Below are 115343 nucleotides of genomic sequence, written 5' to 3'. Positions count from 1 at the left end.
GGCTGCGTCAGAATCGCCGCAATGGTGGCGGCAAAAATAGCAAACATATGCCATGCCTGCGGCGTTAACCCTTGCGGCACTGGCCAGAACCAGATAATGGCGCCGAGCGCCAGTGGCACGCCGAAGGCAATGAGTGTTTTTCCCCTGGATGAAACAGATGACATGATCATCTCCTCATGCTAATGGTCGTTGACCTGGATTATTTGCGTCCGGCTGATTTCGCCAGCACCTGATCCACCATCTGCGGCGCCATGCCCAGATAATTCGCCGGGTCTGTCAGGCGTTCAATCAGCTGCGGATCCAGACGGCTCGACACGCCAGGCATGGCGTTAAGCACATCCGCCAGGCGACCGCCTTTTTCGTTAACCTCGCGACAGGCGTCGTACACCACGTCATGCGCATCCTGACGACCAATGTAAGGGGCCAGCCCCATCATGACGGCTTCGGCCACGATCAGTCCTTTGGTCATATCAAGATTTCTGGCCATCGCGTTCTCATCAACAATTAAGCCATCAAGCATGAATTTCGCCTGATGCAGCGCCCCGGCGGCCAGCACAAAGCTTTCCGGAATAGCGATCCATTCGGCATGCCACGGCCCGGTCGCGCGTTCGAGATCCTGCACCATCGCGTCGAGCATCAGCCCGGCGTGCTGGCGAACCCCTTTGGCACAGGCCAGCATCAGTTCGCTGGAAATCGGGTTACGTTTCTGCGGCATGGTGCTGCTGGCGCCGCGTCCTTTCACAAACGGCTCGTACAGTTCGCCAAATTCGTTCGCCGCGAGCAGCATCACGTCATAGGCAATTTTGCCGAGCGACCCGGTGATCACCCCGAGCAGGTTCACCGCTTCGGCAAAGCCGTCGCGGGCCACGTGCCAGGTGGAGGCAGGAACGCCAAGGCCAAGCTCTTCCATCATCGCTTTCTGCACCGCGAGGCCTTTATCGCCCAGCGACGCCAGCGTACCCGCCGCACCGGCGAATTCACCGACCAGCACGCGAGGGCGTGCCTGCTCCAGACGTTCGGCGTGACGGTCAAACATATCCAGCCAGATAGCGGCTTTATAGCCAAAGGTGATCGGCAGCGCCTGTTGCAGGTGAGTACGGCCTGCCATCGGCGTGTCACGGTAGCGTTTTGCAAGACCGGCAAGAATGGTGCGCAGTTCGCGGATGTCGGCCTCGATGAGATCAAACGCGTCGCGGATTTGCAGGACCACGGCGGTGTCCATGATGTCCTGTGTGGTGGCACCCCAGTGGACGTAACCGCCTGATTCGCCCGCCTGTTTTGAGATCTGATGCACCAGCGGAAGAATGGGGTAGCCGACGATTTCGGTCTCGTGACGCAGCAGGTCAAAATCCAGCGTATCGGCATTACATTTTGCGGCGATCTCGCGGGCGGCGTCCTGCGGGATCACCCCGCAGCGCGCTTCGGCCTTCGCCAGTGCGACTTCGACCTCAACGTATTTGCGGATGAGTTCATGATCATCAAAGATGGCGCGCATTGCCGGCGTACCAAAAGAATCCCTGAACAGGACGGAATCTAAAACAGTGGAAGCCATAAAACCCCCTTTTATGTGGGATAGTGATAGACTGCCGGTCAGCCGATATCCAGATGACGTTCCGGCATGCTCCTTGCGGCACGCTAAATGTCTGGACATTGCTATAATGTACGTACATTTAGAATGTACGTACATTTTATAATGACCGTACATTTCGAAGGGAAGTTCTGATTCCTGCTTTTGTGATAACGATCGGTAATTTAGAAGAACAATGGCGATGAAAGAGTCTCTGTACCACCGTATTGCCCGTGAGCTGGCGGCCGACATTGCGTCCGGCAAATACCCTGCGGGCGCGCAGATTCCGACGGAAAAAGCGTTGTGCGAAGCATACCAGGTCAGCCGTCATACCATCCGTGAAGCGCTGCGAAGCCTGACGGAACAGGGGCTGATTTCACGACGCAAAGGGGCGGGGACGCACGTCACCGACAGCCCCAATGAAAATTCACAGGATCACCCGCTGGCCTATCTGGAGGATTTGCTGGTGCTGGCGCGCAACAACCTGCGGGTGGTGAAAAAGGTCGATGAAATTGTGGCGGACATCGAACTGGCGCAGGTTATCGGCTGCCCGCCGGGATCGCGCTGGTTGCATATCGCCAGCATTCGTGAAGACAGCCAGAAGCGCGACGCGCCCATTTGCTGGACCGACAGCTACGCCAGCACCGCCTATAGCAAGCTGCGTCAGCTGGTGCGCAGCGATCCTCATGCGCTGATAAGCGATCTGATAGAAGAACACTATGGCATCCGCAGCCAGGAAGTGCATCAGACCATCACCGCGGTGGGCGTTCCGGCCAAAATGGCCAAAGTGCTGGGCGTGGAAACGGGGTCTCCGGCGCTGCGCATCGTGCGGCGCTACATTGACCGCCAGGGCGAAACGTTTGAAACCACCGTGTCGGTGCATCCCGCCGGACGCTATACCTGTTCACTGGTGTTGAAGCATCTGACAGCAGAAGAGTAAATAGTAAAAGAGAGAGCCTTAAGCGACGCGGGAAATATTTCACCGTTCCGCTTAAGGCTCTTTTTTTATATTTCAACGGCACGGGTTCTCTCGAGGCCCGATTATTGTTCTATCCTTTCAGTTCCTGCTTTTTTATTTTTACGAGTTCAGGCTTATGGCTAGCATAATTATCGGAAAGCGTTCTGCAAATCAGATTAATAGTATTTTTATCACTGCTTCCGTGCCTGGTCTCGCTTACGCCATTAACGGGAGAATAGCCTATGAAAGCACTGACTTATCATGGTCCGCATAATGTCAGCGTTGATACTGCCCCCGACCCGGGATTAGAAGCCGCTGATGATATTATCCTTCGCGTTACCGCTACTGCGATTTGCGGCTCTGATCTGCACCTTTACCGTGGGAAAATACCGGGTACTCATCACGGTGATATTTTTGGCCACGAGTTTATGGGCGAGGTCGTCGAGACCGGTCCGGATGTGAAAGCGGTCAGCAAAGGCGATCGCGTGGTGATCCCATTTGTTATCGCCTGTGGCGACTGTTTTTTCTGCCGTTTACAGCAATATTCAGCCTGTGAAAATACCAACAGCGGTAAGGGCGCGGCGCTGAACCGCAAAAGCATTACGCCGCCTGCGGCGCTGTTTGGCTACAGCAATCTCTACGGCGGCATACCGGGCGGGCAGGCGGAATATGTTCGCGTGCCGAAAGCCAACACCGGGCCGTTTAAAGTGCCGGACAGCCTGCCCGATGAAAAAGTGCTGTTCCTTTCCGATATTCTTCCCACCGCCTGGCAGGCGGTGAAAAACGCTGAAATCAAACCGGGCTCCAGTGTGGCGATTTACGGTGCCGGGCCGGTAGGGCTGCTGTCGGCGGCCTGCGCGCGGCTCAACGGCGCGGAACAGATTTTCATCATTGACCACAATGATTACCGGCTGGCATTCGCGCAACAGCGTTATGGCGCCATCCCGATTAACTTCGATAAGAATGACGATCCGGCGGCGTGGATCATCGAAAACACGCCAGGCAATCGGGGTGTGGATGCGGTAATCGATGCCGTGGGGTTTGAAGCGAAAGGCAGTCTCACCGAAACGGTGCTGAGTACGCTCNNGTGTATTGCCGCCGTACGGCGGGGCGGGATCGTCAGCGTGCCGGGGGTGTACGCCGGATTTATCCATGGCTTTATGTTCGGCGACGCCTTCGATAAAGGGCTGTCCTTTAAGATGGGGCAGACGCATGTCCATGCCTATCTGCCCGATTTGCTGAAACTGATTGAGCAGGGCCATCTCACACCGGAAGAGATTGTGACGCACCACATGCCGCTGGAAGAGGCCGCGCGCGGCTATGAAATCTTCGAAAAACGGCAGGAGGAGTGCCGCAAGGTGATTCTGGTGCCGGGAATGGCCGGCGAAAAAGCGACGATTTGAGCCGCGTGACGGCGGCAATGCCAACGGCACCGCCGTCCTTTCATTTCATTCACTGAGGTTATTTATGACAACACCTTCGTTATCGGTCGCCAGTGANNGACAGCGGAATCCGGTCCCGGCGGGCTGATTGCGTCGGCACTGTGTGCCGCCGATGATACGCCGTCCTTCTACGGCAGTGGGTTTATCACTTATACGGATGATGCGAAAATCACCATGCTGGGCGTCAGTCGCGACACGATCGACACCTTTACCGCCGTGAGCGAACAGACGGTAAGAGAGATGGCGGCGGGGGCAAAGCAGCGCTCCGGGGCGGCAGCCTCGCGGTAAGCGGTTACGCCGGGCCGGACGGAGGGGAGGACGGTACACCCGCGGGGACGGTGTGGTTTGCCTGGCAACTGGCTGATGATGAAATCCATACCAGCGTAAAGCGCTTTGATGGCGACAGTGAATCGGTGCTGGCGCAGGCGANAGCTACGCCATGGCGGCGCTGATCCTGTTACTGGCGGAATATGTTTAAGTGGCGCGTACAAAAACACCCCTGAAAAGGGGTGTTTAAGGATGGGCAAGAATAGTGGGGAGATTATTTATCCTGTTCCTGCGGATCGCCGCTACCGAGCTCTGCGCCAGTGAGCGGGTCAACGTTCGGATCGGACTGGGTACGTTGCGCCATGGCTTTCACCAGCGCTTGCTGTTTGTGGCTAAACCATCCCCGCCATCAACGGCAGGTTGCGGGTCAGCAACATAGTCGAAATTCTCATCGCTGTTCCAGCTCCCGCGCGGATCGTCGCCTTCGGACATGTTGTAATACACGTTGGTGTATTGCTCTATCGGGGGAAGTTTACCCGGCGGGAAATTATTACGGATGCTGTAAAGCGCTTTCTCAAAGGACAGCATATGGGCGGCTTCGCGGGTCATTAAAAAACTCAGTGCATCTTTGACGCCCGGATCGTCAGTGACATTGATCAGGCGTTCATAGATAATTTTGGCGCGTGCTTCCGCCGCAATATTTGAACGCAGATCGGCGGTCACTTCACCGATGGTATCAATATACGCCGCGGTCCNCCGCCGCCCCCCCGCCATAAAGCAGAGAGGTAATATGGCTGTCGTTACCGTTCTCGGTTAAAGAACGATAAAGCTCAGCCTCATTTTCTGTGCCTTCTGCCAGTTCGCCTTTTGCCCCTTTATTCAGCATGCCAACCAGAGAACCAATAATTTCGAGATGACTTAGCTCTTCCGTGGCAATATCCATCAGCATTTCTTTGCGTCCGGCATCCTCATCACCCAGACCCTGGGTAAAATAACGGCAGGCGGCAGCCAGCTCGCCCTGTGGGCCGCCGAACTGTTCAAGTAATAAATTAGCCAGGCCGGGATTGGGTTCGCTAACCCGCACGGTATATTGCAACTGCTTTACATGTCTAAACATAATGCCTCCTGCGAATGAGAGTTATTTTTTGGCTTCTACGCCTTCTGCGGCATCACGAAGTAAAAATTGCTCAGTGACGTCCGGTAAGTGATCGCGAGCCCAGTCGGCCATATTCTGCTCTTCCGCCAGTATATCTTTTAATGTCTGCACGCTGGCAACATCGCCGGCTTTTTCGGCGGCACAAATTAATGATGTGTAACAGGCGATCTCGAATTGTTCAAAGACGTAGCTACTAATTGCGCCTTTGACAATTTCATCAGACATAAACATTCCGCCAACGGCCTGACCCATGGCAGCCATTTTGCTTGTGGCATCTTTTAATAAAGAACGGCTAATACCATTGCGGTCAATAATATCTTCAAGACGTTTTATCTGACTCTCGGTTTCGGTTAAATGTTGTTCAATTTTTGCGCGTAAATCGGGGTAATTGTCAATACGCCCGCTCATGGCTTTCAGCATCGATTCTGCCTGTTTTTCCATTGCATGCGCGTCGCGTAGCCAGTCGTGATAATTCTCTTGTGGAGTCATCATTAAATCCTCGTCTGTTATCATGCTTGCGAGTAAGGAATAAAAGCGTTTAGCGATAGGCTAAAGAGAAGTTATTTATTCGCCTTCCGTTTGCTGTTAATTACCGGGGAAAGCAACTGGCGAGTCAGTTCGGCCCGCCAGTGGGTTTTCATTTTACAATGAAAGCGTTACGGGTAATCCCGGGAGAAGACTACTCACCCGATTTACGACCGCCGCCGTGGCTATTCTGGCCACCTTTTTTACCAGCCTCAGAGGCACGTTGCGGATCGTTTTTAAAATTACCGCCGCTCTGTTGACCACCTTTACGTCCTGCTTCAGACGCTTTTTCACGATCTTCTGCGAAATTTCCGGAACCGCCGCGATGTTCAGTCATGTTATTTCTCCAGTCTCGTTGATGAAAAAAACGACATATTTGTTGTAGGTCATGCCGTCCGTGTCAGTGTTTAAAACTAGTCGGAAAGAGAAATTAGTCAAAGCGAAGCGTGTTCCTTCAAAATTTATTCCGCAGGAATTGAATTTGACAGCACAATATTATGTGACCTAAGTGATATGGCTTTTTATTTGAGACACTTAAAGGCGTGATGGGAAATTCTACCATGCAGGAGAACGGCCGATATGGTGAATAATTGACGGTAATTTACCCAAAATTGACGAAAGAGGCAGGGGGAAGGCTGTTATTCTATTTAGTATTTTAAGACAAATCCTGGAAGAATAAAAACCACGCCGTAGCGTGGTTTTTTTATCGGTTACTGATCATGCCGGGCCATCAGCAGCGTCAGGTCGACCAGACGGTTCGAGAAACCCCATTCGTTGTCATACCAGGCGAGGATTTTGACCATATTGCCGCCAATCACCAGCGTCGACAGGCCGTCGATGATGGAGGAGCGCGGGTCGCCCTGGTAATCGCTGGAGACCAGCGGTTCATCGCTGTAGCCGAGAATGCCTTTCAGCGGCCCGGAAGCGGCAGCGTTGCGAAAAGCGTCGTTCACTTCTTCAGCTGTCACATCGCGCTCCAGCGTCACGGTAAGATCAACAATCGATACCACTGGCACTGGCACGCGCAATGAGTAACCCGTCATTTTGCCCTCAAGTTCGGGGATCACTTTGCCCAGCGCTTTCGCTGCGCCGCTGGAGTAGGGCACAATCGACAGCGCCGCCGCACGCGCCCCGCGTAAATCTTTTTCCGGCTGATCGTGTAGCGCCTGACTGTTGGTGTAGGCGTGGGTGGTGTTCATCAGGCCGTGCTTAATGCCAAAGTTCTGATGGAGCACCTGCGCGGCAGGTGCCAGGCCGTTGGTGGTGCAACTGCCGTTGCTGACGACAACATGTTTCTGCGGATCGTACAGTCCGTCGTTAACGCCCATCACAATGGTTAAATCATCGTTTTTGCCCGGCGCGGAGATAATGACGCGTTTCGCGCCGCCACGCTCAATGTGTACGGCGGCTTTTTCACGCTCGGTAAAAAAACCGGTCGCTTCGATAACGATATCTACGCCCGCATCCCGCCATGGAATGTTTCCCGGGTCGCGTTCGCTGAACACGGTGATGGCCTGGCCGCCCACGCGCAACTGCCCCTCGGCGGCTTCAACGTCTTCCTTCAGCGTGCCGAGCAGCGAGTCGTATTTCAACAGGTGAGCCAGCGTTTTGCTGTCTGTCAGATCGTTAATCGCCACGATCTGCAGTTCAGGATTACCCAGCGCGGCGCGCAGTACGTTACGTCCAATCCTGCCGAAACCATTAATACCGACCTTAACCATGATCCACTCCTTAATTGTTGTCTCTGGCATTACTGTAGGTCGGGGCTGTTTTGGCGTAAATGACAAAAAAGGATCACATTACGCCATCTTGCGGATATGAAAGCGCTGACGGTATTCGCCGGGTGTCAGGTTGAGCTGTTTTTCGAAGAGGCGGCGCAGGTTAATGCTGCTGCCAAAACCGGTCTGTTCGGCGATTCTGTCCAGCGTATCGGTGGTCTGCTCCAGCTGCTGCCGGGCAGCGGCAAGGCGGGCTTCGGCGACATAGCGTGCCGGCGACGCGCCGGTTTCCCGGGTAAACACGCGGGTGAAATTGCGCGGGCTCATGGCGACTTTTTCCGCCAGTTTTTCGACACACAGGTCGGCGGTGAGGTTTTCGAGGATCCACGACAGCAAGTCGTTAATCGGTCCTGAACCACTGGTTTGCCGGAGGTTAAAACGGCTGAACTGCAACTGCCCGCCGGGGCGGCGGAGGTACATGACAAAATCCTGGGCGATGTCACGGGCGAGGCTGAAACCGTAATCCTCTTCCACCAGCGCCAGCGTCAGGTCAAAACCGGAGCTGACCCCGCCGGAGGTCCAGATATTTCCGTCCTGAATGTACAGTGGCCCGCCTTCGACCTTTACCTGCGGGAATTCGGTCTGCAGTGTGTCCAGCAGTTGCGCCAACAGCAGCGCGCCGCCGCAAATGGACGCAATGCGGCGGGCATGCGGTGCGGCGAGGCGCAACCAGTCAACCACCGCTGTGCCTTCCAGCGCATTCTGGCCTCTGCCGGTGATGATGATGGTGTCGAGCGGCTCCCGCGGATCCAGCTCGTGAAGGCGGTGATCAGCCAGCAGGTTTAACCCGGACTGACCGTGGATCACCTGATGTGGCTGCGTGGTGGCGACATGCACCTGATAGCACGGGCCAGCTAACCCTTCTGTTTGCAGTTGGTTCGCCTGTGTCAGGATGTCGGCGATCCCGGCAGATTCGAACAGCATTCCGCCATCGGGGACAATGATAAGGATTTTCTTCATGTCCTGAAAAGTAAACCTTTAACAAAATAAGTCAACCTGAAAGGACGTAAAAAAGGATTGTTGACATGAATAATCGCTTCGCAGTAGCATCGTCCTCGGTCTACACCTCCTGCTCTGACGCCCACGTCAGGAAATACTGGTGACAATGTGTAAACGTGATTTGCTGGCATAAACCACAAATCAACAACTCCATGAAACCTGTTGGTTGCTATGGCTAATTTTAGTGGGCGGAAATTGCTATAGCATTGATTCTTAAGGTTTATAACATGAGTGAGTATCACGTTTATCTCTTTGGTCAACCGGTGTCCGTCCGCCGTACGCTTCCCAAAAAAGTTGAAACGTCTGTGCCTTTCGCTGCCGGGCGGCTTCATTACGTTATGGAAACTCCGCGCACGGTGCTGTACGGCATGAACAGCTCAACGCATGACATCCATTCTGATGAGGCAAAAAAGCTTTTTGATACCCCCCGAATCCAGTTGCCGAACGGTCTGCGCGTGGGTGAGTTTTGTGAAAAAGCCCGCGCCGAATTTCCCGATCTTCCGAAACAAAAAGCCTACCACGCGTATGCACAAGCGCTGTTTGGCATCGGCTACTCGCAGCTTATCGAAACGCAGAAAGCGTCCTTGATCGCCCGGTTTGATGCGGCTTTCCAGCAGATTGACGACAACGTCATAGAAATCAGCGATCCTTTCCCGTTTCTTCGCGGACATCTCTCCTGTCCTGTTGAGGTGATTGATGAATTCAAACGCCTGGCGAATCAGGGTCACCATAACTCGCAATTTATGGCGGGGCTGCTGTTGACCACCATGGCGGGCGATTTTAGCGAGTCGGGCATCGCCTTTTTGCGGATGGCTTACGAGAACCGTTTCCCGCGCGCCATGGATGCGCTGGCAGAATATTTGCTCTACAAAGAAGATTTCCTCGGCGCCGTGCAGTGCCATCTGCTTTCCATCGACAGCCTGGACGATTGCTCGCATACGATGGACACCATCAAGAAGATGACGATGTCTCGCTATATCGAACAGCCGGAGTTTATGCCGCTGCTGCCGTTCATCGTTAAGCGCTGCCTGGATGAGGACTTTACCGCGCTGGCGAAGAAGCATTATCCGAAGCTGTATCCGTCTAAAGAAGAGATCCAGCAGGCGATGATAAACCGCTTACTCGGTCGTGGAGGACGTTAAGATGTGTGATTTTCATAATGAAGATGAAACGTATCTCTGCTCGTCCTGTGGCGCGCCGTGCCAGGCGTCAGATTTTGACGACGTTGATGATGAATTCGATGAGTCAGATCCACAGTGCGTAGACTGCCAGCGCCATTCACGTATCGATGGCGAAATCTGCGAGTTCTGCGATTTGCCTGCCGAGTATGAAACCGAAAGTTTCTTTTTGTGCGGCGATCACTATGACGATTACGTAGACGGTTACCGCCGCGACTGACACCCAGAATCGTCCGTTTTGTTACCAAAACCCACGCCACGGCGTGGGTTTTTTTCGTCGAATCGCCCTGCCTGTACTAAGGTCAGTGTTACCACTGTGACAGGGAAAGCGAATGAAACCTTTATCTCTTTTACTCTTAACCGGCCTGACGCTGACGGGCTGTGGCGCGAATAATACGCCCCCCAACACCGCCGTGCCTGGCGAAAAAACCTCCACTCAAATGCGCACTCTGGAGACCGGGGCTCAGATGCTCCAGTCCCGGCCGCCGGTGGAGGCGATCAGCACCTATCTGGACGGTTTCCATTTTTATAGCGGTGACCAAAATGGCCAGATGGAGGCCCATCACTACGTGACGGTATTGAATGATGAGGTCATGCAGGCGGTGATTTATGACGGCAACACCAAAGATGCCCGCCTGATGGGCGTCGAGTACATCATCAGCGAGCGCCTGTTCAACACGCTGCCGCCGGAGGAGAAAAAACTCTGGCACAGCCATCGCTATGAAGTGAAGTCTGGCAGTCTGGTGGCGCCGGGGTTACCTGCAGCAGCTGATAAGGCGCTGATGAGCAAAATTGTGAATACCTACGGCAAAACCTGGCATACCTGGCACACCGATCGCGATAAGTCGCTGCCGCTCGGCATTCCGACATTGATGATGGGCTTTACCGCCGATGGTCAGCTTAACCCTGCACTGCTGCAGGACCGGGATCGTCGGCTGAAGGTGAATACGCAGGAAATCAAACGCGAGCGTGAAGATCTGGTGGCACATCCGGTTGCCGAAGGCGCGGACGCCTGGCAGCACGGGGAGGTGATCCAGCTTCGGCAGACCCGGCTCCGGCAGACAGAGTAATCACTGGGGGGAGGCAAACATGATAAGCCAGGAATTTACGCTGTTGCTGGCGCGCAGCCAGTTCGCGTTTACCATTGGTTTCCATATCGTGCTTGCCGCCTTCACCATTGGCCTGGCGCAGTTTTTGTTGTTCCTGGAAGCCATGTGGTTATGGCGAAAAGCGCCGGTCTGGCTCTCGCTCTGGCGCTACTGGAGTAAAATTTTCGCCCTCAATGTTGCCGTCGGGGTGGTGACCGGCGTCATGATGGAGTTCGCCTTTGGCACCAACTGGAGCGGCCTTTCCAGCCGCGCTGGGGCGATCCTCGGCCCGATGATGTATCTGGAAGTGCTGGTGGCTTTTTTCCTTGAAGCGGGCTTTATGGGTGTGGTGCTGTTTGGTATGGGGAAAGTGCGCCCGTGGATACATTTCCTGGCGACGGCGATCGTTGCAGTCGGCTCCATTATCAGCGCCTTCTGGATCCTTGCCGCGAACTCATGGATGCAGACCCCGGCTGGTTTTACCCTCGNGGCGGCAGCCGCTTTACTCGGTACGGCGTGCCTGGTGGCGGCCTGCGGTGGCTGGCATTTGTTACGCGACCCGCAGCAGCTGGCAGCGCGCAAAATGTTCTCCCTCGGCTTGTGGATGCTGCTTGTGCTGGCGCCATTACAGGTGGTGCTGGGGGATTTACACGGCGAGAACACCCGCGATCATCAGCCTGTTAAACTGGCCGCGATGGAAGGGGCGTGGGATCCGCCAGCGCCGGGTGACGGCGAACCGATGCGGCTGTTTGCCCTTCCGGATATGCAACAGCGGCGCAATCACTATGAAGTGGCGATCCCCCATATTGGCTCCCTCTATTTGCGTCATAACCTCGAAGGACGCATCCATACGCTTAATCAATATCCTCGCGATGATCTGCCCTGGGTGCCGGGCGTGTTCTGGTCGTTCCGGGTGATGGTGGGGCTGGGGATCGNGGCGGGCGCGCTGGCTGCAGCGCCTGACGGTGTTGATGGCTCCCGCTGGTTTTGTCGCCATGCTGGCAGGCTGGCTGGTGACCGAAACGGGACGTCAGCCGTGGACGGTATACGGCCTGTTACGTACCGCGCACAGTGCGTCACCGGTTTCCGCGCAGATGGTGCTCGGTTCGTTGAGCGCGGTCGTGCTGGTGTATCTGGCGGTGTTTTCCCTTGGATTATGGTTTTTGTTACGCCTGATGTCGCGCCCTCCCTCGCCTGATGAAAGCGAAGTGATGCCGGACGTGGCGGAACGAACCGGGCAGGGCGTGGCCCACCCGAAAGGGGGTTCGCAATGACGGAATTCTTCGGACTCCCTCTGCTGAACGCGCTGTCGGCCGCCGCGCTGGCGCTCAGTTTGTGGATCTATGTGCTGCTGGACGGCACGGATTTGGGCGTGGGTATCCTCTGCGGTTTGCAGCGCAGCGACGAGGATCGGCACCGGATCAACATCTCATTGCTGCCGGTCTGGGATGGTAACGAAACCTGGTTGGTGCTTGCCGCAGGCGGCATGCTGGGGCTGTTTCCGCTGGCGTATGCCATTGTGCTGAGTGCGCTGTATGTTCCTGTTTTCGCGATGCTGCTTGCCCTGATTGGCCGCGGAATCGCCATTGAATACCGGCACCACGCGCCGCGCCTTTTTGACGCCATACTCATCGCGGGTTCGATTATCGCGAGCCTGGCGCAAGGGATGATGGCGGGGAGTCTGATTCAGGGCATCCCTAACAATCGTCAGCAATTTACCGGTACTGGCTGGGAGTGGCTGAGTCCTTTTCCGCTCTTCTGCGGCATAACGCTGGTGGCGGGCTACTGCCTGATGGGCGCCGGCTGGCTCAACTGGCGCTGTACCGGGGCACTGGCAACCCGCGCGCGGCGGGCGATCCCCTGGCTTGCGGCGCTGACCGTGCTGCTGCTGGCGGGGTTATTATTCTGGACTGTCAATGTGCATGTACCGTGGCTGGCTGTGCAGGGTTGTGGTTCGCGCTTTCACGGGGCTACGCCTTCCTGCCGATGGCCGCCATTCAGGTCATCGTGAGCGGTGCCTTTGGCGCACTGGTGTTTACGCTGTTTCCGCTGATTGTACCGGTGAATGTACTCATCCATCAGGCGGCTGCGCCCCCCGAAACACAAAAATTCCTGCTGATCAGTTTTGCATTACTGGTGCCTGTCACGCTTGTTTATAACACCTGGGTATTTCGCGTTTTCAGCGGAAAAATCCATTAATTATCAGCATGCTAAATAAATACAGCCATGCTGTATCACCGAAAGAGGAGAAAGTATGAAAGCTCTCGTCTGGCACGCAACCGGCGATATCCGTCTTGATGACGTCGCCGAACCACAGATTGAACAATCCACTGATGCCGTTATTCGTCTTACCGCTTCGGCGATTTGTGGCACCGATCTTCATTTTATTCGCGGCACCGTTAGCGGCATGAAACCGGGGACCATTCTCGGCCATGAAGGGGTCGGGATCATCGAACAACTGGGCGACCAGGTGCGCAATTTCGACATCGGCGATCGGGTGGTGGTCTGCTCCACGCTCTCCTGCGGTTACTGCGCTCCCTGTCGCAGCGGCAACACCGCGCAGTGTGATAATGCCAATCCGAACGGCCCTGAAGCGGGCACCAGCTTTTTCGGCGGCCCGCAAACCACCGGCCCGGTCAATGGGTTGCAGGCGGAAAAAGCGCGTATTCCTTTTGCCGCCAATACGCTGGTGAAAGTCCCTGAAGGCGTCAGCGATGAACAGGCGATTCTGGTCAGCGATATTTTCCCCACTGGCTGGTTCGGTGCGGAAATCGCGCAGATCCAACGCGGCGACACCGTGGCGGTATTTGGCTGCGGCCCGGTGGGTCAGTTTGCGATTGCCAGCGCGTTGTTGATGGGCGCCGGGCGGGTCATTGCGGTTGACCCGCATGATGACCGGCTGGCAATGGCCCGTCGGCAGGGCGCGTTTACCGTTAATTTTGAGAAAGAAGATCCGGTGGCAGCCATCAAATCCCTGACCGGTGGTACCGGTGTCGACGTCGCCATTGACGCAGTGGGCGTTGACAGCCAGCACGCTCACCATGGCCCGGCGGCGCAGCAGGCAGAACAGAAAGCGGAGAAACACCGTCAGGAAGTCAAAGAGGTGGCACCGGATAACTACGATCATCAGCATGTACAGCATGGAAACTGGATCCCCGGCGATGCGCCAACGCAGGCGCTGGAATGGGCCATTCAGGCGCTGAGAAAAGCGGGCACGTTGAGCATTATCGGCGTTTACCCGCCTGATGCGCAGACGTTCCCCATTGGTATGGCGATGAACAAAAACCTGACCATGAAAATGGGCAACTGCAACCACCACGCGATCATCCCGCATTTGCTGGAACGGGTACGCATGGGCGCTATCGATCCAACGCAGGTGCTGACGCAGGTGGAGCCGCTCTCGGATGTGATCTCCGCCTATGAGAGTTTTGATAAGCGCCAGCCTGGCTGGATTAAAACGGAGCTGTTGCCTTCGCAATAACCACGCGTGAGGCGGGGCGGGGTGCACTGGCCCCGACCCCGTCTGCGGTCACGATTTTTTGCCAGGGAGGATCTCGTTCATGATCTGGTTGGCCGTGTCGGCAAAGATTTGCCCGGCGGAACGATCGCCTTTCGCCATTGAGGCCATGAAGGCTTTTGCCTGCTTCAGGGTGATATGCGGTGGCAGCGGTGCCACTTCCGGATCGGTTTTGACTTCCAGCACGACAGGCCGGTCTGCCGACAGCGCGTGCTGCCAGGCACTCTGCAACTGGTCGGGGTCATCCACGTAAATCCCTTTCAGCCCCAGCGATTGCGCGAACCGGGCATAGCTGACATCCGGGATTTCCTGGCTGGCCTCGAAGCGCGGATTTCCTTCCATTACGCGCTGCTCCCAGGTTACCTGATTAAGATCCTGATTATTAAAGACACAGACAATCAGGCGAGGGTCTCGCCAGCCCTGCCAGTATTTCTGAATGGTGATCAGTTCCGCCATGTTGTTCATCTGCATCGCGCCGTCGCCGACCAGCGCCACGACCACCTTTTGTGGGTAAGCGAATTTGGCGGCGATAGCGTACGGTACCGCCGCGCCCATGCAGGCCAGACCGCCGGACAACGACGCGCGCTGTCCCTGCTTGACTTTGTAATCGCGGGCGAACCAGTTGGCGCAGGAGCCTGAGTCGGATGTGACGATAGCGTCCTCCGGCAACAACGGTGACATTTCCCATACCACCCGCTGAGGATTAACCGGATTCGCGGCCGCCATCGCCCGATCTTCCAGCGTCTGCCACCATTCTTTCACGCCTCGGGCAATCTCCTCCTGCCAGCTACGCTCGGTTTTGTGCTGTAACAGTGGCAACAGCTCGCGCAGGGTTTCTGCCGCGTCGCCGTGCAGATTCACTTCTACCGGATAGCGCAGCCCCAGCATCGCCGGGTCGATATCCACCTGAACGGCACGCGCCTGTCCCTCTTTCGGCAGAAATTCCGTCCACGGAAAACCGGTACCGATCATCAGCAACGTATCGCAATTCATCATTAATTCATACGATGGCTTCGTGCCTAACAGGCCAATTGAACCGGTGATAAACGGCGCATCATCTGGCAGAACATCTTTGCCCAGCAGCGCTTTTGCCACCCCGGCACCGAGCACGTTAGCCAGTTGCACCACTTCCAGCGCCGCGCCCCGCGCGCCGGCACCCACCAGGATCGCCACTTTTTCCCCGGCGTTAAGCACGTCCGCTGCCCGCCGGAGATCCGCCGGGTAGGGCACGATCTTAGGGCGTTGATAGCCTGGACCTGAATGGGTAAAACCATGGGTATGCTGCGGCGGTTGCCAGGGTTCGTCCTGAATATCTTTCGGGATCACCAGTACTGTCACGCCATTCTGCGCGAGTGCGATACGTACGCCACGATCCACAAGATGCCGCAACTGGCTCGGCGAGGCCGCCTCCTGAACGAAATTCGCCACATCGGCGAAAATGCGGTCGAGGTTCAATTCCTGCTGATAACTCGCGCCACGGGCGGTCACTTCCGCCTGGCCGGTGATAGCCAGTACCGGCGCATGATCCATCTTCGCATCATACAACCCGGTCAGGAGATGGGTGGCGCCCGGACCGCCGGTCGACAGGCAGACCCCCAGTTCACCGGTGAATTTCGCATGACCCGCCGCCATAAACGCAGCCATTTCTTCGTGACGCACCTGAATAAATTCAATGCCGTCGCCTGCATGGTTTGCACGTTGTAGCGCACCGAGCACGCCATTAATCCCGTCGCCTGGATAACCATAGATGCGGGTTACGCCCCACGCTTTCAGACACTCAATAAAAAAATCACTGGTCATTTTTGACATTATTTCGCCTCCTGTCTGAAAAAATAAACCACAGGCTAAGGGTAGTTGACATCGGGCGGTATGTGGAGAAAGATGCATGGCCGTTGATTGTACTTAGATAAATCGATGAGATTATCTTTTAGGTATGATCTTATTTCTGCTGAAATTAATTCTTATATCACGGCAAAATATCTTAAATATCCTCAGCTTTCTCGGTTCTCTACTCTTAAGAGCGTCTTAATTTTACTCCTATCGGAATTAAATTCTAAATATAAGAAGTTATATGAAATATAACTCTGGTTAGTTGCTGTTTTTAAGGTGGTGTATCTGGTTAAGAGGTTAAGGTCATTTCATTTGTCATCGCCTGATAAAAAAGGAGAATAAGCCATCAGTACAGCGATGATGTAATCAAGGTGGATGCCTACAAATAACCTGACTTCTATTATCGTTGCCTATTTAGTAAATGCACAAATGATCCTGTTTGTTTAATTAAATACATTGCATGCGATCGCCTGCTGTAACGGATATGAATATGGAAAGGTTTAAATTAAGTACCATTGCGTTGTTAATGAGTAGTTTATTGATCGCAAGCAATGCTGTTGCGAAAAACGATGAGATCGACAATGCCAATGGCGTTATTTCCGGAAACGGTGTGCTTGATAATGGCGGTGTTTACCGGGTTATTGGCACCGTCGGTGAAGATAGTGTCATTTCTGTTGCCAATAATGGCAGCATCACCGTTAATCACAACGGCGGCACCCCGCCAGTCATGGCCTGGGGGGAATTTGAAAGTGGTGATATGCTGATGACCAGCGGCACCGTTTATGTCGCCAATAGCGGTACCATTAATTTAGGTTCTGGCTCAATCATTAATACGAATTACGGCGATCTGATTGAGGGCACGCTACCTAACCGACCGGATATCCTTTTAGAGACGGATTACCAGTTTGCGTTTGGCGTGGGCATCGTCGAAGCTGGCGGAACCAGTGCGGCTTATCGCGCGAAAGAGGGGAAACTCATCGCCGATAATTTGACGGTGAATATGACCCACCAGCGTGATGATAAATTTGTCGTGGGTATTCATGGTGCTAAAGATGCGGCAACCATGAATTTTACCGGTTTAACCACCATTAACACCACGGCACTCGGTGACAAAAGCCTGGCGCTGGGTATTTATGCCAAAAACGGCACGCTGGTTACTGCTGATGATCTGCTCGTGACCAGCAAAGGTCAGCAATATGCTGTGGGGTTGTCTTCGCAGTCCGAAGAAGATAATGCCCGCTCTCTTATCAGCTATAACAATGCGGTGATTACGTCTGTTGCCGATGATTTTGCCGATGGTATCAGTACCGCTGGCGGTCATGTTGTCGCTCAGGGGGATACGCAGATCGATATCACCATCAATAACACGGGTGGTGTGACCTCGGGTATCTGGGTATCGGACGGGATCGATGCAGTCGATTTAGATTCCTACTTTACCGCAAATGGCAAAACATCAATTGCATTAAAAGCCGGCGCTGACGCTACTGAACTTCGTGGTGCAGAGTCTGTTGGTTCGTCGGACTTAACCACCAAAGACCTGACCATTGCGATGGATACCCAGGGGCACCAACAAACGCAAGGGACGGGTTTGTTTGCCTCAACGGATCTTGCGCCGACGGCCGGTAACATAACCGTCAACGGCAAACTGAATATTGATGTTGCAGATACCACCCGCAGCGGCACCTGGCACTATATCCATGCCAATAAAGGCGGCAACATCGCGCTGAATGGCGATGTGAACCTCGGCGTTAACTACAACGATCCGGATGCGACGGCGATCCTCGTCGAGAACGCAGATTCTCACGTGGCAGTGGCGGGGCAGAAAATGCAGGTTGTCGGTACCGTTGAAGCGAAAGATGCAGGGCAGGTCGATCTGAGCGCCGTCAATGCGTCCCGTTTCGACGGTGGCTTCCTGACTGGCACGGGGGGTATTAACAACCTGTCGCTGGCGGAAGACTCGGTCTGGAATATGACCAAAGATTCTCAACTGACCAACCTGACGCTGAATGCATCAACCCTGAATTTCATGCACACCGCTGCACAGACTCAGCGACAGACGCGTGACGCCGCCACCTTCAAAACGCTGACAGTGGACGGTGATTATGCGGGCAACAATGGCAATCTGGTGATGAACACCCAGCTTGGTGATGACAACTCCGCCACTGACCGCATGATCGTCAACGGCGACACCAGCGGCACCACCAACGTGAAAGTACTGAACGCGGGCGGCGCGGGCGGTCTGACCACCAACGGTATTGAGCTGATTACCGTTAACGGCAACTCGGCAGGTGAATTCAAACAGAACGGGCGTATTGTTGCCGGTGCGTATGATTACACCCTGCAGCGTGGTGCGGGCCAGAACGCAACAAACTGGTATCTGAGCAGCGCGCTGTCTCCGGTAACGCCAGTTGACCCAGAGCAGCCGGTGCCGGTCGATCCGCAGGACCCGACGAAACCCGTTCCGCAGAATCCGGTAACGCCAACGCCTCAGCCTGCAGCAGAACACGCGGTGCGTCCGGAAGCGGGCCTGTATGGCGTTAACCTGGCAGCGGCTAACACCCTGTTCAACACTCGTTTGCATGACCGCCTGGGCGAAACCCATTACGTCGATGCACTGACCGGGAAAGAATCCGTCACCAGCCTGTGGCTGCGCAATGTGGGCGGTCATACTCGTCAGCACGACAGCAGCGATCAACTGAGCATGCAGAGTAACCGTTATGTGATGCAGCTTGGCGGTGACGTGGCACAGTGGAGCAGCAACAAGGCTGACCGCTACCATGTGGGCGTGATGGGCGGCTATGCCAACCAGAAGAGCCGTGCGGAAAACCAGCGTAACGGCAACCGTGCCACGGGCAGCATCGATGGCTACAGCGTGGGTGTTTACGGCACCTGGTTGCAGGACAACGAAAGCAAAGAAGGCGCGTACGTTGACACCTGGGTTCAGTACAACTGGTTCGACAACACGATTTCTGGTGATGACGTCGCCACTGAAAATTACAAATCAACAGGTTTCACCGCGTCAGTGGAATCCGGTTATACCTGGAAACTGGCAGACATCAGCGAGCGTAGCGCACTGTATATCCAGCCGAAAGCGCAGGTCACCTGGATGGGCGTGAAGGCGGATTCGCACAAAGAAGCCAACGGTACCCGCGTTGAAGGTGATGGTGACGGCAATATCCAGACCCGTGTTGGTGTGCGCCTGTATGGGCATGCTCACAACAAACTGGATGACGGTAAAGACCGCGCTTTCCAGCCGTTCGTTGAAGCTAACTGGATCCACAACACCAAAGATTTTGGCGCGTCGCTCAACGGTGAGAACATGAATCTGGCGGGCAGCAACAACATCGGTGAACTGAAAGCGGGTGTTGAAGGTCAGTTGACGAAGAATGTCACCCTGTGGGGCAATGTGGCCCAGCAACTGGGCACCAAAGGTTACAGTGATACGCAGGGAATGCTGGGTGTGAAATACAGCTGGTAAGCGATGCGCTTTTCTGTAACGGAGTAAAAAAGTCCACGCCATGGCGTGGACTTTTTTTTTAGCATCGTAGACTGGACGGTTTGTCAGATCAGGACTGGAGGCATTGTATATAAAAACATAAAATGGAAAATGGAATGTATAATAAATACAGAAGATTACTTTTGCTCATTCCTGTCCCCTGTTTTACTCTTTAGCAAATCGTGCTTTCCCTTAAATGCGTAGCTGACCTCCCGCAAATCAGCTGAAATTCCTGGTCCTTCGGGCGGTTTTCCTAATTATTCATCAGCATTTCCCGCAGGGATGTCGGTTAAACGGGACAGATGATTAAGTATTGTTAAGAATTTACGTAGACAGATAGTTCAGAAACGTGATTGGTTTTTTGACGGCAAATTTCCCCTATATTGACTTGCTAAGGGGGCAGTGTAAAACTGGTAACGGGAAATAAAATAAAGCGTGTTGGTCGGAAGAATACACCATCGTTTTAATTCATGCAGACCTGTTATTTAAACGCTAAACACTTAGCTATTAGTTTATAAAACACCATAGATGAAGTCGTAAGAAGCAGCGATATCTGGTGTATGACGGGTGAAACGCAATGGATAATGACAGATCTTATAGCGGTATACCACTCTGATGCCATTCTGAGTCAGGTGAAAAAGATGGACGAGCGTTACGAATTAGCAGACGAAAACGAGATGTCTCATGAATTTGTCGACTGGTTTTTCGATGAGAAAAAAAACGAGTGTGGCACCGTATGGTTCATGATGATGGCGGCAATGTGGGAAGGCTGGAAAGGGCGGGAAGAACATGTAAACGTAACGGCTGAGTCGATTGATTCACACCATAGCCATTAAAATCACGCTAGACGTGCAGGAAGGGAGTATGTCGAAAACAAAGCAGGAATGGCTTTTCCAGCTAAGACGATGTACAAGCCAGGCGACGCTGGATAAAGTTATCGAAAGAAATATTTATACGCTGTCGGAAGACGAACTGGAGAGTTTTTTTTCTGCGGCAGATCATCGACTGGCAGAGATAATAACCAATACCCTGTATGACAAAGTGCCTGAATCCGTGTGGCACCTGGTTCGTTAAATATCACAACGGAATTTAACCTGACGGAGAAGAATGAATGATAGGGAAAGACACAGCGATCATCTTGTTGATGGTTTTACTTGCTGGTTTTTCTTTCTGGGTCGGCGGATGGATAAAATCTCTCGTGTAATAAGATGGCTATCCTCCCTGGCAAGGTGCCCGACATTTTAAAATCACGTACATTGCTCGTCATGCTATTTTTATACTTCCCGCACACTGTGCGGTTTTTTCTTTAATATGAGATTTCAGGAAGGCAAAAAATAACATTTTTAACATGTTCAGCGAGCGGTGGAATATTATTTGATTTGTTATTGACGTTTTTTTATAAAAAGGCCTGGTCTTTATCATGATATCTCAATAACAGGAGGTTTACGCCCCATCCGGGGCGTAAACATGTTATTTGCTGTCTTCAGCAGACAGAAGAGGGGCGTCAGACGTTGAACAGGAAGTTCATGACATCGCCGTCTTTAACGATGTACTCTTTGCCTTCCGCACGCATCTTACCGGCTTCTTTCGCGCCTTGTTCACCCTTATAGGCGATGAAATCGTCATAAGAGATGGTCTGTGCGCGGATAAAGCCTTTTTCGAAATCGGTGTGGATTTTACCCGCCGCCTGCGGCGCCGTTGCGCCAACCGGGATGGTCCATGCGCGAACTTCTTTCACGCCTGCGGTGAAATAGGTTTGCAGGTTCAGCAGGGCATAACCGGCGCGGATCACGCGGTTCAGGCCCGGCTCTTCCAGACCCAGTTCCGCCATAAACTCGTCACGCTCTTCGTCGTCGAGTTCAGCGATATCGGATTCTACCGCCGCACACACCGGCACCACGACAGAGCCTTCTTGCTCGGCGATTTCGCGCACTTTGTCGAGGTACGGGTTGTTCTCGAAACCGTCTTCATTAACGTTGGCGATGTACATGGTCGGTTTCAGCGTCAGGAAGCTCAGGTAGCGAATGACTTCTTTCTCTTCTTNGTTTTCCAGTTGTGGCAGGCATTTTTCCAGCACCGCCAGTTCAGCTTTCGCGTCTTTATCGCCGCCTTTGGCCTTTTTGGAGATACGGTGAATCGCACGTTCGCAGGCTTCGAGATCGGACAGCGCCAGCTCGGTGTTGATAACGTCGATATCTTCCGCCGGATCCACTTTGCCGGAAACGTGAATAATGTTGTCGTTTTCAAAGCAGCGCACCACGTGGCCGATCGCTTCGGTTTCACGAATGTTGGTCAGGAACTGGTTGCCCAGGCCTTCGCCTTTGGAGGCGCCTTTCACCAGACCGGCGATATCCACGAATTCCATCGTGGTTGGCAGAATGCGCTGGGGCTTGACGATTTCAGCCAGCTTGTCCAGACGTGGATCGGGCATCGGTACGACACCGGTGTTCGGCTCAATAGTACAGAACGGGAAGTTCGCCGCTTCAATACCCGCTTTTGTGAGCGCATTGAACAGGGTGGATTTGCCAACGTTAGGCAAACCGACGATACCGCATTTGAATCCCATGTTTAAATCACCTTAATCTTTTGATAATCAACCTGTTACGATGAACAGATTGCAGAAAAATAAATAACTTCGCCTATTATACACGGCGGAAGGGCAATTTGCCGCCTCTGAGACGCTTATTGCGCTTTAAAGGCATGCAATCGGTTCGTGGCTTTGGTCAGACCCTCTTTCAGCCAGATCTCGGTACAGCGCGCCGCTTCGTCAACCGCATCGTCAATCAGCTTCTGCTCTGCCGCCTGCGGTTTACCCAGCACAAAGCCGACAACTTTATTTTTATCGCCTGGATGGCCGATTCCCACGCGTAAGCGGTAAAAGTTCGGGTTATTGCCAAGCTTGCTGATGATGTCTTTCAGGCCATTATGACCGCCGTGACCGCCACCGAGCTTAAATTTTGCCACGCCGGGGGGCAGATCCAGCTCATCGTGCGCCACCAGAATTTCATCCGGATTGATGCGGTAAAAGGTCGCCAGCGCGGCAACGGCTTTGCCGCTCAGGTTCATAAACGTCGTCGGTACCAGCAGGCGCACATCTTCCCCGGCAAGGTTGATACGTGAGGTGTAGCCAAAGAATTTAGGCTCTTCACGCAGCGGGGCGCGACATCGTTCTGCCAGCAGATCGACATACCAGGCACCTGCATTATGGCGCGTTGCCGCGTATTCGGCACCGGGATTCGCCAGGCCGACAATCAGCTTAATCGTCACGTCTTTATTCCTGAATGGGTCAAAATCTGGCGCGTAGTTTACTGGTTGTGGCGCCGGTTGACAAAATTCTGCTATCGACGCGCAAAATTCGGAGATAATTGCGCATCTGAACCATTAGAATTTCAATTAGTTCAGCGAGTTAATTGTAAAGATTTGTTGACTATATATCCGTTATTGTGATCCTTAACGCAATCCCTGTTTCGTATGTTGCCTATACTTTAGACACAAGGATAAGAGGGACTTTCCCTCTCAGCCCAAAGTTCCGGAGGTGACATATGAAACGCAAAAACGCTTCGTTACTCGGTAACGCGCTCATGGGTCTGGGGTTAGTGGTGATGGTGGTGGGAGTAGGGTACTCCATTTTGAACCAGCTTCCGCAACTTAATTTGCCTCAGTTTTTTGCCCACGGGGCCGTACTGAGCATTTTCCTCGGCGCCATTCTCTGGCTGGCGGGGGCGCGTGTCGGCGGGCACGAAAGGATCACCGACAGGTACTGGTGGGTACGGCATTACGACAAACGCTGCTGCCGCCGCGATGAGCACCCACACAGCTAACGAATTGAAGAACGGCTCCCGAGGGAGCCGTTCTGCTTAGAGGATATCCGCGAGCGCCGCATCCCGGTTTGGGTAAAAACTCAGGCGGCCGGGGATGGGGTGAATACCCGCGCGTGCCATGGTGCGCAGCGGCTGGAATTCCACGTTTGACACCCGCAACTCACACCCTTCAGGCAGTTTGTCGACAAACCGCTGGAACGCGTTTAGCCCCCCGGCGTCCAGCACCGGAACCGCATCCCACTTCAGCACCACAATGCGTTTACCGGCAATCCGCGATTCCAGGTCGTTAAATAATCCTTCCGCTGCGGCAAAGAACAACGGGCCGATCACGCGCAGCACCAGCACATCGTCCGGGACGGTGACGTTTACCGGTGCCAGGCGGGTCATACGGGCAATACGGCGCATAAACAGCAGTGAAGCGAGCACGATACCCACGCTAATGGCGATGACCATATCAAACAGCACCGTCAGCGACATACAAATCAGCATGACGATGATGTCGTCTTTCGGCGCGCGACGCAGCAGGTTGACGACCTTGTGCGCCTCACTCATGTTCCAGGCGACCATCAACAGCAGCGCGGCCATGGCGGACAGCGGCAGCCAGGAGAGGAGCGGGGCTAGCGCCAGCAGAGCGAGGATCACCAGCACCGCGTGGATCACCGCGGCGATGGGCGACGTTGCGCCTGCGCGCACGTTCGCTGCAGAACGGGCAATGGCTGCCGTGGCGGTGATACCGCCAAAGAACGGTGCGACGATGTTGCCCAGGCCCTGGCCGATCAGCTCGCTGTTGGCCTTATGCTTGGTGCCCGTCATGCCGTCAAGCACCACCGCGCATAGCAGCGATTCAATCGCCCCGAGCATCGCCATTGAGAATGCGGCAGGCAGCAGCGCCTGTAGCGAATTCCAGCTCAGCGTGAATTCAGATTCCGGCAGATCCCACGGCAGCACCAGTTGCGGCAGTAGTTGCGGAATGCCGTTGCCCTGCGAGCCGTCGGCAAGAACGTAGTGGAACTGAGAGCCAATGGTGGCGACCTGACCGCCNGAATACCCAGCCGCGGCCAGAAAATCAGTATCCCTAGCGTGACGACGCCAATGGCGGCATCACCGAAATTAATGGTTGGCAGCGCCATCACCAGCGCGCCGAGCTTCTGTAAATAGTGTTCCGGCACATGCGGGATCTGTAAACCGAGGAAATCTTTGATTTGCATCGTCCCGATAGTGATACCAATCCCTGACGTAAAGCCCAGCGTCACCGACAGCGGAATGTATTCGATCAGGCGACCAAAACGGGCAAGGCCAAAGAGAATGAGAAATATGCCGGATATCAGCGTTGCCACCAGCAGACCGGCGAGGCCAAACTGCTGGGAAACCGGGTAGAGGATCACCACAAACGCCGCTGTCGGGCCGGAGACGCTGAAGCGAGAACCGCCCGCGAGGGCGATCACAATCCCGGCCACTGCAGAGGTATACAGACCGTATTGCGGTGCCACACCGCTACCAATCGCCAGCGCCATTGCCAGGGGGATCGCGATAATACCGACGGTCACCCCGGCAATCAGGTCGCGCGTGAAGCGCGGCAAGGTGTATTTCTCTTTCCAGCACGCATCAATCAGCGCCTGGAAAGGCATAACATGTGAGGAAGACACTTTGTTCACTATTTGTTTCATCCGTGAGCGCATCATCTGTCATGTCAATGGCAGGTGAAGGAGGCGATAACAGTTAATTAATAAATCATACAAATGTTCAACACGGACAAAAAAACCCGCCGCAGCGGGTTTTTTCAGGCCGGTTCGATTAATGCTCGAACATGGCAGAAATCGATTCTTCGTTGCTGATACGACGAATCGCTTCGGCCAGCATGCCGGACAGCGTCAGGGTACGCACGTTCGGCAGGGCTTTGATTTCATCCGTTAGCGGGATGGTATCACAAACCACCACTTCGTCGATGACCGAGTTACGCAGGTTATTTGCCGCATTTCCAGAGAAGATCGGGTGTGTCGCGTAGGCGAACACGCGTTTAGCACCACGCTCTTTCAGCGCTTCCGCCGCTTTACACAGCGTACCGCCGGTGTCGATCATATCGTCAACCAGCACGCAGTCGCGACCGGCAACGTCACCGATGATATGCATCACCTGAGAAACGTTAGCACGCGGACGGCGTTTATCGATGATCGCCATGTCAGTATCGTTCAGCAGCTTAGCGATAGCACGGGCACGAACCACACCGCCGATATCCGGGGAAACCACAATCGGGTTATCCAGATTCAGTTGCAGCATGTCTTCGAGCAGGATCGGGCTACCAAAGACGTTATCAACCGGGACATCAAAGAAGCCCTGGATCTGTTCAGCATGCAGGTCAACGGTCAGTACACGGTCAACGCCGACGCTGGACAGGAAGTCAGCGACAACTTTCGCGGTGATCGGCACACGCGCAGAACGCACGCGGCGATCCTGACGAGCATAACCAAAGTAAGGAATTACGGCTGTGATACGGCCTGCGGAAGCACGACGCAGGGCATCGACCATAACAACCAGTTCCATCAGGTTGTCGTTGGTAGGGGCACAAGTGGACTGGATGATGAAAATATCACCACCGCGTACGTTTTCATTAATTTGTACGCTGACTTCGCCGTCGCTAAAACGACCTACAGCGGCGTCGCCAAGAGAAGTGTACAGGCGGTTGGCAATACGTTGTGCTAGTTCCGGGGTGGCGTTACCAGCAAAAAGCTTCATATCAGGCACGAGAAGAACCTCAGGCATGCGTCCAGTGGTGGATGAAACGGGCCAAAAAGGGTGCGGGCCGGGCACCATTCCATCCAGGCGGTGTATTTAAAGAGCGCGATGCAACGTCTGGAACAAGAGTGACGTTGTCACCGTGACTCAGTCTGCTCCAAAATGGCGTACTGTAACGGAGAGGTGTTCATCCCTCGCGCGACAAAGCCGTGCAGCCATTCCGGGGCTTGCTCAAGCACCTGACGAGCGGCGGATTCGGTGTCAAATTCAGCAAAGACACAGGCCCCTGTGCCAGTCAGGCGCGACGGCGCGTATTCTAACAGCCAGGAAAGCGCCGCATCAACCTCGCGAAAACGTTTTCTTGCGATAACCTCGCAATCGTTGGCAAATTCACAGTTTAATAACGTTTCTATTGACCGCACTGGAGTATTTCGCGGTAGCGCCGGATCTTTAAAAATCACCGGGGTCGGAATGCTCACGCCAGGGTGCGCCACCAGGTACCATTTTTCCGGCACGTCGACCGGGGTCAGCACTTCGCCGACGCCTTCCGCAAAAGCTGCGTGGCCGCGTACAAACACCGGTACGTCGGCACCAAGCGTCAGGCCGAGCGCCGCCAGTTCATCCACTGACAGCCCGCAGCCCCAGAGGTGGTTTAGCGCCACCNCCGCCGCCGAGACCGCCGCCCATCGGCAGTCGTTTTTCGATGCTGATATCTGCGCCGCTACCGGCAGGCAGTCGTTCTCCGGCGGCCTCCATTAACAAACGCGCCGCGCGAAAAATCAGATTCTCCGCTTCCGGCACGCCCTCGACAGGGGTCAGCAGACGAAGCTGACCGTCCTGGCGCGTTTCGAGGGTGATCGTGTCGCCATAATCAAGAAACTGAAACAGCGTCTGCAGCGTATGGTACCCATCCGGGCGTTGCCCGGTGATGTACAAAAACAGGTTCAGCTTTGCAGGGGAAGGCCAGTGGCTCATCATTTGACGATCCAGTTATCCATTTTCAGTTTGATGCGCTGGCTGCCGTCGGTCAGCTCCATATTAGAAGGCAGGGCGGGCTGGGTTTTACTGTCGTAGCTGCTGTAGGTCACTTTCCAGCTTTTACCGTTCTGGCGGTAGTTCAGGCTGCTCATGCGATACTGTTCGTCAAGCGTATAATCGGTGGCGTCGCCCGGCAGGCCGAGGATCCACTGGCGCAGGCTGTTGAGTGGAATCGGCATCCCGGTCAGCTTTGCAATCATCTCTTCAGCGTTGGTGTCGGTGTAGTGTTGGCCTTTGTTATCCACTAACTCCACGCTGCCGGGCTGGGCGTTCAGCTCAAGTTCGGTGCTGCCGAGCGGGTTGGTCAGCAGCAGGCGATAGCGGTCCTGACCGGTCTGCTGCCAGAAAAAGCGGGCATAAACTTTTTGTTCATCGGACAGATACGCGAACGCGCCGCGCGTCTGGTACTGGTTAAGCTGACGAACTTGCTGTTCATGCTGACGCCACTGCGGCGAGTCGGGGCTTTTCCCCGGCCCTTTCGGCGCATTAACGGAACAGGCGGTGAGAACCAGGGCTGCCAGCGGCAGCAGGCGAATCAGTCGGGGCATGCGCATCATTGTGACGAATCCTTGAGGTGCGTTGCATAACGTTGTTAACCCTTTATGCTAGCGTTGTGTATGAATAGCGTCTACGTTCATGTTGTCTTAATTCATAAAATTAGCGGACCACGCCGGTACGCCAAAAGGGGCAGTCTCTTTTATTGGAACCGTGCATCCTGTATGATGCATACAGACTAACCTTATCAACGCTGGTACTACTCCCGCTCATATGACCCTGTTAGCTCTCGGCATCAACCACAAAACAGCCCCGGTTGCGTTGCGAGAACGAGTTTCGTTTTCGCCGGATACGCTCGACCAGGCGCTGGAGAGCCTGCTGGCACAACCGATGGTGCAAGGCGGCGTGGTGCTCTCGACCTGCAACCGCACTGAGCTGTATCTCAGCGTCGAAGAGCAGGGGAATTTGCAGGAAGCGCTCATCCGCTGGCTGTGTGATTACCACAATCTCAATGAAACCGATCTGCGTACCAGCCTTTACTGGCATCAGGACAACGATGCCGTTCGTCATTTAATGCGGTGCGGGGGGAGCCGCAAATCCTCGGTCAGGTAAAGAAGGCGTTTGCGGACTCCAGTCGCGGGCATCTGCATGCCAGCGACCTGGAACGCATGTTCCAGAAATCCTTCTCCGTCGCTAAACGCGTTCGTACTGAAACCGATATCGGTGCCAGTGCGGTGTCGGTAGCGTTTGCCGCCTGTACGCTGGCGCGGCAAATTTTCGAATCGCTCTCCACCGTCACCGTGATGCTGGTGGGTGCCGGGGAAACTATCGAGCTGGTGGCGCGTCATCTGCGCGAACACCGGGTGCAGAAGATGATCATCGCCAACCGCACGCGGGAACGCGCGCAGGTGCTGGCAGATGAAGTCGGTGCGGAAGTGATCGCGCTGAGCGATGTCGATGAACGCCTGAAAGAAGCCGATATTATTATCAGTTCCACCGCCAGCCCGCTGCCGATCATCGGCAAAGGGATGGTTGAGCGCGCCCTGAAAGCCCGCCGCAACCAGCCGATGCTGCTGGTGGATATCGCGGTGCCGCGCGACGTAGAGCCCGAAGTCGGCAAGCTTGCCAACGCCTATCTCTACAGCGTGGATGATTTACAGAACATTATTCAGCACAACCTGGCACAACGACAGGCCGCTGCCGTACAGGCGGAGAGCATCGTGGCGCAGGAAACCAGCGAGTTTATGGCCTGGCTGCGCGCGCAAAGCGCCAGTGAAACCATTCGCGATTTCCGCAGCCAGGCCGATCAGGTCCGTGATGAGCTGACCGCGAAAGCGTTGAGTGCGCTGGAGCAGGGCGGCGATCCGCAGGCCATCATTCAGGATCTGTCGAGAAAACTGACCAACCGTTTGATTCACACCCCAACCAAATCTCTTCAGCAGGCCGCCCGCGACGGCGATGACGAACGCCTGCATATTCTGCGCAACAGCCTCGGGCTGGAATAGCGCACCTCACTTATATTGATGACAAGGTGCATTTACGCCTATGAAGCCTTCTATCGTTGCTAAACTGGAAGCTCTGCATGAGCGCCATGAAGAAGTTCAGGCGCTGCTGGGCGATGCGGACACCATCGCCGACCAGGAGCGGTTCCGGGCGCTGTCGCGTGAGTACGCGCAGCTTAGCGATGTTTCACGTTGTTTTACTGACTGGCGCCAGGTTCAGGATGACATTGACGCCGCGCAGATGATGCTCGACGACCCGGAAATGCGCGAAATGGCGCAGGACGAGTTGCGCGACGCGAAAGAGAAAAGCGAAGCGCTGGAGCAGCAGTTACAGGTGCTGTTGCTGCCAAAAGATCCCGATGACGAACGCAATGCGTACCTCGAGGTGCGCGCCGGTACCGGCGGTGACGAAGCCGCACTGTTTGCCGGTGACCTATTCCGCATGTATTCCCGTTATGCCGAAGCGCGCCGCTGGCGTGTGGAGATCATGAGTGCCAGCGAGGGCGAACACGGTGGCTACAAAGAAGTGATCGCCAAAATCAGCGGCGACGGCGTGTATGGCCGACTGAAATTTGAGTCCGGCGGTCATCGCGTTCAGCGCGTTCCGGCGACCGAATCGCAGGGGCGCATCCACACCTCCGCCTGTACGGTGGCCGTAATGCCGGAGCTGCCGGAAGCGGAAATGCCGGACATCAACCCGGCGGATCTGCGCATCGACACCTTCCGCTCCTCGGGCGCGGGCGGTCAGCACGTTAACACCACCGACTCCGCCATCCGTATTACCCACTTGCCCACCGGCATTGTGGTGGAGTGTCAGGACGAACGTTCCCAGCACAAAAACAAAGCCAAAGCGATGTCTGTGCTCGGTTCACGNAGAAGCCGCCAGACGTCAGCAGGCGGAAGCCTCTGAGCGTCGTAACCTGTTAGGCAGCGGCGATCGCAGCGACCGCAACCGCACCTACAATTTTCCGCAGGGCCGTGTTACCGACCACCGCATCAACCTGACGTTATACCGTCTGGATGAAGCGATGGAAGGTAAACTGGACATGTTGATTGAGCCGATCGTGCAGGAATATCAGGCCGATCAGCTGGCAGCGCTTTCAGAGCAGGAATGATGACGTTTCAACAGTGGCTGGCTCAGGCGATAGCGCGTCTGAGTGCCAGCGAAAGCCCGCGCCGGGACGCAGAGATCCTCCTCGGTCATGTGACCGGCAAGGCGCGGACGTTTATTCTGGCTTTTGATGAAACNCCCCGCCCCCGGCTGCCGCATTCTTGATTTAGGCACCGGCACCGGCGCGATTGCGCTGGCGCTGGCCAGCGAGCGTCCAGATTGTCAGGTGACTGCGGTGGATGTGATCCCGGATGCCGTCGCGCTGGCGCAACGTAATGCCGAACATCTCGGTATTACCAACGTCACGCTGTTACAGAGCAACTGGTTTGATGCGCTGACCGATCAGCCATTTGCCATGATCGTCAGCAATCCGCCCTACATTGATGAACAGGATCCGCATCTGGCGCAGGGCGACGTGCGTTTCGAACCGAAAACCGCGCTGGTGGCGACCGATCAGGGGCTGGCGGATCTGGCGCATATCATTCGCGAAGGGCGTCATTACGCTGGAGCATGGCTGGACGCAAGGCGCGGCGGTGCGGGCGCTGTTCACCGACGCCGGTTATGTGGCGGTGGAAACCTGTCGCGACTACGGCGGCAACGAACGCCTGACGCTGGGGAGAAAAGCGTGAATATATTCACGGTCGTTCTGGTTGTTCATGTGGTGACGGCGGGGCTCTCCGTAAGCCTGTTCGTGCTCCGTTACTGGTGGACGTATCAGCGCAGCCCACGGCTGTCGGCGCGCTGGGTGCGGGTGATTCCGCATGCCGTCGACACGCTGCTGTTTCTCAGCGGGGCCGGGCTTATCGCAATAACGCACTATCTGCCCTTCACCGAAGACGGGGCATGGCTGACTGAGAAGCTGTTTGGCGTTATCATTTACATCGTTTTGGGTTTTATCGCGCTGGGACGTCGGTTTCAGCGCAGCCAGCAGGCGGGGTTTATCGCTTTCCTGCTGGGGCTGGTGGTGCTGTTCATCATCATTAAACTCGCCATCACTAAAGTACCGTTACTGGGGTAGGTCATGAGGTCATTAGCCGATTTTGAATTTAACAACGCGCCCTTATGCGATGGGATGATCCTCATTTCTGAATTGATTCGCGATGATTTTCACGCGCAACACGTCTGCCGTGAACTGGAACACCTGGTCAGCCTGGCGCAGGAAGAAATCAGCCAGGCCTGGACGCCAGACCGGCAGATGGAAAAGCTGCTGGAACTGTTTTACGGCGAGTGGGGGTTCAGCGATTCCCGCGGCGTCTACCGACTTTCCGATGCCTTATGGCTGGATCAGGTGCTGAAAAATCGCCAGGGGAGCGCGGTATCGCTGGGCGCGATTTTCCTGTGGGTCGCGCAGAGTCTGTCGCTGCCGGTGGTGCCGGTGATTTTCCCGACCCAGCTGATTTTGCGTGCCGACACCGATCCCGACGAGATGTGGTTGATTAACCCGTTCAATGGCGACACCCTGGACGAGCACACGCTGGAAGTGTGGCTGAAGGGCAATATCGGGCCGGTGGCGGAGCTGTATAACGAAGATCTCGATGAAGCCGATAACGCCGAGGTCATTCGCAAGCTGCTGGACACCTTAAAGTCCGCGCTGATGGAAGAGGGGCAGATGGAGCTGGCGTTGCGCGTCAGCGAAGCGCTGCTGCAGTTTAATCCTGAAGATCCGTATGAAATTCGCGACCGCGGGCTGATTTACGCCCAGCTCGAATGCGAGCACGTCGCGCTGCTGGACTTAAGCTATTTTGTTGAACAGTGCCCGGAAGATCCGATTAGCGAGATGATCCGCGCACAAATCAACACCATTTCGCATAAACACATTACTTTGCATTAATCTGGAATGAATCCGGTTAAACCCTGATAAGGCGATCCTATGAAACAAAAAGTGGTAAGCATTGGCGATATCAACGTAGCAAATGACCTGCCGTTCGTGCTGTTTGGCGGTATGAACGTGCTGGAATCACGCGATCTCGCAATGCGCATTTGCGAACACTATGTGACCGTCACCCAGAAACTGGGCATCCCGTACGTGTTTAAAGCCTCTTTTGATAAGGCAAACCGCTCCTCCATTCACTCTTACCGTGGCCCGGGCCTCGAAGAGGGGATGAAGATTTTCCAGGAACTGAAGCAGACCTTCGGCGTGAAAATCATCACTGACGTTCATGAAGCATCACAGGCGCAGCCGGTGGCGGACGTGGTTGATGTCATTCAGCTGCCGGCGTTTCTGGCCCGTCAGACCGATCTGGTCGAAGCGATGGCGAAAACCGGTGCTGTTATCAACGTGAAAAAACCGCAGTTCGTCAGCCCGGGGCAGATGGGCAACATCGTCGATAAGTTCCGCGAAGGCGGCAACGAGAAAGTTATTCTCTGCGATCGCGGCGCGAACTTCGGTTACGACAACCTGGTGGTGGACATGCTGGGCTTCAGCGTGATGAAGAAAGTGTCCGGCAACTCACCGGTGATTTTCGACGTGACCCACGCGCTGCAGTGCCGTGACCCGTTTGGTGCCGCCTCCAGCGGTCGTCGTGCGCAGGTGACCGAACTGGCACGCGCCGGTATGGCGACCGGCCTGGCCGGACTGTTTATTGAAGCGCACCCGGATCCGGAACACGCGAAATGCGATGGTCCGTCCGCGCTGCCGCTGGATAAACTGGAGCCGTTCCTGAAGCAGATTAAAGCGATTGACGATCTGGTCAAAAGCTTCGACGNGCTGGACACCAGCCACTAATCGTAAAACGCCGGTGGCCGTATGCGCCACCGGTTGCTGATTATCCCAGATCAAACGCGTCATAAAATGCACGCTGCAAACGCGGCATTCTCACTCTGTCATAGTGTGACAAATAAAGCGTACTTCCTGCCAGATTAACCACCGACCCCACGGCAGTCGTTGCGGCATCACTAAATTGCCCATGACGCAGTGCGGTCAACGTGTCCCGAAAGAAAACCCTGCTTTCACGTAGTGACGCCGCCGCTTCGGTGCGAGAGCCGTTCATAACGGTGGTAATATTGCGGGAGATGCTTGAGAAAGCTCGCTCGCTCAGACCAACATTGGCCCGCTGAAGCATATGATTTACCCGACCTACGGCATTCACATACACCGAGCCCTGCAAATCGTGCTGCTCCACAAGTTCAGCGAGCGCCTGACGTCTGGCTATTGAGGGTGAGCCACCTGAAGCGGAAGAGGGGCCCGGCGCGGGCGATGTTAATTGGCTGCCTGCCCCTGACTCGCTGTAGTGAAAGTTGATTTCTTCGCTCTCACCTGATACCGCCTGAAGCGCTTTATTCCTTGAACGCCCGAGGCCTTCGAATGTTGCTCCTTCGTCAATGCCAGCTGCAGTATTTGAGGTTCGCGCCACCTTCGCAGAGACACCGCGAATGTTATTGCCAATTTTTGACGTAAAGCCTTCGATTTGATCGAACGCGCAGATGATACCTGTCGCCATCGACGCCCATCCCAGTTTTGCGGCCATTTCAGGATTTTTACTGGCAAGCGCATTTCTGGCTCGCCCGGTAGCGGCAGACGTCGCTGCTTCAAGCCCAGTCTCAACGGCATTTGCAGATATGACCGACGTGGACAGGCCTTCGGTTTGCGCTATTTTCATGCCTGCTTTTACACCGATACGGATTGCCTTGCGAATGAGCCAGGTAATAATGCCGTGTCCGCTGGGATCACACGCATTAACAGGATCACCTTCGCAATACGCATAGGGGTTAATACCGCCGATCTCAAAGGGGCTTGCGCTGTCAGGGCAGGTGAAACGACGCAGTACAGGACTGTATGCGCGATAGCCATTGCCGAGATGCGTTACCTGGCTGAGAGGATCCTGTCGTTCGCCATTGAAGCCGATGCCGGTAATACATACTCCGCTGCCAAAAGGGCTCCAGCCAGAGGAGCAGACGCGCCCCTCAGAAAGAATATATTGTGGACTGGCGTGCCAGTCGTTACCCGTTAATTGAATTGCCATGACTGTTTCCTTTTTTTATGTGAGAACGCCTCACAGGAGCAGCGTAGCGGTGCAAAGAAAAGGGTGGGATGCAATTTAAAACAGAAGTTGGGTTAAATTGAGCCAAACATCCGGGGCGTAAAAGAGGCCGGGCAATAACGCCCGGCCCAGGAGATCAGGCAAATATCGTCATCAGATAGGCGATAAACAGCGCCAGATGCGCCGCGCCGTTCAGCACATTGGTGCGGCCCGTCGAAAACGAAATCTGACACAGCACCAGCGACGCCACCATCACAATCATCTCCGGCGCACCCAGCGCGAAGTGGAGGTCGTTGCCGGTCATAAAGGCAATAATTGTCACTACCGGCACCGTCAGCGAAATGGTCGCCAGCACGGAGCCGAAGAAGAGATTCATCGCGCGCTGCACCTGATTATTCAGCACCGCTTTCAGTGCGCCCAGACCTTCCGGGGAGAGGATCAGCAACGCCACCAGAAAACCGGTAAAGGCGACGGGCGCGTTCATGCTGGTCAGCAGCGCTTCCAGCGGGCTGGCGTTCATTTTGGTGACGGCAATAACCGCGATCAGATGGATAATCAGCCAGGCGGTATGCCACAAATTGCTGTGGGCGGACGGTTTGCCGTGATGCGGGTCGTCGTCGTCGCTGTCGTCTTCATGTTCATAAACAAACAGGCTCTGGTGCGTTTTGGTTTGAATCAACAGGAATACGCCATACATCACGGCAGAAATAGCCGCCGCCAGCAGGGACTGACCGATGCTGAAATCGCCGCCCGGCAGCGCCATCGGAAATACAAGCACAATGATAGTCAGCGGGAAAAGGGCGATCAGATACTGTTTGATGCCAAACAGATTCATATACTGCGTGGCGAATTTACGCCCGCCCAGCAGCAGGGAAAAACCGACCAGACCGCCGGTCACGATCATAATGATGGAATAGAGCGTGTCGCGCATCAGCGTCGGCGCGGCATCGCCGGTGGCCATTAATGCGGAAATCAGGCTGACTTCGAGAATAACAACGGAAAGACTTAAAATCAGGGAACCGTAGGGTTCGCCAAGGCGGTGTGCCAGAACGTCGGCGTGTCGCACGACGCTGAATGCGCTGCTTAAGATACCGACCAGCGCCAGAAGGTTAATCCCGATGACCACTGGCAGTGACTGGCTGCTTCCGAAGAAGAGCAGTACTGCCAGCGCCAGCACCGGGAAAATGAGCGACGTCTCCTTGTGGCGGGTCTTTACCGCCTCATATGCATGTGTCATGAACCCTCTCCATTAATGCAGGTGTTTTGCAAAATTGATCTCATTATAGATTACGTAAGCCGCTAAAATAACAGACTTTCTTTCAATTACGTTGCGATTTTACTCAAATTTACCCGTTGCGTTTAATTAACCATAACCTGCGACATATTTTCCCATTCCATTTAATTTAGGTTTAATTAACAGGGAATTATCTCAATCTCAAATTCAGTGAAGATTCTCCCTGGAAATGAAAGGGAATTTGTCCCAGGCTTAATATTCCCTGAGATTACCTGGAGATGACCATGCCATATAAAAGCAAAAGCGATTTGCCAGACAGCGTAAAACATGTTCTGCCAGCCCATGCGCAGGATATTTATAAAGAGGCGTTCAACAGCGCCTGGGACCAGTACAAGGACAAGTCCGAGCGCCGGGACGACGCCAGCCGCGAGGAGACCGCGCACAAGGTGGCCTGGGCGGCGGTGAAGCACGATTATGAAAAAGGCGATGACGATAAATGGCATAAAAAGAAATAAATATCACATTATCTTATTTTTGCTTTTATTGCCTTGCCACCGTACCGTTAATTGCTTATCTTCACCAATAGCTGGATAATAATTCAGCAATATGCCGGGAAGGCGAAATTAAGTTGTTGCAGGGAAGTAAGCAGTGGTGGAGGTTAAAATTGTTAACGCGTGATTTCTTAATGAAAGCCGACTGTAAGACGGCTTTTGGTTCTATTGAGGAATCGCTACTCTGGTCGTCAGAACAACGTGCTGCGTCATTAGCAGCGACGCTCGCCTGTCGCCCGGATGATGGCCCGATTTGGATTTTTGGTTACGGTTCACTGATGTGGAACCCGGCGCTGGATTTTACGGAATCCTGTACCGGCACGCTGGTGGGCTGGCACCGTGCATTTTGTCTGCGTCTGACCGCAGGGCGGGGAACCGCATGTCAGCCTGGCCGTATGCTGGCCCTGAAAGAGGGCGGCCGCACGACCGGGGTGGCCTATCGTCTGCCTGAGGCGACGCTCGAAGACGAGCTCACGCTGCTCTGGAAGCGAGAGATGATCACCGGCTGCTATTTACCCAGCTGGTGCAAGCTGGAACTCGACGACGGTCGTACCGTGAATGCGCTGGTGTTTATTATGGATCCCCGCCACCCGCTGTATGAATCCGACACCAGCGTGCAGGTGATTGCGCCGTTAATTGCCTCGGCCAGCGGTCCGCTTGGCACTAACGCTCAGTATCTTTTCTCTCTCGATCAGGAACTGCGTAAATTGGGGATGTGTGATAACAGCCTTGATGAGCTGGTGGAGCGTGTGCGGAACTTGCTGGGTGGTGAGACGCTGCCGCAGTTTGTCTGCGGCGCGTAGCAGGGCGGGCAACAACCCCGCCCTGACCGTTTATGCCGGAACGTAGCTAATAGAGTGTTCCAGCGACTGGCTGTGGCTGTCGATCAGTACGTTCCACGTACCACTGTAGGGTACGGTCAGAAACGCATTCTCGCGGTTTTGCACGCTCAGAATGTCTGTTTGTGTTTCACTGGCGCGATTTTTTGCGCTCATCAAATGAATATGGCAACGCTCCGAACAGCGTACCACCACCGTATCTCCACCAAATAACGTCAAACTCGCTTTTACCAGCGCCATTTTCTACCCCGTTGAATGAAGCAAAGTGCTCCCTGCCACCGACTCCTGAGCGTGATGTTGTTCACATTTCGCTCTTTGCATAACACCAAAGGGGGAGGTGTGAGATGATGATTTTGATCAAATAATGCCGTAAAGATTAAACATTAATGACATTATTCCTGAAAGCATTCAGCTGACGTCTGTTTTTGTCGAAAAAAGCGCGTCAGCTGAACATTTCATGCGGAAAATACGCCAGTCCTTAGCAAAAATTAAAATGTCAGCACCTTATCGGCAGCCAGCGTCCACTGCGCCAGCTCAACGAGCGTACCGATTTCAACGCCGTCAATCAGCGGCAACGTGGTGATACCGCGACCGTCGGTGCAGGTTTTGCACAGCTTCACCGGTACGTTCTGCGCGGTGAGGATCTCCAGCATTTGCTGGATGTTATAACCCTCGGCGGGCTTCTGACCACGCAGCCCGGCAGTGACGGCGTCTGACATCAGAAACAGCTTTAGTTCCAGCTCCTGCTGTTCGCGCAGGGCGATAGCCAGACGCAGGCTGTTAAAAAGCGATTCGCTGCCGTAGGCGGCGCCGTTAGCGATAATAACAATACGTTGCATGATGACTCCTGTTCAACACGGGGTATGGTCACGCAATGCTACAGCGCCGCCAGAGTGATGCCAAACGGTAAGACGCCGCAGTATGATCTGCGACAGGGACTATTGCCCGAAACGGCCGATAAGTCCCGTTGCCGCCAGCGCGTGCCCTTTAAGCTTGTCAAACAGTTGCTCGCGCGTCAGTCCGGCAGGAAGAGACGGCGGCAGATCGGTCGCAATCAGCGTAAAAGTGTAATGGTGTGCGCCGCTGCCCGGTGGTGGGCAGGGACCATACCAGCGAGCGGTGCCGGGGGTGTTTTTACCTCCGGTAAAACCTTTGCCGTCACGCAGGGCGTTTTCAGCAAAACCGGCGGCCGATGGCGCAATATTATAGGCAACCAGGTGCGTCACGCCGAGGCCTTTTGCGCCTTCGGGATCGTGAACCACCAGCGCCAGGCTTTGTGTTTGCGCCGGCAGATTGCTCCACACCAGCGCGGGGGAGACGTTTTCCCCGGTACAGTTGGCGTTCTGGCTGTTATTGCCGGCGAACTTTTTGTCCATCAGGCCGTTGTCGGCAAACGCCGGGGATTGCAACTGAAAGAGTTCGCCGGCATGTGATGCAACGCTCCACAGCAGCGTGCTTGCCAGCGCGGTGTAAAGGATCGATTTCATCATGCACTCTCATTAAGGGGAGATGGATTAACTGTAGTTGCCGCATCGCCAGAGAGTTAAGGAATTTCCTGAAATTTACCCTAAGGTCGAATCCGGTTGAGAATCACGCTAAACTAGCGTTTTGGTTTTGTCTGATATATTCATCCCACGATTTTCACAAACGAACGTAATGCATCTTTTATTCCGCCGTACCACCCCACAGATATTGTCACTCCTGCTTCTGGCTGGAGGCGTTGCGGGCGCGCCGTCGTCATTTATGCAGCAGGCGGAAAATCCGTTCGATAATAACCAGGATAACCTTCCCGATCTCGGCCTTGCCCCTGAGCAGCAGGACAGCGCAAAGCACCTGGCGGAAATGGCCAAAGCCTTTGGCGAGGCCAGCATGGAAGATAACGGGCTGACCACCGATGAGCAGGCTAAATTGTTTGCGCTCGATAAGATCCGTACCGAAGTCAGCGGGGAGGTGAATCAGCAACTGGAAACGCTGCTTTCGCCGTGGGGGAATGCCAGCGTCGCCCTGACGGTGGATGATAACGGCGGGTTTACCGGCAGCCGCGGCAACTGGTTTGTGCCGCTACAGGATAACAACCGCTATCTTACCTGGAGTCAGGTTGGTATGACGCAACAGGATGACGGACTGGTCAGCAACGCGGGTATCGGCCAGCGCTGGATCGCGGGCGACTGGCTGCTGGGCTACAACACCTTTTATGACCGGCAGCTGGATGAAAACCTGGCGCGGGGTGGTTTTGGTGCCGAAGCGTGGGGCGAATATCTGCGGCTGTCGGCCAACTATTATCAGCCGTTTAACGACTGGAGCGTGCGTAATGACACCCAGTCGCAGCGCATGGCGCGCGGCTACGATCTCACTGCGCAGGCGCGGTTGCCGTTCTATCAGCACCTCAACACCAGCGTCAGCCTGGAGCAGTATTTCGGTGAGAGCGTTGACCTCTTTCACAGTGGTACCGGTTACCACAACCCGATGGCGGTGTCGCTGGGCCTCAATTACACCCCGGTACCGCTGGTGACCATCAGCGCGCTGCACAAGCAGGGTGAGAGCGGCGTCAGTCAGAACAACCTGGGGATGAAGCTTAACTATCGCTACGCGGGAGCCGCTACGACAGTCCGGATCGCAGCGATTTGCCGGTGATGGAATATCGTCAGCGGAAAACGCTGTCGGTCTTTCTGGCGACGCCGCCATGGGATTTGCAGCCGGGTGAGGCGGTTCTACTGAAGCTTCAGGTGCGGAGTCTGCATGGTATTAAATCGCTGCACTGGCAGGGCGACACGCAGGCGCTCAGCCTGACGCCACCGGTTGATGGCGAGAGCGCCGACGGCTGGAGCATTATTATTCCTGCGTGGGATTACAGCGAAGGCGCAAACCACCAGTGGCATCTGTCGGTGGTGGTAGAAGACAAGAAGGGTCAGCGAGTCTCATCCAATGAGATCACGCTGTCGTCGACCGAACCGCTGACGGTATTCCCCGACAGCAGCAGTTCACCCGCATGGCAATCACAGCCGCTGGAGTGATTAGAAGATGCGTTCCTGGTGAACCCAGACCGCCGCTTCCACGCGAGATTTCAGTTTCATTTTTTTCAGCATATGCTTCACGTGGACTTTGACCGTGCTCTCGGTGATATCCAGACGGCGGGCGATCATCTTGTTCGGCAGCCCCTGGGCAATTAGCTTGAGGATATCGCGCTCGCGTGGCGTCAACTGGCTGACGTCGCGATCGGAGGTGGCGCGGTTAGCGCGCAGGCTGGCGGCCAGCACCGGGGTCAGCGCTTCGCTTAACACCATCTCACCGGCAGCGGCCTGTTGCAGCGCTTTGAGTAAATCTTCCGGTTCCATATCTTTCAGCAGGTAACCGTCTGCGCCGCGCTTCAGCGCCGTGACCACGTCTTCTTCATGATTCGACACGCTGAACACCACTACGCGGCCGGACAATGTTCTTTCACGCAGTTTATCGAGGGTTTCCAGACCGTTCATGCCTGGCATGTTGAGGTCGAGCAGAATCAGGTCAGGGTCGAGCGACTCAGCCAGCTCAATGCCCTGGTCGCCGTTACTGGCTTCGCCAACAACCTGAATATCAGGCGCCATGCTGATGAGCTGTTTTACGCCGGTACGCAGCATTGGGTGATCGTCTATTAGCAGGATGGTTGCCCGTTCCTGATTACTCATAGGTATCTCCTTGTTGTATCGAGAGAGATTTTTCGGGAATAAAGGTCACGACAACTTCCGTTCCACCGTTGTCGCGCCGGCGCACCTGGCAATCGCCACGCAAGCTTTGCGCGCGGTCCCGCATTATGATTAAACCGTAATGGTTGCTGCGTTCGGCGTGATCCGGTACGCCGCAGCCGTTATCTTCCACGATCAGTTTTACCTGATGTTCTTGTTGATAGACGGTCACTTTTACTACTGTCGCCTGAGCATGTTTGAGGGCGTTACTTAATGCTTCGCGCACGATTTGCAATACGTGGATCGCCTGATGCGACGGCACGTAACGCGGCGGTAGCTGATAATCCAGCTGAACGTTAAAGCCAAAATGCGCGCTGTATTCAATGCAACTGGCTTCCAGCGCGGGGCGAAGCCCCGGCTCGGTCAGTTGCAGGCGGAAGGTGGTCAGCAGCTCACGCAGCTGTGCCCAGGAGGTGTTTAGTTCGTTACGGATCTGCGCCAGCAGGTCACGACTCTCCATCGGCAGCGCTTCACCGCGCATCTGCAGGCAACTGACCTGCATCTTCATGCAGGAGAGGGACTGTGCGATAGAGTCGTGCAGTTCGCGGGCGATGGTGGCGCGCTCTTCCATGACGATCATCTGCTGTTGGCGCTCCTGGTGCCAGTCCAGCGCCAGCGTCGAGGTCAGTTGTTCAACCAGTGTATCCACCAGTTGCTGCTGATCGTGACTCATATGGCAGCCTTCCGGCAGCGTCGCCAGCAGAATGCCGTACTGATTGTGGGCATCCGTCAGCCGCCATTTTAGCGTACTGCCGCCGCCGGGTGGTGAAGGCAGTTCACGCGGGCAGAGGAAGCAGCCTTTTTCATCGCAACTACTTTCAGAATGGCAGGTAAATTCCTGATGGTTTTCTTCGTCTTCGGTGTCATACACCCGCACTTCGATGTCGCGCAGTAAAGTCAGACCCTGAAGTGGCCCTGCCACAGAAACGCCAGAATTTCGTTTTTCTGCTCCAGCCGCGCGGTTTTTTCCTGTACGCGCTGCTCAAGCACCGCATAGCTTTCCGCCAGCTCTTCGGACATGTTATTCAGCGCCATGCCGAGCGTCGCCATTTCGTTACGGCCACTGATGCGCGCGCGCTGGGTAAAGTCGCGCTGACTCACCGCCCGCGCCATGCGCAGCAGCTGTTGCCAGGGGTGCATCAACCGGGCGCGCAGCCAGACGATGGTAAAAATCAGCAGCAACGCCATGACCAGCACCATCCAGCGCATGGCTGACACCACGCTGGTGATTCGCTCTTCAGTAGTATGGTCAAAGGCATACACAAGCTGGTCGATGCGGTTAACAAAACTGGCGACGTCACCGGCGACGGTCGCCTGGCTATGGGCTTTTTTCATGCCCGGCGCCAGCTCGCCCTGCCAGTATTTTTGCAAGGCGCTCAGTTGCTCCACCTGACCGTCACGGATGGCGGCCTGTTCCAGTTCAGGGCTGAATACGGTGGCTTCCATGTTATCCAGCAGGATCTGATCTTCCGCCGTCAGTGGAATGGACGCCAGCAGACGATAGCTCTGCATGCGCAGGGAACCTGCTTTGTTGATGGCATGGGCGCTGCCCTGTACGCCGTGGACCAGACGGGCAGAGATGGTCATGCCCGTCACACCAATGAGGGTGGACAGCAGGACGATAAGCACCAGTTGATTCACCAGCGTGAGCGGTGTAAAACGACGTTTAAGCATTGGGCAATCTGGCTCCTGACCCGAGGTTTCATCCCGGCGTAATGCTATTGTCCGGTATCCCCCGGAGTATACCCATACCCCAAAAGGATTACCTCTTAATTGCCACCAGAAGGTGACCTGGGGGAAGAAACGTATCCGGCAGCATCATTCGCGTGAAAAACCACACTTTTTTAAGAGTAATTCTCTACTCATTAAGGATAATAGTCATTTTCTCAGGGTTTGAGCGTCAACTTTTCCTTTGATTTATATCAACTTACCTGCCGCCGGAAAAACTCAATGTTGCACCGTTGATATTCATAATCAGAGGTGTCTATGAGTCACTCTTCCGTTGAGGAGAAGGCAAGCAGTGCAGTCATTACCGACTGGCGTCCTGAAGATCCGGCATTCTGGCAACAGGGCGGTCATCGCATTGCAAGTCGAAACCTGTGGATTTCCGTACCGTGCCTGCTGCTGGCGTTTTGCGTATGGATGTTGTTTAGTGCAGTGGCGGTTAATCTGAATAAGGTCGGCTTTCAGTTCTCCACCGATCAGCTGTTTATGCTGACTGCGCTCCCGGCGCTTTCCGGTGCGCTGCTGCGTGTACCGTATGCGTTTATGGTCCCGGTATTTGGCGGTCGTCGCTGGACGGCATTCAGTACCGGCATCATGATCGTTCCGTGCATTTGGTTAGGTTTCGCGGTGCAGGATCCCTCCACTCCGTTCAGCATCTTTGTCATCATCTCTTTGCTGTGTGGTTTTGCAGGCGCCAACTTCGCCTCCAGTATGGCAAACATCAGCTTCTTCTTTCCCAAACAGAAACAGGGCGGGGCGCTGGGAATTAACGGTGGGCTCGGCAACATGGGCGTCAGCGTGATGCAGCTGGTTGCGCCGCTGGTGGTCTCCCTGTCGATGTTTGCCTTCTTTGGCAGCGACGGCGCAGCACAGCCGGACGGCTCCATTCTCTATCTCGAAAACGCTGCCTGGGTCTGGGTGCCGCTGCTGGTGATTTTCACCCTGGCCGCCTGGTTTGGCATGAATGACCTGGCCGCATCAAAAGCATCACTGCGCGAACAATTGCCGGTACTCAAACGTGGTCACCTGTGGATCATGAGTCTGCTGTATCTCGCCACGTTCGGCTCGTTCATCGGCTTCTCGGCGGGCTTCGCGATGCTGGCGAAAACCCAGTTCCCGGATGTACAGATCCTGCATTATGCGTTTTTTGGTCCGTTCATCGGTGCGCTGGCGCGTTCCACTGGCGGGGCGATCTCTGACCGTCTCGGGGGGACCCGCGTGACGCTGGTGAACTTTGTGGTAATGGCCATTTTCTGTGCGCTGTTGTTCCTGACGCTGCCGACGCACGGCGAAGGCGGAAACTTCATCGCGTTCTTTGGCGTCTTTATGGTGCTGTTCCTGACAGCCGGTCTGGGGAGTGCGTCCACCTTCCAGATGATTTCGCTGATATTCCGTAAGATAACCATGGAACGCGTGAAAGCGCAGGGCGGTACCGAAGCGCGGGCAATGCGTGAAGNNCCGCCGCCGCACTGGGTTTTATCTCGGCCATTGGCGCGATTGGCGGCTTCTTTATTCCGAAAGCCTTTGGTGCCTCGCTGGACCTCACCGGTTCTCCGGCGGGCGCAATGAAAGTGTTTCTCGTGTTCTATATTGCCTGCGTGGTGATCACATGGGCGGTATACGGGCGTAAAACTAAAAAATAAAGTGACTTCTTGATTATCCTGGCGCGGGCAACCGCGCCTTTTTTTGCGCTGCATTTAGTTACAACATACTGAGTGGGATGAGGGCGCTGACAGGTTTGTGACACCGGTAACACAATGTTCTGACAGGATGACCCTCTACCCCTTAATACCCACTTGAATGTTATAAAAAATAAACTACCCACGACTCCTTTATAAAAACATTACAAATCAACAAATTAAAAAATCAGCGCATATACCTCCCTGGTGGTATCTCGTCTTTTTAGCGGCTTTGTGAACGCAAACCGCCTTGATCGTTATCAATTCCCTTCTTCTTTCAGAACGTTACTTTCGCTGCAACTTAGGCAATGTCGATTTATCAGAGAGCCGTCAGGCTCCCAACAGGAGAAACCCGATGAGTAAATTCCTGGACCGGTTTCGCTACTTCAAGCAGAAGGGCGAAACCTTTGCCGATGGGCACGGCCAGCTTCTAAACACCAACCGGGACTGGGAGGATGGATACCGTCAGCGTTGGCAGCATGACAAAGTTGTTCGTTCCACTCACGGCGTAAACTGCACAGGATCCTGCAGCTGGAAGATTTTCGTTAAAAACGGTCTGGTGACATGGGAAATGCAGCAGACTGACTACCCGCGTACTCGTCCGGATATGCCAAACCACGAACCGCGTGGCTGCCCGCGTGGTGCCAGCTATTCCTGGTATCTGTACAGCGCTAACCGCCTGAAATACCCGCTGATGCGCAAACGCCTGATGAAAATGTGGCGTGAAGCGAAAGCGCAGCATCCCGATCCGGTGAACGCCTGGGCCTCCATCATTGAAGATGCCGACAAAGCCAAAAGCTTCAAACAGGCGCGTGGTCGCGGTGGTTTCGTTCGCTCCTCCTGGCAGGAAGTGAACGAACTGATTGCGGCCTCCAACGTCTACACCGTGAAAACCTACGGCCCTGACCGTGTCGCCGGCTTCTCGCCAATTCCGGCGATGTCGATGGTGTCGTACGCGTCCGGCGCACGTTACTTGTCGCTCATTGGCGGCACTTGTCTGAGCTTCTACGACTGGTACTGTGACCTGCCGCCGGCATCTCCGCAGACCTGGGGCGAGCAGACCGACGTGCCGGAATCGGCTGACTGGTACAACTCCAGCTACATCATCGCCTGGGGCTCTAACGTGCCGCAGACCCGTACCCCGGACGCCCACTTCTTCACTGAAGTCCGTTATAAAGGCACCAAGACCGTCGCGATTACCCCGGATTACGCGGAAATCGCCAAGCTGTGCGACCTGTGGCTGGCGCCGAAGCAGGGCACCGATGCGGCAATGGCGATGGCGATGGGCCACGTGATGCTGCGTGAATTCCATCTCGATAAGCCAAGCCAGTATTTCACCGACTACGTTCGCCGCTACACCGACATGCCGATGCTGGTGATGCTGGAAGCGCGTGACGGCTACTACGCGCCGGGCCGCACACTGCGTGCCGCTGATCTGGTTGACGCGCTGGGCCAGGAAAAGAATCCGGAATGGAAAACCGTTGCTATTGATGAATTCGGCGACCTGATCGCCCCGAACGGCTCCATCGGTTTCCGTTGGGGTGATAAAGGCAAATGGAATCTCGAACAGCGTGACGGTAAAACGGGTGAAGACGTCCAGCTGCGTNAGCCATGATGACATTGCAAACGTCGGCTTCCCGTATTTCGGCGGTGATGGCACCGAGCATTTTAATAAAGTGGAGCTGGAAAACATCCTGCTGCATAAACTGCCGGTGAAACGCGTGCAACTGGCGGATGGTTCTTCCGCGCTGGTGACCACCGTTTACGATCTGACCATGGCGAACTACGGTCTCGATCGCGGTCTGGATGATGAAAATTGCGCCACCGGTTATGACGACATCAAAGCGTATACCCCGGCGTGGGCCGAGCAGATCACCGGCGTGCCGCGCGCGCAGATTATCCGCACCGCCCGTGAGTTTGCTGATAACGCCGATAAAACCCACGGTCGTTCGATGATCATCGTCGGTGCGGGTCTGAACCACTGGTATCACCTCGATACCCGGCTGCCAGCCGCTGGCGTTTGCCCTTGACTGGCAGCGTCCGCCACGCCACATGAACAGCACCTCGTACTTCTATAACCACTCCAGCCAGTGGCGCTATGAAACGTTATCGGCGCAGGAACTGCTGTCGCCGCTGGCGGACAAATCCCGCTACAGCGGCAATCTGATCGACTTCAACGTGCGTGCAGAACGCATGGGCTGGCTGCCGTCGGCTCCGCAGCTCGGCACGAACCCGCTGCGCATCGCTGCAGAAGCTGAGAAAGCCGGCATGACGCCGGTGGATTACACCGTGAAATCCCTGAAAGAGGGCTCCATCCGCTTTGCCGCAGAGCAACCGGAAAACGGCAAAAACCACCCGCGCAATCTGTTTATCTGGCGTTCCAACCTGCTGGGCTCGTCCGGTAAAGGCCATGAATACATGTTGAAATACCTGCTCGGCACCGAGAACGGTATTCAGGGTGTTGATTTGGGCAAACAGGGCGCCACGAAGCCGGAAGAGGTGGAGTGGGTGAATAACGGTCTCGACGGCAAACTGGATCTGGTGGTGACGCTGGACTTCCGTCTCTCGAGTACCTGCCTGTACTCCGATATCGTGTTGCCGACCGCCACCTGGTACGAAAAAGACGACATGAATACCTCGGATATGCATCCGTTTATTCATCCGCTGTCGGCGGCGGTCGATCCGGCGTGGGAATCGAAGAGCGACTGGGATATCTACAAAGACATCGCGAAGAAATTCTCTGAAGTTTGCGTCGGGCATCTTGGTAAAGAAACGGACGTGGTGACGCTGCCGATTCAGCACGACTCCGCCGCTGAACTGGCGCAACCGATGGATGTAAAAGACTGGAAGAAAGGCGAATGCGACCTGATCCCGGGCAAAACTGCGCCGCACATCATGACCGTTGAGCGTGATTACCCGGCGACGTATGAGCGTTTCACCTCTATCGGTCCGTTGATGGAGAAAATCGGCAACGGCGGTAAAGGTATTGCGTGGAACACCCAGAGCGAAATGGATCTGCTGCGTAAGCTCAATTACACCAAAGCAGAGGGTCCGGCCAAAGGCCAGCCGATGCTCAACACGGCGATTGATGCGGCTGAGATGATCCTCACTCTGGCGCCGGAAACTAACGGCCACGTCGCGGTGAAAGCCTGGGCGGCGCTGAGCGAATTTACCGGTCGCGACCATACCCATCTGGCGACGAATAAAGAGGAAGAGAAAATTCGCTTCCGCGATATTCAGGCGCAGCCGCGCAAAATTATCTCCAGCCCGACCTGGTCTGGTCTGGAAGATGAGCACGTCTCCTATAACGCCGGTTACACCAACGTTCACGAGCTGATCCCATGGCGCACGCTGTCGGGTCGTCAGCAGTTGTATCAGGATCACCAGTGGATGCGTGACTTTGGCGAAAGTCTGCTGGTGTACCGTCCGCCAATTGACACCCGTTCGGTGAAAGTGGTGATGGGGCAGAAATCCAACGGTAACCCTGAGAAGGCGCTGAACTTCCTGACGCCGCACCAGAAGTGGGGTATTCACTCCACCTACAGCGACAACCTGCTGATGCTGACCCTGTCACGCGGTGGGCCGATCGTCTGGATGAGTGAAGCGGATGCTAAAGATCTGGGGATTGAAGATAACGACTGGATCGAAGTGTTCAATAGCAACGGTGCGCTGACCGCCCGTGCGGTTGTCAGCCAGCGTGTTCCGGCCGGGATGACCATGATGTATCACGCGCAGGAACGCATCGTGAACCTGCCGGGATCGGAAATCACCGGTCAACGCGGCGGGATCCACAACTCGGTTACCCGCATCAGCCCGAAACCGACCCACATGATCGGTGGCTATGCCCAGTTGGCCTACGGCTTTAACTACTACGGCACCGTAGGATCTAACCGCGATGAGTTCGTGGTGGTACGTAAGATGAAGAACATTAACTGGTTAGACGGCGAAGGTAATGACCAGGTACAGGAGAGCGTAAAATGAAAATTCGTTCACAAGTCGGCATGGTGCTGAATCTCGACAAATGCATCGGCTGCCACACCTGCTCAGTCACCTGTAAAAACGTCTGGACCAGCCGTGAAGGCATGGAATACGCCTGGTTCAACAACGTAGAAAGTAAGCCGGGTGTTGGCTTCCCGAACGACTGGGAAAATCAGGAAAAGTGGAAGGGCGGCTGGATCCGTAAAATCAACGGCAAGCTGCAGCCGCGCATGGGTAACCGTGCGATGCTGCTGGGCAAAATTTTCGCCAACCCGCATCTGCCGGGCATTGAAGACTATTACGAGCCGTTTGATTACGACTACCAGAACCTGCACACCGCGCCGGAAAGTAAACATCAGCCGATCGCCCGTCCACGCTCACTGATCACCGGGAAGCGCATGGACAAAATCACCAGCGGGCCGAACTGGGAAGAGATTCTGGGTGGCGAGTTTGAAAAACGCGCCAAAGACCAGAACTTCGAAAACATGCAGAAGGCGATGTACGGCCAGTTCGAAAACACCTTCATGATGTATCTGCCGCGCCTGTGCGAACACTGCCTGAACCCGGCCTGTGTCGCCACCTGCCCGAGTGGTGCCATCTACAAGCGTGAAGAAGACGGCATCGTGCTGATCGACCAGGACAAATGCCGTGGCTGGCGTATGTGCATCACCGGCTGCCCGTACAAAAAAATCTACTTCAACTGGAAGAGCGGTAAATCTGAGAAGTGCATTTTCTGCTACCCGCGTATCGAAGCCGGGATGCCGACCGTTTGCTCTGAGAGCTGCGTCGGACGTATCCGCTACCTTGGCGTGCTGCTGTATGACGCAGACGCCATCGAAAACGCAGCCAGCACTGAAAACGAAAAAGACCTGTATCAGCGTCAACTGGATGTGTTCCTCGATCCGAACGATCCACAGGTGATTGCCCAGGCGCTGGCAGACGGCATTCCGCAGAGCGTCATCGACGCGGCACAGCAGTCGCCGGTTTACAAAATGGCGATGGACTGGAAGCTGGCGCTGCCGCTGCATCCGGAATACCGTACGCTGCCGATGGTCTGGTACGTACCGCCATTGTCACCGATTCAGTCCGCCGCCGATGCGGGCGAACTGGGCAGCAACGGCATTCTGCCGGACGTCGAAAGTCTGCGTATCCCGGTACAGTATCTGGCGAATCTGCTGACCGCAGGCGACACCCAGCCGGTTCTGCGCGCGCTGAAACGTATGCTGGCGATGCGTCACTTCAAGCGTGCTGAAACCGTGGATGGCGTTAGCGATACCCGCGCGCTGGAAGAGGTCGGTCTGACGGAAGCGCAGGCGCAGGAAATGTACCGTTATCTGGCGATCGCCAACTACGAAGACCGCTTTGTCGTCCCGAGCAGTCATCGTGAACTGGCGCGTGAAGCCTTCCCGGAGAAAAGCGGTTGTGGCTTTACCTTTGGCGATGGCTGCCACGGTTCAGATACCAAATTCAACCTGTTCAATAGCCGCCGCATTGATGCCATCGATGTGACCAGCAAAACGGAGCCGCACCAATGATTGAACTCGTCATTGTCGCGCGTCTACTCGAATACCCGGATGCTGCCCTGTGGCAGCATCAGCAGGAGTTGTTCGAAGCACTCGCGTCATCTGAAAAACTGGAAAAAACGGCATCGGAAAAACTGGCGGTTTTCCTGCGCGATCTGACGGCACAGGATTTACTGGATGCGCAGGCGACCTACAGCGAGCTGTTCGATCGCGGTCGCGCCACTTCGCTGCTGCTGTTTGAACACGTCCACGGTGAATCCCGCGATCGTGGCCAGGCGATGGTTGACCTGATGGCGCAGTACGAGCAACACGGCCTGCAGCTCGACAGCCGCGAGCTGCCTGACCATCTGCCGCTCTATCTGGAGTATCTCGGGCAGTTGCCGGAGCAGGACGCCATTGGTGGTCTTCAGGACATTGCGCCGATTCTGGCGCTGCTGAGCGCCCGGCTGACGCAGCGTGACAGCCGCTATGCGGTGCTGTTTGACGTGCTGCTGACGCTGGCGAGCACTGAAATCGACAGCGACAAAGTCGCCGAGAAAATTGCTGAGGAAGCGCGTGACGATACCCCGCAGGCGTTGGATGCCGTCTGGGAAGAAGAGCAGGTGAAATTCCTCGCCGATCAGGGTTGTGGCGAGTCCGAAATCTCTGCCCATCAGCGTCGTTTTGCCGGCGCCGTCGCCCCGCAATATCTGGAAATCTCTAACGGAGGACAGCACTAATGCACTTCCTTACTATGTTCTTCTTCGACATTTATCCCTACATCGCGGGGACGGTGTTTTTGTTGGGTAGCTGGCTGCGCTACGATTACGGCCAGTACAGCTGGCGCGCGTCGTCCAGCCAGATGCTGGATCGCAAGGGTATGAACATGGCGTCCAACCTGTTCCACTTTGGGATCCTGGGGATTTTCGCCGGGCATTTCCTGGGGATGTTGACGCCGCACTGGATGTACGAAGCGTTCCTGCCCATCGACGTGAAGCAGAAAATGGCGATGATTGCCGGTGGTGCCTGTGGCGTGATGACGCTGGTTGGTGGCCTGATGCTGCTCAAACGTCGTCTGTTCAGCCCACGCGTTCGCGCGACCACCACCACGGCGGATATCCTGATCCTCTCCCTGCTGATGATACAGTGCGCGCTGGGCCTGCTGACGATTCCGTTCTCGGCGCAGCATATGGATGGCAGCGAGATGATGAAACTGGTTGGCTGGGCGCAGTCCGTGGTGACTTTCCACGGTGGCGCGTCTGCGCATCTCGACGGCGTGGCGTTTGTCTTTCGTGTACACCTGGTGCTGGGGATGACGCTGTTCGTGCTGTTCCCATTCTCGCGTCTGGTCCATATCTGGAGCGCGCCAGTCGAATACCTGACCCGCAAATACCAGATTGTCCGCGCGCGTCGCTGACACGCCTTGAGTGCCACTGAACCCTGCTTCGGCAGGGTTTTTTTATGGCGGTTTGCCGGGTGGCGGCTACGCCTTACCCGGCCTACGGTATGATCGCTTGTAGGCCCGGTAAGTGAAACGCCACCGGGCAACGCTGCTCGAATCGAACCTTAGTCGAAGCTTCTCATCCTTCCCGCATGGGCAGAATATAAGGCAAAAGTGCTTTTCGTGGAGTCAGTGCAACAGGAAGTGATGGTGGTGGGGGAAGGATTCGAACCTTCGAAGTCGATGACGGCAGATTTACAGTCTGCTCCCTTTGGCCGCTCGGGAACCCCACCAGGGGTAATTCATATTTTGAGTTAATGCAGCGAGATGGTGGTGGGGGAAGGATTCGAACCTTCGAAGTCGATGACGGCAGATTTACAGTCTGCTCCCTTTGGCCGCTCGGGAACCCCACCACGGGGTAATTCAATGCATGGTATTTCGATATCGGGAAGGATTATTCGGAGCTAAAGCTCCTCACCCTTCGGGCCGTTGCCTGCGGCAACGTTCTCTCGCTATCGCTCGAGTCGAACCTTGAAGTCGATGACGACAAATTTACCGTCAACTCCCTCTGGCTGCTCGGGAACCCCACCACGGGGTATTGCTTAATACTGGCCTGCTCCCGTTTCGGGAAGCGGGGCGCATCATATCAAATGATGCGCCGCTGTAAAGCATTCCTTCGACAAAAACGAACTGTTTGCCTGCTTTTTATGCGTAACGATGCAAAGCTAATCAGTTCATTTCGAAGGGATTACAGAATGATCGTCCGATTTCCGTAAACAAACACGCGTTGTGCCAGCACCTGATACAGCGCGCGGCTGAGAACATTCTTCTCAACGTCGCGCCCGGCGCGCATCATATCGTCGCCGGTGTAGGTGTGATCCACATGGATCACGTCCTGCATGATGATCGGGCCTTCATCAAGATTGTCATTAACGTAATGGGCCGTCGCGCCGATAATCTTTACACCACGTTCGTAGGCCTGGTGGTACGGGCGCGCGCCAATAAAGGCGGGCAGGAACGAGTGGTGAATGTTAATGATCTTATTCGGGAAGCGCGCTACGAAAGCAGGCGTCAGCACACGCATATATTTCGCCAGCACGACGTAGTCAGGCTGGTGTGCGTCGATGGCATTGGCCATCAGGTTGTCGTGCTCTTCACGCGACAGCCCTTCATGGCTGACCAGTTCGAACGGCACATCAAAACGTTCCACCAGCGGGCGCAGCGTGTCATGGTTACCGATGACGGCAGCGATTTCCACATCCAGACCGCCATAGTTGGCTTTCATTAACAGATCGCCGAGGCAGTGCGCCTCTTTGGTCACCAGAATTACAATACGGCGGCGGCCAGCCGGGTTGAGCTCGCGCACGGAGCCTTCCGGTAAAGCGCTGTCGAGATCGGCGAGCAGCGTGACATCGTTAAAAATGCCTTCCAGCTCGGTACGCATAAAAAAGCGCCCCGTACGGTGATCAACAAACTCATTGTTCTGCACGATGTTCAGTTCGTGCTTGTAGCAAATGTTGGTGATACGAGCGATAAGCCCTTTCTGATCGGGGCAAATAGTACGGAGAACTTTACGTTGTAATGAATGCATTGCCGGGGAAATCCTGTTGACGGTGTTTGCTGTATGTTGACCGCGGCGTTACTGACCGCAGCACTTTTTAAATTTTTTACCTGAACCGCAAGGGCAGGGGTCGTTACGGCCAATCAATGGACGCGTACCATCAATATAATACCATTGCCCGGTTTCTTTTAAGAATCTTGAACGTTCGATAATCGCCCCCGTCTTATTGTGTTCACGAAAGCGAGCGACGAAACTAACAAAGCCTTCATTTTCATGGCTTCCCGGTTCTGTCGCGAAGACGGTAAGGCCCAGCCATTGCGTATCGGCAAAGCCGCGCTCAATGTCGCTGCGAAACTGGGGGGCCTGACAGGATGAATGCCAGGTTTTTAGCAAATAATCGGCATCTTTCATCACAAAAGCGGTGTAGCGGGATCGCATAAGTTGTGACGGATCCGGCGCTAGCTGAGCGCCAGACAGATAACGCTGGCAACATAGGCTATACTCGAGAGCGCTGCCGCAGGGGCATAATGGTGACAAAGTTGCCTCCCTGGAACACAAAAAAATAACGGCGCAGTTGCGCCAGGTAGCACTATGTTAACTGAGCAGTAGCAATGTGGCTACGCCTGAGACGGGAGGATGTCCACCGGTAACAATGAGAAAGGTGAAAATTGGTCTGGCGCTGGGATCGGGCGCTGCACGAGGTTGGTCGCATATCGGTGTGATTAAAGCCCTGCAAAAAATGGGCATTGAAATAGACATTGTTGCAGGCTGCTCTATTGGTTCTTTGGTGGGAGCGGCCTTTGCCTGTAACCGCCTGGACTCGCTGGAAAAGTGGGTCTGTTCATTCAGCTACTGGGATGTGCTGCGTCTGATGGATCTTTCCTGGCGACGCGGCGGCCTGCTCCGTGGTGAGCGCGTGTTTTCCCGGTACCGTCAAGTGATGCCCTGTGAGCAAATTGACGACTGCGAGCGTCGTTTTGCGGCTGTGGCAACCAATCTCAGCACCGGGCGTGAGCTCTGGTTCACCGAAGGTGATCTTCACCTTGCCGTTCGCGCGTCCTGTAGCATTCCGGGGCTGATGTCACCGGTGATGCATAACGGCTACTGGCTGGTGGACGGCGGCGTAGTAAATCCGGTTCCGGTGTCGCTGACCCGTGCGCTGGGGGCGGATATCGTGATTGCTGTCGATCTTCAGCATGATGCGCACCTGATGCAGCAGGATTTACTGTCGGTCAGCGCGCCGGACGAGGTCAACGAAGACGACGACCTTACCTGGCACGGACGACTACGGACACGCATGGGACGCATGACCGCCCGACGTATGGCCACGACGCCAACGGCGATGGAGATCATGACCACCTCGATTCAGGTACTGGAAAACCGGCTAAAACGGAATCGTATGGCGGGCGATCCGCCAGATATCCTGTTGCAACCTTATTGTCCGCAAATCTCCACACTCGATTTTCATCGGGCTGCGTCGGCTATTGCCGCCGGACAGCTCGCTGTTGAGAAAAAGATGGATGAACTGCTGCCGCTTGTGCGCACGGACATGTAACAGCAATTTTTTTGACTACTTCAGCAAAATCTGACAGGCGATACTGCGGATAGCATGCCACTATTTACGTATCGTCAGCCAGGGGAGATACCATGACGCAGCCATTGGCGGGAAAACAGATTCTGATTGTCGAAGACGAACCCGTTTTCCGGACTCTATTAAATTCATGGCTTTCGTCTCTGGGCGCATCAACCGTTCTGGCAGAGGATGGCGTGGATGCGCTGGAGAAGATGGTAAACCATAAGCCTGACCTGATGATCTGTGATATCGCCATGCCGCGTATGAATGGTCTGGCGCTGGTTGAACATCTGCGCAACGAAGGCGACCAGATGCCCATTCTGGTCATTTCCGCAACGGAAAACATGGCGGACATTGCCCGTGCCTTGCGACTGGGCGTTCAGGACGTCCTGCTCAAGCCGGTTAAAGATTTTGACCGCTTAAAGGAGACCGTTTTCGCCTGTCTTTACCCGAATATGTTCAATTCCAGGGTAGAAGAAGAGGAACGGCTTTTTGATGACTGGGACGCGTTAACCAGTAATCCACATGCAGCAGCGAAATTACTACAGGAATTGCAGCCACCGGTTCAGCAGGAAATATCCCATTGCCGTATAAATTACCGCCAGCTCGTTTCGGCGGATAAACCTGGACTGGTACTGGATATTGCACCTTTATCCGATCACGATCTCGCCTTTTATTGTCTTGACGTTACGCGAGCGGGTGATAATGGCGTTCTTGCCGCTTTATTATTACGCGCGCTTTTTAATGGATTGTTGCAGGAGCAACTGTCACATCAACGACAGCGGTTACCAGAAATGGGCAGTTTACTAAAACAGGTCAACCAGTTGCTCCGTCAGGCCAATTTACCCGGCCAGTTTCCCTTGCTGGTAGGCTATTATCATAGTGGACTAAAAAATTTGATCCTCGTGTCAGCCGGACTGAATGGAACATTGAATACCGGCGAGCATCAAATACAGATCAGCAATGGTGTTCCGCTTGGCACATTAGGTAATGCTTACCTTAACCAAATTAGTCAGCGCTGTGTTTCGTGGCAATGTCAAATTTGGGGTGCCGGTGGTCGATTACGCTTAATGTTGTCTGCGGAATGAGCAATCAGCGCGCAAACGACAGATAGCTTTACCCGGTTATCTGGCGTGGTGATACTATCCGCACAGTTATGCGTATAAATCCTAATTCAAGGTTAGCGCGTCCTTTTCAGACCCGGCTTGCATGACGGTACTGATATACTCAACGCGTTATTAATAACGAGCACGTTCAAAGTTTGAACAGTTCAGGAGATTTCAATGGCTGCCGTAAATTCAAAAGTCAGAAAAGCCGTCATCCCGGTTGCGGGGTTAGGTACCAGGATGCTACCAGCGACCAAGGCTATTCCGAAGGAAATGCTGCCACTGGTGGATAAACCATTAATTCAGTACGTTGTGAATGAATGCATTGCAGCTGGTATTACTGAAATTGTACTGGTTACGCACTCGTCCAAAAACTCTATCGAAAACCATTTTGATACCAGTTTTGAACTTGAAGCGATGCTGGAAAAACGTGTTAAACGCCAGCTGCTTGAAGAGGTTCAGTCTATTTGCCCGCCACACGTCACTATTATGCAGGTTCGCCAGGGCCTGGCGAAAGGCCTCGGTCACGCCGTGCTGTGTGCGCATCCGGTTGTTGGTGATGAGCCAGTTGCCGTTATTCTGCCGGACGTGATCCTTGACGAATACGAATCCGATCTCTCCCGCGACAACCTCGCCGAGATGATTGCCCGTTTTAACGAAACGGGCGCCAGCCAGATCATGGTTGAGCCGGTGGATGACGTGACTGCATACGGCGTGGTGGACTGCAAAGGTCAGCCTCTGGCGCCGGGTGAGAGCGTGCCGATGGTGGGCGTGGTTGAGAAGCCGAAAGCCGATGTTGCGCCGTCTAACCTTGCTGTCGTGGGCCGTTACGTGCTGAGCGCAGAGATTTGGCCGCTGCTGGCAAAAACCCCTCCGGGAGCAGGCGACGAAATTCAGCTGACCGACGCCATTGATATGCTTATCGAGAAAGAAACCGTTGAAGCCTATCATATGAAAGGTAAAAGCCATGACTGCGGTAATAAACTCGGATATATGCAGGCTTTCGTGGAATATGGCATTCGCCACCACGACCTTGGCGACGAGTTTAAACAATGGCTGGGCAAGGCTATTAGCTAACTAAGCGATAGCTTCACCCGCTAAAACCGGGGATAAACGGCATAGACTGCGCGGTTATCTCCGGTTTTTTTATTGCCTGTCCGTCACCCAGACGATGATTTTTTACAAGCCGGTAAAACGTTCACACAAAAAAAATCCCGCCGTAGCGGGATTTATTAAGAATGAGAAAATCAGTCTTTGATCAGGAAATCGTCCAGAGATTTACCCTGCTCATCCATTGCTTTTTTGATAACCGCCGGGGTACGACCCTGGCCAGTCCATGTTTTGGTTTCGCCGTTTTCGTCAACGTAGCTATATTTAGCCGGACGAGCTGCGCGTTTTGCTTTAGTTCCAGATTTAGCTGCTGCCATGCTGTTCAGCAGTTCGTTTGGATCAATACCGTCAGCAATCAGCATTTCACGATATTGTTGCAACTTACGAGTGCGCTCTTCGATTTCTGCCGCAGCAGCGCTTTCTTCTTCACGGCGCTCATTAACGACAACTTCTAATTTTTCCAGCATCTCTTCCAGCGTTTCAAGGGTGCATTCTCTTGCTTGCGCACGAAGAGTACGGATGTTGTTCAGAATTTTAAGTGCTTCGCTCATTGTAGTAATCTCAAACTTATATTGTGGGGTGGTTTGTTGAGCTAATAATAGAGCGATAAATTCAGATGTGCAATAGGGGGCAATGTAAGGAATTCAAAATTACCTGATATTTGTCGCCATTATTAATTAACGGAAGTTAAATTTTCGTGCTGGCTCACATCATTCACCGTTATTGCTAACAGAGGAAGGAGAGGGGGAACTCAGACAAAGTCTGATGTTTCCGCACAGAAACCATGCGGAATTAGCCGGGCTGTGGATAAATATCAGCCTTAAGTATTAGGGAAATGACTTATCGATAACCCGCTTCTGCTTATTAGAATCCGAATCATCACAACCCGAAACCAGCGTTAAATGCTTTTCTGCATTGTAATGGAAACGGAAGCACTATAAGGACGGGTTAAATCCCTTGTCCGCAGAGTGTTATTAGGGATTACTGTTACTGAATGTTTGTTAAAACCAGTGACTTACCCTGGTAAAGAAACCGTTTGAAGCATTAGCGCTGTGACCTGAGTGGAATATGATACAATTCGCACCGTGATATAACACTTTGATCGGGGTTACCGCGCCAATGGCACAACTTTATTTTTACTATTCGGCAATGAATGCCGGTAAATCGACAGCTTTGCTACAGTCTTCCTACAATTACCAGGAGCGCGGGATGCGAACGCTGGTATATACCGCGGAAATTGACGATCGCTTTGGCGCGGGCAAAGTCAGTTCGAGAATAGGGCTGTCGTCTCCGGCCAGGCTCTTTAATCAGCAATCCGTGCTGTTTGCGGAGATTAGCGAAGAGCATGCGCGTGAGCCGATCAACTGCGTATTAGTTGATGAAAGCCAGTTTCTGACGCGTCAGCAGGTCTATGAGCTCTCTGAGGTAGTCGATACCCTGGATATCCCCGTATTGTGTTACGGCCTGCGTACGGACTTTCGTGGCGAGCTGTTCACCGGCAGCCAGTATCTGCTTTCCTGGTCAGATAAGCTGGTTGAACTGAAAACTATCTGTTTTTGCGGCCGCAAGGCGAGCATGGTATTACGCCTCGATCAGGCCGGGCGTCCTTTTAATGAAGGCGAGCAGGTGGTGATTGGCGGAAACGAGCGTTATGTCTCTGTCTGCCGTAAACATTATAAAGAAGCGCTGGCGGAAGGCTCGCTGACCCGAATTCAGGAACAGCACCGGTTATCCCGTTCGGGCATCAAAGAGTGTGACTGAGACGCTCAGCGGTTATTACCGTTTATCAGTTTGACGTATAAAAAAGGCCCCGTCGTGTGACAGGGCCTTTTTATTACTCAACGATGGCGTTTAATTAAGCGGTTTTTTTCGCTTTCTTATCCGCTTTAACCGGAGCGACTTCTTTCTTCTCAGCTGCCGCTTCACTTTCAGTGAAAGCGCGTCCGTAGTAGGTATCCAGCAGGATCTGTTTCAGCTCGGAGATCAGCGGGTAGCGCGGGTTAGCGCCAGTACACTGGTCATCGAATGCATCTTCAGACAGCTTGTCAACGTGTGCCAGGAAGTCAGCTTCCTGAACGCCCGCTTCACGGATGGACTTCGGAATACCCAGTTCAGCTTTCAGGCTTTCCAGCCATGCCAGCAGTTTCTCGATTTTCGCAGCAGTGCGGTCGCCTGGTGCGCTCAGACCCAGATGGTCAGCGATTTCAGCGTAACGACGGCGAGCTTGCGGGCGGTCATACTGGCTGAAGGCCGTCTGCTTGGTCGGGTTATCGTTCGCGTTGTAACGGATAACGTTGCTGATCAGCAGGGCGTTGGCCAGACCGTGCGGAATATGGAACTGCGAGCCCAGTTTGTGTGCCATGGAGTGACATACACCGAGGAAGGCGTTCGCAAACGCGATACCGGCGATAGTCGCTGCACTGTGAACACGTTCACGGGCAACCGGGTTTTTAGAACCTTCGTTATAAGACGCTGGCAGGTTTTCTTTCAGCAGTTTCAGAGCCTGCAGAGCCTGACCATCGGAGAACTCAGACGCCAGTACGGAAACGTAAGCTTCCAGCGCGTGAGTTACCGCATCCAGACCACCGAACGCACACAGTGATTTCGGCATGTCCATCACGAGGTTGGCGTCAACGATCGCCATATCCGGCGTCAGCGCATAGTCAGCCAGCGGATATTTCTGACCGGTGGAGTCGTCGGTAACGACTGCAAACGGCGTCACTTCAGAACCAGTACCGGAGGTGGTGGTGACAGCGATCATTTTCGCTTTCACGCCCATTTTCGGGAACTTGTAGATACGTTTACGGATATCCATAAAGCGCAGCGCCAGTTCTTCGAAGTGAGTTTCCGGATGTTCATACATCACCCACATGATTTTCGCGGCGTCCATCGGGGAACCACCACCCAGCGCGATGATCACGTCTGGTTTGAAGGAGTTCGCCAGTTCGGCACCTTTACGAACGATAGTCAGCGTCGGGTCCGCTTCAACTTCGAAGAACACTTCCGTTTCAACGCCAGCGGCTTTCAGAACAGACGTGATCTGGTCTGCGTAACCGTTGTTGAACAGGAAGCGGTCAGTCACGATCAGCGCGCGTTTGTGACCATCAGTAATCACTTCATCCAGTGCGATTGGCAGTGAGCCACGACGGAAGTAGATAGATTTCGGAAGTTTGTGCCACAACATGTTTTCAGCTCGCTTAGCAACGGTTTTCTTGTTGATCAGGTGCTTCGGACCAACGTTTTCAGAGATGGAGTTACCACCCCAGGAACCACAACCCAGAGTCAGGGAAGGTGCGAGTTTGAAGTTGTACAGGTCGCCGATACCACCCTGAGACGCCGGGGTGTTGATCAGGATACGCGCGGTTTTCATCATCTGACCGAAGTAGTTCACGCGTTCTGGCTGGTTGTCCTGGTCGGTGTACAGGCAGGAGGTATGACCGATACCGCCCATCGCAACCAGTTTCTCCGCTTTATCAACCGCGTCTTCGAAGTCTTTCGCACGATACATCGCCAGCGTCGGAGACAGTTTTTCGTGGGCGAACGGTTCGCTTTCGTCGACAACTTTCACTTCACCAATCAGGATCTTGGTGGTAGCCGGTACGGTGAAGCCTGCCAGTTCAGCGATTTTATACGCTGGCTGACCAACGATAGCCGCGTTCAGCGCGCCATTTTTCAGGATGATGTCCTGAACGGCTTTCAGCTCTTTGCCCTGCAGCAGATAGCCGCCGTGGCTGGCGAAACGTTCGCGAACAGCATCATAAACAGAGTCAACTACCACAACGGATTGCTCGGACGCACAGATAACGCCGTTGTCAAAGGTTTTAGACATCAGTACGGACGCCACAGCACGTTTGATATCGGCGGTTTCGTCGATAACCACAGGCGTGTTACCCGCGCCGACACCGATAGCCGGCTTACCGGAGCTGTAGGCGGCCTTCACCATGCCCGGACCACCGGTTGCGAGGATCAGGTTGATATCCGGGTGATGCATCAGCGCGTTAGAGAGCTCAACAGACGGTTGGTCGATCCAGCCAATCAGGTCTTTCGGCGCACCTGCAGCAATAGCTGCCTGCAGAACGATGTCAGCCGCTTTGTTAGTGGCATCTTTCGCACGTGGGTGTGGAGAGAAGATGATGGCGTTACGGGTCTTCAGGCTGATCAGCGATTTGAAGATAGCCGTAGACGTTGGGTTAGTGGTCGGAACGATACCGCAGATGATGCCGATAGGCTCAGCAATGGTGATAGTCCCGAAGGTGTCGTCTTCAGACAGCACGCCGCAGGTCTTTTCATCTTTATATGCGTTGTAGATATATTCAGAAGCGAAGTGGTTTTTAATCACTTTATCTTCGATGATACCCATGCCGGATTCGGCAACGGCCATCTTGGCGAGTGGGATTCGAGCATCTGCAGCGGCCAGAGCGGCAGCGCGGAAGATTTTGTCTACTTGTTCTTGAGTGAAACTGGCATATTCACGCTGGGCTTTTTTGACACGCTCAACGAGCGCGTTAAGTTCAGCGACATTAGTAACAGCCATAATGCTCTCCTGATAATGTTAAACTTTTTTAGTAAATCAGCTGCACGCTAAATCAGTATAGACAGCGGGTTTGCTGCTTGCGTAAGGACTAACTGAACTACTGATAACTTACGATCCCGATTCACAGATTTACTAAAAGAGCCTCACCTCAGGCACCACTGACGAATGACGCTGTACTCCCTGGTGGCGTAAGCAAGATTACTCACTTCTGAGTACAAATTGCGTGATCTGGATCAAGTTTACGCCAAGCTGACACCTTTCAGCACGCCATTTCACGGCGTTTGTAACAATTGTGACGGAATCGTTTTTAAAGGCTTGAGGACATTAACATAATCCATATGAATATATAACACCCTGTAATGATGATGTTTTTAAGAAGAATTGAGGTGAACTATACTCATAAAAAGCGTATCTTCAGCGCGGATATCAGGCTGTGTCCCGCTTTAGCGCGAGAGGCTCAGCATCGCGATTGTGATCGCTAACCGGTCACAGCCTTGCTTTATATTACGTCAACGATTTTTTGATGAGCCTGCGGAGCTTAGCGTGATTCAAACCTTGTTTGATTTTCCCACGTACACCAAATTTTTTATTGGGTTATTTGCGCTGGTTAACCCGGTCGGGATTATTCCCGTCTTTATCAGCATGACCAGCTACCAGACAGCGCCTGCCAGAAACAAAACCAATCTTACTGCCACGCTGTCGGTCGCCATTATTCTCTGGACGTCACTTTTTTTAGGGGATGGCATCCTTCAGCTATTCGGCATTTCTATTGATTCTTTCCGCATCGCGGGCGGCATTCTGGTTGTCACCATTGCGATGTCGATGATTAGCGGCAAACTGGGTGAAGATAAACAGAATAAACAGGAAAAATCAGAAACGGCGATCCGCGAGAATGTCGGCGTTGTGCCGCTGGCGTTGCCGCTCATGGCAGGGCCGGGCGCTATCAGTTCCACCATCGTCTGGGGAACCCGTTACCATAGCCTGGCGCACCTGATCGGCTTTTCGATTGCCATCGCGCTTTTTGCCTTCTGTTGTTGGGGGGTGTTTCGCATCGCGCCCTGGCTGGTGCGTCTGCTGGGGCAAACCGGTATTAACGTCGTCACCCGTATCATGGGTCTGCTGTTGATGGCGCTGGGCATTGAATTTATCGTCACCGGGCTGAAAGCCATTTTCCCTGGGCTTCTGAGCTAAACCCCGCCCGCCGTGAGACGGGGCATTTCGCTCCGTTTGCGCTTCAATATTCGCAAATCATATCAATTTATTTGAAAAACGCATTTAGCATAATCTTTTCTGATTTTTATGTATGTCCTTAAATATCAGCAGGTTATCGCTGTGATTTGTGTTGAAACACTCTCAAAATCCCCCATCGCAATGTTATTTCTTTCACATGATACTCTTGGGCTTGCTGTCCGATAATTGAAATGATATTAGTAATTTCAGTTAACGGGCAGTTGAATGTGCTAAATAATAATCAACTGTTAAGTTTTTGTACAAAAAATACGCAAGCGGTGTTTCACCTGAAAGTGTTTTCACGGACAATTATCTAACGTACTGATAATAAAGATATTAGAGGGTCTTATTAAAAAGCCCCAGTGTGTTGCGACAGGGCAACTTATTCAGTAAAAGAGAATTGCTTAACAAATTTGCAAATTGTATTGGCGGCTAAGTAAGCCATTTGCTACTTTCCGGCCTGATATACGAATTAATTTGTACGTAGATGAGAACGGTTTTCATATAACCGCTCGTTACGAATAGAAAGACATGACGCGTCCCGACAGGGGGGACGGAAAACGAATCGACGTAAGGTAGCCATCCGAGCCACCGTAATGAATAAGTCGGTGATAGCAAGCAGTAGAAACGACCTGACAGTTGCTAAAGCTCCTGCGCTGTACAGGAACCCGAACGGGAACATACAAGCTGGTAAATCAGCAATTATAAAGAGAGGAGTCACAACACAATGTCCATCATTACAAAAAAAAGTCTCATTGCCGCAGGCGGCAATGGCCGCTGATGTCCCGGCGGGTGTTCAGTTGGCGGAAAAGCAAACGCTGGTGCGTAATAACGGTACAGAAGTGCAGTCGCTTGATGCGCATAAAATTGAAGGGGTACCGGAATCGAACATTAACCGCGACCTGTTCGAAGGGTTAGTTGAAACCGGCGTTGACGGCCAGCCAGTCCCTGGTGTGGCAGAATCGTGGGATAACAAAGATTTTAAAGTCTGGACATTCCATCTGCGTAAAGACGCAAAATGGTCAGATGGTTCGCCGGTCACGGCACAGGATTTTGTTTACAGCTGGCAACGCCTGGCCGATCCGAAAACCGCTTCTCCGTATGAAAGTTATTTGCAGTATGGTCATATCGCCAATATCGATGACATTATTGCCGGTAAAAAACCCGCCACCGATCTCGGCGTAAAAGCCATTGATGACCATACGCTGGAAGTGACCTTAACCGAACCCGTTCCTTATTTTTATAAACTGCTTGTTCACTCCTCTATGACGCCGGTTCCTAAAGCCGCGATTGAAAAATATGGTGAGAAATGGACTCAGCCGGCGAATATTGTTTCCAACGGCGCCTATAAACTGAAAGAGTGGGTGGTCAACGAACGTATCGTTCTTGAGCGTAACCCGAATTACTGGGATAACGCCAAAACCGTCATTAACCAGGTCACCTACCTGCCAATTTCTTCTGAAGTGACTGACGTTAATCGCTACCGCAGCGGTGAAATCGACATGACCTATAACAACATGCCGATTGAGTTATTCCAGAAACTGAAAAAAGAAATTCCGAATGAAGTGCATGTTGACCCGTATCTCTGCACTTATTATTACGAAATTAACAACCAGAAAGCCCCATTCACCGATGTGCGTGTCCGTACCGCACTGAAACTGGGCCTGGATCGCGACATCATCGTTAATAAAGTCAAAAATCAGGGCGACCTGCCAGCCTATGGCTTTACGCCGCCGTATACCGATGGTGCGAAACTGACCGAGCCGGAATGGTTCAAGTGGTCCCAGGAAAAACGCAACGCAGAAGCGAAAAAACTGCTGGCCGAAGCAGGCTACTCTGCTGACAAGCCGCTGACCTTCAAACTGCTTTACAACACCTCTGATCTGCACAAAAAACTGGCTATTGCCGTGGCGTCCATCTGGAAGAAAAACCTGGGCGTGGATGTGAAGCTGGAAAACCAGGAGTGGAAAACCTTCCTCGACACCCGTCATCAGGGCAACTTTGATGTCGCGCGTGCGGCCTGGTGTGCGGATTACAACGAACCGACATCCTTCCTCAATATCATGCTGTCGAACAGCTCCAACAACACCTCACACTATAAGAGTGCAGCCTTTGATAAGATCATGGACGACACCCTGAAAGTGACGGATGAAGCGCAGCGTGTCGATCTCTACAACAAAGCGGAAATCCAGCTGGATAAAGATTCTGCGATTGCCCCGGTCTATTACTATGTTAACGCCCGCCTCGTGAAACCGTGGGTCGGTGGTTATACCGGTAAAGATCCGATGGATAATATCCACGTTAAGAACTTGTATATTATCAAGCATTAATGGCAATGCGTGGAGCGAGGGATTTTTCCTCGCTCCACTGTGTCTTATTTGAGAGCAGTGCAAAGGCACACGCCAGAAGGTACGGGCAATGTTAAAATTTATACTTCGTCGTTGTCTGGAAGCGATTCCGACACTTTTTGTTCTTATTACGATTTCTTTCTTCATGATGCGCCTCGCGCCGGGAAGTCCTTTCACCGGTGAGCGTACGTTACCGCCAGAAGTGATGGCCAACATTGAGGCGAAATACCATCTTAACGATCCGATCTCCACGCAGTATTTCAGTTATCTGAAACAGCTGGCGCACGGTGATTTCGGACCGTCCTTTAAATACAAGGATTACTCGGTCAACGATCTGGTGGCGGCCAGTTTCCCGGTTTCCGCGAAGCTGGGGATGGCGGCTTTCTTGCTCGCCGTGATCGTGGGCGTGACCGCGGGGGTGATTGCCGCACTCAGGCAAAATACCGCGTGGGATTATACCGTCATGGGGTTTGCGATGACCGGGGTGGTTATCCCGAGCTTCGTGGTCGCGCCACTGCTGGTGATGGTTTTCGCCATCACGCTGCACTGGCTACCCGGCGGCGGCTGGCGCTGAAATTTATGACCCTGCCGATGGTGGCGCTGTCACTTGCCTATATCGCCAGTATCGCGCGTATTACCCGTGGCTCGATGATTGAAGTGCTGCACTCAAACTTTATTCGTACCGCGCGCGCCAAAGGGTTGCCGATGCGCCGTATTATCTTCCGCCATGCGCTGAAGCCGGCGCTGCTGCCGGTGCTCTCGTATATGGGGCCAGCCTTCGTCGGTATTATCACCGGTTCGATGGTTATTGAAACGATTTATGGTTTGCCGGGCATCGGCCAGCTGTTTGTTAACGGTGCGCTTAACCGTGACTACTCGCTGGTGCTGAGCCTCACGATTCTGGTCGGCGCGCTGACAATCCTGTTCAACGCGATAGTTGATGTGCTTTATGCCGTCATCGATCCGAAAATCCGTTACTGACACTGGAGTACGCCATGATGTTAAGTAAGAAAAACAGCGAGGCGCTGGAACACTTCAGTGAAAAACTGGACGTTGAAGGACGCAGCCTGTGGCAGGACGCCCGTCGACGCTTTGTGCATAACCGCGCCGCCGTCGCCAGTCTGGTGGTGCTGATCCTGATTGCCTTGTTTGTGACCCTGGCGCCAATACTGTCGCAGTTCACCTATTTCGACACTGACTGGGGGATGATGTCCAGCGCGCCGGATACTGAATCCGGGCACTATTTCGGCACCGACTCCTCGGGGCGCGATCTGCTGGTGCGCGTGGCTATCGGCGGGCGCATTTCGCTGATGGTGGGGATCGCTGCGGCGCTGGTGGCGGTAATTGTCGGCACGCTGTACGGTTCGCTGTCGGGGTATCTCGGCGGCAAAATCGACTCGGTGATGATGCGCGTGCTGGAAATCCTCAACTCGTTTCCGTTCATGTTCTTCGTTATTCTGCTGGTGACCTTTTTCGGGCAAAACATCCTGCTGATCTTCGTTGCTATCGGGATGGTGTCCTGGCTCGATATGGCGCGTATCGTTCGCGGCCAGACGCTGAGCCTCAAACGTAAAGAGTTTATCGAAGCGGCGCAGGTGGGCGGTGTCTCGACCGGCAGTATTGTCGTCCGTCATATCGTGCCAAACGTGCTGGGCGTGGTAGTGGTTTACGCGTCGCTGCTGGTGCCGAGCATGATTTTATTTGAATCGTTCCTGAGCTTCCTTGGTCTGGGCACGCAGGAGCCGCTCAGCAGTTGGGGGGCGTTACTGAGTGACGGCGCCAACTCCATGGAAGTTTCTCCATGGCTGCTGCTGTTCCCGGCAGGTTTCCTGGTGGTTACCCTGTTCTGTTTTAACTTTATCGGCGATGGCCTGCGTGATGCCCTCGATCCGAAAGACCGCTAAGGAGCCCCGCCATGAGTACGATTGACATGGTAAACACCCCGCAGCAGCAACAGGCATCGCTGCTGCTGGATGTGAAAGATTTACGCGTGACGTTTAAAACGCCGGACGGCGACGTCACCGCGGTCAACGATCTTAACTTCAGCCTGAAAGCGGGCGAGACGCTGGGCATCGTTGGCGAGTCCGGTTCCGGCAAATCGCAAACGGCGTTTGCGCTGATGGGGCTGCTGGCGCAGAACGGCGTCATCGGCGGTTCGGCAACGTTTAACGGACGGCAAATTCTGAACCTGCCGGAACGCGAACTGAACAAACTGCGCGCCGAACAGATCTCAATGATTTTCCAGGATCCGATGACCTCGCTGAACCCTTACATGCGCGTCGGCGAACAGCTGATGGAAGTGCTGATGCTGCACAAAAGCATGGGCAAAGCGGAAGCGTTTGAAGAATCGGTGAAAATGCTCGATGCGGTAAAAATGCCGGAAGCGCGCAAGCGCATGCGTATGTTCCCGCACGAGTTCTCCGGCGGGATGCGCCAGCGCGTGATGATTGCGATGGCGCTGATGTGTCGGCCGAAACTGCTGATCGCCGATGAACCGACAACCGCGCTCGACGTGACCGTGCAGGCGCAAATCATGACCCTGCTGAATGAGCTCAAGCGCGAGTTCAATACTGCCATCATTATGATTACCCACGATCTCGGCGTTGTTGCCGGTATCTGCGATAAAGTGCTGGTGATGTATGCCGGGCGAACCATGGAATATGGCCAGGCGCGCGACGTGTTTTATCATCCGGCGCATCCGTATTCTATTGGCCTGCTGAATGCGGTCCCGCGTCTGGATGCGGAAGGCGAGGCGCTGCTGACGATCCCGGGCAACCCGCCAAACCTGCTGCGCCTGCCGAAAGGCTGCCCGTTCCAGCCGCGCTGCCCGCACGCGATGGATATCTGCCACAGTGCTCCGCCGCTGGAGGAGTTCGCGCCAGGGCGTTTACGCGCCTGCTATAAACCGGTGGGGGATTTGCTATGAACGCCGTAACTGAAAACCGTAAAGTGCTGCTCGAAATCGCCGATCTGAAAGTGCATTTCGATATCAAAGATGGCAAGCAGTGGTTCTGGCAACCGTCAAAAACCCTGAAAGCCGTGGATGGCGTGACCCTGCGTCTGTACGAAGGGGAAACGCTGGGCGTGGTGGGTGAGTCGGGCTGCGGTAAATCCACTTTCGCACGCGCGATTATCGGGCTGGTGCAGGCGACGGATGGTAAGGTAGCGTGGCTCGGAAAAGATCTACTGGGCATGAAGCCGGACGAATGGCGTGCCGTTCGCAGCGACATCCAGATGATTTTCCAGGATCCGCTGGCCTCGCTGAACCCGCGCATGACCATCGGTGAAATTATCGCCGAGCCGCTGCGCACCTATCATCCGAAAATGCCGCGTCAGGAAGTGCGTGACCGCGTCAAAGCGATGATGATGAAAGTGGGTCTGCTGCCCAACCTGATTAACCGCTATCCGCATGAATTCTCCGGCGGACAGTGTCAGCGTATCGGTATTGCCCGGGCGCTGATTCTGGAGCCGAAACTGATTATTTGTGATGAGCCGGTTTCGGCACTGGATGTGTCCATTCAGGCGCAGGTGGTTAACCTGCTGCAACAGTTGCAGCGTGAAATGGGGCTGTCACTGATTTTCATCGCGCACGATCTGGCGGTGGTAAAACATATCTCCGATCGCGTGCTGGTGATGTATCTGGGTCATGCCGTAGAGCTTGGTACTTACGACGAGGTGTATCACAATCCGCTGCATCCCTACACCCGTGCGCTGATGTCGGCGGTGCCGATCCCCGATCCCGATCTGGAAAAAGCCAAAGAGATCCAGTTGCTGGAGGGGGAGTTACCGTCGCCGATTAATCCGCCTTCCGGATGCGTGTTCCGCACGCGCTGCCCTATTGCCGGACCGGAGTGCGCCAAAACGCGACCGGTGCTGGAAGGGAGTTTCCGCCACGCGGTCTCCTGTCTGAAGGTCGATCCGTTGTAATAAAAAAGGCCGACATTATGTCGGCCTCTTTATTATTCACGCCACAGGATGTGGCAGAACTTATGATTCTTTTCCCGGCAGAGCAGCACGCGTGCGAAAATATCATTGAGCTCACCGCCGTCGGTATCCGCAAGGCCAATCACCACTTCAGCGAAGAAATCCGGATCAAGGTCGAAATCGACATGCTCCTGCCAGTCTTCTGACGGATCGAACAGCTCCGCGCCGCCACGTTCTTCAAACTGTAAATTAAACAGAATGATATCCGCTGGATCGAGGTTATCGACCGCCAGTTCGAGAAAAATATCGTAGGCCTGCTCGAGCGTTTCGTCTTCGGTCAGGCGATTGTTCAAATCCATATCCATGATGACTACCTGTTAAAACATCTAATGGGCACGTTTTACAGCAACGGGCTGAAGAAGTAAAACAGTCGCTCAGCCATTCGCTGCCAGAGCGGTCTTTTTACCCATTCGCGGGCATCAAGCAGGCGGGAACGCGAAATGTAATCGTCCTGTACGGCGGCGAGATCACCACCAAAACCGACGTCGTCAATGACCAGTGTGATTTCAAAGTTGAGCCAGAGGCTGCGCATGTCGAGATTCACGGTGCCGAAAAGACTGAGTTCGCCATCGACCAGCACGCTCTTGGTATGCAGCAACCCCCCTTCGAACTGATAGATTTTAACCCCGGCGGCCAGCAATTCGGTGAAGAAAGCCCGGCTCGCCCAGCCCACCAGCACTGAATCGTTTTTCAGCGGCAGAATGATGCTGACATCCACCCCGCGCTGGGCGGCGGTACAGATGGCGTGCAACAAGTCATCGCTGGGCACGAAATAGGGGGTGGTCATCACCAGATATTCACGAGCTGAATACGCAGCCGTCAGCAATGCCTGGTGGATCAGATCTTCCGGGAAGCCTGGCCCCGAGGCGATGGTGTGAATGGTGTGCCCGCTGGCGGCTTCGAACGGCATAATATTGGCGTCGGGCGGCGGCGGGAGAATGCGCTTACCGGTTTCAATTTCCCAGTCGCAGGAATACACAATGCCCATCGCGGTGGCGACCGGGCCTTCCATGCGCGCCATCAGATCGATCCACTGACCCACGCCCGCATCCTGTTTAAAGAAGCGGGGATCGACCATATTCATGCTGCCGGTGTAGGCAATATAGTTGTCGATCAACACCATTTTGCGGTGCTGACGCAGATCCATACGGCGCAAGAAGACACGCATCAGATTGACTTTGAGCGCTTCGACGACCTCAATACCGGCGTTTCGCATCATCGTTGCCCACGGGCTGCGGAAAAACGCCACGCTGCCTGCGGAATCCAGCATCAGGCGGCAATGCACGCCACGACGCGCCGCCGCCATCAGCGACTCGGCCACCTGATCGGCCATGCCGCCTGGCTGCCAGATATAAAAGACGATTTCGATATTATGACGAGCGAGCTGAATATCGCGGATCAGCGCCTGCATGACGTCATCGGTTTCGGTCATCAGCTGCAGCTGGTTACCTTTCACCCCCGCGATGCCCTGGCGTCGTTCGCACAGCTTAAACAGCGACGAGGCCACCGGGCTGTTTTCTTCGGCAAAGATGTGGTTGAACGCTTTGAGATCGTGCAGCCATTTGGCGGTCGAGGGCCACATGGCCCGGGCGCGTTCCGCCCGGCGTTTCCCTAAATGCAGTTCTCCGACTGACAAATACGCAATGATCCCGACGAGCGGCAGAATATAAATAATCAGCAGCCAGGCCATGGCGGAAGGCACCGCGCGTCGCTTCATCAGAATACGTAATGTCACACCGGCAATGAGCAACCAGTATCCCAGAACCACCAGCCAACTCACCACGGTGTAGAAGGTTGTCATATTGATAAAAATCCTTTTGTATGCCAGATGTTATGAGTTTACGCATCAGGACTGATCTGGCAAATAAAATGCGCTGCAAAACCGCTGGTCAGCCGGGGGGGAGCGGATATAATAAAGGCTCTTTCATTCTGAGAGCTGTAGAAATGAAGCATAGCAGAACGGAAGTGGGGCGCTGGCGCATGCTGAGACAGGCAAGCCGTCGAAAAGCCCGCTGGCTGGAAGCACAGTCGCGTCGCAATATGCGCATCCACTCGATCAGAAAATGTCTGGTTAAACGGCAACGACAAGCACTGGTTTTTGCCCTCTACGACATCTGAGCACAAAAAGGGCACCGCTTGCGGTGCCCATTGTTTTTCTGGCGCAGGGTTAAAACGTTTTCTTATAGGGTTTAACCGCCACGTTGCCGTAAACCCCGGCAGCGACGTACGGATCGTCGTTCGCCCAGGCCTGTGCTGTTTCCAGCGATTCAAATTCAGCAATAATAATGGAGCCGGTAAAGCCTGCGGCACCAGGATCGTTGCTGTCCACGGCCGGGAGCGGACCTGCGGTCAGCAGTCGACCGTCATCCTGCAGAAGCTGCAGACGGGCGAGGTGGGCAGGGCGGACCGATAAGCGTTTTTCGAGTGAGTCAGCGACATCTTCGGCGTAAATCACGTAAAGCACGGGCAGAACTCCTTCCAGGTTAAATATGGGATTTACGGTAAGTGAAAGTGTCGATGACTGCAATGTAAAGATGAACGCCCTGTGAGACAGTCGCTTCGGCCTGGCGTATTTTTGGACAACGGTGGACAAAAGTTGATGCAAAATAAGATGGCTTATTGAATATGATTGCTATTTGCATTTAAAATCGGGACTTCATTTTTCAACTGACACGATTATGACTTCAATGACCCTTGATANGAGCAGCCGAAGCGGGAAGTGAAACCGGCGGAGCCGCGTCCGGCATCGCCGTTTGAAAGCAACGCGCCTTCACGCCCGGTGACCAGCACTGCCCCGGCAACTACCAGCAAACCAACGGTGAGTGCGCCGAGCGGCCCGCGTGCGCTGAGCCGTAACCAGCCGGGCTATCCGGCGCGCGCGCAGGCACTGCGTATCGAAGGAAAAGTGCGCGTCCGGTTTGACGTCACGGCGGATGGTCGCGTGGATAACGTCGAAATCCTCTCCGCGCAGCCGAGCAACATGTTTGAACGTGAAGTAAAAAGCGCCATGCGGAAATGGCGCTATGAGAGTGGCAAGCCGGGCAACGGACTTATCATGAATATCGAATTCCGCCTGAAAGGCGTTTCAATGAACTAACCGAACGCCTGAGCCGGTGGCTCAGGCAGCCAGCACCCGCTCCAGCGCTTTCTGCGCCGTCACCAGATGCGCCCCGCCAAACAGAATCGCCCGGTTCAGTAAGGTATACAACTGATAAACCGGCTGACGCTCAAGGAAACCGTTTGGTAACGGCGAGACGGACTGATAACCGTCGTAAATCTGCGGCGGTTGATCGGGATGCAACGGCAGCATCGCCAGGTCACACTCCCTGTCACCCCAGTAGCAGGCCGGGTCGAAGATATACGGACCATCAGGCCCCAGCGCGCAGTTCCCGGACCACAAGTCACCATGCAAAAGCGAAGGCTGTGGCTGATGGTTGCTCAGGCGCTGTTGAATATGCCCGACAATGGCATCGATATTGCCAAACGCCATGCCTTTTTCCGCCGCCAGCTCCAACTGCCAGCCAATGCGCTGCTCCGCAAAAAACGTTGACCAGCGGCGCTGCCAGGCGTTGGGTTGTGGTGTGGTGGAGAGATCGTTGTCGAAGTCGAGACCGAACTGCGGCTGGTCGCTCCATTCATGGAGATGGGCAAGCTGTTGGCCCAGCAGGAACGCGCTGTGTGCGTCGAGCGGGCGGGGAGGAAGAAATTCCATCACCAGAAAGCTGTAGTCACGATCGCTGCCGACAGCATACACTTCCGGAACATGCACCGTTTTACTGCGTGACAGCAGTTCCAGCTGATCGGCCTCAGCGGTGAAAATGGGCAGAAGCTCCCGCTCATCACACTTTACGAAAAAGTCTTTGCCGCGATAGCGCAGATGCCATGCAGCGTGGATTTCTCCGCCGGGTAATTCATTACGTAACTCAATGTCGCCGCTTCCAAATTGCTCGCTTAACAGGCCACTGATAGCTTGCCACATGATGCTTCTCCCATGTTTTCTGCCATTTCAGAAGGTTAGCGCATAAATGCGGTGAAAAAACTCGAACTAACGCACAACTGAGCACTTTTAAGCGGCAAATGTTATTGTTTTGTGCCTGCCTGCCAGGTTTCGAACGTGGTGATTTCAATGTCGGGTTTCACATTGAGTGCGGCTTCGGCAAGCCCGGCGGCGAGCTCACGCACCTCTTCTTCGCTGAGCGGGCTGATCAAGCCAAAGGTGTTGGTGCCCAGATCGTGAACTTTGCCGTCATCATCGGCCAGCGTGAGCAGAAAACCGCCCCGGGACAGGTGATTATTCAGCTCGTTGATCTGGGTCAGCGCGTCCTCTTTGAACCGGAACGTCACCACGTAACGGGTAATTTCTCCACTCACGGGTCACCTCTTTGTAATTCATAGATTTATTTAGCATAGCCTAAAGTGCGGGGCTGGCATCATTGCTGGCAGAGATAATCGTAAATCTTACGGGTATTCTCCTTCGAGCACAGGCGCGTACCCTGGTTAATCGTGGCCGCGCTCCCTGCGGCGACGCCAAAGCGCACCATATCTTCCAGGCTGGCGTTTTCCGCAAGCTTAAGCGTCATCGCGCCTACCATGCTGTCACCGGCGCCCACAGTACTCTGACTTTTCATCGGCGGTGGAACGACCTGTACGCAGCCGCTGGCGTCAACGCCGAGCGCCCCCTGCGGCCCCAGCGAGACGATCACCCGCAGCGCTTTTCCGGATTTGACCAACTCCTGCGCGGCCTGGCGAACGTCGTCGGGTTGTGTCAGCGCTCGCTGCACCAGCGCGCTCAGCTCTTTCTGATTCGGCTTCACCAGTTCGATATGACCGATTTCCAGCGCGGCGACAAGGGCCTCACCGGAGCTGTCCACCACGCAGCGGATGCCGTTGTGCTGTGCCGCCTTGATGAGCTGCATCAGCCGTTCGGTTTTGACGCCGGGCGGTAAACTGCCGCTGATCACCAGGATGGCGCCTTTCTCGATTTGCAGCACTTTCTCTTCGAGCTGGCGAAATTCATCTTCATTTAATGAGGCGCCAGGCATCACGAAACGGTACTGTTCGCCGCTGGATTCTATGTGAACATGCAGGTTCTGCCGCGTCCAGTCGTGCGCGTCGACAGCCTCGACCGGCACGTTTTCATCGGCTAACAGAGAAACCAGATGCTCGCCGGTCGCGCCACCCGCCGGGAAAATGGCAGTGGCTTTACCGCCCAGAAACGTAATGGCGCGAGCAACGTTAATTCCACCGCCGCCAGGTTCAAATACGGGGGCGCTACAGCGTAATTTACCTTCGGGATAAATTTGCGGGGTCAGTGTCGCGCTGTCGAGGGAAGGGGCCAGGGTGAGTGTATAAATATTCGCCATTATTATTACCTCCATCTATGTCCCATAACTGAAATTAGTTTAAGCCTGGCACCGAATATCTGAGAAAGGAAGAAACAACAGCCTGATTTACAAGTATTTAAACTTAAAGTGGGGTTTTTATCTTTATGAAATAAAACGAGTTTTGAGATCGTTCTTATTCAAAAAATGAAATAAGAAGTCATTGCTATGTTATTCGAGCCTTTTTATAATTTCTTACCTTTCTCTGGAACTTCCCGCGTTGATCCTCATGAAAGTTTCCGGGACCGTATAGGTCTCTTTTTTTGTTGTACGGACTCTAAATAAATGAAGCTTTTAAAGACAGTACCCGTGGCAGCCTTGCTGGCGGGGGGCTTGTTTGCGTCGATGCACGCGACAGCAGATGATACCGTTTTTACTGTCATGGATGACCCTTCTACTGCAAAGAAACCTTTTGAAGGTAACGTCAACGGCGGCTATCTTGCCCAGTCTGGCAATACCAAAAGTTCTTCCCTGACTGCAGATTCCACAATGACCTGGTACGGCGAATCGACCGCGTGGTCATTATGGGGGAATGCGAGCAACACCTCGTCTAACGACGAACGTTCTTCTGAGAAATATGCGGTAGGTGGCCGTTCGCGCTACAACATGACCGATACAGACTACCTGTTTGGTCAGGCGAGCTGGTTGACTGACCGTTACAACGGCTATCACGAACGTGACGTCCTGACCGCAGGTTATGGTCGTCAGTTTATGAATGGCCCGGTGCACAGCCTGCGTTTTGAATTTGGTCCGGGTGTGCGTTACGACGAATATACTGACGGCGACAGTGAAACTCAGCCGTTGGGTTATGCGTCCGGTACGTACGCCTGGCAGATGACGGATACCACCAAATTTACTCAGGGTGTTTCCGTATTTGGTGCGGATGACACGACGATAAATTCCGAAACTGCGCTCAACGTGGCGATTAACGATCACTTCGGTCTGAAGGTCGCGTATAACCTGAGCTGGAATTCTGAACCGCCGTCAACGGCCCCAAGCCATACCGATCGCCGTACCACGGTATCTCTCGGATACAGAATGTAATTCATCAGGCCGGACTCCGGCCTGATTACTCTTCATCCCTCCGCAAGCCATCTCAATGCAAGATGAACCTGAATCAGGGTTTTATCCCATTGAAATCATGTGTAGACTAGGGGCTGGTTTATCAAAAGACGGATGTAGGAGGCGTGACGCGGTAAACGTCATTTCTCATATTTCGCAGAGTGAAGCGGGAATCAATCCACCCCCTTTTGATAATGTTAATCATATTATTTTGTATGTGCTCTTTCGTGTGGGGCACCACTGCAAATAAGGACATATCATGCCTGTAATTACTCTTCCTGATGGCAGCCAACGCCATTACGACCACGCAGTAAGCCCAATGGATGTTGCGCTTGATATCGGACCGGGACTGGCGAAAGCCTGCATCGCGGGCCGCGTTAATGGCGAACTGGTTGATGCTTCCGATTTAATCGATACCGATGCTCAACTGGCAATCATCACCGCCAAAGACGAAGACGGTCTGGAAATCATCCGTCACTCCTGTGCGCACCTGCTTGGTCATGCCATTAAACAACTGTGGCCGAATACCAAAATGGCGATTGGTCCGGTAGTGGACAACGGTTTTTATTACGATGTGGATATTGACCGAACCCTGACCCAGGAAGATATCGACGCGCTCGAAAAACGTATGCATGAGCTCGCCGAGAAGAACTACGACGTCATCAAGAAGAAAGTCAGCTGGCACGAAGCGCGCGAAACCTTCGTGAAGCGCAACGAGCCGTATAAAGTCTCTATTCTTGACGAAAACATTGCCCATGATGACAAGCCAGGTTTGTATCATCATGAAGAATATGTCGACATGTGCCGCGGTCCGCACGTGCCAAACATGCGTTTCTGCCATCATTTTAAACTAATGAAAACCGCAGGCGCCTACTGGCGTGGCGACAGCGACAACAAAATGCTGCAGCGTATTTACGGCACCGCGTGGGCAGATAAGAAAGCGCTGAATGCGTATCTGCAACGTCTGGAAGAAGCCGCGAAGCGTGACCACCGTAAAATCGGTAAGCAGCTTGACCTGTACCATATGCAGGAAGAAGCGCCGGGCATGGTTTTCTGGCACAACGACGGCTGGACTATCTTCCGTGAACTGGAAACCTTTGTTCGTTCCAAACTGAAAGAGTATCAGTATCAGGAAGTGAAAGGCCCGTTCATGATGGACCGCGTCCTGTGGGAAAAAACCGGCCACTGGGACAACTACAAAGATGCGATGTTCACCACCTCGTCTGAGAACCGTGAATACTGCATCAAGCCAATGAACTGCCCGGGGCACGTTCAGATCTTTAACCAGGGTCTGAAATCCTACCGCGATCTGCCGCTGCGTATGGCGGAATTCGGTAGCTGCCACCGTAACGAACCGTCAGGCGCGCTGCATGGCCTGATGCGTGTGCGTGGCTTCACCCAGGATGATGCTCACATCTTCTGTACTGAAGATCAGATCCGCGATGAAGTGAACGCCTGTATTCGTATGGTCTACGATATGTACAGCACCTTTGGCTTCGAGAAAATCGTCGTCAAGCTTTCCACGCGCCCCGAAAAACGTATCGGCAGCGATGAAATGTGGGATCGTGCTGAGGCGGACCTGGCCGTTGCGCTCGAAGAAAACAACATCCCGTTTGAGTATCAACTGGGTGAGGGCGCGTTCTATGGTCCGAAAATTGAATTTACCCTGTATGACTGCCTCGATCGTGCATGGCAGTGCGGTACGGTACAGCTGGACTTCTCTCTGCCGTCTCGTCTGAGCGCCTCCTATGTGGGCGAAAACAACGAGCGTCAGGTTCCGGTCATGATTCACCGTGCGATCCTTGGGTCAATAGAACGCTTCATCGGCATTCTGACCGAAGAGTTCGCTGGCTTCTTCCCGACCTGGCTTGCGCCGGTGCAGGTAGTGGTCATGAACATTACCGATTCTCAGTCGGATTACGTCAACGAATTGACCCGTAAACTGCAAAATGCGGGCATTCGGGTAAAAGCAGACTTGAGAAATGAGAAGATTGGCTTTAAAATCCGCGAGCACACTTTACGTCGTGTCCCGTATATGCTGGTCTGTGGTGATAAAGAGGTGGAAGCTGGCAAAGTGGCCGTTCGCACCCGCCGCGGTAAAGACCTTGGCGTCATGGGCGTAGAGGAAGTGATTGAGAAGCTGCAACAAGAGATTCGCAGCCGCAGTCTTCAACAACTGGAGGAATAAGGTATTAAAGGCGGAAAACGAGTTCAAACGGCACGTCCGAATCGTATTAATGGCGAGATTCGCGCCCAGGAAGTTCGCTTAACAGGTCTGGAAGGTGAGCCGCTGGGGATTGTGAGTCTGAGAGAAGCGATCGAAAAAGCTGAAGAGGCTGGAGTAGATTTAGTTGAAATCAGCCCTAACGCCGAACCGCCAGTTTGTCGTATCATGGACTACGGCAAGTTCCTTTATGAAAAGAGTAAATCTTCTAAGGAACAGAAGAAAAAGCAAAAAGTTATCCAGGTTAAGGAAATTAAATTCCGTCCTGGTACAGATGAAGGCGACTATCAGGTAAAACTCCGCAGCCTGATTCGCTTTCTTGAAGAGGGTGATAAAGCCAAGATCACACTGCGTTTCCGCGGTCGTGAGATGGCGCACCAGCAGATCGGTATGGAAGTGCTTAATCGCGTGAAAGACGATCTGACAGAACTGGCAGTGGTCGAATCCTTCCCAACGAAGATCGAAGGCCGCCAGATGATCATGGTGCTCGCTCCTAAGAAGAAACAGTAGGCCTTCAAGTAACAATCGCTGTGAGGCTCTTGAGTCTCGCAGCTTTTTGTTCGCCTGGGTTTCGTTTATTAACAATGCGAAGTGGAAGTTATTAAAATGCCAAAAATTAAGACCGTACGCGGTGCTGCTAAGCGCTTCAAAAAAACCGGTAAAGGTGGTTTTAAGCACAAGCACGCTAACCTGCGTCATATTCTGACCAAAAAAGCAACCAAGCGTAAACGTCACCTGCGCCCGAAAGCCATGGTTTCCAAAGGCGATCTGGGTCTGGTAATCGCGTGCCTGCCGTACGCATAAGCCGTTAACGTTTATTAACTTTTTTATTTAGAATATACAGGAGAGCACTATGGCTCGCGTAAAACGTGGTGTAATTGCACGCGCACGTCACAAGAAAATTTTGAAACAAGCTAAAGGCTACTACGGTGCGCGTTCACGCGTTTACCGCGTTGCCTTCCAGGCTGTTATCAAAGCTGGTCAGTACGCTTATCGTGACCGTCGTCAGAAAAAGCGTCAGTTCCGTCAACTGTGGATTGCGCGTATCAACGCAGCAGCACGTCAGAACGGTATTTCTTACAGCAAATTCATCAATGGCCTGAAAAAAGCCTCTGTTGAAATTGACCGTAAGATCCTGGCTGACATCGCAGTATTCGACAAAGTGGCATTTACTGCCCTGGTTGAAAAAGCGAAATCAGCTCTGGCATAAGCCAGTTGAAAGAGGGGGCTTGTCTCCCTCTTTTCATTTCAACGTGTCAGCCATTGACATTTGATCGGTAAGACTTTTCAATAAGGTTTTACGCCATTACCACTAAGGTAACGCAAGCATGAATGCTGCTATTTTCCGCTTCTTTTTTTACTTTAGCACCTGAACTCAGGGGGCTAGCGCGTGAAAGAAGAAACGAAAAACAGCGCCAAAAAGCCTCCATTATGGAGGCTTTTTTGCTTTTGGATAGAGCGAAATAATTACACACAGACGGTGTCTGCACCGACACAACGAGGAAACCCATGTCACATCTCGCAGAGCTGGTTGCCAGTGCGAAGGCAGCCATTAATCAGGCTTCAGATGTTGCCGCGTTAGATAACGTACGCGTCGAATATCTGGGCAAGAAAGGGCATCTGACCCTCCAGATGACAACCCTGCGCGAACTGCCGCCTGAGGAACGTCCGGCGGCAGGTGCGGTCATCAACGAAGCGAAAGAGCAGGTTCAGCAGGCGCTGAATGCGCGTAAAGCGGATCTGGAAGGCGCAGCGCTGAATGCCCGCCTGGCGGCAGAAACGATCGACGTTTCACTGCCTGGCCGCCGTATCGAAAACGGTGGGCTGCACCCGGTTACCCGTACCATTGACCGCATTGAAAGTTTCTTCGGTGAGCTTGGTTTTACCGTGGCGACCGGCCCGGAAATTGAAGACGATTACCACAACTTCGATGCGCTGAACATTCCGGGTCATCACCCGGCGCGTGCCGATCACGACACCTTCTGGTTTGACGCTAAGCGTCTGCTGCGAACTCAGACTTCTGGCGTACAGATTCGCACCATGGAACACCAGCAGCCGCCAATTCGCATCATCGCACCGGGCCGCGTCTACCGTAACGACTACGATCAGACTCACACCCCGATGTTCCACCAGATGGAAGGGCTGATCGTTGACAAGAACATCAGCTTCACCAATCTGAAAGGCACGCTGCACGATTTCCTGCGCAACTTCTTTGAAGAAGATCTGCAGATTCGTTTCCGTCCATCCTATTTCCCGTTCACTGAACCGTCCGCAGAAGTTGACGTGATGGGCAAAAACGGCAAATGGCTGGAAGTGCTGGGTTGTGGGATGGTGCATCCGAACGTACTGCGTAACGTCGGTATCGATCCGGAAATCTACTCAGGTTTCGCCTTTGGTATGGGCATGGAGCGCTTAACTATGCTGCGTTACGGTGTCACCGACTTACGTGCATTCTTCGAAAACGATCTGCGTTTCCTCAAACAGTTTAAATAAGGGCAGGATATAACAATGAAATTCAGTGAACTGTGGTTACGCGAATGGGTCAATCCGGCCATCGACAGCGACGCGCTTTCTGATCAGATCACCATGGCAGGTCTGGAAGTGGATGGCGTTGAGCCGGTTGCGGGGGCGTTTAACGGCGTTGTGGTCGGCGAAGTGGTGGAGTGCGGTCAGCACCCGAACGCTGACAAACTGCGCGTCACAAAAGTAAATGTCGGCGGCGAACGCCTGCTGGATATCGTCTGCGGCGCGCCAAACTGTCGTCAGGGGCTGAAAGTGGCGGTGGCGACCATCGGCGCCGTCCTGCCGGGCGATTTCAAAATCAAAGCCGCAAAGCTGCGTGGTGAGCCGTCGGAAGGGATGCTGTGCTCCTTCTCCGAACTGGGGATCTCTGACGATCACAGCGGCATTATCGAATTGCCAGCGGATGCGCCGATCGGCACCGATATTCGCGATTACCTGAAGCTCAACGATAACACCATCGAAATCAGCGTGACGCCAAACCGTGCAGACTGCCTGGGCATTATCGGCGTAGCCCGTGACGTGGCGGTGCTGAATCAGCAGCCGCTGGTTGAGCCTGATATGGCACCGGTGGCCGCCACCATCAGCGATACGCTGCCTATTCGTGTTGAAGCGACCGACGCCTGCCCGCGCTATCTGGGTCGCGTGGTCAAAGGTATCAATGTCAAGGCGCCTACGCCGCTGTGGATGAAAGAGAAGCTGCGTCGTTGTGGCATTCGCTCCATTGATGCGGTGGTGGACGTGACGAACTATGTGCTGCTTGAACTGGGTCAGCCGATGCACGCTTTTGACCGTGACCGCATTGACGGCGGTATCGTGGTGCGTATGGCGAAACCGGGTGAAACGCTGGTGCTGCTCGATGGCACCGAAGCGAAACTCGACACCGGCACGCTGGTCATTGCCGATCACGGTAAAGCGCTGGCGATGGGCGGGATCTTCGGTGGCGAGCATTCCGGCGTGAATGACGAAACGCAGAATGTGCTGCTGGAATGCGCGTTCTTCAGCCCGTTATCGATTACCGGTCGTGCACGCCGTCATGGCCTGCATACGGACGCCTCTCACCGCTATGAGCGCGGCGTCGATCCGGCGCTGCAGTTCAAAGCGATGGAGCGTGCGACGCGTCTGCTGATTGACATCTGTGGTGGCGAAGCGGGTCCGGTGATTGACGTCACGGATGAATCCACGCTGCCGAAACCGGCAACCATCCTGCTGCGCCGCAGCAAGCTGGATCGCCTGATCGGCCACCACATTGCCGATGCGCAGGTGACCGATATACTGCGTCGTCTGGGTTGTGATGTGACCGAAGGCCAGGACGAATGGCAGGCGGTGGCACCGAGCTGGCGCTTCGACATGGAAATCGAAGAAGATCTGGTGGAAGAAGTGGCGCGTGTTTACGGCTACAACAACATCCCGGATGAACCGGTTCAGGCCGGTTTAATTATGGGAACCCACAAAGAAGCGAACTTGTCGCTCAAGCGCGTGAAAACGCTGCTGAACGATAAGGGCTATCAGGAAGTCATCACCTATAGCTTCGTCGATCCGAAAATTCAGCAACTGATCCACCCGGGTGAAGAGGCGTTGATTCTGCCGAGCCCGATTTCCAGCGAAATGTCCGCAATGCGTCTGTCGCTGTGGACGGGCCTGCTGGGCACCGTGGTGTATAACCAGAACCGCCAGCAGAGCCGCGTACGTATCTTCGAAACCGGCCTGCGCTTCGTTCCGGATACCCAGGCTAATCTCGGCATTCGTCAGGATGTAATGCTGGCGGGCGTGATTTGCGGTAACCGCTATGAAGAGCACTGGAACCTGGCAAAAGAGACCGTTGATTTCTATGATGTAAAAGGCGATCTCGAATCCGTGCTGGATCTGACCGGTAAACTGGCTGACGTTCAGTTCAAAACCGAAGCGAATCCGGCATTGCATCCGGGACAGTCTGCGGCGATTTATCTGAAAGGCGAACGTATTGGTTTCATTGGGGTTGTTCATCCTGAACTCGAACGTAAACTGGATCTGAACGGTCGCACTCTGGTGTTCGAACTGGAGTGGAACAAGCTCGCAGACCGCGTGGTGCCTCAGGCTCAGGAGATTTCTCGCTTCCCGGCGAACCGTCGCGACATCGCTGTTGTGGTCGCTGAAAACGTTCCGGCGGCGGATATTCTCACCGAGTGTAAGAAAGTTGGCGCAAATCAGGTAGTTGGCGTAAACTTATTTGACGTGTACCGTGGTAAGGGTGTAGCGGAGGGTTATAAGAGCCTTGCGATTAGCCTGATCCTTCAGGATACCAGCCGTACACTCGAAGAAGAGGAGATTGCCACTACCGTTGCCAGATGTGTAGAGGCATTAAAAGAGCGATTCCAGGCATCATTGAGGGATTGAACCTATGGCGCTTACAAAAGCTGAAATGTCAGAATATCTGTTTGATAAGCTTGGGCTTAGCAAGCGGGATGCCAAAGAACTGGTAGAGCTGTTTTTCGAAGAGATTCGTCGTGCTCTGGAAAACGGTGAGCAGGTGAAACTCTCCGGTTTTGGTAACTTTGACTTGCGTGATAAAAATCAACGCCCGGGGCGCAACCCGAAGACGGGCGAAGATATTCCCATTACAGCCCGGCGTGTGGTGACCTTCAGACCCGGACAGAAGTTAAAGAGCCGTGTCGAAAACGCTTCGCCCAAGGCAGAGTGATCTGAACTAACTAAAAAGGCCGCTTCGCGGCCTTTTTCTTTTCTGTGGTTGACGGGCACCGTAAAATCAACCACATCGCTGCTGAATGAATGGAAATTATGCTCTCCTGGGTTCGACTTCAACAACAACGAAACCGACGCTGGCTGCTTACGCTGCTGTTGATCCTGATCGCCGCGACGATGCTCAGCCTGTGTGCTGGCGATCAGTGGATTGCCCCGGCAAACTTATTTGAAACCCCGCTTGCCGAACCTGGCTTATTGGGTGTATCCAATGGGGCTGGCGTCGGCCTGATTGTCGCTGTGCTCCTCGGGCACGGCCTGTTACCTGGCTGGGCGCTGGGGCTGTGCGCCATCGCTGGCGCGCTGCTCATTACCTTTATTCTGCTGCGCTTCGCCCGGCGCCATCTCTCAACCAGTCGCCTGCTGCTGGCCGGGGTTGCTCTCGGGATTATCTGCAGCGCCATCATGACCTGGGCGGTCTATTTCTCGACCGCCTTTGACCTGCGCCAGTTGATGTACTGGATGATGGGCGGTTTCGGTGGTGTAGACTGGCAGCAACTCTGGTTGATGATTGCGCTGATCCCGGTCATGGTATGGGTCAGCGCGCAATCACGGCCATTGAATTTACTGGCACTGGGCGAAGTTTCCGCACGTCAACTGGGGCTGCCACTGTGGCTGTGGCGTAAACTGCTGGTTATCGCTACTGGCTGGCTGGTGGGCGTCAGTGTCGCGCTGGCGGGCGCCATTGGTTTTATCGGTCTGGTGATCCCGCACATCCTGCGGCTGTGCGGCCTGACTGACCACCGGGTGCTCCTGCCTGCCTGTGTTCTGGCGGGAGGCAGCGCCTTACTGCTGGCGGATGTGGTTGCGCGTCTGGCGCTCTCAGCCGCCGAGCTGCCCATCGGCGTGGTGACCGCCACGCTGGGCGCACCGGTCTTTATCTGGTTACTCTTAAAAACGGGTCGTTAAGAACCACAGACAATGAGGATGCTATGCAAAACGATATTCTGAACACCGAAGTCACTACCATCGACGGCGAAAAAACCACGCTGGCAAACTGGCGCGGCAAGGTGCTGCTGATCGTCAACGTCGCGTCAAAATGTGGCTTAACGCCGCAGTATGAGCAGCTGGAAGCTATCCAGGAGCAATGGCAGGGCGAGGGCTTCAGCGTGCTGGGGTTCCCGTGCAATCAGTTTCTTGGTCAGGAGCCGGGTAGCGAAGAGGAGATTAAAACCTTCTGTTCGACGACTTACGGCGTGACGTTCCCGATGCTGAGCAAAGGCGACGTCAACGGCGAAAACCGCCATCCGCTGTATCAGAAGCTGGTTAAAGCGGCACCAACGGCGGTCGCGCCGGAAGGGAGCGGTTTTTACGAACGCATGGTCAGCAAAGGGCGTGCGCCGCTTTATCCGGACGATATTCTGTGGAATTTTGAGAAATTCCTGATCGGCCGCGATGGACAGGTGATCCAGCGTTTCTCACCGGATATGACGCCGGACGATCCTGTGATCACCCGCGCCATTAAACAGGCGCTGGCAAGCTGATGACCGTTCTGATGCAACTGCATCAGGTCGAGGAAACGGCTCGTCTTGGGCCGTTTTCTGCCGACGTGCAGAGTGGGGAAATTCTGCATCTCGTCGGGCCAAACGGCGCAGGAAAAAGTACGTTGCTGACACGAATGGCCGGACTGAGCACAGGCAAAGGTCATATTGCGCTGAACGGCAGGGCGCTGGAAAGCTGGTCCGAAACCGAACTGGCGCACCATCGCGCGTATCTCACGCAACAGCAGACGCCGCCGTTTGCGATTCCGGTCTGGCAGTATCTGATGCTCCATCAGCATGATAAATCGCAAAGTGTTTTGCTGAACAAAATGGCTAATGCGCTGGGGTTGATGTCGAAGCTGGGACGCCAGACGAACCAACTGTCAGGCGGCGAGTGGCAGCGCGTACGCCTGGCGGCTGTGATGCTGCAAATCCACCCGGAAGGCAACTCGCAGGGGCAACTTTTATTGCTCGATGAGCCAATGAACAGCCTTGATGTGGCACAGCAGGCAGCACTGGACGGCATGCTGAATCAACTCTGTGAGGCCGGGATCACGGTGGTGATGAGCAGTCACGATCTCAATTATTCGCTGCGCAATGCGCATCGCGTATGGTTAATGCGCGATGGCAAATTGATCGCCAGCGGGGAAAAAGACGCGGTATTAACGCCAGAACACCTTTTCCAGGCCTGGCAAATACATTTTCAGCGACTGGATATTTCCGGACATCAAATCCTGGTTTCATCACTGCCGCATGAAAGGTCACTTGCCAGTTAAACATTAAGCACGCTAAATTATTATTAAAATAAAAAGCAGAGGAACCGCGGACATGCGTTTCTGGTTTATTTTGCTCGTGGCATTCATTCTTGCAGGATGCAGCAGCCATCGTGCGCCACCGCCTAATCCACGGCTGTCGGATTCGATTGCCGTTATCGCCGGTCTGAACGATCAGCTACAGAACTGGCGGGGAACGCCTTACCGTTATGGCGGTATGAACCGTGGGGGCGTCGATTGCTCCGGGTTTGTGGTGATGACGTTCCGCGATAAATTTGAAATGCAGCTGCCACGGGAAACTCGTCAGCAGGCAAACCTCGGCACGGAAATCGACAAAGATCAGCTGCTACCGGGCGACCTGGTATTTTTCAAGACGGGCTCTGGCGCCAATGGGCTGCACGTCGGCATTTATGATACCGACAACACCTTTATCCATGCGTCGACCAGCCAGGGCGTCACGCGTTCCTCACTGGATAATGTCTACTGGCGGAAAAACTTCTGGCAGGCCAGACGAATTTGATGATGTCAGAAAAAGGGATTGCGATCCCTTTTTTGTTGCCGGCAAAACATTTAAAACATCCTTTAACATCATTATTACTTTCAACAATGATTTGCATTAGGTAAAACGGTTGATTGTCTAAACATGCGGGTATGGATTACAATATAGCGGGTGTTTTTTGCAGGGATCCCGTTATTAAAATAAGGAACGGATGAAACTATTTTTAATAAAATCAAATAGCTCGCGTTGTTTTCGTCGTTACATCAGGTTGCCGGGAATCGTCCTTGTTGAGGGGCAGATGCCATGATTGTCTCGCTGGATAACGCATATCGTCCGGAATGTTTATTTCTCCCGGCCCGAAACAATACCGACAAACTCATCGGTCTGGAAATCATTGCTAACTTTGTTGGCGTGGGGTCGGGCGTCCGTACGCCTACAGAATTTGTCGTAAAGTACATGACGCCTGAGGAAGAGTTATCATTATTTAATGAAAAACTCGCATTGCTGGAAACGTGCCAGCTCTTTTTTATTCAACATCATTTACTTGCCTGGATAAATATAACGCCCGTGATAGTTCAGGCGTTGTTAACGCAAACCGCGTTAATCGAAAGCGTTAAACGATTCCCGTTTCTCGAATTTACCATTAATGAAAATTACCCCGGCTTAAATACGCTGAATGATCATCACGCATTAATGATCCTGGCAAAACGATTTAATCTGGTACTCGCGAATTTTGGCGCAGGGGATACATCGACAAAAGCCATTTTTGCCGGCGTTTTTTCACGTATTGCGATTGATAAAGCGTTTGTCCAGCGCCGCGTCCTTTCTCCCTCATTTGAGCCCTTTATGCGCGCCATTGTGTCTCAGGTGTTACCGTATTGCGCCACCCTGATGATTGCCGGTATCGACAGTGAAGAGACGCGGCGACGCGTCGAGCCTTTTGGGTTCAGCGCCATGCAGGGCGCGTTGTGGCCTGCCGTCACTGCGGAGCGGATCACGACACTGGTGCAGGGATAACCCTGCAAACCGCCCGTGTTTGTCTGTCAGATTAGGCACTACACTACAGACAGGAGGAACCATGACCCTGTCTTTTACATCTCACTGGCGCGATGAGCTGCCGGGATTTTATACCGCACTGCAACCCACACCGTTAAAGAATGCCCGGCTGATCTGGCATAACGCGCCGCTGGCGGAAGCGCTGGGTGTTGACGCCTCGCTGTTCCAGCCAGAGCAGGGCGCAGGTGTCTGGAGTGGCGAAACGCTGCTGCCCGGCATGTCACCGCTGGCGCAGGTTTACAGCGGCCACCAGTTTGGCGTCTGGGCGGGGCAACTCGGCGACGGGCGCGGCATTCTGCTCGGCGAGCAGCAACTGCCTGACGGTCGATGCGTGGACTGGCATCTGAAAGGCGCAGGGCTGACGCCGTATTCGCGAATGGGCGATGGCCGCGCGGTGCTGCGTTCAACGATTCGTGAGAGCCTGGCGTCCGAAGCGATGCACGGACTCGGCATACCCACCACGCGCGCGCTGGCTATCGTGACCAGCGACACGCCTGTTCGTCGCGAGACCATGGAGCAGGGCGCGATGCTGATGCGTATCGCAGAAAGTCATGTGCGGTTCGGCCATTTTGAACATTTCTATTATCGCCGCGAGCCGGAAAAGGTCCGCCAGCTGACGGACTATGTGATCCGCCATCACTGGCCGCAACTGGAAAACGACAGTGATAAATATATCCTCTGGTTTCGTGACGTTGTCACGCGAACGGCACGTCTCATTGCCCGCTGGCAATCGGTCGGTTTCGCGCATGGTGTGATGAATACCGACAATATGTCGATCCTCGGCCTGACGCTGGACTACGGCCCTTATGGTTTCCTCGATGACTATCAGCCTGGTTTTATCTGTAACCACTCTGACCATCAGGGACGCTACAGCTTTGATAACCAGCCTGCGGTCGGGCTATGGAATCTGCAACGGCTGGCGCAGTCGCTGTCGCCGTTTATCGATGCAGACGCCCTCAACGACGCGCTGGATACCTATCAGCTCGCTCTGTTCCGCGAGTACGGGCTACTGATGCGCAGCAAACTCGGCTTTTATACCGAACAGCAGGGCGATAACGACTTGTTGAATGCGCTGTTTGCGCTGATGGCGCGGGAAGGCAGCGATTTTACCCGTACCTTCCGTATGCTCAGTCAGACGGAACAGCACAGCGCGACGTCACCGTTGCGTGATGAGTTTATCGATCGCGGCGCGTTTGACCACTGGTTTCAGGATTACCGTCAGCGGTTGCAGCAGGAACAGATTGAAGACGACGAACGTCAGCGGCGAATGCAGGTTGTCAATCCGGCGATGGTGTTGCGTAACTGGCTGGCGCAGCGGGCCATAGAGCAGGCAGAACGCGGCGATATGCAGGAACTGGCGCGCCTCCACGAGGCGCTGCGTAACCCGTTTGTCGACAGAGAGGATGATTATGTCAGCCGTCCGCCAGACTGGGGGAAACGGCTGGAAATGAGCTGCTCGAGTTGATCCGTTATTTCGTCAGGATCAGTTTCCCGGCGTGAGTCTGGCGAAGCAGGTATTCATGGCCGTTATGTTCAATCAGCACGCGGCCTTCCTGACCTAACAGTGCCTGGCTGCTGATACGACGATCGGTCGAAATGGGATAGGGGCTGTTTTCTTTCGGTTTGTCCTGTTCGGTGGAACTGTCCATAGGCATCGCGTTGTTTAAAAATAAATCTCAATGTCACAATGATAATCATTATCGATAATGCATCTACTCGCAGCAAGTGTTATTTATGAAAAACGGTGAGGAACCCCACCGCGGCGGCGGCGGGGGTATCAATCAGAAGCGGGTGGCGACAGCCGCGGCCAGTTTATCCAGCAATACTTCGCTATCTTCCCAGTTCAGGCAGGGATCGGTGATGGACTGACCATACGCCAGCGGCTGTCCGGCAACAATTTTCTGGGTGCCTTCGCGCAGGAAGCTTTCAGCCATGACGCCAGCAATGGCTGTTGAGCCATTACGTATTTGCGCGCAGATGTCATCACAGACATCCAACTGGCGTCGGTGCTGCTTCTGGCAGTTTCCGTGGCTGAAATCGACCACGAGATGCTCGGGCAGATCAAACTCATGCAGCGTATCGCAGGCTGCGGCAATGTCTTCGGCGTGGTAGTTCGGCTTTTTGCCGCCACGCATGATGATATGACCGTACGGGTTGCCGCTGGTCTGATAGATAGTCATTTGCCCGTTCTTGTCTGGCGACAGGAACATGTGGCTGGCGCGGGAGGCGCGAATCGCATCTACCGCAATGCGGGTATTGCCGTCAGTCCCGTTTTTAAAGCCCACCGGGCAGGAGAGCGCGGAGGCCATTTCCCGGTGGATTTGACTTTCCGTGGTTCGTGCGCCAATCGCGCCCCAACTGATAAGATCGGCGATAAACTGCCCGGTCACCATATCGAGAAATTCCGTCGCCGTCGGCACGCCCAGTTCATTCACCTGCAGCAGGAGCTTACGGGCTAACTCAATACCGTGGTTTACGCGATAGCTGCCGTTCAGATCCGGATCGGAAATCATCCCTTTCCAGCCGACCACAGTACGCGGTTTTTCAAAATAGGTGCGCATGACGATTTCAAGGTGCGCCTGATGTTTGCTGCGCAGCGCTGCGAGGCGGCGCGCATAATCCATGGCAGCATCCAGATCGTGAATGGAGCAGGGGCCAATCACCACCAGCAGACGGCGGTCTTCACCATTAAGGATTTTCTCAATACGACGGCGTGACTGGATCACATGATCCGCCACGGCAGGCGAAACGGGATATTGCTGCGCCAGTTGCGCGGGTGTGACCAGACTGTCCATCCGCGCGGTACGCAATTCATCAGTTTTATTCATCGGGTGTCTCAGAAATTGTTTGCTTCATCGGCAGAAATACCGGAAGTGATGCACATCACGATAAACCAATCCTGACTGAATTCAAGCCTGGACGCGATGTGCACGCTATCGCGGTACTTATCTTACACAATGATGCAGTATTGTACTAGTTTATTAGTACATTCTGCGGCTGAGTCCCATCAGATCCATTATCTTTGTCGCAATCTCTTCGACGGAGTAGTTAGTACTGTTGAGGTAAGGGATCTGATTTTTGCGGTACAGCGCTTCAACTTCAGAGACTTCCATGCGGCACTNNCATATCGTCGGCGATAAACGGGTAGTTTGCCGCGCGGATACCAAACTGCATCGCCAGGTAGAGGCTGGTCGGGGTTTTTCCACAGCGGGATACCCCCAACAGGATCACCTGCGCCTGATCGAGATTGCGCAGCGAAATGCCATCATCATGCGCGAGTGTGTAGTCAATGGCCGCAATTCTCGCGTCGTATTTGGTGAGGTTGCCCGGTGTCAGCCCGTGCGTGCGATGGGCAACGGGCGTGGGATCCAGTTTCATCTCTTCCTGTAAAGGCGCGACCAGCGCCTGAACGATGTCCTGACAGAATCCTTCGCTTTGCAGAATAATGCGGCGAATTTCTGGAATAACGATGGAATAAAAGACCAGCGGTCGGACACCGGTTTGCTGATAAATAGCGTCAATCTGCTCTTTGACGGCTTTGGCGCGGCTCTCGCTCTCAACAAACGGCAGGGTGATACTATTGATGGAAACGGGAAACTGGGACATTACCGCATGCCCAAGGACTTCCGCCGTAATGGCCGTTCCGTCTGAAATATAAAATACGTGGCGATCTACAGCATTTTCCATTTTTGACCATCCGGTTTACTCTGCTTAATTATCTGAAAGGGTAAATTAAATTTAATCATAACGCAGCTTCATTTGTCTCATTTAAAAATGAAACGCTATTTTTATTTTTAATGAAAAGCCTGGTTCATTTTTTAAGTCATTTCGCATATACCATTGGTTTGTGTGGGATTACTGACAAATCAGTGAGTTATCTCGTTTGGCGGAGTTGTCTGAAAATTTGAAAAATTAAATTGCTTGAACGATTCACCGTTTTTATCAGCGTCGTAATTATGCGAGGATAATTCGCGTCGCCAGTATCTGACTGGCACCCGTTCTTAAATCACAAAAGGATTGTTTCGATGTCCAACAATGGCTCGTCACCGCTGGTGCTTTGGTACAACCAACTCGGCATGAATGATGTAGACAGAGTTGGGGGCAAAAATGCCTCCCTGGGTGAAATGATTACAAATCTGTCCGGTCTGGGCGTTTCAGTTCCCAACGGATTTGCGACCACAGCAGATGCTTTTAATCAGTTTCTCGACCAGAGCGGAGTCAACCAGCGCATTTATCAGTTGCTGGATGAAACCGATATTGATGACGTAACCGCGCTGGCGAAAGCCGGAGCGCAGATCCGCCAGTGGATCATCGACACACCTTTCCAGAGCGAACTGGAAACTGCTATTCGCGAAGCTTACGAGCAACTCTCTGCCGATGATGCGGACGCCTCCTTTGCCGTGCGTTCTTCCGCGACGGCAGAAGATATGCCGGATGCGTCTTTCGCCGGTCAACAGGAAACTTTCCTCAACGTACAGGGCTTTGACGCCGTGCTGGTGGCGGTGAAGCATGTATTCGCCTCGCTGTTTAACGACCGCGCCATATCCTATCGTGTGCATCAGGGCTACGATCATCGTGGCGTCGCGCTTTCTGCGGGCGTTCAGCGCATGGTTCGTTCCGATCTCGCCTCGTCCGGCGTGATGTTCTCCATCGATACCGAATCCGGTTTTGATCAGGTCGTGTTTATCACTTCAGCCTGGGGGCTGGGCGAAATGGTGGTGCAGGGCGCGGTGAATCCGGATGAGTTTTACGTCCATAAACCGACGCTGGCAGCGAATCGCCCGGCTATCGTGCGCCGTACCATGGGCTCCAAAAAGATCCGCATGGTTTATGCGCCGACGCAGGAACACGGCAAGCAGGTTCGTATCGAAGATGTGCCGCAGGAGCAACGCGATGTCTTTTCTCTGACCAACGAGGAAGTGCAGGCACTGGCGAAACAAGCGGTGCAAATTGAAAAACACTATGGCCGCCCGATGGATATCGAGTGGGCTAAAGATGGTCACACCGGCAAACTGTTCATCGTTCAGGCGCGTCCTGAGACCGTGCGTTCCCGCGGTCAGGTAATGGAGCGTTACACGCTTCACGCGCAGGGTAAAATTATCGCGGAAGGGCGTGCCATCGGGCACCGTATTGGCGCTGGTGAAGTGAAAGTCATTCACGATATCAGCGAAATGAACCGCATCCAGCCGGGTGATGTACTGGTGACTGACATGACCGATCCGGACTGGGAACCGATCATGAAAAAAGCCGCGGCGATTGTCACCAACCGTGGCGGTCGTACCTGTCACGCGGCAATCATCGCCCGTGAGCTGGGGATCCCGGCGGTGGTCGGCTGTGGCGACGCCACCGAGCGCATGAAAGACGGCGAAAAAGTTACCGTTTCCTGTGCGGAAGGCGACACCGGTTATGTCTATGCCGAAATGCTCGATTTCAGCGTGAAAAGCTCCAGCGTCGATACCATGCCGGATCTGCCGCTGAAGATCATGATGAACGTCGGCAACCCGGATCGTGCTTTTGACTTCGCTTGTCTGCCGAACGAAGGCGTGGGGCTGGCGCGTCTGGAATTTATCATCAACCGTATGATTGGCGTTCATCCGCGTGCGTTGCTGGAATTTGATGACCAGGAGCCAGCGCTGCAGAACGAAATCCGCGAAATGATGAAGGGGTACGACTCGCCGAAAGAGTTTTATGTCGGTCGCCTGACGGAAGGGATCGCCACGCTGGGCGCGGCATTCTATCCGAAGCGCGTCATCGTTCGCCTCTCCGACTTTAAATCTAACGAATACGCCAACCTGGTGGGTGGCGAGCGTTATGAACCAGATGAAGAAAACCCGATGCTGGGCTTCCGCGGCGCTGGACGCTATGTCTCCGATAGCTTCCGCGACTGCTTTGCGCTCGAGTGTGACGCGGTGAAACGCGTTCGCAATGAGATGGGCTTAACCAACGTGGAAATCATGATCCCGTTTGTGCGCACCGTGGCGCAGGCAAAAGCGGTGGTCGACGAGTTAGCTCGTCAGGGGCTTAAACGTGGCGAGAATGGCCTGAAAGTGATCATGATGTGCGAGATCCCGTCCAACGCCCTGTTAGCGGAACAGTTCCTTGAGCACTTCGACGGCTTCTCCATCGGTTCTAACGACATGACGCAGCTGACACTGGGTCTGGATCGTGACTCCGGTGTGGTCTCTGAATTGTTCGACGAACGCAACGACGCGGTAAAAGCGCTGCTGTCGATGGCGATTCGCACGGCGAAAGAGAAAGGCAAATATGTCGGCATCTGTGGTCAGGGCCCGTCCGACCACGAAGATTTCGCCGCCTGGCTGATGGAAGAGGGGATCGACAGCCTGTCGCTTAACCCGGACACCGTCGTCCAGACCTGGCTGAGTCTGGCTGAACTGAATAAGTAATTTTCTGCCTGAAATGGATAATCCCTGGTCGCGAGGCCGGGGATTTTTTATTGGGATAGGGCCTGGCGCTTTTTCTAATGCAGATTGTCTCCGTCAATCTCAATACTGACAGGATGGCTTCTGATGTCGAAGCCTGGTTTCAGGCCAAAATAAGAGAATTTCTCCAGAAACACTTCCAGTGAATCTCCTTTACTTGCATCGGCACAATTGCTTTCAGGATTGACAAGAGAGTATGTATTTTCTTTACAGGAATAAGAATCTGAAGCGTTAAAAACAGAAAGGAGTAACGTATTCCTTTCTAATTCTATAAACCAATCACTATCAACAATCGTATACTCCAGTGTGCTGATGTGATAATGACGTTTTCCCGGCATAAAAAAATAAAAATGATTGAGCGGTAGTGTATATGAATAACTACTTTTCGACGGGATTAATCGCCATGAGTCTTTACTCCCATCCGCATCAAACCGGCATTTGTAGCCATGGTAATCTAGTATTATATTCCCTGTAGTTATCTGGAACATATCACTGCACATCTCTGCTGGCTTCTCATCAGTTGGCACCATTTTCAATGGGATGTAATAGTCTTTTTGACTATTATTGGTGATATTTACTTTTGCCAGGACATCTCGTGAAGATTGCTCAACAGATAAATGTAAGTCTATGCTGTTTACATGTTGATTTTTAATGCTTTCGGCCTCGTTTATCCTCAGTAAAGTATAAGTATGTTCAATGTTGTTGATGCGGTAATCATTTCTTTGTTGTAATTGATAAGACTTGGGGTTCTGCATTATGAAACTACGATTTTGTAACTTGCCATAAGCATATTTTAATATAATAAGATTTTGCTCTGCCTGGGTGTAATGCAGTGACATGAGATATACAAAACATATCATCATAAACGGGCGAGCATGCTTTGAGAAAAGCATTTTAAGCACTGCCGGTAAAGAAACAGTCGTCATGATGGAGATTTCTCAAAATACATTTCTATGTTATATGCATTAAGAAAAAGTTTTAGATCCTTTTTGTCTCGCATTTCAATCGCTATTTTTCGAGGTTTTCTAGTGTCAGTGATGTCATCGGTGCTCATACCGCCCGCGATGAGCGACTGGTCCGGGTCGTCGTGGAGGAAGTCGACAATCACTTCCTGACCCACCCACACCCGGCCGTACCGGACGCAGAAGATTTCCTCGCTTGCCGGAAGACGCCGCTGGCGACCTCCGCTTCCAGTACAAACGGGGTGGATAATCCCTGTGAAAGGCGGAAACGGACCACGGCGAAGGTGTCCGGCCTCTGCCCGTCGATATCCAGCGTGAAGCGTAATCCCTGGCGTGACATACCGGCATCCCTGAAATATTCATGGCATCAGTGTGTGAGGATAAATCATTGATTACATGAATAAAAACAATAAGTTACAAACAAGTGGCGAATGCTGGCATGTGAAGTGAGCAAAGACTGTGAGCGGAATCACAAAAAGGGGAGTTTGATTTCGGCAGAACGGCGTAGTTAAAAAAAAAGCCCATCGTGGGAGATGGGCAAAGACTACACACAGCAATTCGTTGTTTCACTCAGGGGATTTCCATGATTTATAAATCAATATGTTGATTTATAACCGTGCCCTAATAGTAGGCACAGGGGATTTTTGCGTCGATCAGATTCGTCTCAATAGTTAACAAAAGGTGAATAATTTGCGAGCTAAATACAGGCGGGAAAACTTATGGCGAGTCGGAGCGGGAAAGGAAGAATAACGAATGATTAGTAAACCTTATTGATAAGGCGGGTCACCCCGCCTTGATTGTTGATTATTTTGCTGCCTGCTCGCTCTCGTCATCACTCTCTTCCAGTACCGCGAGCACCTGATCCGGGTTATCGGGCGGCGNCAGAAAAAAAAGCCGATCATGCCGAAAGCGACCAGACCGCCGATCACCCCGGAAAGGATTAAAATCATTGGCAGGTCGGCACCCATGCGGATCAGCACCGGGCGAATAACGTTATCCATTGTGCCGACCACGCAGCTCCAGACCAGCAGTACGGTGCCCCAGGTCGTATCACCGGTCCAGTACAGCCAGATAATTGACGGGATCAATACGGGCAACGGCCCAAGCTGCACCAGACAGGTAAACACCATCACGACTGTAAGCAGGGTAGCGTAAGGAACACCTGAAATTGCCAGACCGAATCCGCCAAGTACCGCCTGTACCAGTGCGGTCACGACCACGCCCAACGCGACGGCGCGGATGGCTTGCCCTGCCAGCAGAACCGCAGCATCGCCCCGGCGTCCGGCCAGACGGGTGGCAAAATAGCGAATGCCGTAGGCCACCTTCTCACCGCGCCAGTAGAGCAGCGCGCTGAAGAGGAGCATCAGGCCGCAGTGCAGAAGGAATCGCCCGATATGTGCTGCCTGGCCGACAAACCAGGTGGTGGTCGCGCCAATATAAGGACGTACCTTTGCCATAATTGCCGTGCCGCCCATGTCGAGCAGGCTGTGCCAGGCACCGTACAATTTGGCACCGATGAAAGGGATACTGTTCAGCCAGGCGAAATCCGGCAGTGTTAAACTACCAGTGGTGATGTCATGGATCAGCGGGCCGCTGCCGTCCACCAGGCTGTTGACCAGCAGGGCAACCGGAATGACGAACAGCAAAAATAGCAGCAGGGTCATCACCAGTACGGCCAGCGAACGGCGTCCAAACAGGAGACGTTGCAGGCGAAGCAGAACTGGCCAGGTGGCGATAACAATGGTCCCCGCCCAGGCAAAGCCGAGAATAAACGGCTGGATTATCCATAAACAGGCGGTAATGATGAGGGCGAGGAATACCACTGACAGCAGTATTTGCGGAATGTCCCTTGGCTGACGAAGACTTACCATAGATGTTTTTTCACCTTAAACAATCGTGTCTGACTGATAATAATATCAATAAATTTGAGCACATAATTCTGATGGGCGCATAAGAAAAAAATGTGATACAACGATAAACGCGCAACGCAATCGATTAATTACCCACAACACAACATTATCAGGCAGGGTCAAGCGTAATGATCCCACAGATTTCCCAGGCGCCAGGTGTCGTTCAACTGGTGCTGACTTTTTTGCAGGTACTGGAACAGCAAGGCTTCACCGGCGACACCGCCACCGGCTATGCCGACAGACTGACGATGTCCACCGACAACAGCATCTATCAACTCTTGCCGGATGCCGTGGTTTTTCCCCGCTCTACCGCCGATGTCGCCTTGCTGGCGCGTCTGGCCGCAGAAGAACGCTTTTCCTCGCTGATTTTCACCCCACGCGGCGGCGGTACGGGCACGAACGGTCAGGCCCTCAATCAGGGCATTATTATCGATCTGTCCCGCTACATGAACCGTATCATCGAAATTAACCCCGAAGAGGGGTGGGTGCGGGTGGAAGCCGGTGTCATCAAAGATCAACTGAATCAGTTCCTCAAGCCTTACGGCTATTTTTTCGCCCCGGAACTTTCCACCAGTAACCGTGCCACGCTGGGCGGGATGATCAACACCGATGCATCGGGTCAGGGCTCGCTGGTGTATGGCAAAACCTCCGATCACGTGCTCGGCGTGCGGGCCGTGCTCATGGGCGGCGATATTCTCGATACCCAACCGATGCCGGTGCAACTGGCGGAGACGCTGGCTAAAGAGCAGTCGGTGATTGGCCGCATTTACCGTACTGTTTATCAGCGCTGTCGCGACAATCGCCAGCTAATTATTGATAAATTCCCCAAACTGAACCGTTTTCTGACCGGCTACGATCTGCGCCATGTCTTTAATGACGACATGACCGAGTTTGACTTGACCCGCGTACTGACCGGCTCTGAGGGCACGCTGGCGTTTATCACCGAAGCGCGCCTGGATATTACTCGTCTGCCAAAGGTGCGGCGGCTGGTCAACGTCAAGTACGACTCGTTTGATTCTGCGCTGCGCAACGCGCCGTTTATGGTGGAAGCGAAGGCGCTGTCGGTGGAAACGGTTGATTCAAAAGTGCTGAACCTGGCGCGGGAAGATATCGTCTGGCATTCCGTCAGTGAATTAATTACCGACGTCGCAAATAAAGACATGCTGGGCCTCAATATCGTTGAGTTCGCCGGAGACGATCAGGTGTTGATCGACGGTCAGGTGCAGGCGCTCTGCCAGCGTCTTGATGAGCTGATGGCGCAAAACGCGGGCGGCGTGATTGGCTGGCAGGTCTGCGAGGAACTGGCGGGCATTGAACGTATCTATGCCATGCGTAAAAAAGCAGTGGGGCTGTTAGGAAATGCGAAAGGCGCGGCAAAACCGATTCCTTTTGCTGAAGATACCTGCGTACCGCCCGAGCATCTCGCCGATTATATCACCGAGTTTCGCGCGCTGCTGGACAGCCACGGGCTGAGCTACGGCATGTTTGGCCACGTGGATGCCGGTGTACTGCATGTGCGACCAGCGCTGGACATGTGTGATCCACAGCAGGAGATGCTGATGAAACAGATCTCCGACGAGGTGGTAGCGCTGACGGCAAAATATGGCGGCCTGTTATGGGGCGAGCACGGCAAAGGGTTCCGTGCGGAATACAGCCCGGCCTTCTTTGGTGACGAACTGTATGGCGAGCTGCGCAAAGTCAAAGCCGCGTTCGACCCGGCAAACCGGCTCAACCCTGGAAAGATTTGCCCGCCGGAAGGCATCGATGCGCCGATGATGAAGGTCGATGCGGTGAAGCGCGGTACCTACGACCGGCAGATCCCCGTTGTGGTACGCAGTGCATGGCGTGGCGCGATGGAGTGTAACGGCAACGGGCTGTGCTTTAACTTCGACGTGAGAAGCCCGATGTGTCCGTCGATGAAAANGCGCGAATGGCTGCGCCTGCTGGCGGACAGAGGCGTTGATCCGCTGAAGCTGGAAAAAGAGCTACCGGAAAAACGCGTCAGCCTGCGCTCGCTGATTGAGCGCACGCGCAACAGCTGGCACGCGCGGAAAGGCGAATATGATTTCTCTCATGAGGTGAAAGAGGCGATGTCAGGTTGTCTGGCCTGTAAAGCCTGCACCACGCAATGCCCGATCAAAATTGACGTACCGGAGTTCCGTTCACGCTTCCTGCAGCTTTATCATTCCCGCTATTTGCGTCCGGTGCGCGATCACCTGGTCGCCACGGTGGAAAGCTACGCGCCGCTGATGGCGCGCGCGCCTAAAACGTTTAACTTTTTTATCAATCAGCCCTGGGTGCGCCGTCTGTCGGAGAAACATATCGGCATGATCGATCTGCCGCTGCTCTCAGCGCCGTCGCTGCAACAGCGGATGGTCGGGCACCGCTCGGCGAACATGACGCTGGAGCAGCTCGAGTCTCTCAGCACAGAACAAAAAGCGAAAACGGTGCTGGTGGTTCAGGATCCGTTTACCAGCTATTACGATGCGCAGGTGGTGGCGGATTTTGTCCGGCTGGTGGAAAGGGTGGGTTATCAGCCCGTCCTGTTGCCATTCTCGCCAAACGGGAAAGCGCAGCACATCAAAGGGTTCCTCAATCGCTTTGCGAAAACCGCGAAAAAAACGTCGGATTTTCTCAGCCGCATTGCGCAGCTCGGCATGCCGATGGTGGGGGTCGATCCGGCGCTGGTGCTCTGCTATCGCGATGAGTACAAACAAGTGTTGGGTGCTGAGCGTGGTGATTTCCACGTCATGCTGGTGCACGAATGGCACGAATGGCTGCCGCTGGCGCTGGAAAGCCTCGAGGCCCGGGATGTAAGCGGCGAGCCGTGGTATCTCTTTGGTCACTGCACCGAAGTGACGGCACTGCCTGCCGCGCCGCAGCAATGGGCCGCACTGTTTGCGCGCCTGGGCGCAAAACTTGAAAATATCAACGTCGGCTGTTGTGGCATGGCGGGAACCTATGGTCATGAAGTCAAAAACCATGCAAACTCGCTGGGGATTTATGCGCTCTCATGGCAGCCTTCAATGCAGACGCTACCGAAAAACCGCTGCCTGGCGACCGGCTATTCGTGCCGCAGCCAGGTGAAACGTATTGAAGGTAATGGCGTTCGCCATCCGCTACAGGCATTACTGGAGATACTCGGATGATCTGGAAACGCACCGCAACCCTCGACGCGCTCAATGCTATGGGCAAAAACAACATGGTAGGGCTACTGGATATTCAGTTTGACCGCTTTACTGATGACACTATTGAAGCGACGATGCCGGTGGACAACCGTACCCACCAGCCGTTTGGCCTGTTGCACGGCGGCGCGTCAGTGGTGCTGGCGGAAACGCTGGGGTCAGTGGCCGGATATTTATGTACCGAGGGCGATCAAAAAGTGGTAGGGCTGGAGGTCAACGCCAACCATATCCGTTCCGTTCGCAGCGGGCGCGTTCGCGGCGTCTGTACTGCGCTCCATGCGGGCAGTCGTCATCAGGTCTGGCAGATTGAAATTTTTGATGAACAGGGAAGATTGTGCTGTTCGTCGCGGCTGACGACGGCGGTGGTCTGAAAGCAGTCCCTCTTCCTGAAACAGGAAGAGGGACTCCCGTTACACGGTCTCGTCCTTGATGGTGGTGGTCGGACCGTTTTTCTGTACTGATGCAATACCTTTCTTCGCCGCGTCTTTCGACGAATACATCTCGCTAACAGCAATAATTTCGTGGTTATCCGCTTTCAACTGGAAATAGTACGGCTGTGCAATATCTTTTTCCGATTTTTTAATGACGTAATAGCCCATCTTAATCTCCTTATTCATCCTTAATGGACATGTATTATTTACGCCTGTTTTAGCGAAGCGGCAAGCCGTTAAGTCAAATCTGAGACGCCGCTATTTCTGAATCAAATAACGGATGGTTGGCCCGTCCTGCTGAATCTCCAGCACGGTGTAACCATGATTTTTCGCGTCCAGAGGGATGTTGTTAATGGACTGCGGGCAGTCGCTGACCACTTCCAGAATTTCCCCCTTCTGCAGTTGCGGCATCGCTTCCAGCGTGGCAACTGCCGGATAAGGACAGGGTTCGCCCACCATATCCAGACGATAATCAGGAACGATATTCTTCATGCTGCCTCCTTAGCGGCGACCGACACGGCGCGAGCGCGACGGAAAAAGTGTTTTTCCCAACCAATCATCAGCATCAATGCGATAAACAGTAGCGCATAGGTGACAAGCAGGCCACCGAGCGGGCCGAAGGTGTTGAGCAGGTTGACTTTATCCCAACTGGTGGCGAGTGCAGGGGAGAGATCATCCCAGTAGTACGCCAGCAGCGTAGAACCAATAACGTTACCCAGCCCGACCCACCAGTAATGCACCTGACCTTCGACAGCGCGGTACATCCAGCCGGTTTCACAGCCGCCGGCCAGCACGATGCCAAAACCAAACAGCAGACCACCCAGAACGGCGTTCGGGCCAGCCCACATAATTTTCGGTTCTACACCAAGTTGCACGTAACTGAAAATGCCGATTGCGCTGACCGCCATGCCGAACACAATCGCTTTCGCCATATGGGTTCGCCCGGTGATCCACAGATCGCGGAAGGCGGAGGTGAAACAGATTTGCGCGCGCTCAATCAACAGCCCGAACCCAACGCCGAACAGCATCGCCAGCCCGAGTTTCGGCTGATTCATGGCGGTGAGCAACGCCCAGCCAACCATGCCGATAAACACCAGCATACCGAGACGGAAACGGCGGCGCGCCTGATCCGGTTTTTGCGTCAGTGGTGAGGCAGCGGACACTTTTTGCATTTTCACCGGAATGCGGAACATGGGCAGCAGCGTAAACCGTGCGCCAAACCAGGAGCCGATCGCGGTGGCAATGGCAAAAAACCAGGCGTGCAGGGAGAACTGCGGAATACCGGTAAAAAAGGCGGCGAGGTTACAGCCCATCGCCATCCGCGCGCCAAACCCGGCGATGATCCCGCCGACGATCGCCTGCGCGATGCGGATGCGGCTGCGCGGGAGACGTAATTTGACGTTATTGGCCCACAGCGCCGCGGCGAAACAGCCGCCGAACATGCCGATAATCATCATGCCGTCGATGCGGGTTAACGGCGTGCCTTCAAGGTGAATAAGCTTATAGTAACCCCAGGTTTCCGCATGAACGCCGGCCAGCTGCAACAGCTGCCCGCCCCAGCGCGTGAACTCGCCGGTCACGGCCCAGAAGGTGCCGGTAATGCCGAAATAATAGGTGGAGAGAATACCTGCAGCGATGACCGCAGGGGCTGGCGCCCAGAATTTAATCAGCCAGGCCTGTTTGAAGTGTTGCCAGGTCATGTGTGTTTGCCTCTTGAACTCAAGAAGGTTGTTACGCCCCGAACGGGGAAGGGAGAGACGATAATACGCCTGCGAATGCGAGGCGCCAGCAAAAAAAGCACAAAATCTCGTTATGATCAATTTGTGCGCCGGGCAACGACGATACCGGGCCTGTGTGACGAAAAAATGACTGATAATTCAATACGGAAAGCACGTTAGATATTTTTGTGTGGTGTGCTACGCTTTATCACGGTAAATGAAGTCACGTACTAACTGATGAGGATATAAAGCACATGGGTATTATTTCATGGATCATTTTCGGGCTAATTGCAGGGATTCTGGCGAAGTGGATCATGCCGGGTAAAGATGGCGGCGGATTCTTCGTCACGGTTATTCTCGGCATCATCGGTGCGGTCGTCGGCGGCTGGATTAGCACACTCTTCGGTTTCGGTAAAGTGGACGGCTTTAACTTCGGCAGCTTTGTTGTCGCTGTGATTGGTGCGTTAGTCGTACTGTTCGTTTACAGAAAAATCAAAAGTTAACCAAATCGCTGAAACAAAGTAACAAATGATAAGCCCGCACTGCGGGCTTATTTCTTAAAAAAATTCTTATTCCTGCAATATGATCCTGGTTATCTGCAAGCTATTCTTATTCCAATTGTACTGACTTCACATTTCGTTATTAACACAGGTATTTTCAGATAAATTCTTTTGCACACAATAAAACAACGCCGATACCATCTTTAATCACGTTACGTAATTAACGCGGTGATGGGCTTATTGGTGTTCAATAAAAAGCAGAGGGAAGTTGCTGATGTACAGGTCTGATTCAAATAATGATCTAAAAATAACGTTTCTTGCAACGGCGATCGCACTGGCGCTGGCACCGATGCACGCTCAGGCGGTCAACAATGGAACAGTCATGGCTGGAAGTAACCAGCAAATAACCTTAACGCCAGGACAGCAATATACGAATACCACCTCCAATTTAGTTCTGGAGGCGTATTATACCGGCGGTAAAATTAGTGGTGACCGTGTTGATATTTACACTGAGAGAATCAATATCCCCAGAGTTCAGGCTGTATTAAAAGCGTATAACGGCGGACAAATCTGGCTGACCAATTCTACCGTCAATTATACCTCAGCCACGTCGCCAGCAAGTGGTACCGATCGGCTGTTTAACGCGGCAGATATGGGTTCCGTCGTTAATATTGCCAACTCAACGCTGCGCGGTTATGCCAATCTCGGTGAAATTAGCAACGGTGCATCTGCGGTGATTAACAATAGTGTTGCTTCGACTGGACGAGGGGTGTCGGTGACCGGGGCGGGATCTCGCCTTGATATCATCAATGGCTCTGATATCACCCTGCGGGGAGACAGTTATGGTCTGCATGATACGGGCATTATGGCAACAGAAGGCGGCGCGCTGAACATTCAGAACAGCCGGATTACGGTGCTGGACAATGGCTATTATGATGGATCCCGGACACCGCCAAACCCTGAGGCTATTACGGTACGAGGTGGTTATACCCTGACCACACCCACCACCACGGCAGTATTAAAAAACCTTATTATTGAAACGAAGGGCTATCAATCGAATGCGATAAATATCGTTTCAGGGAATGCTTCCGCGACGATGGACCGCCTCAATATTATTACGCGTGGGTTGGGCGGATACGGGTTGTATGTGGACAACACCAATAATATGGCCTCCATAATGACGAACTCCACGATCGAGACGTTCGGCTATTCAGGAATGGGTGCGTATGCGGTAGGGAAAACGGCACTGACCCTCGATAATATCGATATTATTACCCACGGATATATGTCTACAGGGATTAAAGCTTCGGTGGGTGGGACCAATTCAAACCAACCGACAATCCTTACTGCCACAAACCTTGATATCACCATGAGCGGCAGAGACAGCACTGGTGTGGGTAACAATCATGCCAGAACGTATCTGAATGATATTCGACTCAACCTTAGCGGCGATACCTCCACGGCCATCAGCGTGGGCAAAACAAGCCTTGAGACTATCGCGCACATCGACAACCTGACGGCACAAGTCAGTGGCAATAATTCATACGGTATGTTTCTCGGCGGCAGTCCGGATATCTGGTTCCGGAACAGCAGCATAAATATGACGGGCAATAATAGCCACGGGTTGCAGGTGGGCTTTCTGCGGTTAAATTCCAGCAGCGCGTTACCCGTGAGCGACAGCCGCATTGAAACTCAGGACGGCTACGCGGTGCAGAGCATCAATGCCGATCTTAACCTCGACTTAACCCGTTCAACGCTGATCGGACGTCGCGGTGGCACAGCGGGGATTGCGATCAGTGTAGAAGATAGCGGTGCGTTTCAGTCCGGCGTTGTGAACGTGAACACCGGGGACAACTCGCAGATTGTCGGCGATGCGGTTTCGCAGTCGGCCAATGCGGCGGCGCTGAACCTTGCATTGCACACTTCATCAACAATGACGGGCCGTATTGTGCGTGGCTACAGCATGGCACTGGATGAGACCAGCCAGTGGAATGTGACGGGCGATTCCGATATTTCAACCCTCAACAACGGCGGCACCGTGGCGTTTGCCGCACCGGGAGATGACGGTGGTTTCAAAACCATCACCGTCGGTAACTACCTTGGTGGCGGTACGCTGATCATGAATACCACGCTGGGCGATGACAGTTCCGCGACCGACAAACTGATCGTCACCGGTGACACAGCAGGGAGCACGAAGCTGTATGTCAATAACTTCCACGGCAGCAGCACCACCACGGTAAACGGCATCGAAGTGATAAGCGTCGATGGGCAGTCGGATGGCCTGTTTACCCTCAAAAACCGTGCTCTGGCAGGCGCCTATGAATATTTCCTCCATCAGGACAACGGTGACTGGTATCTGCGTTCTGCGCTGGTGCCAGAGCCTCCGACACCCGAAGAGCCAATACCCGAAGAACCTGAAGAGCCTGTACCGCAAGAGCCGCAGCCGCCACAGGAACCGGAGCAGCCTGACGACCAACCGCCGTCTGACGTGCCCGTGCCGCCAGCACCCGAACCGGTACCCNNCAAACCGCCTGTTCAGCCACAGCCTGAAAGATCGCGAAGGGCGGGCGGAAGATTCGAGCCTGTGGTTGCGGCAACTGGCGTTTCGCAGTCATGCGAATGACGACAGCGGTCAGTTGCAGATGCGCGGCAACAGCTATGTGATTCAGGGCGGCGGTGAAGTGTGGAACGGGCAATTCGGCGAGCAGGATCGGCTTGGTGTGGGCATCATGGCAGGCTATGGCTACAGCAGCGGAAATACGCATTCCGCTAAAACGCATTACGATGCGAAGAATAGCGTACATGGATACAGCGCCGGGGCTTACGCGACCTGGTATCAGAACGCAAAGTCCGTGAACGGACTGTATGTCGACAGCTGGCTGCAATACAGTTGGCTCCGCGCGTCAGTGAACGGCGAAGGGCTGGTGGGTGAAAGCTACGATATCCGCGGCCTCAGTGGTTCACTGGAGAGCGGATACCGTCACCCGTTGTCCCCGCGCGTTTTCATCACGCCACAGGCACAGGCTATCTGGAGTGGGGGGCCCGCCACCAGGAAGTGAACGGCACCCGTGTTGACGGTAGCGGCAGCGTACAGACGCGCCTCGGCGTAAACCTGTCGTATGACGTGCCGGATGCGCAGAAAACCGCGTCACAATTCACCGTTTACGGCGAAGTGAACTGGTTGCACAACGCTAACAATGTCGACGTCACGCTGGACAACGTCAGGGTAGAACAGGCGGGAAGTCGTAACGTGGGTGAGATGAAACTCGGCCTGGAAGGGCAACCCGCGGAAGCCTTTACCGTCTGGGCAAACGTCGCACAACGCGTCGGGGCGAAGGGTTACCATGACACCTCTGGCAATGTGGGCATCAAATACCATTTCTGAGAGGGTGATTGCTCATCGACGGAGATTAAAAATGCACAGGGAATTAAGGGAATTACATGCAAAATAACATGAAGTCATGGCTGTTTTTATCGCTTCTGCTGTCGTCGGGATATGGCGTCGCCACTACAACCCAGGTAGAAATCCTTAGCGCCGTGGTGAAAGATGCGAAGATCCCGGACGCGCAGGTCACACTGCAGAGAAACGGTGAGAGTGCGGTCAAAGCCAGCACCAACGCCCAGGGGCAGACGATTCTGGAAAACACGTTCCCCGACACCAGCGACACGCTGCTGATCGTTAAAAAAAGTGGCTATTCTAACCTGGTGGTCAAATGCCCCTGTAACGGCATGTCGTATGCATTAAGCCCGGTGCTGACGGGGCTGGACAGTATGCGCGTGGTCTTAACCTGGAGTGCAACGCCTGACGATCTGGATTCGCATATTGTCTATCAGGGCAATCATCTCTATTACGATCATAAAGAAGGCGACAACGGCAATCTGGACGTTGACGATATCGACAGCTACGGCCCGGAGACCATCACCCTGACCGCGCGGCAAAATGGTCAGTCTTACGTCTACGCTATTCATGATTTCTCCGACCGCGAAATGCCGAACAGCACACGACTGTCAGAAAGCCAGGCGAAAGTCTTTGTATACGTCGGTGAATCGCTGGTGAGGACATATTATGTTCCGCAGGAAAAGCGCGGGAATCTGTGGACGGTATTTAAAATTACCCCGTCAGGCGAGTTTGTCGATATCAACCAGATCGAAGGCGTGAATATGGCGTCAGAAAACATCGGGCCACACTTGTCGCCTGCGCTGGCCGATGCATGGACCGCCTCGCACAACGCCGCCTGGACGCAACAGGATATCAGCGTGTCACGCAGTCTGAACTTGCAGGGTGAAGCGGCCTATCAGCGTCGTGATTACGATCAGGCGATCGATCATTTCACTGCGGCGGTTAACGCATGGGCAGATAACGGCAAGGCCTACGGCAACCTTGGATTGGTGTATCAGAAAGCCGGCCGCACGGCGGAGGCGCTGTGGGCCAACCGTAAAGCGCTGGCACTGGCGAGCGGTGCGGGCGCGCCAACGGTTCGGGCAGGGGCAAATTATAACATCGGCAAAATTTACGAAACCGCAGGGGATTATCAGCAGGCACTGACCTATTACCAGGCCGCACGTAACGAAAAAGCCAATACGGTGTATGACAACGCCATCGCCCGGGTTCAGGCACTGATCCACTAAATCGTCGTTGCTTTCACCGACACAGTATTAAAAAAGCCCTTGCACGAACGCAGGGGCTTTTTTTGTCAGAGATTCGAAAAGTCGACGGTCATGCGCGGGGCATCGTCCGGAGACAGGAGTATTTCAATGATAACCTCGAGGAGGAGCAAATTAAGCATTCGACGGTGGGGTGAGCGCGTATAAAGAGGGCGGGTTAACAGGTCGAAATTCAGCGCCGGGTCCGTTTTGAGCATCCTGGCCGCCAGATCTTTCGCTGCGTTGAGGTGCTTAAAGTTGTCATTGAAATTCACTTTGCCTTGTCTTGAATCTTCCACATTCCACGAAACGCCAATGCCTCTGTTTTTTCGCCATATATGGATGAGTCGTTGTGTTCTGGCGCCTTGATTTGCTTTGTCAATTCGATAGAACAACCCCGTCTGCGTGTCTTGTAAGGACAAAGACTGCAATACATCATCAGGAATAGATGGTAAGGTGATTACAGCCTTCTTAATGTAGTCCTCTTCATTAAACTGAAATTCATTCTCAGTCATCACGGTTTCCCTTTGTTGGATTGATTTAGCAGTTATCGGCAACAAAATCTGTAACATTACAATGAGAATGAGAGTTCTGTTAGATTTTTTGAAAGTGCCAGTAAACTCGCTTATCGGGCTTCCCGGGTGCCCAATCGGGACATTGAATCTTCCAGAAAAATTCCTGCTTTCCCCTGACTGACGCGTTTTTTAACTTCTTGTTTTAAAAACAACTTTGTATTTTTGTGCCATTTAGGCCATCTATCCTATAAATAGGTATTACCTATACATCTTTTCCTGCTGACCGGTCACCCCGATAAATCCTGCCAAATCTATTAATTTTCAATGGATTGAACAATAACGTCCTGACCTGATAAGTCATTCAACGGGGTCTATGCTTAATAAATGCAAGAAAGTCCCTGTGGACCATGGGTTGAAGTGAGAATCGTTATCACTACCATAGGATGATACGCAGGTGCTTTAAACCATGAGGGGGATCTATGGATGTGNAACGGCGGCGGCGCATATCCGCGAGCTGATAAGCAAGCAGCCCGATATGCAAGGGTTGCGGCTGGGCGTCAAACAGACCGGTTGTGCGGGTTTTGGCTACGTCCTCGACACCGTCACGCAGCCGGAAACAGAGGATCTGCTGTTTGAAACGGATGGCGCAAAACTCTACGTCTCGCGAAAGGCGATGCCGTTTATTGATGGCACCGTCGTTGATTACGTTCGCGACGGGTTAAATCAAATCTTCAAGTTTCATAACCCAAAAGCGCAGCATGAATGTGGCTGCGGTGAAAGCTTTGGGGTCCAGGCGGAGTAATTATGTCTCGTAATACTGAAGCAACTGACGATGTCAAAACTTGGACGGGGGGGCAGCTCAATTATAAAGAGGGCTTCTTTACTCTTCTCCAGACCGATGAGCTGGCGAAAGGCATCAATGAAGAGGTGGTGCGCGCCATCTCCGCCCGTCGTAATGAGCCGGAATGGATGCTCGAGTTTCGCCTGAACGCGTTTCGCGCCTGGCAGGACATGGAAGAGCCGCACTGGCTGAAAGCCCATTACAATCCGCTCAATTATCAGGATTACAGCTATTACTCGGCGCCGTCCTGCGGGAACTGCGATGACACCTGCGCGTCACAGCCGGGTGCGGTCCAGCAGACCGGCTCCAGCGCGTTCCTGACACAGGAAGTGGAAGAAGCGTTCAACCAGCTCGGCGTGCCGGTTCGTGAAGGCAAAGAGGTGGCCGTCGACGCCATTTTCGACTCTGTCTCGGTAGCCACCACCTATCGCGAAAAACTGTCGGAGCAGGGCATTATTTTCTGCTCCTTCGGCGAAGCGATTCACGATCACCCGGAGCTGGTGAAAAAATACCTCGGTACCGTGGTGCCCGGGAACGACAACTTCTTCGCCGCGCTGAACGCCGCGGTGGCCTCCGATGGCACATTTATTTATGTGCCAAAAGGCGTGCGTTGCCCGATGGAGCTCTCCACCTATTTCCGCATTAACGCGGAAAAAACCGGGCAGTTTGAACGCACGATTTTGATTGCCGATGAAGGCAGCTACGTCAGTTACATCGAAGGCTGTTCGGCGCCGGTACGTGACAGCTACCAGCTGCACGCCGCGGTGGTGGAAGTGATCATCCACAAAGATGCCGAAGTGAAATACTCGACGGTGCAGAACTGGTTCCCGGGCGACAACAACACCGGCGGGATCCTCAACTTCGTCACCAAGCGTGCGCTGTGTGAAGGCGAAAACAGCAAAATGTCATGGACGCAGTCGGAAACCGGCTCGGCGATCACCTGGAAATACCCGAGCTGCATTCTGCGCGGCGACAACTCCATCGGCGAGTTCTTCTCCGTGGTGCTGACCAGCGGGCATCAGCAGGCCGACACCGGCACCAAAATGATCCATATCGGCAAGAACACCAAATCGACCATTATTTCGAAGGGTATCTCCGCCGGACACAGTCAGAACAGCTATCGCGGGCTGGTCAAAATCATGCCGACCGCCACCAATGCGCGTAACTACACCCAGTGTGACTCAATGCTGATCGGGCCGGACAGCGGCGCGCATACCATCCCGTACGTGGAGTGCCGTAACAACAGCGCCCAGCTGGAGCACGAAGCGACGACGTCACGCATCGGTGAAGATCAGCTGTTTTACTGCCTGCAGCGCGGGATCTCGGAAGACGATGCCATCTCCATGATCGTGAATGGCTTCTGTAAAGACGTCTTCTCCGAGCTGCCGCTGGAATTTGCCGTCGAAGCGCAGAAATTACTGGCGATTAGCCTTGAACACAGCGTCGGCTAAGCACAAAGGAACAGACATGTTAAGCATCAAAGATTTACAGGTTGCGGTTGAAGAAAAAGAGATCCTGCGCGGGCTGAGCCTGGAAGTGCGCCCGGGGGAAGTGCACGCCATCATGGGGCCGAACGGCTCCGGTAAAAGTACGCTCTCCGCCACGCTCGCCGGACGTGAAGATTATGAAGTGACTGGCGGCACCGTACAGTTTAAAGGTAAGGATCTGCTGGAGTTGTCGCCGGAAGATCGCGCGGGCGAGGGCATTTTCATGGCCTTCCAGTACCCGGTGGAAATCCCCGGCGTCAGCAATCAGTTTTTCCTGCAAACCGCGCTCAACGCCGTACGCAGCTATCGCGGTCAGGAAGAGCTGGACCGTTTTGATTTTCAGGATCTGATGGAAGAGAAAATCAAACTGCTGAAGATGCCGGAAGATTTGCTGACCCGCTCGGTCAACGTCGGGTTTTCCGGCGGTGAGAAAAAGCGCAACGATATTCTGCAGATGGCGGTGCTTGAGCCTGAACTGTGCATTCTTGATGAATCTGACTCCGGGCTGGATATCGATGCGCTGAAAATCGTTGCTGACGGCGTGAACGCGTTGCGCGATGGTAAGCGCTCGTTCGTCATTGTGACGCACTACCAGCGCATCCTGGATTACATCAAACCGGATTACGTCCACGTGTTGTATCAGGGCCGCATCGTCAAATCCGGCGACTTCACTCTGGTCAAACAACTGGAGGAGCAGGGCTATGGCTGGCTTACAGAACAACAGTAACGCGCTGCAACAGTGGCACCATCTTTTTGAGGCTGAAGGCGAGGCGCGTTCCCCGCAGGCGCAACAGCATCTGCAGCAGATGTTACGGCTGGGTCTGCCGACCCGCAAACATGAAAACTGGAAATACACGCCACTGGATGTCCTGTTGAACAGCCAGTTTGTGGCGAACACGGCGCAGGTGGATGCGGCGACGCGTGATGCGCTGGCGTTGCGCATTGATGCCTTCCGGCTGGTGTTTGTTGACGGGCGTTTTGCGGCGCAACTGAGCGACGATCTCAGCGACAGCGGTTTTACCGTCACCGTCAATGATGAACGCCAGACGCTACCGGCACCGGTACAACCTGAAGTCTTTCTCCATTTGACCGAAAGCCTGGCCGCGACGGTGACGCATATCAGCGTGGCGCGGAATCAGCGTCCGGCAAAACCGTTGCTGTTAATGCACCTGACCCAGGGGCGCCCCTGACGATGCAGGTCGCCGCCAACGCGCAGTTACATCACCTCAAGCTGGCGTTTGAAAATCCGCTCAGTTACCACTTTGCGCATAACGACATTGCCCTCGGCCAGGACGCTGCAGCCTGGAGCAACAGTTTCCTGCTCGGCAGCGCGGTACTGCGGCATAACACCAGCACCCAGCTCAACGGTGAAAACACCACGCTGCGGATGAACAGCCTGGCGATGCCGGTGAAGTCGGAAGTCTGCGACACCCGGACGTGGCTTGAGCATAACAAAGGCTACTGCAACAGCCGCCAACTGCATAAAACCATCGTCAGCGATAAAGGTCGCGCGGTATTTAACGGCCTGATTAACGTCGCGCAGCATGCGATTAAAACCGACGGGCAGATGACCAACAATAACCTGCTGCTCGGACGGCTGGCGGAAGTGGACACCAAACCGCAGCTGGAAATTTACGCGGACGATGTGAAATGCAGCCACGGCGCCACCGTGGGGCGTATTGATGACGAGCAGCTGTTTTACCTGCGCTCGCGAGGGATTAACCAGCAGGCGGCGCAGAAGATGATCATCTACGCCTTTGCAGCGGAACTGACTGAATCGTTGCGCGATGAGGCATTGAAACAGCAGGTGCTGGCCCGTATCGGTCAGCGCTTACCGGGAGGTGAGGCATGACATTTTCCGTTGAACGGGTTCGGGCTGATTTCCCGGTGTTGTCCCGTGAAGTAAACGGACAACCGCTGGTATATCTCGACAGCGCCGCGAGCGCACAGAAACCGGAACAGGTGATTGCCGCCGAGGCGGAGTTTTATCGCCACGGCTATGCGGCGGTGCATCGCGGGATCCACACCCTGAGCGCTGAAGCGACGACGCGTATGGAGCAGGTTCGCCAGCAGGCGGCGAACTTCATTCATGCACGCTCTGCCGAAGAGCTGGTGTTTGTTCGCGGCACCACGGAAGGGATCAACCTGGTTGCAAACAGCTGGGGTAATCGCAATGTGAAGGCGGGTGACAACATCGTCATCAGCCAGATGGAGCACCACGCGAATATTGTCCCGTGGCAAATGCTCTGCACGCGTACCGGCGCACAACTGCGGGTGATCCCGCTGAATGAGGACGGCACGCTGAAACTGGATGTGTTGCCGTCACTGCTCAACGATCGTACCCGGCTGTTGGCTATCACTCAGGTCTCCAATGTGCTGGGCACGGAAAACCCGGTGCAGACGATGGCGGCGCTGGCGCATCAGTACGGTGCGAAAGTGCTGGTGGATGGCGCGCAGGCGGTGATGCATCATGCGGTGGATGTCCAGGCGCTGGACTGCGATTTCTACGTCTTCTCCGGCCACAAGCTGTATGGCCCGACCGGTATCGGCATACTTTATGCGAAAGAGGACATTTTACAGGCCATGCCGCCGTGGGAAGGGGGCGGTTCGATGATCGCCACCGTCAGTCTGACGGAAGGTACCACCTGGGCGAAAGCGCCGTGGCGTTTCGAAGCGGGCACGCCGAATACCGGCGGCATTATTGGCTTTGGTGCCGCGCTAGATTACATCAGCGCGCTGGGGCTGGATCAGATTGACGACTACGAACAAACGCTGATGCACTACGCGTTAACGGCACTGGCTGACGTGCCGGATCTCACCCTTTACGGCCCCGACGATCGCCGTGGGGTGATTGCCTTTAATCTCGGCAAACATCACGCCTACGACGTCGGCAGTTTCCTCGATAACTATGGCATTGCCGTGCGGACGGGGCATCACTGCGCCATGCCGCTGATGAGCTTCTATCAGGTTCCCGCCATGTGCCGGGCGTCGCTGGCAATGTACAACACGCATGAAGAGGTGGATCGACTGGTGGCGGGTCTCCAGCGTATTCATCGTTTACTGGGCTGACAGGGAGGAATAATGGCAGCATTACCGGACAGAGATAAGCTTCTGCGCAATTTTTCGCGCTGTGCCAACTGGGAAGAAAAGTATCTCTATATCATCGAACTGGGGCAGCGTTTACCGGAACTCAGCGCGGCGGATCATACTCCGCAGAACATTATCCAGGGCTGCCAGAGCCAGGTGTGGATCGTGATGACGCGTAATTCCAGCGGCGTGATTGAACTGCAGGGCGACAGCGATGCGGCGATCGTCAAAGGGCTCATCGCGATTGTGTTTATTCTCTACCAGCAGATGACCGCGCAGGACATCGTCGCGTTTGACGTCCGTCCGTGGTTTGAAAAAATGTCACTGACCCAACATCTCACGCCCTCACGCTCGCAAGGGCTTGAAGCCATGATCCGCGCGATTCGCACGAAAGCAGGTAATTGCAGCTAAACTAAATCATACCTATTATCCTGTTTTATGAGGCCGTTTTTTATCCTCATGGGGCTTTTCTTATTGCGGCCCACTACTCGTGACTACAGGAAAAAAAGTATGAAGCGCGCGTTTTTAATCACACTTGTTCTGACTGGCGTTCTGGGCGCTATCCAGACTGCCCGTGCGTTGGATTATCCGTTACCGCCGCAGGGCAGTCGTCTTATTGGGCAAAACCAGACGTATACGGTGCAGGAGGGCGACCGTAATTTACAGGCTATCGCCAGGCGTTTTGATACCGCCGCGATGCTGATTCTGGAAGCAAATAACACTATTGCGCCGGTGCCAAAAGCTGGCACGCTAATTACCATCCCGACGCAACTGCTGTTGCCGGATGTCCCTCGTGAGGGCATCGTGGTTAACCTCGCCGAGCTGCGACTCTATTACTTCCCACCGGGTGAAAACATCGTTCAGGTTTATCCTATCGGCATTGGTTTGCAGGGGCTGGAAACGCCGGTCATGGAGACCCGTGTCGGGCAGAAAATCCCTAATCCGACCTGGACACCAACCGTGGGCATCCGCAAACGCTCCCTTGAGCGCGGCATCACGCTACCGCCGGTGGTGCCAGCCGGGCCAAATAACCCCCTGGGACGCTTTGCACTGCGTTTAGCGTATGGACACGGTGAATATCTCATTCACGGTACCAACGCCCCTGACAGCGTCGGTCTGCGCGTCAGCTCGGGTTGCATCCGTATGAATGCGCCGGATATTCAGGCGCTGTTTGCGCGGGTGAAAAGCGGCACGCCAGTGAAAATCATCAATGAGCCGGTGAAATTCTCGGTAGAGCCGAACGGTGAGCGTTATGTGGAGGTACACCGCCCGCTGTCGCAGGAAGAGGAGCAAAACGTGCAGACGATGCCGTACGTGCTGCCTGCGGACTTCACGCCATTTCGCGAAAATAAAGCGGTGAATGATGAACGGGTGAAAAAAGCGCTGCATCGGCGCGCCGGTTATCCGGTCCCGGTGTCTGCAGAGCGGACGACAGTGACGGCTGATGCGCCAGCGGTGGAATCAGCACAGAATGCTTCGCCGGTAAACGGGGAGGCGTCGAGCGTGACGCAATAAACAGAAAGGGAAATGAAGAGCAAAAAAAATGGCGCACAATGTGCGCCATTCTATTACACAGGCACTATTACTTACGGTATTTAGTAGCCTGGTTGTCCAGACGCTGGTTAGCGCGCGCTGCGTCATCTTTAGCAGCCTGAACGTCGGAACGGATTGCGTTCACGTCGTTGCTCAGCTGGTCAACTTTAGCGTTCAGAGTCTGAACGTCAGAAGACAGCTGATCGATTTTAGCATTGCTGGAGCAACCAGCCAGCAGAGTAGAACCCAGGATTACCGCGCCCAGTACCAGTTTAGTACGATTCATTATTAATACCCTCTAGATTGAGTTAATCTCCATGTAGCGTTACAAGTATTACACAAACTTTTTTATGTTGAGAATATTTTTTTTATGGGAATGCACTTATTTTTGATCGTTCGCTCAAAGAAGCATCGACTTTGCGATAAGCGCTGAAAAAACCGTGTCAAAACAGGCGCGTTCCATCGGATTCGTCTTAGATAATCTTATCTTAAATAGTAAAATCCGATTTGATTTTTTATTGAATCTGGCTATCGAAGGGAATAAAAAAAGCGCTCCGGGGAGCGCTTATTAAACAAATTAATACGTCTGTGAATTATTACAGTACGTGCACAGAGGCGGTATTCGTCGTTCCGCTCGGTACCAGTGCACCGGAAACCATTACGACAACGTCGCCTTTCTGTGCCAGACCGCTCTGCAGCGCCACTTCTTTGCCCAGACGGTAGAAATCATCCGTAGAGGAGATTTCTTTCACCAGCTGTGCGGTAACGCCTTTGCTCAGCACCAGCTGGCGGGCCGTCACTTCATTGGTGGTCAGCGCGAGGATGGTCGCATCCGGGAAGTATTTACGTACTGCACGCGCGGATTTACCGCCCTGGGTGGCCACCACGATCAGCGGTGCTTCCAGTTTCTCAGCCGTTTCAACGGCACCACGGCACACCGCTTCAGTGATGCGCAGTTTACGGCTGTCGTTGTTGAAGTCGAGGCGGCTGGTCATCACACGGTCGGTACGTTCGCAGATGGTCGCCATGATAGACACGGCTTCCAGCGGGTATTTGCCTTTCGCGGATTCACCAGACAGCATCACGGCATCGGTGCCGTCGAGGATGGCGTTCGCCACGTCACCAGCTTCTGCGCGGGTCGGACGCGGGTTTTTGATCATTGAATCCAGCATCTGGGTGGCGGTGATCACCACTTTACGTGCGCGGATACATTTTTCGATCATCATCTTCTGCGCGAAAATCACTTCTTCAACCGGGATTTCAACGCCCAGGTCGCCACGCGCCACCATGATGCCGTCAGACGCTTCGAGGATTTCGTCGAAGTTGTTCAGGCCTTCCTGGTTTTCAATTTTGGAGATGATCTGAATGTTCTCGCCGCCGTGGGCTTTCAGGTGCTCACGAATTTCGACTACGTCAGAACGCTTACGGATAAAAGAAGCTGCAACAAAGTCAACGCCTTGCTCGCAACCAAAAATCAGATCCTGCTTATCTTTTTCAGCCAGCGCCGGCAGGGCAATAGAGACGCCCGGCAGGTTAACGCCTTTGTTCTCGCCGAGATCGCCGTTGTTCAGTACTTTACAGACGACTTTGTTGCCGTCGATAGCGGTCACTTCCATGCCGATCAGGCCATCGTCAACCAGTACGGTGTTGCCGACTTTCAGATCGCTGGTGAGACCTTCGTAGGTCACGGCCACGATGTCGCTGTTACCCACCACAGAACGGTCGGTGGTGAAAGTGAAGGTCTGGCCGGCTTTCAG

94 protein-coding genes, 2 tRNA genes, 2 other RNA genes, 18 pseudogenes and 1 other annotated feature (2 of these 117 running past the window's edge) are annotated in these 115343 nt (G+C 53.9%); of the genes and pseudogenes, 69 read left to right on the top strand and 47 right to left on the bottom strand.

The window, feature by feature from the left end:
- Both GM30_RS20630 and GM30_RS20625 read right to left on the bottom strand, forming a co-directional pair.
- Positions 1-164, bottom strand: a pseudogene (locus GM30_RS20630) (DASS family sodium-coupled anion symporter) (it extends 1157 nt beyond the left edge of the window).
- Between the two features lie 35 nt (positions 165-199).
- A complete protein-coding gene (locus tag GM30_RS20625; protein ID WP_049850118.1) occupies positions 200-1552 on the bottom strand; it encodes a class-II fumarase/aspartase family protein in 1353 nt (450 codons plus the stop codon).
- Positions 1553-1769: 217 nt separating this feature from the next.
- Here GM30_RS20625 and GM30_RS20620 point away from each other — a divergent pair, with 217 nt between their 5' ends.
- The 3 genes from GM30_RS20620 (at position 1770) to GM30_RS28265 (ending at position 4255) form a co-directional block, all read left to right on the top strand.
- A complete protein-coding gene (locus tag GM30_RS20620; protein ID WP_049850117.1) occupies positions 1770-2507 on the top strand; it encodes a GntR family transcriptional regulator in 738 nt (245 codons plus the stop codon).
- Between the two features lie 260 nt (positions 2508-2767).
- Positions 2768-3928 (top strand): zinc-dependent alcohol dehydrogenase, encoded by a 1161-nt coding sequence (locus GM30_RS20615; RefSeq protein WP_049850116.1) that lies wholly within the window; start codon positions 2768-2770, stop codon positions 3926-3928.
- 123 nt (positions 3929-4051) lie between these two features.
- Complete coding sequence (locus GM30_RS28265; RefSeq protein WP_476691228.1) at positions 4052-4255, top strand: CinA family protein; 204 nt, start codon at positions 4052-4054, stop codon at positions 4253-4255.
- A 348-nt stretch (positions 4256-4603) separates the two neighbouring features.
- Here GM30_RS28265 and GM30_RS20605 read toward each other — a convergent pair.
- The 5 genes and pseudogenes from GM30_RS20605 to GM30_RS20585 form a co-directional block, all read right to left on the bottom strand.
- Positions 4604-5351: pseudogene (locus GM30_RS20605) on the bottom strand (manganese catalase family protein).
- 21 nt (positions 5352-5372) lie between these two features.
- On the bottom strand, positions 5373-5879 hold the full coding sequence (locus GM30_RS20600; protein ID WP_049850115.1) for a ferritin-like domain-containing protein: 507 nt from the start codon (positions 5877-5879) through the stop codon (positions 5373-5375).
- A gap of 190 nt (positions 5880-6069) precedes the next feature.
- On the bottom strand, positions 6070-6252 hold the full coding sequence (locus GM30_RS20595) for a con-10 family general stress protein (RefSeq protein WP_049850114.1): 183 nt from the start codon (positions 6250-6252) through the stop codon (positions 6070-6072).
- A gap of 373 nt (positions 6253-6625) precedes the next feature.
- Complete coding sequence (gene gap, locus GM30_RS20590; RefSeq protein ID WP_049850113.1) at positions 6626-7636, bottom strand: type I glyceraldehyde-3-phosphate dehydrogenase; 1011 nt, start codon at positions 7634-7636, stop codon at positions 6626-6628.
- A 78-nt stretch (positions 7637-7714) separates the two neighbouring features.
- The gene (locus GM30_RS20585) at positions 7715-8653 is read right to left on the bottom strand and encodes a GlxA family transcriptional regulator (protein WP_049850112.1); all 939 of its coding nucleotides are present in this window, start codon (positions 8651-8653) and stop codon (positions 7715-7717) included.
- Between the two features lie 266 nt (positions 8654-8919).
- Here GM30_RS20585 and GM30_RS20580 point away from each other — a divergent pair, with 266 nt between their 5' ends.
- From GM30_RS20580 to GM30_RS20555, 6 genes and pseudogenes are all read left to right on the top strand, one after another.
- Positions 8920-9834 (top strand): hypothetical protein, encoded by a 915-nt coding sequence (locus tag GM30_RS20580; RefSeq protein ID WP_049850111.1) that lies wholly within the window; start codon positions 8920-8922, stop codon positions 9832-9834.
- 1 nt (position 9835) lies between these two features.
- The gene (locus tag GM30_RS20575) at positions 9836-10090 is read left to right on the top strand and encodes a hypothetical protein (RefSeq protein WP_072092043.1); all 255 of its coding nucleotides are present in this window, start codon (positions 9836-9838) and stop codon (positions 10088-10090) included.
- Positions 10091-10202: 112 nt separating this feature from the next.
- On the top strand, positions 10203-10940 hold the full coding sequence (locus GM30_RS20570) for an OBAP family protein (RefSeq protein WP_049850110.1): 738 nt from the start codon (positions 10203-10205) through the stop codon (positions 10938-10940).
- 19 nt (positions 10941-10959) lie between these two features.
- Positions 10960-12232: pseudogene (locus GM30_RS20565) on the top strand (cytochrome ubiquinol oxidase subunit I).
- Positions 12229-13157 (top strand): annotated as a pseudogene (gene cydB, locus GM30_RS20560) (cytochrome d ubiquinol oxidase subunit II). The pseudogenes GM30_RS20565 and cydB overlap by 4 nt, the downstream one beginning before the upstream one ends.
- A gap of 55 nt (positions 13158-13212) precedes the next feature.
- The gene (locus tag GM30_RS20555; RefSeq protein WP_049850109.1) at positions 13213-14439 is read left to right on the top strand and encodes a zinc-dependent alcohol dehydrogenase; all 1227 of its coding nucleotides are present in this window, start codon (positions 13213-13215) and stop codon (positions 14437-14439) included.
- 48 nt (positions 14440-14487) lie between these two features.
- On the opposite strand, the gene GM30_RS20550 is transcribed toward GM30_RS20555, so the two are convergent.
- The gene (locus GM30_RS20550; protein ID WP_049850108.1) at positions 14488-16284 is read right to left on the bottom strand and encodes a thiamine pyrophosphate-requiring protein; all 1797 of its coding nucleotides are present in this window, start codon (positions 16282-16284) and stop codon (positions 14488-14490) included.
- A gap of 547 nt (positions 16285-16831) precedes the next feature.
- Between GM30_RS20550 and GM30_RS20545 the strand changes: the two genes are divergently transcribed.
- The 3 genes from GM30_RS20545 (at position 16832) to hha (ending at position 20875) form a co-directional block, all read left to right on the top strand.
- Entirely contained in the window at positions 16832-19783 is a 2952-nt protein-coding gene (locus GM30_RS20545; RefSeq protein ID WP_049850107.1) for an autotransporter outer membrane beta-barrel domain-containing protein, read from the top strand.
- A 602-nt stretch (positions 19784-20385) separates the two neighbouring features.
- Complete coding sequence (locus GM30_RS20540) at positions 20386-20637, top strand: hypothetical protein (RefSeq protein ID WP_072094195.1); 252 nt, start codon at positions 20386-20388, stop codon at positions 20635-20637.
- Positions 20638-20665: 28 nt separating this feature from the next.
- Positions 20666-20875 (top strand): hemolysin expression modulator Hha, encoded by a 210-nt coding sequence (gene hha / locus GM30_RS20535; RefSeq protein WP_049850105.1) that lies wholly within the window; start codon positions 20666-20668, stop codon positions 20873-20875.
- Positions 20876-21305: 430 nt separating this feature from the next.
- On the opposite strand, the gene ychF is transcribed toward hha, so the two are convergent.
- Both ychF and pth read right to left on the bottom strand, forming a co-directional pair.
- Positions 21306-22367: a redox-regulated ATPase YchF gene (gene ychF, locus GM30_RS20530; RefSeq protein WP_049850104.1), complete on the bottom strand. Its 1062-nt coding sequence runs from the start codon at positions 22365-22367 to the stop codon at positions 21306-21308.
- 116 nt (positions 22368-22483) lie between these two features.
- Positions 22484-23068 carry an aminoacyl-tRNA hydrolase gene (pth, locus tag GM30_RS20525; RefSeq protein ID WP_049850103.1) on the bottom strand — a complete coding sequence of 195 codons (585 nt, stop codon included), beginning with the start codon at positions 23066-23068 and terminating at the stop codon, positions 22484-22486.
- Between the two features lie 275 nt (positions 23069-23343).
- Between pth and ychH the strand changes: the two genes are divergently transcribed.
- Positions 23344-23622: a stress-induced protein YchH gene (gene ychH / locus GM30_RS20520; protein ID WP_049850102.1), complete on the top strand. Its 279-nt coding sequence runs from the start codon at positions 23344-23346 to the stop codon at positions 23620-23622.
- A 36-nt stretch (positions 23623-23658) separates the two neighbouring features.
- Here the strand turns inward: ychH and dauA are convergent.
- From dauA to lolB, 4 genes and pseudogenes are all read right to left on the bottom strand, one after another.
- Positions 23659-25277 (bottom strand): annotated as a pseudogene (gene dauA, locus GM30_RS20515) (C4-dicarboxylic acid transporter DauA).
- A gap of 139 nt (positions 25278-25416) precedes the next feature.
- Positions 25417-26364 carry a ribose-phosphate diphosphokinase gene (prs, locus tag GM30_RS20510; RefSeq protein ID WP_001518537.1) on the bottom strand — a complete coding sequence of 316 codons (948 nt, stop codon included), beginning with the start codon at positions 26362-26364 and terminating at the stop codon, positions 25417-25419.
- A 128-nt stretch (positions 26365-26492) separates the two neighbouring features.
- Positions 26493-27333 (bottom strand): annotated as a pseudogene (ispE, locus tag GM30_RS20505) (4-(cytidine 5'-diphospho)-2-C-methyl-D-erythritol kinase).
- Positions 27330-27947 carry a lipoprotein insertase outer membrane protein LolB gene (gene lolB, locus GM30_RS20500; RefSeq protein ID WP_049850132.1) on the bottom strand — a complete coding sequence of 206 codons (618 nt, stop codon included), beginning with the start codon at positions 27945-27947 and terminating at the stop codon, positions 27330-27332. The pseudogene ispE and the gene lolB overlap by 4 nt, the downstream one beginning before the upstream one ends.
- A gap of 214 nt (positions 27948-28161) precedes the next feature.
- Between lolB and hemA the strand changes: the two are divergent.
- From hemA to kdsA, 6 genes and pseudogenes are all read left to right on the top strand, one after another.
- Positions 28162-29393, top strand: a pseudogene (gene hemA / locus GM30_RS20495) (glutamyl-tRNA reductase).
- 40 nt (positions 29394-29433) lie between these two features.
- A pseudogene (prfA, locus tag GM30_RS20490) lies at positions 29434-30505 on the top strand (peptide chain release factor 1).
- Positions 30505-31130, top strand: a pseudogene (locus tag GM30_RS20485) (HemK/PrmC family methyltransferase). The pseudogenes prfA and GM30_RS20485 overlap by 1 nt, the downstream one beginning before the upstream one ends.
- The gene (gene sirB2, locus GM30_RS20480) at positions 31127-31519 is read left to right on the top strand and encodes an invasion regulator SirB2 (RefSeq protein ID WP_049850101.1); all 393 of its coding nucleotides are present in this window, start codon (positions 31127-31129) and stop codon (positions 31517-31519) included. The pseudogene GM30_RS20485 and the gene sirB2 overlap by 4 nt, the downstream one beginning before the upstream one ends.
- A gap of 3 nt (positions 31520-31522) precedes the next feature.
- Positions 31523-32332 carry an invasion regulator SirB1 gene (gene sirB1 / locus GM30_RS20475; RefSeq protein ID WP_049850100.1) on the top strand — a complete coding sequence of 270 codons (810 nt, stop codon included), beginning with the start codon at positions 31523-31525 and terminating at the stop codon, positions 32330-32332.
- A 39-nt stretch (positions 32333-32371) separates the two neighbouring features.
- A complete protein-coding gene (kdsA, locus tag GM30_RS20470; RefSeq protein ID WP_049850099.1) occupies positions 32372-33226 on the top strand; it encodes a 3-deoxy-8-phosphooctulonate synthase in 855 nt (284 codons plus the stop codon).
- Positions 33227-33266: 40 nt separating this feature from the next.
- Here kdsA and GM30_RS20465 read toward each other — a convergent pair whose 3' ends face one another.
- Together GM30_RS20465 and chaA are read right to left on the bottom strand one after the other, a co-directional pair.
- Entirely contained in the window at positions 33267-34463 is a 1197-nt protein-coding gene (locus tag GM30_RS20465; protein ID WP_049850098.1) for an RHS repeat-associated core domain-containing protein, read from the bottom strand.
- 154 nt (positions 34464-34617) lie between these two features.
- The gene (gene chaA / locus GM30_RS20460) at positions 34618-35718 is read right to left on the bottom strand and encodes a sodium-potassium/proton antiporter ChaA (protein WP_049850097.1); all 1101 of its coding nucleotides are present in this window, start codon (positions 35716-35718) and stop codon (positions 34618-34620) included.
- Between the two features lie 281 nt (positions 35719-35999).
- Between chaA and chaB the strand changes: the two genes are divergently transcribed.
- Positions 36000-36230 carry a putative cation transport regulator ChaB gene (chaB, locus tag GM30_RS20455; RefSeq protein WP_049850096.1) on the top strand — a complete coding sequence of 77 codons (231 nt, stop codon included), beginning with the start codon at positions 36000-36002 and terminating at the stop codon, positions 36228-36230.
- Between the two features lie 149 nt (positions 36231-36379).
- Positions 36380-37069, top strand: a complete 690-nt coding sequence (locus tag GM30_RS20450; RefSeq protein WP_049850095.1) for a gamma-glutamylcyclotransferase — start codon at positions 36380-36382, stop codon at positions 37067-37069.
- 30 nt (positions 37070-37099) lie between these two features.
- On the opposite strand, the gene GM30_RS20445 is transcribed toward GM30_RS20450, so the two are convergent.
- The 3 genes from GM30_RS20445 to GM30_RS20435 form a co-directional block, all read right to left on the bottom strand.
- A complete protein-coding gene (locus tag GM30_RS20445; RefSeq protein WP_049850094.1) occupies positions 37100-37345 on the bottom strand; it encodes a DUF1883 domain-containing protein in 246 nt (81 codons plus the stop codon).
- A gap of 248 nt (positions 37346-37593) precedes the next feature.
- Positions 37594-37944, bottom strand: a complete 351-nt coding sequence (locus GM30_RS20440) for a DsrE/DsrF/TusD sulfur relay family protein (protein WP_049850093.1) — start codon at positions 37942-37944, stop codon at positions 37594-37596.
- Positions 37945-38043: 99 nt separating this feature from the next.
- On the bottom strand, positions 38044-38592 hold the full coding sequence (locus GM30_RS20435; RefSeq protein ID WP_420802281.1) for a YbhB/YbcL family Raf kinase inhibitor-like protein: 549 nt from the start codon (positions 38590-38592) through the stop codon (positions 38044-38046).
- A gap of 169 nt (positions 38593-38761) precedes the next feature.
- On the opposite strand from GM30_RS20435, the pseudogene GM30_RS20430 reads away from it, so the two are divergent.
- Positions 38762-40119: pseudogene (locus tag GM30_RS20430) on the top strand (YchO/YchP family invasin).
- On the opposite strand, the gene narL reads toward GM30_RS20430, so the two are convergent.
- The gene (gene narL / locus GM30_RS20425) at positions 40120-40770 is read right to left on the bottom strand and encodes a two-component system response regulator NarL (protein WP_049850091.1); all 651 of its coding nucleotides are present in this window, start codon (positions 40768-40770) and stop codon (positions 40120-40122) included.
- Positions 40763-42501: pseudogene (narX, locus tag GM30_RS20420) on the bottom strand (nitrate/nitrite two-component system sensor histidine kinase NarX). The gene narL and the pseudogene narX overlap by 8 nt, the downstream one beginning before the upstream one ends.
- 312 nt (positions 42502-42813) lie before the next feature.
- On the opposite strand from narX, the pseudogene GM30_RS20415 reads away from it, so the two are divergent.
- The 5 genes and pseudogenes from GM30_RS20415 (at position 42814) to narI (ending at position 51128) form a co-directional block, all read left to right on the top strand.
- A pseudogene (locus GM30_RS20415) lies at positions 42814-44195 on the top strand (NarK family nitrate/nitrite MFS transporter).
- Between the two features lie 391 nt (positions 44196-44586).
- Positions 44587-48212: pseudogene (locus GM30_RS26385) on the top strand (nitrate reductase subunit alpha).
- The gene (narH, locus tag GM30_RS20405) at positions 48209-49744 is read left to right on the top strand and encodes a nitrate reductase subunit beta (RefSeq protein WP_049850090.1); all 1536 of its coding nucleotides are present in this window, start codon (positions 48209-48211) and stop codon (positions 49742-49744) included. The pseudogene GM30_RS26385 and the gene narH overlap by 4 nt, the downstream one beginning before the upstream one ends.
- On the top strand, positions 49741-50451 hold the full coding sequence (gene narJ / locus GM30_RS20400) for a nitrate reductase molybdenum cofactor assembly chaperone (protein ID WP_049850089.1): 711 nt from the start codon (positions 49741-49743) through the stop codon (positions 50449-50451). Before narH ends, narJ begins: the two co-directional genes overlap by 4 nt.
- The gene (gene narI, locus GM30_RS20395) at positions 50451-51128 is read left to right on the top strand and encodes a respiratory nitrate reductase subunit gamma (protein ID WP_049850088.1); all 678 of its coding nucleotides are present in this window, start codon (positions 50451-50453) and stop codon (positions 51126-51128) included. Before narJ ends, narI begins: the two co-directional genes overlap by 1 nt.
- Before the next feature lie 232 nt (positions 51129-51360).
- On the opposite strand, the gene GM30_RS20390 is transcribed toward narI, so the two are convergent.
- From GM30_RS20390 to GM30_RS20375, 5 genes are all read right to left on the bottom strand, one after another.
- Positions 51361-51445, bottom strand: a tRNA-Tyr gene (locus GM30_RS20390).
- Between the two features lie 35 nt (positions 51446-51480).
- Positions 51481-51565: transfer RNA gene (locus GM30_RS20385), tRNA-Tyr, on the bottom strand.
- Between the two features lie 24 nt (positions 51566-51589).
- Positions 51590-51735: non-coding RNA, RtT sRNA (locus GM30_RS24990), on the bottom strand.
- A 165-nt stretch (positions 51736-51900) separates the two neighbouring features.
- Entirely contained in the window at positions 51901-52743 is an 843-nt protein-coding gene (gene purU, locus GM30_RS20380; protein WP_049850087.1) for a formyltetrahydrofolate deformylase, read from the bottom strand.
- A 48-nt stretch (positions 52744-52791) separates the two neighbouring features.
- Complete coding sequence (locus tag GM30_RS20375) at positions 52792-53250, bottom strand: YchJ family protein (protein ID WP_049850086.1); 459 nt, start codon at positions 53248-53250, stop codon at positions 52792-52794.
- 115 nt (positions 53251-53365) lie between these two features.
- Between GM30_RS20375 and rssA the strand changes: the two genes are divergently transcribed.
- The 3 genes from rssA to galU all read left to right on the top strand — a co-directional run bounded on the left by rssA (position 53366) and on the right by galU (position 56469).
- On the top strand, positions 53366-54268 hold the full coding sequence (gene rssA / locus GM30_RS20370; RefSeq protein WP_049850085.1) for a patatin-like phospholipase RssA: 903 nt from the start codon (positions 53366-53368) through the stop codon (positions 54266-54268).
- Positions 54269-54360: 92 nt separating this feature from the next.
- The gene (rssB, locus tag GM30_RS20365; protein ID WP_049850084.1) at positions 54361-55374 is read left to right on the top strand and encodes a two-component system response regulator RssB; all 1014 of its coding nucleotides are present in this window, start codon (positions 54361-54363) and stop codon (positions 55372-55374) included.
- Between the two features lie 195 nt (positions 55375-55569).
- On the top strand, positions 55570-56469 hold the full coding sequence (galU, locus tag GM30_RS20360; RefSeq protein WP_049850083.1) for a UTP--glucose-1-phosphate uridylyltransferase GalU: 900 nt from the start codon (positions 55570-55572) through the stop codon (positions 56467-56469).
- 170 nt (positions 56470-56639) lie between these two features.
- On the opposite strand, the gene hns is transcribed toward galU, so the two are convergent.
- Complete coding sequence (gene hns / locus GM30_RS20355; RefSeq protein ID WP_038153833.1) at positions 56640-57053, bottom strand: histone-like nucleoid-structuring protein H-NS; 414 nt, start codon at positions 57051-57053, stop codon at positions 56640-56642.
- Positions 57054-57621: 568 nt separating this feature from the next.
- On the opposite strand from hns, the gene tdk reads away from it, so the two are divergent.
- Positions 57622-58263 (top strand): thymidine kinase, encoded by a 642-nt coding sequence (gene tdk / locus GM30_RS20350; protein WP_049850131.1) that lies wholly within the window; start codon positions 57622-57624, stop codon positions 58261-58263.
- A 94-nt stretch (positions 58264-58357) separates the two neighbouring features.
- On the opposite strand, the gene adhE is transcribed toward tdk, so the two are convergent.
- The gene (gene adhE / locus GM30_RS20345) at positions 58358-61036 is read right to left on the bottom strand and encodes a bifunctional acetaldehyde-CoA/alcohol dehydrogenase (RefSeq protein WP_049850082.1); all 2679 of its coding nucleotides are present in this window, start codon (positions 61034-61036) and stop codon (positions 58358-58360) included.
- A 543-nt stretch (positions 61037-61579) separates the two neighbouring features.
- On the opposite strand from adhE, the gene GM30_RS20340 reads away from it, so the two are divergent.
- The 6 genes and pseudogenes from GM30_RS20340 (at position 61580) to oppF (ending at position 68541) form a co-directional block, all read left to right on the top strand.
- The gene (locus GM30_RS20340; protein WP_049850081.1) at positions 61580-62227 is read left to right on the top strand and encodes a YchE family NAAT transporter; all 648 of its coding nucleotides are present in this window, start codon (positions 61580-61582) and stop codon (positions 62225-62227) included.
- Positions 62228-63021: 794 nt separating this feature from the next.
- Complete coding sequence (gene oppA / locus GM30_RS20335; protein ID WP_338011802.1) at positions 63022-64596, top strand: oligopeptide ABC transporter substrate-binding protein OppA; 1575 nt, start codon at positions 63022-63024, stop codon at positions 64594-64596.
- An 88-nt stretch (positions 64597-64684) separates the two neighbouring features.
- Positions 64685-65595: pseudogene (gene oppB / locus GM30_RS20330) on the top strand (oligopeptide ABC transporter permease OppB).
- Between the two features lie 14 nt (positions 65596-65609).
- Positions 65610-66518 carry an oligopeptide ABC transporter permease OppC gene (gene oppC, locus GM30_RS20325; RefSeq protein WP_049850080.1) on the top strand — a complete coding sequence of 303 codons (909 nt, stop codon included), beginning with the start codon at positions 65610-65612 and terminating at the stop codon, positions 66516-66518.
- Positions 66519-66529: 11 nt separating this feature from the next.
- Positions 66530-67540: an ABC transporter ATP-binding protein gene (gene oppD / locus GM30_RS20320; protein WP_049850079.1), complete on the top strand. Its 1011-nt coding sequence runs from the start codon at positions 66530-66532 to the stop codon at positions 67538-67540.
- On the top strand, positions 67537-68541 hold the full coding sequence (gene oppF, locus GM30_RS20315) for a murein tripeptide/oligopeptide ABC transporter ATP-binding protein OppF (protein WP_049850078.1): 1005 nt from the start codon (positions 67537-67539) through the stop codon (positions 68539-68541). The genes oppD and oppF overlap by 4 nt, the downstream gene beginning before the upstream one ends.
- A 32-nt stretch (positions 68542-68573) precedes the next feature.
- On the opposite strand, the gene GM30_RS20310 is transcribed toward oppF, so the two are convergent.
- Both GM30_RS20310 and cls read right to left on the bottom strand, forming a co-directional pair.
- Complete coding sequence (locus GM30_RS20310) at positions 68574-68903, bottom strand: HI1450 family dsDNA-mimic protein (RefSeq protein ID WP_049850077.1); 330 nt, start codon at positions 68901-68903, stop codon at positions 68574-68576.
- 35 nt (positions 68904-68938) lie between these two features.
- Positions 68939-70399, bottom strand: coding sequence for a cardiolipin synthase (cls, locus tag GM30_RS20305; RefSeq protein ID WP_049850076.1), 1461 nt, complete (start codon positions 70397-70399; stop codon positions 68939-68941).
- 143 nt (positions 70400-70542) lie between these two features.
- Between cls and GM30_RS20300 the strand changes: the two genes are divergently transcribed.
- On the top strand, positions 70543-70716 hold the full coding sequence (locus GM30_RS20300) for a YciY family protein (RefSeq protein ID WP_124965822.1): 174 nt from the start codon (positions 70543-70545) through the stop codon (positions 70714-70716).
- Positions 70717-70765: 49 nt separating this feature from the next.
- Here GM30_RS20300 and GM30_RS20295 read toward each other — a convergent pair whose 3' ends face one another.
- Positions 70766-71062: a YciI family protein gene (locus tag GM30_RS20295; protein WP_049850074.1), complete on the bottom strand. Its 297-nt coding sequence runs from the start codon at positions 71060-71062 to the stop codon at positions 70766-70768.
- Between the two features lie 237 nt (positions 71063-71299).
- Here GM30_RS20295 and GM30_RS20290 point away from each other — a divergent pair.
- Positions 71300-71695: pseudogene (locus tag GM30_RS20290) on the top strand (energy transducer TonB); the annotation flags it as partial.
- A gap of 21 nt (positions 71696-71716) precedes the next feature.
- Here the strand turns inward: GM30_RS20290 and GM30_RS20285 are convergent.
- The 3 genes from GM30_RS20285 to pfkB form a co-directional block, all read right to left on the bottom strand.
- Positions 71717-72577 carry a fructosamine kinase family protein gene (locus GM30_RS20285; RefSeq protein ID WP_049850073.1) on the bottom strand — a complete coding sequence of 287 codons (861 nt, stop codon included), beginning with the start codon at positions 72575-72577 and terminating at the stop codon, positions 71717-71719.
- 101 nt (positions 72578-72678) lie between these two features.
- Positions 72679-72969, bottom strand: a complete 291-nt coding sequence (gene ghoS, locus GM30_RS20280; protein ID WP_049850072.1) for a type V toxin-antitoxin system endoribonuclease antitoxin GhoS — start codon at positions 72967-72969, stop codon at positions 72679-72681.
- 59 nt (positions 72970-73028) lie between these two features.
- Positions 73029-73961, bottom strand: a complete 933-nt coding sequence (gene pfkB, locus GM30_RS20275; RefSeq protein ID WP_049850071.1) for a 6-phosphofructokinase II — start codon at positions 73959-73961, stop codon at positions 73029-73031.
- Positions 73962-74264: 303 nt separating this feature from the next.
- Between pfkB and GM30_RS20270 the strand changes: the two genes are divergently transcribed.
- The 15 genes from GM30_RS20270 (at position 74265) to selO (ending at position 87798) form a co-directional block, all read left to right on the top strand.
- Entirely contained in the window at positions 74265-75023 is a 759-nt protein-coding gene (locus GM30_RS20270; protein ID WP_049850070.1) for a DUF481 domain-containing protein, read from the top strand.
- Positions 75024-75300: 277 nt separating this feature from the next.
- Positions 75301-77229: a threonine--tRNA ligase gene (gene thrS / locus GM30_RS20265; protein WP_049850069.1), complete on the top strand. Its 1929-nt coding sequence runs from the start codon at positions 75301-75303 to the stop codon at positions 77227-77229.
- 3 nt (positions 77230-77232) lie between these two features.
- Positions 77233-77775 (top strand): translation initiation factor IF-3, encoded by a 543-nt coding sequence (gene infC / locus GM30_RS20260; protein WP_072091825.1) that lies wholly within the window; start codon positions 77233-77235, stop codon positions 77773-77775.
- A gap of 96 nt (positions 77776-77871) precedes the next feature.
- A complete protein-coding gene (rpmI, locus tag GM30_RS20255; protein WP_001124225.1) occupies positions 77872-78069 on the top strand; it encodes a 50S ribosomal protein L35 in 198 nt (65 codons plus the stop codon).
- Between the two features lie 49 nt (positions 78070-78118).
- A complete protein-coding gene (gene rplT, locus GM30_RS20250) occupies positions 78119-78475 on the top strand; it encodes a 50S ribosomal protein L20 (RefSeq protein ID WP_006820206.1) in 357 nt (118 codons plus the stop codon).
- 113 nt (positions 78476-78588) lie between these two features.
- Positions 78589-78713 (top strand) — a sequence feature (Phe leader region).
- On the top strand, positions 78594-78638 hold the full coding sequence (pheM, locus tag GM30_RS26380) for a pheST operon leader peptide PheM (RefSeq protein WP_001386830.1): 45 nt from the start codon (positions 78594-78596) through the stop codon (positions 78636-78638). It overlaps the preceding feature by 45 nt.
- 61 nt (positions 78714-78774) lie before the next feature.
- Positions 78775-79758: a phenylalanine--tRNA ligase subunit alpha gene (gene pheS / locus GM30_RS20245; protein ID WP_049850068.1), complete on the top strand. Its 984-nt coding sequence runs from the start codon at positions 78775-78777 to the stop codon at positions 79756-79758.
- Between the two features lie 15 nt (positions 79759-79773).
- Complete coding sequence (gene pheT, locus GM30_RS20240) at positions 79774-82161, top strand: phenylalanine--tRNA ligase subunit beta (RefSeq protein ID WP_049850067.1); 2388 nt, start codon at positions 79774-79776, stop codon at positions 82159-82161.
- A 4-nt stretch (positions 82162-82165) separates the two neighbouring features.
- Entirely contained in the window at positions 82166-82465 is a 300-nt protein-coding gene (gene ihfA / locus GM30_RS20235) for an integration host factor subunit alpha (RefSeq protein WP_006820203.1), read from the top strand.
- A 98-nt stretch (positions 82466-82563) separates the two neighbouring features.
- Positions 82564-83433 (top strand): vitamin B12 ABC transporter permease BtuC, encoded by an 870-nt coding sequence (gene btuC, locus GM30_RS20230; protein ID WP_049850066.1) that lies wholly within the window; start codon positions 82564-82566, stop codon positions 83431-83433.
- Positions 83434-83456: 23 nt separating this feature from the next.
- Positions 83457-84008 carry a glutathione peroxidase gene (locus tag GM30_RS20225; protein WP_049850065.1) on the top strand — a complete coding sequence of 184 codons (552 nt, stop codon included), beginning with the start codon at positions 83457-83459 and terminating at the stop codon, positions 84006-84008.
- Complete coding sequence (gene btuD, locus GM30_RS20220) at positions 84008-84781, top strand: vitamin B12 ABC transporter ATP-binding protein BtuD (protein ID WP_049850064.1); 774 nt, start codon at positions 84008-84010, stop codon at positions 84779-84781. Before GM30_RS20225 ends, btuD begins: the two co-directional genes overlap by 1 nt.
- A gap of 52 nt (positions 84782-84833) precedes the next feature.
- Positions 84834-85298 (top strand): C40 family peptidase, encoded by a 465-nt coding sequence (locus GM30_RS20215; RefSeq protein ID WP_049850063.1) that lies wholly within the window; start codon positions 84834-84836, stop codon positions 85296-85298.
- Positions 85299-85580: 282 nt separating this feature from the next.
- Positions 85581-86294, top strand: a complete 714-nt coding sequence (locus tag GM30_RS20210) for an EAL domain-containing protein (RefSeq protein ID WP_049850062.1) — start codon at positions 85581-85583, stop codon at positions 86292-86294.
- A 61-nt stretch (positions 86295-86355) separates the two neighbouring features.
- A complete protein-coding gene (selO, locus tag GM30_RS20205; protein WP_049850061.1) occupies positions 86356-87798 on the top strand; it encodes a protein adenylyltransferase SelO in 1443 nt (480 codons plus the stop codon).
- A gap of 4 nt (positions 87799-87802) precedes the next feature.
- On the opposite strand, the gene hemP is transcribed toward selO, so the two are convergent.
- The 3 genes and pseudogenes from hemP to GM30_RS20190 form a co-directional block, all read right to left on the bottom strand.
- On the bottom strand, positions 87803-87982 hold the full coding sequence (hemP, locus tag GM30_RS20200) for a hemin uptake protein HemP (protein WP_049850060.1): 180 nt from the start codon (positions 87980-87982) through the stop codon (positions 87803-87805).
- Between the two features lie 132 nt (positions 87983-88114).
- Positions 88115-89161 carry a 3-deoxy-7-phosphoheptulonate synthase AroH gene (gene aroH, locus GM30_RS20195; protein WP_049850059.1) on the bottom strand — a complete coding sequence of 349 codons (1047 nt, stop codon included), beginning with the start codon at positions 89159-89161 and terminating at the stop codon, positions 88115-88117.
- A gap of 153 nt (positions 89162-89314) precedes the next feature.
- Positions 89315-90020, bottom strand: a pseudogene (locus tag GM30_RS20190) (pyruvate, water dikinase regulatory protein).
- Positions 90021-90358: 338 nt separating this feature from the next.
- On the opposite strand from GM30_RS20190, the gene ppsA reads away from it, so the two are divergent.
- Entirely contained in the window at positions 90359-92737 is a 2379-nt protein-coding gene (gene ppsA, locus GM30_RS20185; RefSeq protein WP_049850058.1) for a phosphoenolpyruvate synthase, read from the top strand.
- A gap of 74 nt (positions 92738-92811) precedes the next feature.
- Here the strand turns inward: ppsA and GM30_RS20180 are convergent, their stop codons facing one another.
- The 4 genes and pseudogenes from GM30_RS20180 to ydiK all read right to left on the bottom strand — a co-directional run.
- Positions 92812-93699, bottom strand: coding sequence for a hypothetical protein (locus tag GM30_RS20180; protein WP_049850057.1), 888 nt, complete (start codon positions 93697-93699; stop codon positions 92812-92814).
- 178 nt (positions 93700-93877) lie between these two features.
- Complete coding sequence (locus tag GM30_RS20170) at positions 93878-94075, bottom strand: hypothetical protein (protein ID WP_049850055.1); 198 nt, start codon at positions 94073-94075, stop codon at positions 93878-93880.
- A 169-nt stretch (positions 94076-94244) separates the two neighbouring features.
- Positions 94245-94353, bottom strand: an RNA gene (rprA, locus tag GM30_RS24980) — antisense sRNA RprA.
- Positions 94354-94622: 269 nt separating this feature from the next.
- Positions 94623-95606, bottom strand: a pseudogene (gene ydiK, locus GM30_RS20165) (AI-2E family transporter YdiK); the annotation flags it as partial.
- Positions 95607-95773: 167 nt separating this feature from the next.
- Here ydiK and ydiJ point away from each other — a divergent pair.
- Both ydiJ and menI read left to right on the top strand, forming a co-directional pair.
- Positions 95774-98794, top strand: a complete 3021-nt coding sequence (gene ydiJ, locus GM30_RS20160; protein WP_049850054.1) for a D-2-hydroxyglutarate dehydrogenase YdiJ — start codon at positions 95774-95776, stop codon at positions 98792-98794.
- A complete protein-coding gene (gene menI / locus GM30_RS20155) occupies positions 98791-99201 on the top strand; it encodes a 1,4-dihydroxy-2-naphthoyl-CoA hydrolase (protein ID WP_049850053.1) in 411 nt (136 codons plus the stop codon). The genes ydiJ and menI overlap by 4 nt, the downstream gene beginning before the upstream one ends.
- Before the next feature lie 39 nt (positions 99202-99240).
- Here menI and GM30_RS20150 read toward each other — a convergent pair whose 3' ends face one another.
- From GM30_RS20150 to yedE, 3 genes are all read right to left on the bottom strand, one after another.
- The gene (locus tag GM30_RS20150) at positions 99241-99429 is read right to left on the bottom strand and encodes a YegP family protein (protein ID WP_049850052.1); all 189 of its coding nucleotides are present in this window, start codon (positions 99427-99429) and stop codon (positions 99241-99243) included.
- A 90-nt stretch (positions 99430-99519) separates the two neighbouring features.
- Positions 99520-99753 (bottom strand): sulfurtransferase-like selenium metabolism protein YedF, encoded by a 234-nt coding sequence (gene yedF / locus GM30_RS20145; protein ID WP_049850051.1) that lies wholly within the window; start codon positions 99751-99753, stop codon positions 99520-99522.
- Complete coding sequence (gene yedE / locus GM30_RS20140) at positions 99750-100961, bottom strand: selenium metabolism membrane protein YedE/FdhT (RefSeq protein WP_049850050.1); 1212 nt, start codon at positions 100959-100961, stop codon at positions 99750-99752. The genes yedF and yedE overlap by 4 nt, the downstream gene beginning before the upstream one ends.
- A 272-nt stretch (positions 100962-101233) precedes the next feature.
- Between yedE and GM30_RS20135 the strand changes: the two genes are divergently transcribed.
- From GM30_RS20135 to GM30_RS20115, 5 genes are all read left to right on the top strand, one after another.
- On the top strand, positions 101234-101482 hold the full coding sequence (locus tag GM30_RS20135; protein WP_049850049.1) for a GlsB/YeaQ/YmgE family stress response membrane protein: 249 nt from the start codon (positions 101234-101236) through the stop codon (positions 101480-101482).
- Between the two features lie 271 nt (positions 101483-101753).
- Positions 101754-104102: an autotransporter outer membrane beta-barrel domain-containing protein gene (locus GM30_RS27635; protein ID WP_049850048.1), complete on the top strand. Its 2349-nt coding sequence runs from the start codon at positions 101754-101756 to the stop codon at positions 104100-104102.
- Complete coding sequence (locus GM30_RS27630) at positions 104011-104538, top strand: autotransporter outer membrane beta-barrel domain-containing protein (protein WP_274519069.1); 528 nt, start codon at positions 104011-104013, stop codon at positions 104536-104538. The genes GM30_RS27635 and GM30_RS27630 overlap by 92 nt, the downstream gene beginning before the upstream one ends.
- Positions 104535-104864 carry an autotransporter outer membrane beta-barrel domain-containing protein gene (locus GM30_RS27625; RefSeq protein ID WP_049850046.1) on the top strand — a complete coding sequence of 110 codons (330 nt, stop codon included), beginning with the start codon at positions 104535-104537 and terminating at the stop codon, positions 104862-104864. The genes GM30_RS27630 and GM30_RS27625 overlap by 4 nt, the downstream gene beginning before the upstream one ends.
- 56 nt (positions 104865-104920) lie before the next feature.
- Complete coding sequence (locus tag GM30_RS20115) at positions 104921-106108, top strand: tetratricopeptide repeat protein (protein ID WP_049850045.1); 1188 nt, start codon at positions 104921-104923, stop codon at positions 106106-106108.
- Positions 106109-106173: 65 nt separating this feature from the next.
- Here the strand turns inward: GM30_RS20115 and GM30_RS20110 are convergent, their stop codons facing one another.
- A complete protein-coding gene (locus tag GM30_RS20110; protein WP_049850044.1) occupies positions 106174-106638 on the bottom strand; it encodes a DUF6367 family protein in 465 nt (154 codons plus the stop codon).
- A 466-nt stretch (positions 106639-107104) separates the two neighbouring features.
- Between GM30_RS20110 and sufA the strand changes: the two genes are divergently transcribed.
- The 7 genes and pseudogenes from sufA to ldtE all read left to right on the top strand — a co-directional run bounded on the left by sufA (position 107105) and on the right by ldtE (position 113568).
- On the top strand, positions 107105-107440 hold the full coding sequence (gene sufA / locus GM30_RS20105) for a Fe-S cluster assembly scaffold SufA (RefSeq protein ID WP_049850043.1): 336 nt from the start codon (positions 107105-107107) through the stop codon (positions 107438-107440).
- 2 nt (positions 107441-107442) lie between these two features.
- Entirely contained in the window at positions 107443-108930 is a 1488-nt protein-coding gene (gene sufB / locus GM30_RS20100) for a Fe-S cluster assembly protein SufB (RefSeq protein ID WP_049850042.1), read from the top strand.
- 16 nt (positions 108931-108946) lie between these two features.
- Entirely contained in the window at positions 108947-109693 is a 747-nt protein-coding gene (gene sufC / locus GM30_RS20095; protein ID WP_049850041.1) for a Fe-S cluster assembly ATPase SufC, read from the top strand.
- A pseudogene (gene sufD / locus GM30_RS20090) lies at positions 109668-110818 on the top strand (Fe-S cluster assembly protein SufD). The gene sufC and the pseudogene sufD overlap by 26 nt, the downstream one beginning before the upstream one ends.
- Positions 110815-112035, top strand: a complete 1221-nt coding sequence (sufS, locus tag GM30_RS20085; RefSeq protein ID WP_049850040.1) for a cysteine desulfurase SufS — start codon at positions 110815-110817, stop codon at positions 112033-112035. Before sufD ends, sufS begins: the two are co-directional and overlap by 4 nt.
- 12 nt (positions 112036-112047) lie before the next feature.
- The gene (gene sufE / locus GM30_RS20080; protein ID WP_049850039.1) at positions 112048-112464 is read left to right on the top strand and encodes a cysteine desulfuration protein SufE; all 417 of its coding nucleotides are present in this window, start codon (positions 112048-112050) and stop codon (positions 112462-112464) included.
- A 99-nt stretch (positions 112465-112563) separates the two neighbouring features.
- Positions 112564-113568, top strand: a complete 1005-nt coding sequence (ldtE, locus tag GM30_RS20075) for a L,D-transpeptidase LdtE (RefSeq protein ID WP_049850038.1) — start codon at positions 112564-112566, stop codon at positions 113566-113568.
- Positions 113569-113635: 67 nt separating this feature from the next.
- Here ldtE and lpp read toward each other — a convergent pair whose 3' ends face one another.
- Both lpp and pykF read right to left on the bottom strand, forming a co-directional pair.
- Positions 113636-113872, bottom strand: a complete 237-nt coding sequence (lpp, locus tag GM30_RS20070; protein ID WP_010430241.1) for a murein lipoprotein Lpp — start codon at positions 113870-113872, stop codon at positions 113636-113638.
- A 310-nt stretch (positions 113873-114182) separates the two neighbouring features.
- Positions 114183-115343, bottom strand: partial view of a pyruvate kinase PykF gene (gene pykF / locus GM30_RS20065; protein WP_049850037.1) — the 3' portion only. Its footprint extends 252 nt past the window's final position; the window shows 1161 of its 1413 coding nt (coding positions 253-1413); the start codon falls outside the window, past its right edge; it ends in the stop codon at positions 114183-114185.

Source organism: Trabulsiella odontotermitis (genome assembly GCF_001188485.1).
Taxonomy (GTDB): domain Bacteria; phylum Pseudomonadota; class Gammaproteobacteria; order Enterobacterales; family Enterobacteriaceae; genus Trabulsiella; species Trabulsiella odontotermitis_A.
Note: the sequence above shows the minus strand (reverse complement) of the source record. Positions and strands in the feature narration are given on the sequence as shown.

Excerpts from the sequence above, each read along its gene's own strand:
- GM30_RS20600 (WP_049850115.1), bottom strand. The coding sequence starts at position 5,879 with ATGACTCCACAAGAGAATTATCACGACTGGCTACGCGACGCGCATGCA.
- rssB (WP_049850084.1), top strand. The coding sequence starts at position 54,361 with ATGACGCAGCCATTGGCGGGAAAACAGATTCTGATTGTCGAAGACGAA.
- purU (WP_049850087.1), bottom strand. The coding sequence starts at position 52,743 with ATGCATTCATTACAACGTAAAGTTCTCCGTACTATTTGCCCCGATCAG.
- GM30_RS20215 (WP_049850063.1), top strand. The coding sequence starts at position 84,834 with ATGCGTTTCTGGTTTATTTTGCTCGTGGCATTCATTCTTGCAGGATGC.
- narJ (WP_049850089.1), top strand. The coding sequence starts at position 49,741 with ATGATTGAACTCGTCATTGTCGCGCGTCTACTCGAATACCCGGATGCT.
- GM30_RS20595 (WP_049850114.1), bottom strand. The coding sequence starts at position 6,252 with ATGACTGAACATCGCGGCGGTTCCGGAAATTTCGCAGAAGATCGTGAA.
- hemP (WP_049850060.1), bottom strand. The coding sequence starts at position 87,982 with ATGGACAGTTCCACCGAACAGGACAAACCGAAAGAAAACAGCCCCTAT.
- yedE (WP_049850050.1), bottom strand. The coding sequence starts at position 100,961 with ATGACCTGGCAACACTTCAAACAGGCCTGGCTGATTAAATTCTGGGCG.
- sufC (WP_049850041.1), top strand. The coding sequence starts at position 108,947 with ATGTTAAGCATCAAAGATTTACAGGTTGCGGTTGAAGAAAAAGAGATC.
- lpp (WP_010430241.1), bottom strand. The coding sequence starts at position 113,872 with ATGAATCGTACTAAACTGGTACTGGGCGCGGTAATCCTGGGTTCTACT.
- ychH (WP_049850102.1), top strand. The coding sequence starts at position 23,344 with ATGAAACGCAAAAACGCTTCGTTACTCGGTAACGCGCTCATGGGTCTG.
- pheT (WP_049850067.1), top strand. The coding sequence starts at position 79,774 with ATGAAATTCAGTGAACTGTGGTTACGCGAATGGGTCAATCCGGCCATC.
- thrS (WP_049850069.1), top strand. The coding sequence starts at position 75,301 with ATGCCTGTAATTACTCTTCCTGATGGCAGCCAACGCCATTACGACCAC.
- oppD (WP_049850079.1), top strand. The coding sequence starts at position 66,530 with ATGAGTACGATTGACATGGTAAACACCCCGCAGCAGCAACAGGCATCG.
- GM30_RS20270 (WP_049850070.1), top strand. The coding sequence starts at position 74,265 with ATGAAGCTTTTAAAGACAGTACCCGTGGCAGCCTTGCTGGCGGGGGGC.
- GM30_RS20170 (WP_049850055.1), bottom strand. The coding sequence starts at position 94,075 with ATGTCACGCCAGGGATTACGCTTCACGCTGGATATCGACGGGCAGAGG.
- selO (WP_049850061.1), top strand. The coding sequence starts at position 86,356 with ATGACCCTGTCTTTTACATCTCACTGGCGCGATGAGCTGCCGGGATTT.
- GM30_RS20285 (WP_049850073.1), bottom strand. The coding sequence starts at position 72,577 with ATGTGGCAAGCTATCAGTGGCCTGTTAAGCGAGCAATTTGGAAGCGGC.
- oppF (WP_049850078.1), top strand. The coding sequence starts at position 67,537 with ATGAACGCCGTAACTGAAAACCGTAAAGTGCTGCTCGAAATCGCCGAT.
- aroH (WP_049850059.1), bottom strand. The coding sequence starts at position 89,161 with ATGAATAAAACTGATGAATTGCGTACCGCGCGGATGGACAGTCTGGTC.
- menI (WP_049850053.1), top strand. The coding sequence starts at position 98,791 with ATGATCTGGAAACGCACCGCAACCCTCGACGCGCTCAATGCTATGGGC.
- yedF (WP_049850051.1), bottom strand. The coding sequence starts at position 99,753 with ATGAAGAATATCGTTCCTGATTATCGTCTGGATATGGTGGGCGAACCC.
- ldtE (WP_049850038.1), top strand. The coding sequence starts at position 112,564 with ATGAAGCGCGCGTTTTTAATCACACTTGTTCTGACTGGCGTTCTGGGC.
- chaB (WP_049850096.1), top strand. The coding sequence starts at position 36,000 with ATGCCATATAAAAGCAAAAGCGATTTGCCAGACAGCGTAAAACATGTT.
- GM30_RS20575 (WP_072092043.1), top strand. The coding sequence starts at position 9,836 with ATGTGTGATTTTCATAATGAAGATGAAACGTATCTCTGCTCGTCCTGT.
- GM30_RS20625 (WP_049850118.1), bottom strand. The coding sequence starts at position 1,552 with ATGGCTTCCACTGTTTTAGATTCCGTCCTGTTCAGGGATTCTTTTGGT.
- cls (WP_049850076.1), bottom strand. The coding sequence starts at position 70,399 with ATGACAACCTTCTACACCGTGGTGAGTTGGCTGGTGGTTCTGGGATAC.
- GM30_RS20180 (WP_049850057.1), bottom strand. The coding sequence starts at position 93,699 with ATGACGACTGTTTCTTTACCGGCAGTGCTTAAAATGCTTTTCTCAAAG.
- GM30_RS20570 (WP_049850110.1), top strand. The coding sequence starts at position 10,203 with ATGAAACCTTTATCTCTTTTACTCTTAACCGGCCTGACGCTGACGGGC.
- rssA (WP_049850085.1), top strand. The coding sequence starts at position 53,366 with ATGAGAAAGGTGAAAATTGGTCTGGCGCTGGGATCGGGCGCTGCACGA.
- GM30_RS20115 (WP_049850045.1), top strand. The coding sequence starts at position 104,921 with ATGCAAAATAACATGAAGTCATGGCTGTTTTTATCGCTTCTGCTGTCG.
- narI (WP_049850088.1), top strand. The coding sequence starts at position 50,451 with ATGCACTTCCTTACTATGTTCTTCTTCGACATTTATCCCTACATCGCG.
- rplT (WP_006820206.1), top strand. The coding sequence starts at position 78,119 with ATGGCTCGCGTAAAACGTGGTGTAATTGCACGCGCACGTCACAAGAAA.
- GM30_RS20135 (WP_049850049.1), top strand. The coding sequence starts at position 101,234 with ATGGGTATTATTTCATGGATCATTTTCGGGCTAATTGCAGGGATTCTG.
- tdk (WP_049850131.1), top strand. The coding sequence starts at position 57,622 with ATGGCACAACTTTATTTTTACTATTCGGCAATGAATGCCGGTAAATCG.
- oppC (WP_049850080.1), top strand. The coding sequence starts at position 65,610 with ATGATGTTAAGTAAGAAAAACAGCGAGGCGCTGGAACACTTCAGTGAA.
- GM30_RS20465 (WP_049850098.1), bottom strand. The coding sequence starts at position 34,463 with ATGGCAATTCAATTAACGGGTAACGACTGGCACGCCAGTCCACAATAT.
- GM30_RS20300 (WP_124965822.1), top strand. The coding sequence starts at position 70,543 with ATGAAGCATAGCAGAACGGAAGTGGGGCGCTGGCGCATGCTGAGACAG.
- btuD (WP_049850064.1), top strand. The coding sequence starts at position 84,008 with ATGACCGTTCTGATGCAACTGCATCAGGTCGAGGAAACGGCTCGTCTT.
- GM30_RS20585 (WP_049850112.1), bottom strand. The coding sequence starts at position 8,653 with ATGAAGAAAATCCTTATCATTGTCCCCGATGGCGGAATGCTGTTCGAA.
- pheS (WP_049850068.1), top strand. The coding sequence starts at position 78,775 with ATGTCACATCTCGCAGAGCTGGTTGCCAGTGCGAAGGCAGCCATTAAT.
- narL (WP_049850091.1), bottom strand. The coding sequence starts at position 40,770 with ATGAGTAATCAGGAACGGGCAACCATCCTGCTAATAGACGATCACCCA.
- GM30_RS20110 (WP_049850044.1), bottom strand. The coding sequence starts at position 106,638 with ATGACTGAGAATGAATTTCAGTTTAATGAAGAGGACTACATTAAGAAG.
- ppsA (WP_049850058.1), top strand. The coding sequence starts at position 90,359 with ATGTCCAACAATGGCTCGTCACCGCTGGTGCTTTGGTACAACCAACTC.
- GM30_RS20150 (WP_049850052.1), bottom strand. The coding sequence starts at position 99,429 with ATGGGCTATTACGTCATTAAAAAATCGGAAAAAGATATTGCACAGCCG.
- chaA (WP_049850097.1), bottom strand. The coding sequence starts at position 35,718 with ATGACACATGCATATGAGGCGGTAAAGACCCGCCACAAGGAGACGTCG.
- btuC (WP_049850066.1), top strand. The coding sequence starts at position 82,564 with ATGCTCTCCTGGGTTCGACTTCAACAACAACGAAACCGACGCTGGCTG.
- narH (WP_049850090.1), top strand. The coding sequence starts at position 48,209 with ATGAAAATTCGTTCACAAGTCGGCATGGTGCTGAATCTCGACAAATGC.
- GM30_RS20545 (WP_049850107.1), top strand. The coding sequence starts at position 16,832 with ATGAGTAGTTTATTGATCGCAAGCAATGCTGTTGCGAAAAACGATGAG.
- pfkB (WP_049850071.1), bottom strand. The coding sequence starts at position 73,961 with ATGGCGAATATTTATACACTCACCCTGGCCCCTTCCCTCGACAGCGCG.
- GM30_RS20310 (WP_049850077.1), bottom strand. The coding sequence starts at position 68,903 with ATGGATATGGATTTGAACAATCGCCTGACCGAAGACGAAACGCTCGAG.
- GM30_RS20210 (WP_049850062.1), top strand. The coding sequence starts at position 85,581 with ATGATTGTCTCGCTGGATAACGCATATCGTCCGGAATGTTTATTTCTC.
- GM30_RS20550 (WP_049850108.1), bottom strand. The coding sequence starts at position 16,284 with ATGTCAAAAATGACCAGTGATTTTTTTATTGAGTGTCTGAAAGCGTGG.
- hns (WP_038153833.1), bottom strand. The coding sequence starts at position 57,053 with ATGAGCGAAGCACTTAAAATTCTGAACAACATCCGTACTCTTCGTGCG.
- lolB (WP_049850132.1), bottom strand. The coding sequence starts at position 27,947 with ATGCGCATGCCCCGACTGATTCGCCTGCTGCCGCTGGCAGCCCTGGTT.
- galU (WP_049850083.1), top strand. The coding sequence starts at position 55,570 with ATGGCTGCCGTAAATTCAAAAGTCAGAAAAGCCGTCATCCCGGTTGCG.
- hha (WP_049850105.1), top strand. The coding sequence starts at position 20,666 with ATGTCGAAAACAAAGCAGGAATGGCTTTTCCAGCTAAGACGATGTACA.
- sufS (WP_049850040.1), top strand. The coding sequence starts at position 110,815 with ATGACATTTTCCGTTGAACGGGTTCGGGCTGATTTCCCGGTGTTGTCC.
- GM30_RS20540 (WP_072094195.1), top strand. The coding sequence starts at position 20,386 with ATGACAGATCTTATAGCGGTATACCACTCTGATGCCATTCTGAGTCAG.
- GM30_RS20580 (WP_049850111.1), top strand. The coding sequence starts at position 8,920 with ATGAGTGAGTATCACGTTTATCTCTTTGGTCAACCGGTGTCCGTCCGC.
- sufB (WP_049850042.1), top strand. The coding sequence starts at position 107,443 with ATGTCTCGTAATACTGAAGCAACTGACGATGTCAAAACTTGGACGGGG.
- GM30_RS20620 (WP_049850117.1), top strand. The coding sequence starts at position 1,770 with ATGAAAGAGTCTCTGTACCACCGTATTGCCCGTGAGCTGGCGGCCGAC.
- sufE (WP_049850039.1), top strand. The coding sequence starts at position 112,048 with ATGGCAGCATTACCGGACAGAGATAAGCTTCTGCGCAATTTTTCGCGC.
- ihfA (WP_006820203.1), top strand. The coding sequence starts at position 82,166 with ATGGCGCTTACAAAAGCTGAAATGTCAGAATATCTGTTTGATAAGCTT.
- GM30_RS20440 (WP_049850093.1), bottom strand. The coding sequence starts at position 37,944 with ATGCAACGTATTGTTATTATCGCTAACGGCGCCGCCTACGGCAGCGAA.
- sirB1 (WP_049850100.1), top strand. The coding sequence starts at position 31,523 with ATGAGGTCATTAGCCGATTTTGAATTTAACAACGCGCCCTTATGCGAT.
- GM30_RS20555 (WP_049850109.1), top strand. The coding sequence starts at position 13,213 with ATGAAAGCTCTCGTCTGGCACGCAACCGGCGATATCCGTCTTGATGAC.
- gap (WP_049850113.1), bottom strand. The coding sequence starts at position 7,636 with ATGGTTAAGGTCGGTATTAATGGTTTCGGCAGGATTGGACGTAACGTA.
- GM30_RS20435 (WP_420802281.1), bottom strand. The coding sequence starts at position 38,592 with ATGAAATCGATCCTTTACACCGCGCTGGCAAGCACGCTGCTGTGGAGC.
- rpmI (WP_001124225.1), top strand. The coding sequence starts at position 77,872 with ATGCCAAAAATTAAGACCGTACGCGGTGCTGCTAAGCGCTTCAAAAAA.
- GM30_RS20225 (WP_049850065.1), top strand. The coding sequence starts at position 83,457 with ATGCAAAACGATATTCTGAACACCGAAGTCACTACCATCGACGGCGAA.
- adhE (WP_049850082.1), bottom strand. The coding sequence starts at position 61,036 with ATGGCTGTTACTAATGTCGCTGAACTTAACGCGCTCGTTGAGCGTGTC.
- GM30_RS20445 (WP_049850094.1), bottom strand. The coding sequence starts at position 37,345 with ATGGCGCTGGTAAAAGCGAGTTTGACGTTATTTGGTGGAGATACGGTG.